Below are 112,745 nucleotides of genomic sequence, written 5' to 3' on the forward strand. Positions count from 1 at the left end.
CGTCGCTGTTCCCGCTGGCCCGTCCGGTGGTCCCGCCACTGGTGGCGAGACGTCGGGTGACGACGGCATCGGCAGCGGAACGCAGATCATCGCGCCCATCACCCTTCCGATCACGATCGGCGGCAACGCCATCGCAGTGCTCGGCGAGAGCACGGTGACGGTACCCGGAACCGATCCGGGAACGGACCCGGGCACCGACCCCGGAACCGATCCGGGAACGGACCCGGGCACCGACCCCGGAACCGACCCCGGAACCGACCCGGGCACCGACCCTGGCACGACGCCGGTGACCGGTGGAACCGTGGCCGCATCCGAACAGGGTCTGGCCGCCACCGGCGGCACCGCGCCTGTCGCGCTGGGGGCCATCGCCGCGCTCCTGCTCCTCCTGGGAGCGGGGATGCTCCGCCGCGGCCGCATGACGGCCTGATCGAAGACCCCGGCGCTGCGGTCGTCATCGGGAGGAGATGCCGCACCGCCGGAGTGCGGATGCCCGCGCGCGCGGAGGGGCCCCCTCCCCTCCGCCGTCTTCGGAGCCGCACAGTTCGCGGATGCCCCGCGTCCCCCAGCGCGGGGCATCCGTCGTGCCCTCACTCCCGCGTCCACGGCGAACCGCATCGGGAAGCCCGACATGCAGAACGCCCTCCGTCCCGAAGGACGGAGGGCGTTCGAACAGGAATCGCGCCTTACTTGGCGGCGACGACCTGCAGGGTGATGACGGCGGTCACGTCGTCGTGCAGACGAACCGTGGCCTCGTGCTCACCGGTCGACTTGATCGCCGAGGTGATGTGCACCTTGCGCTTGTCGATCGCACCGAGACCCGCAGCTGCGACGGCATCCGCGATGTGCTCGGTCTTGACCGAACCGAACAGGCGACCCTGCGCGCCCGCCTTGACGGCGAGACGCACCTTGGTGCCCTCCAGGGCGTTCTTCAGGGCCACGGCCTCGTCGCGGTCGTGGATCGCGCGAGCCTGGCGAGCAGCCTGGATCGAAGCGACCTGCTTTTCGCCACCGCGGGTCCACGCCGTGGCGAAGCCCTGGGGGATGAGGTAGTTGCGGGCGTACCCGTTCTTGACCTCGATCACGTCACCGGCGCTTCCGAGCCCGGCGACCTCATTCGTGAGAATCAGCTTTGCCATCTCGATACCCCTTAACGGCCAGCGCCAGCGTAGGGCAGGAGCGCCATTTCACGGGCGTTCTTGACCGCCGTGGCGATCAGACGCTGCTCCTGCACCGAGACACCGGTGATACGACGGGCACGGATCTTGCCGCGCTCCGAGACGAACTTGCGGAGGGTGGCGACATCCTTGTAATCGATGACACCGACCCGGATGGACTTCGCGGGAGCGGTGGGCTTGCCACCCTTCCGCGGCTTGCGGCGGTCGCCGCTCGACTTTCCAGCCATTGTCTTTCCTTAGTTATGAGACGGATGCCGAAGCACCCGGAGATCCTGTTTCAGAAGGGGGTGTCGTCGCCGAAGCTGCCAGGAGTGCTCCAGGCATCGGCGCTGGTCGACGAGCCGGGGGTTGACCACGGCTCCTCCGACACCTGCTGCTGTGCGGGTCGCGACTGTCCGCCGCCACCGCCGGCACCACCGGCACCACCGGTCGACGCCGCACGGGTGACCTGCGCGGTCGCGTACCGGAGCGAGGGGCCGATCTCGTCGACCTCCAGCTCGATCGCGGTGCGCTGGTTGCCCTCGCGGTCCTGGTAGGAGCGCTGACGCAGACGGCCCTGCGCGATGACGCGCATGCCCTTGGTCAGTGATCCAGCCACGTGCTCGGCGAACTCACGCCAGACGGACGCGCGGAGGAACAGCGCTTCGCCGTCCTTCCACTCGTTCGCGGCGCGGTCGAAGTTCCGAGGCGTCGATGCGATGGTGAAGTTCGCCACCGGCAGTCCGTTCTGCGTGTAGCGCAGCTCGGGGTCGGCCGTGAGGTTGCCCACCACGGTGATGACTGTTTCGCCGGCCATGAGACTCAGGCCTTCGCAGCCTTGGCGGCCTTGCGGGCAGCCTTCTCCTCGGAGCGCTTCGCCTCAGAGGCGACCATCGCCTGCGCCTCTTCGGAACGCAGAACCTTGGTGCGCATGATCTGCTCGTTCAGCTTGAGCTGACGGTCGAGCTCCTGCGTGGCGGCGCTGGTGGCGGTGAAGTTGACGACGGCGTAGATGCCCTCGGTCTTCTTCTGGATCTCGTAAGCCAGACGGCGCTTGCCCCAGATGTCGACCTTGTCAATCGAGCCACCATCGTTGGTGATGACCTTCAGGAACTTGTCGAGCGTAGGGGCGACCTGGCGCTCGTCGATCTCGGGGGTCAGAATGACCATGAGTTCGTACTGGTGCGTCACTTACCCACCTCCTTCGGACTAGAACGGCTTCCGGGACTTTCCCGGAAGCAGGAGGGTGTGTGAACGTGTCTGCCAGGGCAACCCGAATGGATGCCGGAAGGCGGACAACCTCGACAGTCTAGCGGAACATCCTTGGGGCCATGTCCAGGCGGCTCGGCGACCGCTTGGCATGCTTGTCAGGTGCGCGGTGAACGTCACCCGCACACGACCGAAGGGGGGACGCAATGCGCGTCAACAAATGGGGGGTCGGCGTGATCATCGCCGCCTCGATCCTGCTCACCGGATGCTCGGCCCCGGCCGATAAGCCGGCCGAGGACAAGCCGGCCGGTGCGACGGAGGAGACCACCGCTCCGGCATCCGACTGCCCTGAACTGGCCGAAGGCGCCACCGTCGACGGGGCGGCCCTCGGCGGCTGCATCGCTGATGCCACGACCGGCACCGCGGGCTACTCCGCGAAGACCACGGTGATGGGCATGGAGTCCACGTCGCGGTTCAGCCCCGCTGACGACGCCATCGAGTCGATCTCGCCCGCCGGGTCGATCATCGTCATCGGCGACGACATCTGGGTGAAGTCCGCGACGAGCGAGTGGCAGGTCGCCGACCCGGCATCCAGCGACCCGATGATCGCCGGGCTCAGCACGGGTGCGGCCACCGTCGCCGACACCGACCTCGCTGCCACCGCCGGGGCGCTCTCCGGTGAGTTCACGGTGACCGGCAAGGGCACCCGCCTCGGCCAGGAGGTCTTCCTGGTCACCGGCACGACCACGCAGCAGGGCGTGGCCGTCGACGTCGTGTTCGAGGTCACCGCGGATTACGTGACCCTCGCCTCGACCAGCAGCACCGAGGCCAGCGGCCAGCAGATCGAGATCACCATGGAGGTCACCGAGTGGGACGTCCCGCAGGAGATCGTCGCACCGCTCTGATCCGGAGCTGACGAAGACCCCTGCGGCATCGCCGCAGGGGTCTTCCCATGCTCTGGTCGCCTATGGACGGTCGCGTCCGGCCCGCCACTCGCCCTCCAGCAGCGCGAAGATCAGCAGCGTCGACCACTCCCCCTTGAACCACTCGCTCTCCACGAGACGAGCCTCCTGCCGGAAGCCCAGCCGTCCTCGCTGCGCCAGAACAGCACCACGTCGCCGACGAGCCGCCCGGTCTCGCGCTCCTGCACGGCCAGGCACACCGCGTCATCCTGCTTCTCGAAGCGCGTCGTCGCCCAGCGCGTGGCGATCCGCTCCTCGATGTCCGCGAGGGTGAGCCGCCCGTACGGCACGTAGCGCACCGACTCGGCATCCGACTTGTACGCGTGCATCGGCTCGGCGTCTTCCGGCGTCAGCGGCCGCAGCAGCAGGCGGTCGGTGCGGATGGGGTACGCGGGCGCGAACATCGCTCCTCCAGTCAGGGCCGGCGCCCTGCCGACACGGCTTCCACCGTAACGCGGGTACCGTGGGTGGCATGGAGTGGACTGCTGATCCCTCGGTCGGGGCGTGGCTGCGCGAACGGCTCGAAGACGATTCGGTTGCGACGATGCACTGCGTCGTTCCGCACGGATACGAGGCCTACGCGCGGGTGTTCCACCCCGCGGAGGTCCGCTCGCTTCCGGGCCGCGACGTGCCCAGCAGCCGGGACTGGCAGCGGATGCCGGTGGCCGAGCGCGACGAGCTGTTCGCGCAGCTCGTCGACTCCCCCGCCACCTGGGCGGAGACGGCACGAGCCTTCGGCACGACGATGCATGCTCGCGCGCAGTGGCACCGCATCGTGAAGACTCCGACCGACGGCGACTGGCGCACCAGGGCGGCACCGGACGGCCGTGAGTTCACCTCTCCCGAGGAGGGGCGGATGCCGCCCGCGCTGCTCGCCGGCCTCGCGGCGCACCTGGTCGCGCACACCACCACCCCGGATGACGGCTGCGCGGCCCTGTGGGAGGGCTGGGGCGGCCTGCTCGGATTCTCGGCCGGCGCGCCGTCGCGCTCCCCGCTCACCGCGGGCGACGACCCGATCCACCAGGAGATGCTCGGCCGCAGCATCCACGACCCCTTCAACAATGTCTTCCGCAAGCCCGTGTGGCACGACGGGATCCTGTCGCGCGAGATCTCCGAGGGGCCGCGACTCGTGCTCCCGGGTCGCGAGCACGTGCTCTTCACCGCGGCTCCGCGGGCGTTCGACGACCCGGACTGGGTGCTCGACGCGCCCTGGCGCGACCGCCCGATGGAGCAGCACGGCTTCGCGCCGCAGGCGCAGCATCCGAGCCTGATCTGGCCCGCCGACCGCGCCTGGGTGATGGTGAGCGAGATCGACTTCGACTCGACGATCGTCGCCGGCTCCGCCGACCTGATCCGCACGCTCTGCGCCGACGACCGGCTGGAGGCCCTCCCCCTCGCCGAGGGGTCCTCCCTGACCTGGGACTCCGACGAGGTGAACCGATGACCCAGCCCGCCCCGCAGTTGACGTTCGATGCGAGACCGCTCAGCGAGCCGGTCGATCAGCACGCCGTCAAGGCCTTCGCCGCCGAGCTGCGCGCCCGCGGCGCGGCGTCGAACTCGGTCGGTGCCGTCGTCGGCATCGTGATCGCCGGGATCGCGATCCTCGTGACGGTGCCGATGATGATCACGGTCTTCATGATGCTCGCATCGAATGACAGCTCCCCCGTTTTCGGTGTCATGCCGCTGGTGCTCTTCGGCGCCGTGTTCGCGGCGGGAGGCGTCGCCGTGTGGCTGGGAGTCCGGAACGCCAGGGTGCGCCGCTTCCGGCTGCATCGCTTCGCCCAGGCGAACGGCATGCACTACGAGGGCAGCGTCGCGGACCCGCCGCTGCCCGGCATGATCTTCAACCTCGGCAGGGCGCGCAGCGCCAGCGACCTTCTCCGCGGCACCCGGCCGCGCTTCGTCGAGTTCGGCAACTACCGCTACACGACCGGCTCCGGGAAGAACTCCACGACCCACAAGTGGGGGTACGTCGCCGTGAAGCTCGACGTGCCGCTGCCGAACATCGTGCTCGACGCCAAGGGCAACAACTCGTTCGGCTCGAACCTGCCGGCCTCGTTCGAGCGGGAGCAGCACCTCTCGCTGGAGGGGAACTTCGACCAGTACTTCACCCTCTACTGCCCGGCCGGGTACGAACGCGACGCTCTCTACCTCTTCACGCCCGACATCATGGCGCGGTTCATCGACAACGCCGCCGAGCTCGACGTCGAGATCGTCGACGACTGGATGTTCCTGTACACGCGGCGCGAGGTGTCGACCCTCGACCCCGCGACGTGGGCGTGGCTGTTCGGCGTGGTCGGCGCGCTCATCACGAAGTTCGACCAGTGGGCGCGCTGGCGCGACGAGAGACTGCTGCTCGAGAACCCCGGCATCGCACCGGCATCCGCCGCGGTATCGCCTGCAGCCGGCGGCCCGCTCCCGTTCGCTCCGCCGGTGGGGCTGCTCGCCCCGCCCCCCGGCGTGGCGCAGCAGGGCCGGCGACTGAAGCGCCGCTTCCAGTGGCTGCCGATCGTGTTCATCATCGTGTTCGCGGTGTTCTGGCTCTGGACGCGGATGCTCTGACCGGCCGACGACCCGTACGGTCACGCGGCAGGCGGGTTCCGGTCACGAGCGCGTGAGACCGAAGTACTCGAGCTCCGCTTCGTTCAGCATCCGTGACCGGATCAGGAACCGCATCCCCGTCGGCCCCTCGACGCTGAACCCCGCACCCCGGCCGGGGACCACGTCGATCGTCAGGTGCGTGTACTTCCAGTACTCGAACTGCGACGCCGACATGAAGACCTCGACGGACTGGGAGAGCCCGACGTCGAGAGCTCCGAGAAGGACGTCTCCCGGGCCGGTGAGGAACATCCCGATCGGGTAGCACATGGGCGACGAGCCGTCGCAGCATCCGCCCGACTGGTGGAACATGAGCGGGCCGTGCTGTGCGGTGAGATCGCGGATGAGGGATGCCGCGGCATCCGTCACCTCGACCCGCTGGTAGGTGCCGATGCTGACCATCTCCCTGCCTTCCTGCGTGATGCAGGGCGGGCGCGACCCGAGTCGCGCCCGCCCTGTGGTGCGGATCAGAAGAAGCCCATCGGCCCCTCGGCGTACGAGACGAGAAGGTTCTTCGTCTGCTGATAGTGGTCGAGCATCATCTTGTGGTTCTCGCGTCCCACGCCCGACTGCTTGTACCCGCCGAACGCGGCGTGCGCGGGGTACTGGTGATACGTGTTCGTCCACACGCGTCCGGCCTCGATCGCGCGGCCTGCCCGGTAGGCGGTGTCGCCGTCGCGGCTCCAGACGCCTGCGCCGAGACCGTAGAGCGTGTCGTTCGCGATGGAGATCGCGTCGTCGAAGCCGTCGAAGCTCGTGACCGACAGCACGGGGCCGAAGATCTCCTCCTGGAAGATCCGCATGTCGTTGCTGCCCTCGAACACGGTCGGGGCGACGTAGTAGCCGTCGCTGAGGTCGCCGCCGAGGTCGACCCGCTCGCCGCCGGTGAGCAGCTTCGCGCCGCCCTGCTTGCCGATGTCGATGTAGCTGAGGATCTTCTCCAGCTGGTCGTTCGACGCCTGCGCGCCGATCATCGTGGCGGGGTCGAGCGGGTTGCCCTGCACGACCTTCTTGACGCGCTCCAGTCCGTCGGAGAGGAAGCCGTCGTAGATCGACCGGGCGATCAGCGCGCGCGACGGGCAGGTGCAGACCTCGCCCTGGTTCAGGGCGAACATGGTGAACCCCTCGAGCGCCTTGTCGTAGTACGGGTCGCTGGTGGATCGCGCGACGTCCTCGAAGAACACGTTCGGGCTCTTGCCCCCGAGCTCGAGCGTCACCGGGATGAGGTTCTGCGAGGCGTACTGCATGATCAGGCGGCCGGTCGTGGTCTCGCCCGTGAACGCGATCTTGCGGATGCGCTTGTGCTGCGCGAGCGGCGCCCCCGCCTCGATGCCGAAGCCGTTCACGATGTTCACGACGCCCGCCGGCAGCAGGTCGCCGATGATGTCGAACAGGAACAGGAGGGATGCCGGCGTCTGCTCGGCCGGCTTGATCACGATGCAGTTGCCTGCGGCGAGCGCGGGTGCGAGCTTCCACACGGCCATCAGGATCGGGAAGTTCCACGGGATGATCTGGCCGACGACGCCGAGCGGCTCGTGGAAGTGGTAGGCGACGGTGTTCTCGTCGAGCTGGCTGATGCCGCCCTCCTGACCGCGGAGCACGCCGGCGAAGTAGCGGAAGTGGTCGACCGCGAGCGGGATGTCGGCGGCGAGCGTCTCGCGCACCGGCTTGCCGTTCTCCCACGTCTCGGCGATCGCGATCTCCTCGAGATGCTGCTCGATGCGGTCGGCGATCCTGTTCAGGACGACGGCACGCTCTGCGGGGCTGGTCTTGCCCCAGCTCGCGAACGCCTTCCAGGCGACGTCGACCGCACGGTCGATGTCCTCGCTGGTGCCGCGGCCGACCTCGGTGAACGGCTTGCCGTTGACCGGGCTGACGTTCTCGAAGTACTGGCCCTTCACAGGCTCCACGAACTCGCCGCCGATGTAGTGGCCGTAGCGGGGGCGGTAGTTCGCCAGGGCTCCGGGCTGACCGGGAGCGGCGTAGGCGGTGGACACGTCTTCTTCGACGATGGTCATCGGTGACTCCTTCGACGGGCCGCGGCGTCGGTGCCGGCGGCTGTGCGTCAAAGGTAGGTCGCCCGGGGTTGCGTCCCGATGCGCAACGTTGCGAGGAGTTGCGAGGTCGCCCCGGGGTGGGTCAGGCCTCTTCGAGCCGGGAGATCCGCGCGACCAGGGCGGCGCGCTTCGGCGAGCGCGCCGGGAGCATCTCCAATGCAAGCCGCAGCGCGGCGGCATCCGTCTGCCCCTCGGGGATCTCCGAATAGGCGAGCAGCACATCCAGGCTCGCCTCCGAGAGCATCACCTCGCGCAGCGCCCCGCGCACCTCCTCGCGGAACTGCTCGACGCCGGGCGAGGTCGACTCCGGGAGCACGGGTCCGCGGTAGGCGGTCAGCGCCACGCGGTGCGCGCCCCGGTCGAGGAGGGAGAGCACATCCTGGGCATCCGTCTCGAGGATCGCGGGCAGCCGGTACGGGCGCGACTCGGGGACGAGACCCGGTGCGTGACGCTCGAGCACCTTGCGCAGCCGCACCATCTCGGGGCGGAGGGTGTCCGGCGAGGCGTCGGGTCCGTAGACGAGCTCCGCCAGCCGGTCGGCCGAGAGGCCCTGCCGGTGCACCGCGAGCATGAGCAGGATCGCGGCGTGCCGGGCGCTGAGCTCGATCACCGACTCCTCGTGCGCCGTCTCCGTCTCCAGGCGCGCCCGGTCGCGGCCGAGCACATGCAGGGTCGCGCGCGCCGTGGGCTTCGCCCTCGCCGAGATCGTTGTCTTCCGCGGGCTCTCGCTCCGCTGCCGCAGCCGCGCCACCATGAGCTCCGACTCGACCGCACGCGCTGTCGCGTCGACGAGAAGCCGGGCCTGCGGCGAGACCACCTCATCGCCGCCGGTGATGTCGATGACGCCGAGCACTCGGCGGGTCTCCGGGTCGCGCACCGGCGCGGCAGTGCAGGACCACGGATGCACGAGCCTGTTGTAGTGCTCCGCGCCGCGGATCTGCACCGACTGCCCGAGAGTCAGCGCCGTTCCGGGAGCAGCCGTGCCGACGGCATCCTCCGCCCAGTTCGCCCCCGCGACGAAGCCGATGTCGCCCGTGAGCGAGCGCAGCTGATGGTCGCCCTCCACCCACAGCAGCCGCCCGGCGCGGTCGCCGACCGCGATCACCACGCCCGAGTCCTCGTCGCTCCCCGGCAGCAGCAGCGCCCGGATCATGTCCATGACCGACGCGAGCGGATGCGACAGGCGATATGCCTCGAGCTCCTCGGTGGCGAGCTCGAGAGCAGGCGCCCTCTCGGGGCCGACCCGGCTCTGCCACGATCGCGCCCACGACTCACGCACCAGCGGACGCACCTGCTGCAGCCTCTTGTCTTCGAGGTTGCCCGCGATCAGCTCCTCATGCGCGCGCTCGATCAGGAGGCGCGAGGCCTCGGGAAGGTCGTCGCGCGATGCGTGCCACGGCGCAGCCACAGCAGTCTCCGATCGTCGGCGGGGAGCGATCCCAGTGTACGAGCCGGGCGGCGGCGGGGGAACCGGGTCGGGCCCGGGAGAGCCGTGCGGTCTGTCATGCCGAAGTCACGGATGTCAGTCCGGAAAGCGCTATTTGACCTGACATCCGTGAATCGGACCCTGCAGACGGTACGCCGGGGCACGGACGGATGCCGCGGCGCGCCGGATACGCGCGTGGCGCACTACTGTGCACTGCGTGGTAGTGTGCACTGCATCGAAGGAGGTCAGATGGATACCACCCAGCTCCTCAAGGGAGTGCTCGACGTCGCCGTGCTCGCCGTGCTCCGCACCGAGGACGGCTACGGCTACGACATCGTGCGCAGACTCAGGGATGCCGGACTCGGCGATGTCGGCGACGCCTCGGTGTACGGGACGCTGCGCCGGCTCTACGCCGCGGGGAGCCTCTCCAGCTACGTGGTGCCGTCAGAGGGCGGCCCGCACCGCAAGTACTACGCGATCAACGCCCAGGGCCGCGCCGCCCTGGAATCGCAGACCCGCACCTGGCTCGACTTCGCCGGGGCGATGTCCGCACTCCTCGAACACGACCACGCCGGCGCATCCACGATCGGAGAGAAATGATGAACGGCACCGACATCTCCATCGACGAGCAGATCCGCTCGTTCGCGGCATCCGTGCGCGGGCACCTCGACGACCTCCCCGGGGAGGAGCTCGACGACATCCTCGGCGGGCTCACCGCAGACCTCGCCGACCAGGCCGCCGACAACGACGGCGTCCTGGAGCTCGGAGATCCGGCGGCCTACGCCGAGGAGCTGCGCAGCGCCGCCGGGTTCCCGCCGCGAGCCGACGCGTCGATGCCGCTGCCGGTGCGCGAGCGCTTCACGGCCTGGCGGAAGCGCACGGCGGAGAGCATCCGCCGCAGCGCGTTCGGAGCCTGGCTTCTCGACTTCCTTCTGGCGCTGCGGCCCGTGTGGTGGGTGCTGCGCGGGTTCGCGATGTTCGTACTCCTGGCCGCCGGGGCGAACGGCTCGGTGATCCCGATGTCCCCGGCGAGCTGGCTCTTCGCACTCGCGCTGGTGATCGTGAGCGTGCAGTGGGGCCGCGACCGCTGGCTGCCGAAGAACTGGCTGCGCCACGTCCGCACTGCGGTGAGTGTCGTCGCGGTGGCGATCCTGCCGTTCGCCCTCGTCTCGGCCCTCACCCCGCGGGTGGAGTACCTCGACAGCGGCTCGTACCCGCAGCCGGGACTTCTCCTCGATGGGGTGCAGGTCAACAACATCTTCGCCTACGACGCGGAGGGCGACCCGATCGAGCAGGTGCAGCTGTTCACCGGGAAGGGGACGCCGCTCAACCTCTATGGAGAGGGCGGCGGACAGATCGAGTTCCGCGGAGGAACCGAATCGGAGTACGGAATCCACGACGACGGCGAGTACGCGACGATCCCCCTCCAGGACTACCGCGGTCAGGCGGTGTGGAATGTCTATCCTCTCGACGAGGCGCGCATGGACTTCACGACGGGTCTCCCCAAGAGCTCCACGACCAAGAGCCCGAAGCCGCCCTTCCTGCGTGCGCCGAGCATCGACACAGCTGATCCGAGCCCGAGCCCATCCCCGACTCCCGGTCCGACGGAGCCCCAGCCCACGCCGACCCCGGCACCGTGACGATCATGGCCGAGCGGATCATCTCGATCGACATCACCCATCTCGTCACGGCGGCGCTCACCCAGCAGCATCCGGAGCCGGCTGACGAGCCGGACGAGTCCTGCCCCGGGTGGCCCACCAGTCCCGGAGCCGCTGCTCGGCGGCATCCGCTCCGATGACCCCCTCGTCGAGCCGCACCTCGAGGAGGTACCGGTAGGCCTCGCCGACGTCGCGGCCGGGCGTGATGCCGAGGATCTCCTGGATCCGGTTGCCGTCGAGCTCGGGGCGGATGGAGTCGAGCTCCTCCTGCTCGCGGAGGGCCGCGATGCGCGACTCGATGTCGTCGTAGGCCGAGGCGAGGCGGCCGGCCTTGCGCCGGTTGCGGGTGGTGACGTCGGCGCGGGTGAGGATGTGCAGGCGCTCGAGCTCGTCTCCCGCGTCGCGGACGTAGCGGCGTACCGCGGCATCCGTCCAGGCCCCCTCGGCGTAGCCGAAGAAGCGCAGGTGCAGCTCGATGAGCATCGCCACGGAGTCGGTCGTCGCCGTGTCGAACCGCAGCGACTGCAGGCGCTTGCGCGCCATGCGCGAGCCGACCACGTCGTGGTGGTGGAAGGTGACGACCCCGCCGTCCTCGAGCTTGCGGGTGCGGGGCTTGCCGATGTCGTGCAGGAGCGCCGCGATGCGCAGGGCCACGTCGGGCTCGGCGCCGGGGTGGCGCGAATGCTCGAGCTCGATCGCCTGGCTGAGCACGGTCAGCGAGTGCTCGTAGACGTCCTTGTGGTGGTGATGCTCGTCGACCTCGAGGCGCAGGGCGCTGACCTCGGGAAGGAACTCGTCGATGAGCCCCGTGTCGACCAGGGCGCGGATGCCGCGCACAGGGTCGTCGGTCTGCATGAGTCGCACGAGCTCCGACTGGACCCGCTCGGGACTGACGATCTTCAGCGTCGCCCGCAGCTCAGTGATCGCCTCCGCCGTCGCGTCGTCGATTCCGAAGCCGAGCTGGGCGCTGAAGCGCGCCGCACGCAGCATCCGCAGCGGGTCGTCGCCGAAGCTCACGGCCGGGTCTGCGGGAGTGCGCAGGACGCCGGCGACGAGGTCCTCGACGCCGCCGGTCGGGTCGACGAGTTTCACGGACGGAACCCGCAGCGCCATCGCGTTCACGGTGAAGTCGCGGCGGGTCAGATCGGCCTCGATCGAGTCGCCGAACTCGACGGTCGGCTTGCGGGTGACGCCGTCGTAGCTGTCGGCGCGGTAGGTGGTGATCTCGACCTGCTCGGCTTTGCCGGCTGGGGACGGCACGCGGGCGCCGATCGTGCCGAACGCGCGGCCGATGTCCCAGTGCGCGGTGGAGATCGGCTTGACGATGCGGAGGATGTCGTCGGGCATCGCGTTCGTCGTGAAGTCGAGGTCGTGCGTCTCGCGGCCGAGCAGGGCGTCGCGCACCGGTCCGCCGACGACGGCGAGGTCGAAGCCGGCCGCGGCGAACGCCTCGGCGAGGGTGCGGACGACCGGATTCTCGGCGAGCGCGCCGAGCCGGGTGAGGCCGTCGGCCATGTTGAGCATGGGTTCCAGCGTACCGGCCGTGCGACGCCGGGTCAGAAGAGCGGGTTCTCTCCGCGGGCCTGGGCGACGGCGGTCGTGCGGTCCCGCATGTGCTTCATCAGGAGGACGCTCAGGATGCTGGCGCCGACGACCGCCGCGGCGACGATGAACCAGACGCCGATCTCGGGGTCGACGAGCTCGAGCACGAAGACGGCGGCCACGAGCACCACCAGGACGACCGCCTCGACCGTCGCGAACATGACGAACAGACGCGACAGGCGCCGACGGCAGTCGTCTTCCACCGCCCGCACGCGTGCATCGACCGAGGACTCTCCGGGGTAGCTCATGCGTCCACGGTACCCGGGCGGATGCCACGGCATCCGCCCCACCGTCTCAGACGGCCTCGCCCTGGACCGGGCCTTCCGTGTTCGGCTTCCAGCCCAGCGCCGGTGCGACGTGCGTCGCGAACGCCTCCAGCACGTGCAGGTTGTAGTCGGGACCGAGCTGGTTCGGGATGGTCAGCATGAGCGTGTCAGCGGCCATGACCGCCTCGTCCGCGAGGAGCTGCTCGATCAGGACGTCGGGTTCCGCCGCGTAGGTCTTGCCGAACGTCGAGCGGAAGCCGTCGATGATGCCGACCTGGTCGGCGTTCTCCTCGCTGCGCAGGCCGAAGTAGGCGCGGTCCATGTCGGACACCAGCGGGAACACGCTGCGGCTCACCGAGACGCGCGGGCGGCCGGTGTGACCGGCCTCCTTGTACGCGGCGCGGAAGAGCTCGATCTGCTCGCGCTGCAGCTCGTGGAACGGCTGCCCGGTCGCCTCGGTGACGAGCGTCGAGCTCATCATGTTGAGGCCCTTCCGTCCGGTCTCCTCGGCGGTGGCGCGGGAGCCGGAGCCCCACCAGATGTGGTCGCGGAGCGTCGGCGACTGCGGCTCGATCGCCAGGTACCGGCCGGCACCCACCATCCGCGGGTCGCCGGGAGCGATCCGCTCGCCCTCGATCGCGCTGAGGAAGATGTCGAACTTCTCGCGGGCGAGCACGCCGCCGCGCTCGGTGTCCTCCGTGTCGACGTAGCCGAACGTCTCGTAGCCGCGCAGCGCGGTTTCGGGTGAACCGCGGCTCACGCCGAGCGCGATCCGCCCGTCGGCGATGAGGTCGAGGGCGGCGGCCTCCTCCGCGAACTGCAGGGGGTTCTCGTAGCGCATGTCGATCACGCCGGTGCCGACCTCGATGTTCTTCGTCCGTGCGGCCATCGCGGCGAGCAGCGGCATGGGCGAGGCGGCCTGACGCGCCCAGTGGTGCACGCGCACATAGGCGCCGTTCACGCCGATCTCGTCGGCGCCCTCCGCGATCGCGATGGTCTGGTTCAGCATGTCGCCCGCGGTGCGGGTCGCCGAGCCGGGCACGTCTGCGTAGTGCCCGAAGGAGAGGAATCCGAAAGCCTTCATGATGTATTCGAACGCATGGATGCCGCGAGGTATTCCGCCGGCACTGCGATGGGCACCGTGGGGCCGGGCGCCAGGCCCGACCCCACGGTGCCCGGACTCATCGCATCACTTCACGACGTTGAGCGCGTTGATGTTGCCGGCGCCGTAGAACCCGTTGCGGGCACCGCCGGTGCAGGTCGCCGGGAAACCGGGGCGCGGCTCGTAGACGCCCTCGGGGCAGACGAGCGAGGTCGCCGTGCGCTCGAGGAACGACGCGAGTTCACCCGGGTTCATACCGGGGTGAGCCGACAGCGCGAGCGCCGCGACGCCGGCCGCATGCGGCCCCGCCATCGACGTGCCCTGCTTGTAACCCCAGCCGTTGCCGGTGATCGGGCTCCAGGTCGTCGAGAGCACCGCGTCGGTGATCGTCGACGATGCGCCGCCGGTGCGGAACCGGGTGTCGCCACCGGGAGCCGTCACGTCGACGACACCCTGGCCGTACGAGGAGTAGTAGCTCTTCTGCTCCGTCGGGCCGACGGCCGAGACCGTCACGACGCCGGGCGCCTCAGCGGGCAGGTCGCGGCACGCGCCGGTGATGGTGCGGTCCTCGACCGGATAGCTGCCGTCGTTCGGGCTGCTCGAATCGACGAACTTGTGCTGCAGATCGACGTTGCTGTTGCCGGCCGACGCGATGTTCAGAGTGCCCTGCGCGGACGAGTAGCGGATCGCGCGCTGCACGGCCTCCCACACCGGCCGCTGACGCGGGTCGTTCACGCAGTTGAACTCCCACGGGTCGATGAAGTAGCTGTTGTTCGTCACCGGCATCCCGTGGTCCGCCGCCCAGAGGAATCCGCAGATGGCGGCCTCGGGGTAGATGAACCCGTCGTCGTTGACGACCTTCACGGAGGCGACCTTCACCCCGGGCGCGACGCCCGCGACGCCGACGCCGTTGATCGCCGCGGCGATGGTTCCGGCGACGTGCGTGCCGTGGTCGGAGGTGGTCGGGTTCCACGCCGCCTCGCTGGTGTCGACGACGCCGCCGAGACACGAGGCGCTCTGGTCGTACGCGATCTGCGTCGCGAGGTCGGGATGGGTCGAGGAGATGCCCGAGTCGAGCACGCCCACGACGACGGAGGAGTCACCGGTCGTGATGGCGTGCGCCTGTTCGACGTCGATCTGGGTCATGTCCCACTGCTGACTCCACAGCGGCTCTCCCGTCGGGTCGCCGGTCGCCTCGACGGTGGCCGAGTCGACGGAGACGGTCTCATCGTCGTCGATGAGCGTCGTGCCGAGGCCCTCGGTGGACGCGACCTGGAGGCCGCCGCCGACGCGCGCGGCGAAGTCCGACGCCGTCGATCTCACGACGAGCACGCCGATCTGATCGTAGGCCGCGACCACGGTGCCGCCCGCTGCCGCCACGCGCTCCTGCGCGCGCACGGTGCTGGCGCCGTTCTGGCCGACCACGAGATAACTGTGTTCCGGACCGTCTGCCGCAGCCGGGATGCCGGCCCCGCCCAGAAGTCCGATGGCGAGGGTCGCGGCGCATGCCGTCCCGATCACCTTGCGATTCATTCCCTGTCTCCGTTCGAGTGGGTCTGCGCACGGCCGACGTCGCCGGCCGGACCGGCCGCCTCGCTGGTCACGAGAAAGCGGATGGCATCGTCGCCACCGCCCGGCCGATGATCGAGAGCTTAGGGGGATCCCGCCGATCCGACCAGGCCCTGTTCCGTCGCGGCATCCTCCGCCGGCACGAGCAGCCCGTCGAGCATGAGCTGACGGATGCGCGGCTCCAGATCGGCCCAGAGGTCGGCGAGCGGCACCTCAAGGATGTCGGCGAGCGCCGCGACGATCTGCATGACCGTGAGCTCGCCGTCGCAGGCGCCGACGAATCCGGCGAGCGCAGGGTCCACCGACACCGTCCGACCGAACCCGCCGCCCTGGCGCAGCTCGATCACGTTCGGGTCGTCGTTGCCGGGAAGAAGATGGCGGGCCTCGGTGACATCGGGTGCCGTGACGAGGGTCGCCGGCATCCCCTCTGCGAGGAGGTCGTGCGCGGCGAGGCCATAGCGCAGCGCGCCGCCGACGTTGGAGACGGGCTGCGCGAGGCGCTCGATGCGCCGCAGCGGCTCGCTCACCTCGCCCTTCGGATGCGGAGCGCGGCGCACCAGGACGTAGCCGAAGCCGACAGCCGTGACGCCGCGGGCGGCGAAGTCATCGAGCCACGCGGTCAGCAGCGGAGTGAATGCGGCATCCCGCGGGGTCGTGCCGCCGTCGCGGATCCACAGCTCCGCATAGGCGAGCGGCGTGAGCTGCTCGCGCTGGATCACCCAGAGGTCGAGCCCGGCGGGAACCCAGGAGGCGACACGATCGAGGCCGGCGAACGGGACGGAGCCACCCGGCGCGCGCGACTCCCAGTTCCCGAGCAGCTGCGCCGCCCCGCCCTCGGTCAGGAACGCCGGCACCGTGCGCAGGAACTGCTCAACCAGGGCGTCTCCGACGAGTCCGCCGTCGCGGTACTCGTACTCGGGAACCCCCTCAGCACGCGGCGTGATCACGAACGGCGGATTCGACACGATCAGGTCGAAGGCCTCCCCCGCGACCGGCTCGAACATGCTGCCCCTGCGGAACTCGATGTTCGAGACCCCGTTCAGGCGGGCGTTGAGCTCGGCGTACGCGAGGGCGCGGGCGGAGATGTCGGTCGCGATCACGACGCCCGCATGCCGCGAGACGAGGAGAGCCTGGATGCCGCAGCCCGTGCCCAGGTCGAGCGCCCTGTCCACCTCGATCGGCATGATGATCTCGGCGAGGGTGCGCGAGGCGCCGCCGACGCCGAGGACGTGGTCGGCAGGCAGCGGGCCGTCCAGGGCGACCTCGTCGAGATCGCTCGCGATCCACCATTCGCCGATGCCGTCCGCGTCGACGAATGACTGCGGGCGCAGGAGGGCCATAGGCGTCACGGCATCCGCGTCCGCCGTGGCGAGCCCGAGCGCGACCAGCCCCTCGACGCCGAGGCGGGGCAGCGCCGTCGTCACGGCGACGCGCGGCTGCGGCATGCCGAGCACGAGAAGGCGACCCAGCGTCGCGAGCGCACCGTCGTCTGCGGCGATCGCCCGGAGGATCGGCTCACGCATCCCGCGGCCGAGCGCGTCATCCGCCTCTTCGCCCCACAGCCGCCGGAGCGGCCCGGAGCGGAAGTCTGCCGAGTCGAGATCTGCGGCGAGCGCCGAGCATCGCAGCGGCTCTGGCACGGGAGCGGGGGTGACGGACACGGCCGTCACTCTACGCGTCTTCAGGGTTCTCCTCCGCCCTCGCGCCTAGAATCGCAAGGTCAACACTCACGCGCAGCCGGCGTCGCCGGCGCTCGAGGAAGACTTCTGATGACCGTGACCACCCCCGAGAGCGGTTTCCGTGCGCGCCTGCGGCGCCTCACCCGCGGAACCGTGGTCTTCGCGATCGCTCTGAGCGCCACAGGACTCGGCGCGGGCAGCGCGATGGCGGCCGACGGGGCGGATGCCGACGACGAATCGGTCGACCTCGTCATCTCCGCCGGCACCCGCGGCACGGTCGCCCCCGGCAGTGCGACCTCGGCCTCGGTGACGGTTCGCAATGACACCGAGTCCGCCGTGTCCGACGGCCGCGTGGTCGTGGAGCTCGGCAGCGCGCCGCTCGGCGACGATGCCGCGCTGGGCGACTGGCTCGACACCGGCGAGATCGACGGCGAGTTCGCCTCGCTCGGATCCGACACCACAGAGCCGGTCGCGGCCGGCTCCTCGACGACGACGGTCATCCCGGTCTCGCAGGAGAGCCTGGGCGAGCTCGCACCGGGCGTCTATCCTCTGCGCGCCACCCTGAGCGACGCGACGGCCGACGGCGCGGATGCGCGTTCGTCGCGAGACGTCACGTCCGCGGGCGTGCTCGTGGTGACCGAGACCACCACGACGCAGACGGTCGTGATCGTGCCGATCACCGCGACTCCGGAGGTCGAGGCGCTTCTCACGGCCGACGAGCTCTCCGCCCTCACTGCCACCGACGGTGCGCTCACCGCCCAGCTCGACGGAGTGGCGGGCACCACGGCCGTCGTCGCCGTCGATCCGTCCATCCCCGCGGCCATCAGGGTCCTCGGCACGGACGCGCCCGCGAGCGCCGTCGAGTGGCTGGACCGCCTCGAGAGCCTCCCGAACGAGCGGTTCGCGCTGCAGTTCGGCGATGCGGATGCCGCGACGCAGGCGAGCGCCGGGCTGACGACGCTCCTGCAGCCGACCACCCTCGCGAACTTCCTCGACCCGACCCGGTTCGCCTCGGGCCCCGTCGCCACACCGGAGGCCCCGGCCACGCCGGCACCGACGCCGACCACCGGTCCGCAGCTTCCGGATGACGAGACCCTCCAGGCCATCGAGGGCGAGACGACCGGCATCCTCTGGCCGCGCGGCGAGGTATCGGCGGAGAACATCGCCGCGTTCGCGGGCTTCACCGGCGAGGGGGGCGCGACGATCCTGCCGTCGACCTCGCTGGAGGGCGGCTCCGGCGCGCACGCCATGGTCGGCGGCCACGAGGTGCTGGTGGCACACGCTGCGACATCCGATGCGCTCTCGCGAGTCGCTTCGGAGAACAGCGCCGCCGCGCGGCAGCAGGCGCTGGCCGAGGCGAGCGCCCACCTCTTCCTCGCGTCGCAGTCGTCCCCGTCCGCTCCCCTGCTCGTCGGCCTCGCCCGCGACGATACGCGCACCGCCGCCGCGCTGCGGGATGCGGTCTCCGCCGTCGACTCGTTCGGCTTCGGGCTGGAGGCACTTCGGGCGCTGCCTGCGGCCGAGGCGACGGTCGTCTCCGAGCCGGGCACGACGCGTGCTGCGTCGCTGAAGAGCCTGCTCGCCGACGAGCCGGCACTCGGCGCGTTCTCCACGATCCTCGCCGATCCGCAGGTGCTGCTGAGCCCTGAGCGCATCGAGCTGCTGCGCGCGATCACGGTCGGCTCGTCAGACACGGAGTTCTCGGCCGCGGTGACTGCCGAGAAGGCGGAGACCGGAGAGATCCTCGCCGCCGTCTCCATCCCTGAGTCGAGCACGATCCAGCTGCTCACCGCGAACGCCGACCTCCCCTTCCAGGTGCGCAACGACCTGCCGTGGCCGGTCACGATCGATCTGCACGTATCGCCGAGCGAACCGCGTCTCGACGTCGAACCCGTCACCACCGCGACGGTTCAGGGCAACACCAACAGCCGGATCAAGGTTCCGGTGTCCGCACGCGTCGGCAGCGGTGAGCTCGACCTGCGGCTCGAACTGTTCAGCCCCACCGGAGTGCGCATCGGTCAGACGGAGACCGTGCGCGTCGCGGTGCGGGCCGAATGGGAGACCATCGGCCTCGTCGTGTTCGGCAGCCTGATCGTCATCCTGATCGCCCTCGGCGTCCTTCGCACCGTGTGGCGGAAGCGGCAGGATGCGCAACCGCAGGTGAATGCGGATACCGATGCGGATGCCGGTTCGGAGACCGGTGCCGATGCCGCCGCCGAGGGCGCGAATGGGTAGCCTCGGGCGCGCGAGCGCCGTGCTCGCGGCCGGCACTCTGGTGTCCCGCATCACCGGTCTCCTGCGCAGCATCGTGCTCGTGGGCGTCGTCGGCTCGGTGAGCTCGGAGGCGGCCGACGCGTTCACCTACGCCAACCAGCTGCCGAACAGCGTCTTCCAGCTCATCTCGGTCGGCATCCTCACCGCCGTGATCGTCCCCCAGATCGTCAGGGCGACAGCGGATGCCGACGGCGGCAACGCCTTCATCTCGAAGCTGTTCACGCTCGGCACCGTCGTGCTCGTCGGCACCACGGCGCTCGCGACCGCGGCGGCCCCCTGGCTCGTGCACCTGGTCGCCGGCAGAGCCTCAGGAGATGTCCTGGCGCTCGCGACCGCACTGGCGTACTGGTGCCTGCCCCAGATCCTGCTCTACGGGCTCTACGCGCTCCTGGGTGAGGCGCTGAACGCCCGCCGGATCTTCGGCCCGTTCACCTGGGCGCCCGTCGTCAACAACATCGTCTCCATCGCGGGCTTCCTCGCCCTCGGTGCCGTCTTCGGCCCGGTGTCGACGGATGCCGCCGACTGGACCCCGGCGATGATCAGCACCCTCGGCGCCACCGCGACGTTCGGCATCGCGCTGCAGGCCGTCATCCTGCTGATCTTCTGGCGACGCACCGGGCTGGCGCTCAAGCCCGACTTCCGCTGGCGCGGCGTGGGGCTCGGCGCCGTCGGCAAGCTCGCCGGGTGGACCTTCCTGATGGCGTTCGTGAGCCTCGCGGCCGGCGTCCTGCAGGGCTTCATCGTCAGCGAGGCATCCGGTGCCGGCGCGTCCGTCACCGTCACGGCGAACGCGTGGCTGGTCTTCATGCTCCCCTACTCGGTGATCGTGCTGTCGATCGGGACGCCGTACTTCACGCAGATCAGCGAGCACGCCGCTGCGGGACGCGACGACGAGGTCCGAGCCGACATCGCCCGCAGCATCCGCACCCTGCTGTTCTTCATCGTCGCGGCGATCGCGGCCGTCGCCGCCGCCGCGATTCCCGCCTCCCGCGTCTTCACGCGCTCGGCCGACGACGCGCAGGCCGCCGCCCTGGTGCTGCTCTGCTATCTGCTGGGCCTGCTGCCGCTCACGATCCTGTTCATCGTCCAGCGCACGTTCTACGCGTACGACGACACCCGCACCCCGTTCTGGTTCACGATGTTCCAGTGCGCCGTCATCGTCGCGACGGCGCTGGGGGCGTGGGGCCTGCTCGAGGCCGGGGTCATCCCGATCACCGCTCTCGCCGCGGCCGTGGCGCTCGGCCAGTCGATCGCGAGCATCCTGCAGACGCTCGTCGCGAGCTGGCTGCTGCATCGCAAGATCGGCGGCCTGCAGATCCGCTCCTGGATGCGCTCGATCGGACGCTTCGCGATCGCCGCGATCCCGGCCGGCCTCGCCGGGTGGGGCGCGTTCCTGCTCCTCGGCGGCGCCACGGGATGGACCACCAGCGGGCAGGTTCTCGGGGCCGTGGGTGCGGCGATCATCGCCGCCGTCGTCGTGATCGTCTACCTCGGCATCCTCGCCCTCCTGCGTGCCCCAGAGCTCAAGGTCGCCGGCACCCTGATCCGGCGGTTCCTGCCGGGACGCTGACCGCCGACACGCGGGAATGACCCGCGGTTACCATTGGTTGAAGCAACCGAGCGTCTTCCGACGCCCCGGCACCACCGCCACCGCCCCAAGCACGGAGAGCACATGCGTCAGGTCATCATCATCGGCTCCGGCCCCGCCGGATTCACCGCCGCCATCTACGCGGCGCGCGCGAACCTCAAGCCGCTGCTCATCGCGAGCTCGGTGGAGGTCGGCGGCGAGCTGATGAACACCACCGAGGTGGAGAACTACCCCGGATTCCCCGAGGGCATCCAGGGTCCCGAGCTGATGGCCAAGTTCCAGGAGCAGGCCGAGCGGTTCGGCACCGAGGTGCTCTACGACGACGTGGTCGAGCTCGAGCTCGACGGCCCGGTGAAAACGGTCAAGCTGGGCAGCGGCGCGGTGCACGAGACGCAGACGCTGATCTACGCGACCGGATCCGCCTACCGCAAGCTCGAGATCGAGGGCGAGGAGCGCCTCTCCGGCTACGGAGTCTCCTGGTGCGCCACGTGCGACGGATTCTTCTTCCGCGAGAAGGCCATCGCCGTCGTCGGCGGCGGCGACTCGGCGATGGAGGAGGCCACCTTCCTGACCCGCTTCGCGTCGAAGGTGTACGTCATCCACCGCAAGGACACGCTGCGCGCCTCCAAGATCATGCAGGAGCGCGCGTTCGCGAACGAGAAGATCGAGTTCGTCTGGAACAGAGAGGTCGCCGAGATCCTGGGCGGCGATTCCGTGTCGGGCGTGCGGCTGCGGTCGACCGACGACGGCACGCTCAGCGAGCTGGAGCTCGACGGCCTGTTCATCGCGATCGGCAACGACCCGCGCACGCACCTCGTGCACGACAAGCTGAAGCTGACCGCCGAGGGCACGATCTGGGTCGACGGCCGCACCTCGGTGACCTCGGTGCCCGGTGTCTTCGCCGCCGGCGACGTCATCGACCCGACCTACCGCCAGGCGATCACCGCAGCCGGCTCCGGAACAGTCGCCGCCCTCGACGCCGAGCATTTCCTCGCGGATCTCGAGGATGCCTCGGTGGAGGTCCCCGCCGCGGAGGCGGCCGAGATCATCACCGCCTGACGGCGCCCGGGAACACTTTCCGTCCTCCGGCTGTTGTAGTCGGCGAACCTCGAATCAAGGAGAACTCTGATGACTGCAAAGGCGACGAGCCAGGCGACCTGGGAGCAGGACGTGCTGCAGGCCGAAGGCCCCGTGCTGGTGGACTTCTGGGCCGAGTGGTGCGGACCGTGTCGCATGGTCTCACCGGTGCTGGACGAGATCCAGGCCGACAACCCCGACAAGATCACCATCCTCAAGCTGAACGTGGACGAGAACCCGCAGCTGGCGATGGAGTACCAGATCACCTCCATCCCCGCGATGAAGGTCTTCCAGGGCGGTGAGGTCAAGACGACCATCATCGGCGCCAAGCCGAAGTTCGCCCTCGAGCAGGACCTCGCCGCTTTCATCGGCTGAGACCCCCGCCGCGATTCTCCAGAGCCGTCCCCTCCGTCAGGAGGGGGCGGTTCTTCGTTCGGGAGGCGACTCGTTTCAGGGTGCGCTTCGTTCAGGATGCGACTGACGGATCCCAGCGCCGATGACGCTGCTTCTCGTCGAGAAGACCCCACACTGCGGGGGTGAGCTCCGGGTACTCCAGCGCGATCTGGCGCAGCACCCGGTAGTGGCGCGCCTCGTTCGGGCGCACGCCGTCGTTCGCCATGATGTTGTCGGCGCGGAGCAGGTAGACGACGAGTTCGTCTACGCTCGGCAGCTCCTCCATGAAGTCCCACGGGTCCTCTCCCCCGAGAAGACGCTCCTGGATGAGCACGGCGAGTTCGTCCGCAGCCTCGGCGCGCAGCACCTCGAGGCTGGCACGGCGGGGAACGGACTCGGTCATGAGTCCAGCCTACGCGCGCGGCGCGCGGCGGCGGCGCTCCACCCGCGCATCGTCGCTCATCTCCTCGAGCTCCTTGCCCTTGGTCTCGGCGACCTTGAAGTACACGAAGAAGAACGACAGCAGCGCGAAGAACGCGTAGAAGCCGTACGCGAAGGTCAGGCCGATCTCGGCGAACGCCGGGAACGTCGTCGAGATGAAGAAGTTGGCCGCCCATTGCGCGGCGGCGGCGACGGCGAGCGCACCGGCGCGGATCGAGTTCGGGAACATCTCGCCCAGGAGCACCCAGACAAGCGGACCCCACGTGGCGCCGAAGAACACCACGAAGGCGTTCGCGCAGATGAGCGCGACCGTCGCCCACGGATCCGGAAGCGTGACCGCTCCCTGGGCGTCGAGCTCGCCGAAGGAGAATGCGAGCGACATCAGCCCCAGCGAGACCGCCATGCCGATCGACCCGACCATGAGCATCGGCCGCCGCCCCACCCTGTCGACCAGGAGGATCGCCACGATCGTCACGGCGATGTTCGTCACCGAGGTGATGACCGTGATCACCAGCGCCTGCGCCTCGCCGAACCCGACCGACTGCCACAGCGTGGTCGAGTAGTAGAAGATCACGTTGATGCCGACGAACTGCTGGAAGACGGAGAGCAGGATGCCGACCCACACGACGGGCTTGAGGCCGAAGCGGTGTCCCCGGAGGTCCCGGAGCGACTCGGAGCGCTCGGTGTTGATGGTGCCGGTGATCTCCGCGATCTTGGCCTTCACGTCCACCGTGCCCGTGACGGTGCTGAGGACTTCCGACGCTCGCTCGATCTCCCCCCTGGCGACCAGGTAGCGAGGTGACTCCGGCAGCCGGAGAGACATGACCCCGTAGACGACGGCGGGGATCGCCTCCGCGATGAACATCCATCGCCATGCCGTGAGTCCCCACAGCGGCGCCGCGGCTTCGCCGGCTATGCCCGCGAGCAGCGCGTCAGACAGCAGCGCGACGAAGATGCCGGTCACGATCGCGAGCTGCTGGAGCGAACCCAGGCGTCCGCGGATGTGTGCGGGAGACACCTCCGCGATGTAGGCGGGTGCGATGACGGATGCCGCGCCCACCCCGAGGCCCCCGACGACACGCCAGACGATCAGGTCGATGACGCCGAACGCGAGTCCTGAGCCGACGGCGGAGAGGAAGAACAGCACCGCGGCCGCGACCATGACCGGGATTCGCCCGTACCTGTTCGCGATCGGGCCGGCGAACCAGGCTCCGACCGCACAACCGATCAGGGCCGACGAGACCGCGAAGCCCTTCAATCCCACGCCGAGGTCGAAGCCTGACACGTCGCCGGCCAGCGCGTCGACCGCGCCGTTGATCACCGCCGTATCGAAGCCGAAGAGGAACCCTCCGAGAGCCGCCGCGATGCTGACCGCGACCACCCGTCCCTGGATACCGGCTGGAGTCTGAACCCGTGACATGACATCCCCCTCATCGTCGAGTTGACGTGAGTCTAGGGGAGGCTTCTGCCCCGCAGGGGGTGGATTCAGCTGCGGCCGTAGCCCTCTTCGCCGATCTCCTCGAGAATGCGGTTCAGATCCTGGATCGACGCGAAATCAATTGTGACCTGGCCTTTGCGAGCACCGAGAGAGACCTTCACCCGGGTGTTCAGGCGATCGCCAAGTTTTCCGGCGACCTCGTCGAGGTACGCGCGGCGAGCACCTGGGGTCGGCTTCGGGGAGCGCCCCGGCGCTGCCGGTTCGGCCTTGGCCGCGACCTCGGTGGCACGCACCGAGAGGTCTTCGTTGACGACCTTGTCGGCCAGGCGCTGCATGGCCTCGGGTGTGTCCAGGCTGAGGATCGCGCGTGCGTGACCTGCGGTCAGGACGCCGGCGGCGACCCGCTGCTGGACAGGCACGGGCAGCTTGAGCAGGCGGATCGTGTTGCTGATCTGCGGGCGGGAGCGGCCGATGCGAGTTGCCAGCTCCTCCTGCGTGATCCCGAAGTCCTCGAGCAGCTGCTGGTAGGCGGATGCCTCTTCCAGCGGGTTCAGCTCGGAGCGGTGCAGGTTCTCGAGGAGCGCGTCGCGGAGCAGGTCTTCATCCGCGGTGTCGCGCACGATCGCCGGGATCATATCGAGGCCCGCCTCGCGTGCCGCACGGGTACGACGCTCGCCCATGATGAGCTCGTAGGCGCCGTCGTTGTTCTTGCGGACGACGACCGGCTGCAGCACCCCGAACTCGCGGACGCTGTGCACGAGTTCGGCGAGATCATCCGAGTCGAAGTGGGTACGCGGCTGCCGCGGGTTCGGCACGATGTCGTTCGGGTTCACCTGGACCAGGTGGATGCCGGGGACCGCCTCCAGCGCCGGGCCCTCGACCACGATCGAGGCCTCGGAGATCGGCCGGAGGTTCGCGCCGGGGAAGAAGACGTCCACCGGGCGTTCCGCCTGGTCAGCGGTGGGGATGAGGGCGCCGATCCCCCGGCCCAGTCCAGTGCGCTTCGCCATCATTTCTCCTTGCTCTGCGTCGCCGTTCGCGACGCGATCTCGACGGCGGCCTCACGATAGGCGACTGCGCCGGCGGACTGCCCATCGTAGGCGATCACGGTCTGTCCGAAACTCGGTGCCTCCGACACCCGCACGGAGCGCGGGATGACGGTGTTCAGGACCTGGTTCGGGAAGTGGTTGCGCACCTCGTCGGCGACCTGCTGTGCGAGGCGCGTGCGTCCGTCGAACATCGTCAGCAGGATCGTGGAGAGGTGGAGTGCGGGGTTGAGGTGCTTCTGGATCATCTGGATGCTGCCGAGCAGCTGGCTGAGACCCTCGAGTGCGTAGTACTCGCACTGAATCGGGATGAACACCTCGGATGCCGCGGTGAAGGCGTTGATCGTCAGCAGCCCCAGCGACGGAGGGCAGTCGATGATGACGAAATCCATCCGGTTGTGCTCGAGGTAGTCCAGCAGCGCGCGCCGCAGGCGGTGCTCTCTGGCGACCTGCGCGACGAGCTCGATCTCGGCGCCGGCGAGATGGATCGTGCTGGGGGCGCAGAAGAGGTTCTCGTCCTCCGGGCTCTGCTGCACGATGTCAGCGAGCGGAAAGTCCTCGATCAGCACGTCGTAGACGCTCGGGACATCGGAACTGTGCGGCACTCCCAGGGCAGTGGAGGCGTTGCCCTGCGGATCGAGGTCGATCACGAGGACCTTGGCGCCGAGGCCGGCGAGGGCGGATGCGATGTTGACCGCTGTCGTGGTCTTACCCACCCCGCCCTTCTGGTTCGAGACCGTCAGGATCCGGGTGTCGCCACCGAACTCGACCTCTACGGCTTCCAGCACCTTGCGGCGAGCTGAAAGGTCTGCGAGTTCCCGTGCGAGGGGTGTATCCATCCCGAAGCTGCTCGGTGATGCCTTTTCGGATTGTTTCACGTGAAACATCCACTCCTTTCGGGGCCGTGTTCCACTCTAATCGCAATGAGGGACGTTACTTGGCGAGGGGTGCTGGTTTCGCTGTGCGCTTCACGGCGGGCTCCGGGATGCTCCTCCTCACTCGCAGAGCGGGGACCCTCCCGCTTCGCGGGCCCCTCCCGGTGCTCGTTCGGAGGACATCCCCGCGCCCTGACACCTCGCGGTTCAAACCCCAGGTTCCCCCACCGGTCGTTGAGCGAGCGCAGCGAGACGAAACGTGCACTCAGCAGCGTCCTCGCGCAGTCCAACACCTTGCGAGACCTCCGCACCGCCCGCCTCCACTTCGACGGCCTACAGCTGTCACCACTTGTGGTTGAGTGCGTCCACTCCATCCATCGATGTTTCACGTGAAACATCGACCTAGTACACCGGAACCCGAGCGATCACCAGACTCGAGGCCTCCCTACTAGGAGCACCAACGACCGGGTAGCCCACCGGTCCCGTTTCCGCCGTGCCCACTTGGTCACCGATTGAGCGGAACGAGACGAAACGCTTCAGAAAGCACGAATCACCGCCGGATACCTCCACCCCCGGATCCACGACACCGCTGACCCTTTAGCTCCCCTGCGGGTCCTTGAGCAAGCGCAGCGAGAACTGACGAATCCGAGCGGATGGATCTCGCGTCGATGTTTCACGTGAAACATCGATCTTGAGCCGCTGAACCCGATGCGCAGGCATCATCTGCTCGACGACTCAATGAGTCGGTCAGAGAGTACGAAACCCTCGCGTGGGCCTCGATCGCGTCAGTCGACCACCGAGCCCGCAGAGAGCAGGGATGTTTCACGTGAAACATCCCTGTCGAGAACTGCCCGGGGAAGTATCCGACATCGAGGGGTTCATGCCCACGGTGTGCGGCATCAATCTCCCAATCCGCGAGTGACTTCACTCAGCAGCAGAAAGCCCCCCTCCGCCACGCTGGAAGTCGAGGTCACGCCCCATCTGGTTGCTCAATCCCAATCAGACAGACCCGTTCGATCGCCGTATCCTGCGAATCGCCGACGTCGCTCCAAACGCATTCTCCCCATTGCCGCGCGGCCGCGCCCATGACGCCGCATGGACCGCACCGCGTCTACTCAGCACTCTTCTCGATGTTTCACGTGAAACATCCCCAACCCCCACTCATCACGCCTTTTACATGCACGACGCCGAGCAGCGCGACGCGAGGTGGGCGGATCGCACGAGAAAGCAGAGCTGGCATCGAGGTAGACAGTCAAGTGATCAGCATCGATGTTTCACGTGAAACATGACGACTGGATACCACTGCCTCACCTCTCTTCCTTCAGCGACCATCCTCCGTCCGCTGCAGTCGTCGAGCGCAGCGAGACGCTGACCTATCCCACATGAAGAAGGTCGACAGTCGGGACGCATCAACGTCATGGTCCGCGCACGCCAGGGCGCAGGGATGTCCTCCGAATGAGCATCGGGGGGGCCCGCGAAGCGGGAGGGTCCCCGCTCTGCGAATGAGGAGGAGCATCCCGGAGCCCGCCGCGAAACTACAGCACCCCAAGGGCTCACCGATGTTTCACGTGAAACATCGGCGCGCCAGAACTACCGAACCGTAGCCCGAACCACTCGCGTCGTCTCCGGCAGAACACCCTCGCCGAGCACCTCGACGCGCACATCAGACAGCCGGAACTTCTTGATCTGCTTCTGTGCCGCTTCGATCTCGTTCTCCGCGTTCATACCCTTGAGCAGGGTGAGCTCTCCCCCGTCGCGCACGAGCGGAGCAGTGAGTGGGATGAGCGTGCGCAGCGCGCTGACGGCACGGGCGGTGACGACGTCGAAGCCGTCAGGCCTGCGGACTTCCTCGGCACGTGCGCGCAGCACCTCGACGTTCGTGAGGCCGAGAGCGTCCACCTGCTCGTTGAGCCAGTTGACGCGACGCTCCATCGGCTCGACCAGTGTCCACTGCACGTCAGGGCGCGCGATCGCAAGCACGATTCCGGGGAGTCCAGCGCCGGAGCCGATGTCAGCGACCGCTCCGTGGAAGAGCGGCGCGGCGATGACGCTGTTCAGGATGTGACGTGTCCACAGGCGAGGCAGTTCGAGCGGACCGATCAGTCCGCGCTCCTCACCCTCGCGCGCCAGCGCCTCTGTGAAGGCGCGTGCTGCATCGATACGCTCGCCGAAGAGCTCTGCGGCGACAGACGGCTCGCTCTCGACCTGGCTCAGATCTGCGTTCTCAGTCATGTTTCACGTGAAACATCAGCGACGGCGGAGAACCGTGTGACGGTCCGCGCCTTCACCGTACGACTCCGAGACCAGACCCTGGTCTGCCGCGATGTCGTGCACGAGCTTGCGCTCATAGCTGGACATGGCGGGCAGCGACGCCTGCGAGGCGCCCTCGTCGAGCTTCGCCGCAGCGGCGTTGACCAGGGTCTCCAGCTGTCGTCGACGCGTGTCGCGGGATCCGCCGATGTCGAGGATGAGCCTCGAGAAGGAGCCCGTCGAGTTCTGAACAGCCAGGCGCGTGAGCTCCTGGAGAGCCTGCACTGTGTCGGGGGCGGAGAGCAGAGCGAGCCCGTCTCCTTCAGCCTCGATCGAGACGTATGCCCTGCCCTGGCGGACATCGAGGTTCAGGTCCCCGTCGATGTCGGCGATGTCCAGCAGCTCCTCGAGGTAGTCCGCGGCGACGTCGCCCTCGTTCTCCAGCTGAGCCACGGTCGGCTCGACGACCTCGGTCACGTTCTCGCTCATGATGCGCTGCCCTTCTTCTTCGCGCGCTTCTTGCCCACAGGCTGCTGACGCTTCGGTGCCTCTGCCTTGGCGCGCTCCGCGGCTTCCAGCATCCGCCGCTGCTCTGCCTCGTACACCGACATCGGCACGACCTTGCCGGACGAGTCGATCGCCTTGCCCTTGCGTGCCAGTCGCTCCTCGCGAGCCTTGGCCGCCTCGGAACCGGGCGTCGGCATCTCACGGATGACGAGGAACTGCTGGCCCATGGTCCACAGGTTCGAGACGAACCAGTAGACGACGACGCCGAGCGGGAAGAACACACCCGAGAAGATGAAGCCCAGCGGCAGCACGTAAAGCATGATCTTCTGCATCTGGTACGCCTGGCCGGTCTTGGCCTCTGGCGACAGGTTCTTCGAGATGATCTGCAGCTGCGTGAAGAACTGCGACACGATCATCAGCACGACGAGGACGACGAGGATGACGATCGCGACCGTGTTGCCGGTGTCCACCGCGTTGCCGAGCGTCTCGTGCAGCGAGGCCACGCCGAACAGCTTGGCGTCGTAGAACTCCTGGGTCAGATCATTGTTGAGCAGCCCCACGCCGGAGAACGCCGGATCCAGCTTGATCTTCTGCACGTCGTTGAGCACGCTGAACAGCGCGAAGAAGATGGGCATCTGCACCAAGAGCGGAAGGCAGCTCGACATCGGCGTCGTGCCGTGCTTCTTGTACAGCGCCATCGTCTCGCGGCTCATCGCCTCACGAGACAGCTGATCCTTCTTGCCGCGGTACTTCTCCTGTACTTTTCGCAGTTCAGGAGCGATTTCCATCATCTTGCGCTGGCTCTTGATCTGCTTCACGAAAAGCGGGATCAGCGCGGCGCGCACGACGATGACGAGCCCGACGATCGACAGCACCCAGGTGATTCCGGACGCTGCGGAGAGACCCATCGTGGTGAACAGCCAGTGCCATGCGACGAGGATGAGCTCGACCATCCACTTCAGCGGCCAGAGGATGGTGCCGATCAGGTCGAACCCCCCGGCGGCAGGAGCCGGCGAGGGTGTGGAACTGGCGAACAGAAGGTCAAGACCCACCGATCAGTCCTTTCGGGCAGGGACGACGAAACCGTGTTCGGTCAGGTCGTAGCGGAAGTGTTCGTGCGGGCGGACGTCATCGACGCCGCCGCGAGTCCAGGGGTTGCAACGGAGGATGCGCCACGCGGAGAGCACTGCTCCCCTGAGGGCGCCGTGCTGTTGCACCGCACCTACAGCGTAAGCGGAACACGATGGGTAGTACGCGCAGACATCTCCGTACATCGGGGAGATCACCTTGCGGTAGCCGGCCAGGAATCCGAGGACCAGATTGCGAGGCAGCAGCGGGATGCTGCGGAGGAGATCACCCGACTGCAGATGGGCTGTCCCGAGCGACGACGCCGGCAGGGCGCTCATTCCGAGACCCGTGCGAGCCGGCCGAGGCAGCGGTGCACATCCGCGCTGAGGTCGGCGTAGCTGGCGGTCGCGGATGCAGGAAGGGCACGGATGACGACATCCGTGCCCTCGGGAACGCGCGCGAGCGCTTCCGCGCACACGGCTTTGAGCCGCCGGCGGACGGTGTTGCGCACCACGGCGGTCCCCACTTGCTTGCTGATGATGAAGCCGAACCTCGCGGCCCTGCTCTCGCCCGTCGACAGCATCGACGTGACGACGCGCGCCCCGCCACAACGGGATCCGCGTCGAACGACCAGTCGATAGTCGCTCCCGCGGGTCAGCCGAAACGGGCGGGCGAGCACAGCGGCTTACGCGGAGAGCTCGGTGCGGCCCTTCGCGCGACGTGCCGCGAGGATGCCGCGGCCGGCGCGGGTGCGCATGCGGGCGCGGAAGCCGTGCTTCTTGGCGCGACGACGGTTGTTGGGCTGGAAGGTGCGCTTGCTCATGGAATCACTCCGGGAATGCTGCCACCGGAATCATTTCGACCGGAGACATAGGGATCTGCCGTTCAGGCATAAGTCAACCGATTAAGGGTACGTCTTACCGGCACGCAGAGCAAATCTGCGCGCTTCCCGGTCAGCACTCCCGTTCCTACCGCACAGCCATTATCCACAACCCGCTGTTCTGTCTCAGGAGCAACACGCGCGCGGATTCTCAAGGGCAGGTTGCCGTTCACAGCCGGGGTGACTACCGTGGCATCCGAAGTTATCCACAGGGGGGAAGCGTCTCAGACGTCCCTCCGCCGATCCCGCCCGGAGCGTCATGTCATCACCTGCCCAGCCCGACGTTCCGATCTGGACCACGGTGCAGGACCTCCTCGAGGCGGACGACCGGGTCACGCCGCAGCTCCAGGGTTTCCTGAGCCTTGCGGTCCCCGCGGGTGTGATGGCAGCGACGCTCTACCTCGAGGTGCCCAACGATCTCACCGCCGCGCAGATCAACAAGCGCCTGCGGCTGCCGATCATGGAGGCGCTCTCCCACATCGGCGACGAGGTCACCTCGTACCGCGTCGTGGTGAACCACGAGCTTGCGGAGCAGCCGAACGCTCCCATCGCCGTCCCCGACTACGGGCGGCAGGAGACGACGATGCGGTCGGAGTCTCCGATGGAGCAGCCGACCCCGATCCGCCATGAGTCGCGCCTCAACCCGAAGTACACCTTCGACAACTTCGTCATCGGCCAGTCGAACAGGTTCGCGCACGCAGCGGCCGTCGCGGTGGCCGAGGCGCCGGCCAAGGCGTACAACCCGCTCTTCATCTACGGCGACTCGGGTCTGGGCAAGACGCACCTGCTCCATGCGATCGGCGACTACGCCCAGTCCCTGTATGCAGGCGTCAAGGTGAGGTACGTCTCCAGCGAGGAGTTCACGAACGACTTCATCAACTCGATCGCGAACAATCGCGGCGCGGCCTTCCAGGCCCGCTACCGCGAGGTCGACATCCTCCTCATCGACGACATCCAGTTCCTGCAGGGCCGGGCGGAGACGCAGGAGGCGTTCTTCCACACCTTCAACACGCTGCACGACCACAACAAGCAGGTCGTGATCACCAGCGATGTCGCGCCGAAGCTCCTCACCGGATTCGAGGACAGGATGCGCAGCCGCTTCGAGTGGGGTCTGATCACGGATGTGCAGGCGCCCGACCTCGAGACGAGGATCGCGATCCTCCGCAAGAAGGCGCAGAGCGAGTCGCTGCACATCCCGGACGAGGTGCTCGAATACATCGCCACGGTCGTCTCGTCGAACATCCGCGAGCTGGAGGGCGCCCTGATCCGGGTATCGGCCTTCGCCAGCCTGAACCGCTCGGCTCTGGACATCTCCCTCGCGCAGACAGTTCTGCGGGACATCATCGACACGGCCGAGGACAACATCATCTCGCCGACCGACATCATCACCGCCACCGCGCAGTACTTCAAGCTGACCGTCGACGACCTGTACGGCTCGAGCCGGTCGCAGCAGATCGCGACCGCGCGCCAGATCGCGATGTACCTGTGCCGTGAGCGGACCAGCCTCTCGCTGCCGAAGATCGGCCAGCTGTTCGGCAACCGCGACCACACGACCGTCATGTACGCGTACAAGAAGATCAGCGAGCTCATGAAGGAGCGCCGGTCGATCTACAACCAGGTGACCGAGATCACCACGCAGCTCGGTCGTCGCTGACGCGACGCACCTCCAGGAAGGGGGGCACGGCATCCGAAAAAGGACGCCGTGTCCCCCTTTCGGTCGACTTGACGGGCATCCGCGGCATCCGATAAATGCGTCTATGCACATGTGGATAACCTGTGGATGAATCCGGATGAGATCGGGACGAATGTGGGCCGATCGCTCCAACCTGTGGATAACTGCGACACCTCGATCAGGGCGGCGGATGCTCTCAACCCCCGGATTCCTCAGGGATTCCACAAGTGACAGTCGTGTAGTTCCTTACTCGCGTCTGCTTTCCACCGAGTTATCCACAGTATCCACAGCGGTTAACACCGTTAAGTAATCCAGTCATTCAAGGGGCGATCCGATCACCAGACGGTGGGGAGAACCCGGCCGGACGCCGGATTGGCATCGGCGTACGGAATCACGGGAGTGTGGGGCTAGCATGGGAAGCCCTGCACCGGCAGGACCGACGACGACGCGTCGCAGAACGACGACAAGGGAGCACCCGTGAGGTTTCAGGTCAACCGCGATGTCTTCAGCGAGGCTGTGTCCTTCGTCGTCAAGCTGCTCCCGCAGCGCAACCCTCAGCCAATCCTCGCCGGTGTGCTGATCGAGGCCGACGGCTCAGGCCTGACGCTCTCCGCCTTCGACTACGAGGCATCGGCACGGACCACGATCGAGGCCACGGTCGACAACCCAGGCACGATCCTCGTCCACGGCCGGCTGCTGTCGGACATCGCGAGCCGCCTTCCGAACGCTCCGATCGAGATCGCCGTCGAGGACGACGGCGGGATCTCGGTCACCTGCGGCTCGGCCCGGTTCACCCTGGCCGCCATGCCGGTCGAGGAATACCCGTCGATCCCCGAGGTCTCCGGCGCATCCGGCGTGGTGCCGGCCGACGACTTCGGAACCGCGATCTCGCAGGTCGGCTTCGCCGCATCGCGCGATGACGTCACTCCGGTGCTCACGGGTGTCCAGCTCGAGGTCTCGGGCCAGAGCCTGAGTCTCGTCGCCACCGACCGCTACCGCGTCTCGCTTCGCGACGTGCCGTGGGACGGTGCGTCCGTGGAGTCCAGCGCGCTGGTCCCGGCCCGCACGCTCCTCGAGGTCGGCAAGACCTTCGGGCACGCCGGCACGATCCAGGTCGCGTTCTCCGGCGCTGGCGACCGCGAGATCATCGCTTTCACCGCGGGCAACAAGACCGTCACTTCGCTGCTGATCAAGGGCAACTTCCCGCCGGTGCGTCGTCTTTTCCCCGAGCAGACCGACCACTACGCGGTCGTCAACACCGCCGACCTGATCGAGGCCGTCCGCCGCGTGTCGCTGGTGCTGGATCGTGCCGCACCGCTGCGGTTCACGTTCTCAAGCGACAGCGTGACGATGGATGCCTCTGGCAGCGAGCACGCCCGCGCATCCGAGTCGGTCGACGCCATCCTGCACGGCGGCGACGAAGTCACTCTGGGCCTGAACCCGCAGTACCTGATCGAGGCGCTCGGCGCAGTCAAGAGCGAGTTCGTCCGCGTGACGTTCACGTCGAGCGACAATGCGAACAAGCTCAGCCCGGTTCTCATCACGAGCCAGACCTCGGTCGACAAGGCCGGTCTCGACTCGTTCAAGTACCTCCTGCAGCCGAACCTCCTCCTCCGCTGACCCGGCTCCGGCGTCAGCCCAAGATCGGATGCCGTCGCCGGCACGTCAGGGCGCAGGGATGCTCTCGGGAGCGAGCATCGGGAGGGGCCCGCGAAGCGGGAGGGAACCCGCTCTGCGAGCGAAGAGAGCATCCCGGAGCCCGCCGTCAAGCACCAGGACAGAGACTGTCAGCCCCCACGACTAGGCTGACTCCGTGATTGTGGAACACCTGAGCCTGGTCGATTTCCGCAATTACGCGACCGCCGAACTCGCTCTGCACCGCGGTCCGAACGTGCTGGTGGGCCGCAACGGTCAGGGCAAGACGAACCTCGCCGAAGCTCTGGTCTTCCTTGCGACACTCGGCTCGCACCGCGTGTCGTCGGACGCGCCGATGGTGCGCGACGGCCAGGAGTACGCGATCATCCGGGTGCGGCTCTCGCACGGTGAGCGCCGGGTACTCGCCGAGGTGCAGCTGAACCGGCAGGGCTCGAACAAGGCGCGCATCAACGGATCCCCGTCGAAGACGAATGAGCTCCCCCGCTACGCGCACGTCGTGCTGTTCGCGCCGGAGGACCTGCAGATCGTCCGCGGCGATCCGTCTGCGCGGCGGAGGTTCGCGGATCAGCTGCTGATCCAGCGCGCTCCTCGCCTCTCGGCGGTCCTCGCCGACTACGACCGGGTGCTCAAGCAGCGCACCGCACTGCTGAAGTCCGCTCGGGCGCGCGGCATCCGCGGTGAGGGACTCAGCACGCTGGAGGTGTGGGACGACAAGCTCGTCGCGCTCGGTTCCGAGATCATCGCGGCGCGTCAGCAGCTGGTCGGCGATCTGCAGCAGCCGGTCGCCGATGCGTATGCCGCGATCGCCGGCGCCGACCACCAGCCGCAGCTCGAATGGGCGCTCTCGGTGCGAGGTGGTGACCCCGAAGAGGGGGAGCCGGCCACGGAATCCGTCCCTGACCGGGCGAACATCGCCGAGATGTTCCGCGCTTCCCTGCTCGCCAAGCGCGCCCAGGAGCTCGACAGAGGGCTCACGCTCACCGGCCCGCATCGCGACGACCTGATCCTGCGGGTGCGCGGACTCCCGGTCAAGGGCTACGCCTCGCACGGCGAATCGTGGTCGATCGCGCTCGCGCTGCGGCTCGCGTCGGCCGAGCTGCTCCGCAGCGAATCCCCCGCAGGAGACCCGGTCCTCATCCTCGACGACGTGTTCGCGGAGCTTGATGCCGACCGGCGTCAGCGACTCGCGTCCCTCACCGCCGGCTACGAGCAGGTGGTGGTGACGGCGGCCGTGGAGGAGGATATCCCCGAGGTGCTGCACGCCCACGTGGTGCGGATCAGCGCCGGCACGATCAGCGATGAGCGGGAGGTGACGGATGACTGAGACCACGACTCCCGCGGCCGCGCCGGCCGCCGATGCGCCCGAGACCGTCGCGACGTACCTCCGGCTGCGAGGGCTGCAGCCGAGCTCGAAGACCTGGAAGCGCAAGCGCCGCATCGTCACGGATGACGACAACGCACCCTTCACGCCTGGGCGCGACCCCGGTGCCCTCGGCGCGGTGCTCGACAAGCTGAGCCGCGATTCCGGCTGGCAGATCACGCTGGCCCGCGAGGACCTGGTGCGGCAGTGGGCGGATCTTGCCGGCGCCGACACCGCGAAGCACTCCGAGCCGGTGTCGCTCGAGCGCGGCCTGCTCACCGTGAAATGCGATTCGACGGCCTGGGCGAAGAACCTCCAGTACATGCGAGGGACCATCCTCACCGAGATCGGCAGACGGTATCCGGATGCCGGTGTGCAGAATCTTCGCTTCATCGGACCGGACGTACCCTCCTGGAAATGGGGTCCCAGAGTCGTTCCAGGGCGGGGCCCGCGCGACACCTACGGGTAGGACACCATGCGAGGGGTCGGACACGCTCAGAGGGCCACACGCGGCCTCTGAGGCGCATATCGAGGCGAAATCCCGCTAGAATGGGAGTTCGTGATATCGATGTGGAGAATGCCCTCTGATGACGCCTGAATCCCCCGCTGACGAGCCGGAATCGACCACCGGGGGAACCCCCGCACCCAAGGCGAAGCAGCCCGGCGAGTACGGTGCAGACGAGATCCAGATCCTCGAGGGTCTGGAGGCCGTCCGCAAGCGCCCCGGTATGTACATCGGCTCCACCGGGCCGCGCGGTCTGCACCACCTGGTCTACGAGATCGTCGACAACTCGGTCGATGAGGCACTGGCCGGCTACTGCGACGCGATCCTGGTGACCCTGCTCGAAGACGGCGGCGTCCGCGTCGTCGACAACGGCCGTGGCATCCCGGTCGACCCGCACTCGTCCGACCCGTCTAAGTCGACCGTCGAGGTCGTGCTCACGATCCTGCACGCCGGCGGAAAGTTCGGCGGCGGCGGCTACGCCGTCTCCGGTGGTCTGCACGGCGTCGGATCCTCCGTCGTGAACGCGCTCTCCACCCGCTTCGAGGTCGCCATCCGGCGCCAGGGTCACGTCTGGCACCACAGCTTCGCGCACGGCGGCATCCCCCAGCAGGCGCTGGAGCGGGGAGCCGAGACCGAGGAGACCGGAACCGACATCACGTTCTGGCCGGACCCGGCGATCTTCACCGAGGGCGTCGAATTCGACTACGAGACGCTGCGCACCCGCTTCCAGCAGATGGCGTTCCTCAACAAGGGCCTGCGCATCGAGCTGCATGACGAGCGCGCCGGTCACACCGAGGTCATCGAGGAGGAGGGGACCAGCGTCGAGAAGCAGCGCAGCGACGTGTTCCTCTACGAGCGCGGCCTGGTCGACTACGTCGAGTACCTGAACAAGGTGCGCCACGCCGAGGTCGTCAACGACGAGATCATCGCGTTCGAGTCGGAGGACACCGAGCGCAAGATCTCACTCGAGGTCGCGATGCAGTGGACCACCTCGTACACGGAGAACGTGTTCACCTACGCGAACACGATCAACACGCACGAGGGCGGCACGCACGAGGAGGGCTTCCGCGCGGCGCTCACCACGCTGGTGAACAAGTACGCCCGTGCGAACAACCTCCTCAAGGAGAAGGACGACAACCTCTCCGGCGACGACGTGCGCGAGGGGCTCACCGCGGTGATCTCGATCAAGCTCGGCGAGCCGCAGTTCGAGGGGCAGACCAAGACCAAGCTGGGCAACACCGAGGCGAAGGCGTTCGTGCAGAAGGTCGTCGGCGATCAGCTCGGCGACTGGCTCGAGCGCAACCCCACGCAGGCGAAGAACGTCATCCGCAAGGCCATCGATGCGGCGACCGCCCGCATGGCCGCGCGCAAGGCGCGCGAGACGGCCCGCCGCAAGAGCGTGTTCGAGTCGGCTGCGATGCCGGACAAGCTCAAGGACTGCACCAGCAAGGACCCGTCGATCAGCGAGATCTTTCTCGTGGAGGGTGACTCGGCAGGCGGCTCCGCGGTGCAGGGACGAGACCCGCACACGCAGGCGATCCTGGCGCTCCGGGGCAAGATCCTCAATGTCGAGCGCGCGCGACTCGACAAGGCCCTCGGCAACAAAGAGGTCCAGGCGATGATCCAGGCCTTCGGCACGGGCATCGGCGAGGAGTTCGACATCGAGAAGGCGCGGTATCACAAGATCGTGCTGATGGCGGATGCCGACGTCGACGGCCAGCACATCACCACGCTGCTGCTCACGCTGCTGTTCCGCTACATGCGCGGGCTCATCGAGGCCGGATTCGTCTACCTCGCGATGCCGCCTCTGTACCGCCTCAAGTGGACGAACCAGCCGCACGAGTACGTGTTCAGCGACGCCGAGCGCGACGCCCTGCTCAAGCACGGCCTCGAGAACGGCAAGCGGATCCCGAAGGATGCCGGCATCCAGCGCTACAAGGGTCTCGGCGAGATGAACCCGAAGGAGCTGTGGGAGACCACGATGGATCACTCGACGCGCACACTGCGTCAGATCACGATCGAGGATGCCGCCGCCGCCGACGAGATCTTCAGCGTGCTGATGGGCGAGGACGTCGAGTCGCGACGCGGCTTCATCCAGCGCAATGCCAAGGACGTCCGCTTCCTCGACATCTAGACCAGCCTGGGTCCCTGAGCTTGTCGAAGGGCACCCGGACAAATCGAAATTGGGTTCCTGAGCCTGTCGAAGGGCAGCGACCCAGATCTGAACGACCGGAATCGAAACACACACATGACTGACGACATCCGCCCCGAGCCGGAGCACGACCACGGCAAGATCGACCAGGTCGACCTGCAGTCGGAGATGCAGCGCAGCTACCTCGACTACGCCATGGCCGTCATCGTGGGCCGTGCGCTGCCCGACGTCCGAGACGGACTGAAGCCGGTGCACCGCCGCGTGATCTACGGCATGTACGACGGCGGCTTCCGCCCTGACAAGTCGTTCTCGAAGTGCGCCCGTGTGGTCGGCGAGGTCATGGGCCAGTACCACCCGCACGGCGACTCGGCGATCTACGACGCCCTCGTCCGCCTGGTGCAGCCGTGGTCGCTGCGGTACCCGCTGGCCCTCGGCCAGGGCAACTTCGGCTCCCCCGGCAACATGGGCGCCGCAGCCCCGCGGTACACCGAGACCAAGATGGCCCCGCTCGCGCTCGAGATGGTGCGCGACATCGAAGAGGACACGGTCGACTTCCAGGACAACTACGACGGTCAGACCCAGGAGCCGACGGTCCTGCCCGCCCGGTTCCCGAACCTGCTGGTCAACGGCTCCGTCGGCATCGCGGTCGGCATGGCGACCAACATCCCGCCGCACAACCTGCGCGAGGTGTCTGCGGCCGCCCTCTGGGCGCTCGACAACCCCGGCATCAGCCGCGAGGAGCTGCTCGACGGCCTGATCCAGCGGGTCCCCGGTCCCGACTTCCCGACGGGTGCGCAGATCCTCGGCACCAAGGGCATCCACGAGGCGTACCGCACCGGACGCGGCTCGATCACGATGCGCGCGGTCGTCAGCGTCGAGGAGATCCAGGGCCGCACCTGCCTGGTCATCACCGAGCTGCCGTACCAGGTGAACCCCGACAACGTCGCGGTGAAGATCGGCGACCTGGCGCGTGACGGCAAGATCACCGGCATCGCCGACATCCGCGACGAGTCGTCCGACCGCACCGGTCAGCGTCTCGTCGTCGTCCTGAAGCGCGACGCGGTCGCGAAGGTCGTGCTGAACAACCTGTACAAGCACACGCAGCTGCAGGAGAACTTCGGCGCGAACATGCTCGCGATCGTCGACGGCGTGCCGCGCACCCTTGCGATCGACGGGTTCATCACGCACTGGATCACGCACCAGATCGAGGTGATCGTCCGCCGTACCCAGTACCGGCTGAACGAGGCCGAGAAGCGCATGCACATCCTGCGCGGGTACCTGAAGGCGCTCGACGCCCTCGATGAGGTCATCGCGCTGATCCGCCGATCGCAGACGACGCAGGAGGCGAACGAGGGACTGCAGAAGCTCCTCGACATCGACGACATCCAGGCCGAGGCGATCCTGCAGATGCAGCTGCGTCGCCTCGCGGCGCTGGAGCGTCAGAAGATCATCGATCAGGCCACCGAGCTCGAAGCTCTGATCACCGAGTACCAGGCGATCCTCGCCGACGAAGGCCTGCAGCGCGGCATCATCCGCGAGGAGCTCACCGGCATCGTCGACCGCTTCGGCGACGAGCGCCGCACGCACATCCTGCACGGCTTCGACGGCGACGTCTCGATGGAAGACCTCATCGCCGAAGAGGAGATGGTCGTCACCGTCACCCGCGACGGCTACATCAAGCGCACCCGCAGCGACAACTACCGGTCGCAGCACCGCGGCGGCAAGGGCATCAAGGGCGCGCAGCTGCGGGCGGATGACATCGTCGAGCACTTCTTCGTGACGACCACGCACCACTGGCTGCTGTTCTTCACCGACAAGGGCCGCGTCTACCGCTCGAAGACGTATGAGGTCCCGGAGTCCGGTCGCGACGCGAAGGGCACGCACGTCGCAAACCTTCTCGCCCTGCAGCCGGGCGAGAAGATCGCGCAGATCCTCGACATCCGCGACTACCAGGTCGCCGAGTACCTGGTGCTCGCGACCCGCAACGGTCTCGTGAAGAAGACCCGCCTGGACACCTACGACACCAACCGCCAGGGCGGCGTCATCGCGATCCGCCTGAACGACGACGACGAGCTGGTCTCGGCGCTCATGGTCAACGCGGAGGACGACATCCTCCTGATCAGCCGCCGAGGCATGTCGGTGCGCTTCAGCGCGACCGACGAGGCGCTGCGTCCGATGGGCCGTGCGACGGCCGGCGTGAAGGGCATGAAGTTCCGCGAGGGCGACAGCCTGCTCTCGGCATCCGTCGCCGCCCCCGGCCAGTTCGTGTTCGTGGTGACCGACGGCGGGTACGCGAAGCGCACCGCGATCGAGGAGTACCGGGTTCAGGGACGCGGCGGATTCGGCATCAAGGTCGCCAAGCTCAACGACGATCGGGGCACTCTCGCGGGTGGTCTGATGGTCGCGGAGGACGATGAGGTCTTGGTGGTTCTGTCCAGTGGCAAGGTGGTACGCTCTGCCGTGGCCGAGGTGCCCGCCAAGGGCCGAGATACCATGGGAGTGGTGTTCGCGCGGACGACGGAAGCCGACCGCATCCTCGCCATCGCCCGCAATGGTGAGCGGGGCCTCGCCGAGGAAGAGGAATCGGCTGAGGCGGAAGCTGACCCGAACGCTTCCGAGACGACACAGAACCCTGAGGAAACAGACGCATGAGCACAGTAGCCGACAAGCTGGCGAAGAAGTCCACGCGCAAGACCAGCGGCAAGCAGGTCCGGCTGCGGCTGGTCTACGTCGACTTCTGGTCGGCGGTGAAGCTGTCGTTCCTGGGTGCGGTCGCTCTCGCGATCGTCACGATGGTGTCGTTCTTCCTGATCTACCTGGTGCTCCAGGCCACCAGCATCCTCACGCAGGTCGACGAGTTCGTCGCCGTGCTCACCGACAACGCGGTGCAGATCAACGAGGTGGCGGGGCTTCCGCAGGTGATGGCGTTCGCCGCCGTCGTCTCGATCCTGAACCTGATCGTCTTCACCGTGCTCGGCGCCGTGGTCGCCGGTATCTACAACGTCGCCGTGAAGGTGACGGGCGGACTGCTCGTCGGCTTCATGTCGAACTGACCCTTCGAACGAACGAACGGCGGATGCTTCGGCATCCGCCGCTCCGCGTTTCTAGACCAGTCCGGTGGTGCCGAGCAGGGTGCCGATCAGCCAGGTCGCGGCGAGGGCGAGCCCGCCGCCGACCACCAGGCGGACCGAAGCCCAGAGCATCGGCGAGCCGCCGATCCGCGCGGAGACCGCGCCGGTCGAGGCCAGGGCGATCAGCACGGCGAGGAAGGTGACAGGGACGCGCCATTCGGGAGGCGGCAGCAGGATCGCGATCAGCGGCAGCAGGGCGCCGAGCGTGAACGCGATCGCGGAGGAGAGCGCGGCGTGCCAGGGGTTGACCAGGTCGTCCTGGTCGATGCCGAGTTCGACCTCCAGGTGGGCCGACAGGGCGTCGTGCGCCGTGAGCTCCTCGGCGACCTGGCGTGCGGTGTCCTCGCTGAGCCCGCGGTCTCGGTACAGCGAGGTGAGCTCGTCGAGCTCGTCATCCGGCATGGTGCGAAGCTCTTCGCGCTCCTTCGAGATGAGCGCGCGCTCACTGTCGCGCTGACTGCTCACCGACACGTACTCGCCGAGTGCCATCGAGACGGCGCCGCCGACGAGCCCGGCGAGGCCCGCGGTGAGCAGCGCGGCGCTCGACGTGGTGGCGCCCGCGACGCCGACCACGAGGGCAGCCACCGACACGATGCCGTCGTTCGCGCCGAGGACGCCCGCGCGCAGCCAGTTCAGTCGCTGACCGAGATTCGACCCGTGCTCTTCCCCCTCGTGCGCCGTCATGCCCCCAGTGAACCAGATCGGATGCCGGAAGTAGGGAAAACCCGAACCACGTCCTCGGGATGCCTCCATGTCGCGGCGATCCCGCCGCCCGTACCTTGGGACTATGACCACACAGACTGCGAACCCACAGCAGACGACAGGGCCGCGGCCGCCGCTGCGGATCTTCGTCACGATCCTCCATCTCGCCGCCCTCGGCGTGCTGGGCGGGGCGATCTTCGGCACGCTCTCGGGGCTGCTCGGCGCCGGTCTCGGACTGCTCTTCGTGTTCGGCATCGGCGTCATCCTCCTCGTCGGCCTCGTCTACGCCCTGTTCGGCGTCGGCTGGTTCGAGGTGGCCAGGGTCGGCGGTCTCTACGGCGTGCCGATCGCGCCGCTCCGCCGGCGCACGAGTGACCGGCCCGGCTTCAGCGGCTGGCTGCGCTCCCTCGGCCGGCAGACGATCGACTCCCGCATGTGGCGGGCGCTGGCGAACTTCGCCCTCGCCTGCATCGCCGGCGCGATCGTGCTTCGCCTGTTCTGGGGCATGGGCTGGTCTGCGGTGTTCTCCTTCACGCCGCTCGTCTCCGACGAGAACATCACCGGTCCCCTCGGACTCGGGCTCTCCGCCGGCTGGGCGCCGGTGATCGGCATCCTCGGCGTCCTCGCCTCGGCCGCCGCCATCATCGGACTCGCGCTGCTGCACCGCGTGCTCTCCCTCGCCATCGTGGTGCGCAGCCGTGAGGCCGAACTCACCGAGCGGGTGCGCACGACCACCGCGCAGCGCGAAGGCGCCGTGCGCGCCGCCGATCTCGAGCGCACCCGCATCGAGCGCGACCTGCACGACGGCGTCCAGCCGCGGCTCGTCTCGGTCGGCATGACCCTCGGCCTCGCGCAGCAGAAGATCGACGAGGACCCGACCACCGCCAAGGCGCTGATCGCCGAGGCGCACACCTCGACGAAGGCCGCGATCACCGAGCTGCGACAGCTCGCCCGCGGCATCCACGCCTCCGTCCTCGACGACCGCGGCCTCGACGCCGCCCTCTCCGCCCTGGCCGGCCGCTCGCACATCCCGGTGAACCTCGACGTCCGGATGGACGGCCGATGCAGCCGCGAAGCCGAGGCAGCCGTGTACTTCGCGATCGCGGAGTCGCTGACGAACGCCGCCAAGCACTCCCGCGCCAGTGAGGCGAGGGTCAGCGTGCGGATCCGCGAGGGGAACACCCTGTGGGCACGCGTCGAGGACAACGGGATGGGCGGCGCGCAGGTGCAGCCAGGTGGCGGCCTCGACGGCATCGCCAACCGGATCCTCGCCGCGGGCGGGACGTTCCGCCTGGACAGCCCCCAGGGCGGACCGACCTCGCTGGAGGTGAACGTGCCATGCGCATCGTGATCTGCGAGGACAGTGTCCTCCTCCGCGAAGGACTCGTCCGCCTGCTCGAGGACGCCGGCCACCAGGTGGTCGCGGCCCTCCCCGACACGAACGGCCTCACCGAGGCGGTGGCGGATGCCGCGCCGGAGCTCTGCATCCTCGACGTCCGGCTCCCGCCGACGTTCACGGACGAGGGCATCCGCGCAGCTCTCAGCCTGCGGGCGACGAACCCGGCGCTCCCCCTCCTCGTGCTGTCGCAGTACGTCGAGGAGCGCTACGCCTCCGATCTGATCGCAGCCCAGGGCGGGCCGCTCGGGTACCTCCTCAAGGACCGGGTCGCGGACGTCGCGGAGTTCCTCGTGTCGGTGCAGCGCATCGCAGAGGGAGCGACCGTGCTCGACCCCGAGGTCGTCGCCCAGCTGCTGACGCGCCGCAACCGCGACGACCGGATGCTGCGCCTCACCGAGCGCGAGCGCACCGTGCTGGCGCTGATCGCGGAGGGCAAGTCGAACCAGGCGATCGCCGGGCTCCTCTTCGTCTCCGAGGCGAGCGTCGAGAAGCACATCACCTCCATCTTCCAGAAGCTGGGCTTCGAGCCGGACGAGTCGGGCAACCGGCGCGTGCTCGCGGCCCTCGCACACATCGAGAACTCGGGCGGGCCCACACCCCCGGCCGGTCAGACAGGAGCCACACGATGAGCACCGAAGAGCAGACCCCGCAGACCCCTGACGCGCAGGGCGGGCACGTCCCGTTCACGCCTCCGCCCGCCTCGACGCCGCCGGCAGTGCCGGTCGTCGAACCGGCGCCTCGCACCCCGGGCGCCGGCGCGATCACCATCGTGACCGCGATCGTGGGTGGCATCGCACTCCTCGGAGCCGGAGCGACCGGCGCCGCGGCGGCATCCAGCGACCTCGGCAGCAGCGACGCGGTCCAGTCGATCGATGTCAGCGGCATCACCAGCCTCGACATGGACGTGAGCGCGGGCGACGTGCGGGTCGAGTTCGGCGACGTGGACGAGGCAGAGCTGTCGGTGACCGGCGATCGCGGCCGCGGCTGGACCCTTGAGCGCGACGGCGACGAACTCGTCGTCCGCAGCCCCGACCACCGGTTCGGATGGTGGTTCGGAGAATGGTTCGACAACGACCAGCTCGCGGTGCTCACGCTCCCGTCGGAGCTGCAGGATGCCGGCTTCGATGCCTCACTCACCCTCAACGCGGGCAGCCTCGACGTGTCGGGCGAGTTCGGTGAGCTGGACCTCGAGCTCGCCGCCGGCGATCTCACGGTCAAGGGCGTCGCGGCGGCGCTGGACGCGCAGGTCAGCGCCGGCGGCGCCGACATCGTGCTCGAAGACGTCAGCACGGCCGAGCTCGGCGTCTCCGCCGGAAACCTCACGGTCGAGCTGACCGGCACCCCGCCGACCGAGACCTCGGTCGACGTCAATGCCGGAGAGCTCGATCTCACGGTTCCGGATGCCGAGTACCACGTCACTCAGGACGTCAGCGCCGGCGACCTCGACAACCGGCTCGAGGAGTCCTCCGACTCGCGCCGGACGATCGAGGTCTCGATCTCCGCTGGCACCGTGACGCTGCGTCCGGGGAGCTGATCGGCTCTCGGCGTTCGCGCTGATTCGAAAACCCGGATCGATCGGTTCGGCGTCGGTGTGTCTCCCCTCGACACGCCGCCCCTGAGCCGATCGATCCGGGTTTTCGCTCGCCCGGGCGGGGCGGGTGCCCTCGATTGGGATTCTGCGTGATCTTCCGGTAAAGTCTTGGAGGTTGACGGGGCTATAGCTCAGGCGGTTAGAGCGCTTCACTGATAATGAAGAGGTCCCAGGTTCAAGTCCTGGTAGCCCCACTCCTAAACTCAAGAAATCCCCCTTTCGGGGCCTTAGCTCAGTTGGTAGAGCGCCTGCTTTGCAAGCAGGATGTCAGGAGTTCGAATCTCCTAGGCTCCACAGTGTGAAAGAGGCCCGAGCTGATGCTCGGGCCTCTTCTGTTCCTCCTGCGACCGGACTGCCAGACTGGGGCCATGAGCCTTCCTCACGCCGACATCGACCCGGACGGACTGCTGGAGTACTCGGTGGTCTTCACCGACCGCTCGCTGAACCACATGTCCGCGCGCTTCATCGACGTCATGCAGCAGACACTCGGCATCCTGCGCGAGGCGTACAGCGCCGACAGCGTCGCGATCGTGAACGGCGGCGGCAGCTACGCCATGGAGTCGGTCGCCCGGCAGCTGGCGACGGGTCGCCGCGCCCTGGTCGTCCGCAACGGGCTGTTCTCCTACCGCTGGTCGCAGATCCTCGAGGCGGGCGGCATCAGCACCTCGACCATCGTGTGCACGGCGCGACCGGATGAGGACAGCGCGCAGGCGGCATGGAGTCCAGCCCCGATCGAAGAGGTGGTCGAGGCCATCCGCAGCGCGCGGCCGGAGGTCGTCTTCGCCCCGCACGTCGAGACGGCGGCCGGGATGCTGCTGCCGGACGACTACGTGCGCGCACTCGCGGATGCCGCGCACGAGGTCGGCGGGCTGCTGGTGCTGGACTGCATCGCCTCCGGGGCGATGTGGGTCGACATGCGGGCACTCGGCGTCGACGTGCTGGTCAGCGCCCCGCAGAAGGGCTGGAGCGGAACGCCCGGCGCCGGCTATGTGATGCTCAGCGAGTCGGGCCGTGCCGCAGTCGAAGCCGGCACCTCGACGAGCTTCGCCCTGGATCTCGGTCGCTGGCTCGCGATCTCGGACTCCTACCGCGACGGCTCAGCCGCGTACCACGCGACCATGCCGACCGACTCGCTGGTGCACAATCTGGCGCAGATGGTCGAGACCAGGGATCGCGGGTTCACCGCCCTCCGCGATGCGCAGATCGAACTCGGCGAGAGGGTGCGCGCGCTGCTCGCCGAGCGGGGGCTCCGTTCGGTCGCGGCTCCCGGCTTCACCGCACCGAGCGTCGTCGTCGTGCACACCGACGATCCCGGCCTGCGCACCGGAGCGCGCTTCCGCGAGCAGGGCGTCCAGATCGCCGCGGGTGTTCCGCTGCACTGCGGAGAGACCGACACGTTCTCGAGCTTCCGGGTGGGCCTCTTCGGCCTCGACAAGCTCGGCGACGTCGACGGCACGGTCGCCCGCCTCGAGGCGGCCTTCGACCGGATGGCGGTCTGACCGCGCGCCATGCCCGACCCGCACAACGGTACTCCGGGAGCCTCCTAGGATCGTAGAGTGCTGATCGGTCTGATGCGTCCCGTCGAAGTCTCCTCCGTCTCCGTCGAGGGGGCCGATCTCGCCGAGGTCCGCGACCGGCTCGAGGGGCAGCGGCCGGAGGGATTCGACCTGGTGTCCTCGCCGGTCGAGATGATCAAGGGCGCGGCCGTGCTGAAGGCGGTCGGCACGTTCGCCCGCCGCGACGGCGTCACCGAGGTCGAGGCGGACGACATGGACGCCCTCCTCGCCAAGGTCCCGGAGGGCTGGCAGCTCCTCAACGTGCGCACCGCCTGAGCGTCAGCGCCGCCGGCGCACCCCGTCGGCGAGCAGCGCGAGCGCCGTGGTCGTCGCCTCCCACCCCATGCAGGCGTCGGTCACGCTCTGTCCGTGGACCAGATCGGCCGGGCCACGCGCGACATCGAGATTCTGGGCGCCGGCGACGAGATTGCTCTCCAGCATCACCCCGGCGATCGCGGCGCCGTCCACGGCGATCTGCTCCGCGAGGTCGGCGGCGACCTCCGCCTGCCGGACGTGATCCTTGCCGCTGTTGCCGTGGCTCGCGTCGACGACGAGCCGATCGGCCAGCCCGGCGGCGGAGAGCCGTTCGGCCGCCCGCCGAACCTGAGCGGCGTCGTAGTTCGGACCGTCGGCGCCGCCGCGCAGGATGATCGCCGTATCGGGGTTGCCCGTGGTGGTCACGAGGCTCGCCCGCCCGTCGGCGCCGATGCCGAGGAACGCCTGCGGAGCGGATGCCGCGGCGGCTGCGTCGAGCGCGACCTGGAGGCCGCCGTCGGTGCCGTTCTTGAACCCGATCGGCATCGACAGGCCCGAGGCGAGCTGCCGGTGGATCTGGCTCTCGGTCGTACGCGCCCCGATGGCGCCCCAGCTGATCAGGTCGGCGGTGTACTGCGGGCTGATCGGCTCGAGGAACTCGGTGGCGCACGGCATCCCCAGAGCGGTGACGTCACGGAGGAACGCACGCGCCATCCGGAGCCCGGCCTGGATGTCGTGGCTGCCGTCGAGGTGAGGGTCGTTGATCAGGCCCTTCCAGCCGACCGTGGTCCGCGGCTTCTCGAAGTAGGTGCGCATGACGATGAGCAGGTCGTCGCGGTGCCTCTCCGCCTCACGGACCAGGCGTCCCGCGTACTCCAGCCCCGCCTCCGGGTCGTGGATCGAGCACGGACCCACGACGACCAGCAGGCGGTCGTCCTCGCCGGAAGCGATCCGTCGGATCTCGTCCCGAGTGCGGGCGACCAGAGCAGCACGCCCCTCGCCCACCGGCAGCTCGGCCGAGATCTCGGCGGGTGACGGGATGGTGGTGAAGCCGGCGACGTGCAGGTCGGCCGTGGCGTCGATCGTGTTCATGGGTCCTGTCCTGGTGAGGGCGGGCCCGATGCAGAGCCCGCCGAAACGGCGAAGGGCAGAGCGGAATGCTCTGCCCTGTCGGCTCTGAAGGTGTCGATGCGCGTCAGTCCCGCGACGGCCCCTCCAGAGCCGACTCGAAATACGCATACCAACGGGTCATGGAGAAGACCCTACCTCACACTGGGGCCTCAGCTGATCGCGAGCCGGATCCGCTCGGCGAGGAACTCCCGGTTCGCGTCGGTGAGCTCGAGCAGCGCGTAGGCCGTCGGCCACATGGTGCCTTCGTCCAGGTTCGAGATCGACTCGAACCCGAAGGTGCCGTAGCGCACCTTGAACTTGCTGGCCGGCTGGAAGAAGCAGAGCACCTTGCCGTCCCTGCCCCAGGCCGGCATCCCGTAGTACGTGCGCGGGACCAGCTCGGGAGCGACCTCGGAGACGAGCTCGTGGAGTCCCAGGGCGACCGCGCGATCGGCATCCGTGAGCTTCTCGACCGCCGCCTTGATGTCGGCCTCGCCTTCGGCGCGGATTTCTTCCGGCGTCTTCTTCGCCCGTGAGCGCGCGGTGCGCTTCTCGGCCGCGGCGGCCTTCATCGCCTCGCGCTCCTCGGCGGTGAAGTTCTTCTCGTTGTCAGCCATGATGGCTCCCTTTCCTGGACGACCTGCCCTGATGACTTCAGCGTACGGATGCCGCCGCGTGCCGCGCTTCTCGATTCGTGATCGATCCTCGGGCTCGTCCGGCCGCCGTGACGCGGCCGGATAGGGTGTGAGCCATGGACATGCGCGTCGCAGCATATGCCGTCGTCACCGATGACGCCGGCCGGATCCTGCTGGCGCGCTGGACCGAGGGCCGTCGTCTGGCGTGGACGATGCCCGGTGGCGGGCTCGAGCCGGGTGAGGCGCCGGAGGATGCCGTGCGCCGTGAGCTGCGCGAAGAGACCGGCTACTCGGTGAAGGTCGGCGAGCTCCTCGGCATCCACTCCCGTGTGATCCCGGCGAGCCAGCGGGTGCACAAGGCGGACGAGCCGCTGCACACCCTGCGCATCGTCTACCGCGCCACCGTCACGGGAGGCCGGTTGCGGTTCGAGGTCGGCGGTTCGACCGACATGGCGGAGTGGTTCTCCCGCAAGGCCGTCGCCGAGCTGCAGCGGGTGAAGCTCGTCGACATCGCCCTGCGGATGGCTGGCGTGTTCTAGGGGCGGGACTCCTCCGGCACCGAGATGTCGGCGACGGTCGCGCCGTAGGCGGCGATCAGGTCGTCAGCGCCGACGAACAGGCTGTATCCGTGGGAGCCTGCGCCCATCGCGATCCGCTGTCCGACGATCGACTCATCGGCATAGATCGGCCAGTCGGTGCTGCTCCCGATCGGAACGATCGTGCCGCGTTCGTATCCGGTCGCAGCGAAGGCGAGCTCGGGCTCGGGCAGGCGCAGCTTGTTCACTCCGACGACCGTGCGCAGCTTCGGCCACGAGATCGACCGCCCCCCTGGTACCAGCGCGAAGAGGTAGGTGTCGTCCGAGCGCTTGACGACGAGAGTCTTCACGATTCCCGACGGCAGGATGCCGAGCAGCTCGGCCGCCTCGACGAGGCTCCCGGCCGCAGGGCGCTCGCGGATCTCGATGTCGAGGCCGCGGGAGGCCGCAGCATCCAGAACCCGCGAATGCAGCTCGACGCCCGCGTCCGCGCTCACGCGTCTGGGGCGGAGAGCGGGTCGTCAGCGACCCAGAGCTCGTCGTCGGCGCGCAGCGTCTGCCAGGCGGCGTACAGCACGCCGACCGCGGCGGCGGCACCGAGGATGAGCGCGATGACCGAGCCGAGGCCGGGGCCCTTCTTCTCCGGGACGGTCGCCTTGCGCACCGTGTTCATGACGCCGTGACGCTTCGAGTTCGCGACATCCCACGCCGACAGGGCGGTGCCGACGACGCCGCCGACGATCGGGACGACCTTGTCATCGACGACGTGCTTGCCGAATCGCACTCCCTGGTCGACGACCGGGGCCACACGCCGGTTGATCGTGTCCTGCACGACGGGGGCGACCTGCTCACGACCGAAGTTGCCGAGCTGACGGCCGGCTTCGCGGGCGACATCCGCCGCGTGACCGACCAGAACCTGCTGCGCCTCCCAGAGGTGGTTCGCGTCCTCCTGCAGACGACGCAGTTCCTTCTTCCGCTTGCGGCTGACGCTCACGATGCTCTCCTGTCGTTGTGGAGTACGGATTCCCCATCTTGCCACGGCTGCCTGGAAGGGAGGAGGGAAATGCCGAACCCTTGCGTGAACCGGCGATCAGCGCTAGATCCGGGCGAACTCACCGGAAGCTCTGCGAGAATGAGGGCATGGCTCACGCTTCCCACGTCGCAACTCTGCACACCAACCACGGTGACATCGTCATCAACCTCTTCGGCGACCACGCCCCGAAGACGGTCAAGAACTTCGTCGGCCTGGCCGACGGCACCCAGGCATGGACCGACCCCGCCACCGGCAAGCCGGGCGAGGGGCCGCTGTACAAGGACGTCATCTTCCACCGGATCATCCCCAACTTCATGATCCAGGGCGGCGACCCGCTCGGTCAGGGCGTCGGCGGACCCGGCTACAACTTCAACGACGAGATCCACCCGGAGCTCAACTTCAACGATCCTTACATCCTCGCGATGGCGAACGCCGGCCAGCGCCGCAACGCGATCACGGGTGAGCTCGAGGGCACCAACGGCTCGCAGTTCTTCATCACCACCGACCCCACCCCGTGGCTGATGGGCAAGCACACCGTCTTCGGCGAGGTCGCCGACGACGCGTCCAGGGCCGTCGTCGACGCGATCGCCGCAGTGCCGACCGCCGCCGGCGACCGCCCGGTCGCACCGGTCGTGCTGCAGTCGATCGACGTCGTCGCAGCCTGACGACAGCTTCTGGCCGATCCGGATGACCACGCCTGAGTTCTCGGACAACCGCGACAACTTCTGCTACCGGCATCCGGATCGGCAGAGCTTCGTGCTCTGCCAGCGCTGCCTGCGCACCATCTGCCCCGAGTGCCAGACCCAGGCGCCCGTCGGCGTGATCTGCCCCGAGTGCATGGCCGCGGAGCGCAAGAACCGCACCCCTGCCCAGAAGCGCGCCGCGCGCCGCTGGGGCGGTGGCGGCGCCGTCACCGCCGTCCGCAGCGGCAAGCCGGTCGTCACGTATGCGCTCCTCGCGGTGACCTCCTTCATCGGGCTGCTCCAGCTGATCCCCGGGCTCGGCGGCGAGATCACGTCGCAGCTGCTGTTCAACGCCGTCTTCCTTTACCCGAACATCACCGTGTACGCGTTCGAGCCCTGGCGACTGCTCACCGTGCTGTTCGTGCACGGCGGCTTCATCCATCTCGCGCTGAACATGCTCGCGCTGTGGATGCTCGGGCAGAGCCTCGAGCCCATGCTCGGGCGCGCCCGCTTCCTCGCGCTCTACCTGATCAGCGGTCTCGGCGGTTCCGTCGCCGTTGCCCTGATCGCGCCCGGCGTCTCGACGGTCGGCGCCTCCGGGGCGATCTTCGGCCTGATGGCGGCGCTGCTCATCATCGGCCGCCACATCGGTGCGAACGTCACCGGAATCCTGGTGATCCTCGGCATCAACTTCGCCTTCAGCTTCTTCGTGAGCGGCATCGCCTGGCAGGCGCACCTCGGCGGTGCGGTCATCGGCGCCCTGATCGCCTTCGTCCTCACCCGCACACGCCGCCGCGAACAGCGCGTCTGGCAGATGGTTCTTCTCGCGGCCATCACCATTCTGTTGATGATCTTCGTGCTGGTCGTCCCGCCGCTGCTGATTTTGTCCTGATCGAGAGTTGTTAACAGGGTTGTGCACCGGTGTGAATAACACCGGTGTAATTCTCCCCAGCTGTGGACAAGCCTGTGGATAACTCCCCCATGCTCACGGCATGGAAAAGGCTCCTCGGAAACCGAGGAGCCTTTCTCAGAAGAGGGGAGGGCGGTCAGCGCCAGCGCGTGGTCATCAGGAAGCCGATCAGGGCGATGCCGAGGCCGATCGCGAGGTTCCAGTTGCCGAGGCCCGGGATCGGTATCGTGCTGCCCGAGATGTAGAAGACGAGGATCCACGCCAGGCCCAGCAGCATGAAGCCGACCATGACCGGCTTGAACCACACCGCGTTGGGCGCGGCGTCGCCTTCCGAGCGCGGGGCTTCGGGTTCTTCGATCTTGCGGTCACGTGCCATTCCGACATTGTACCCATGACTGGTCTGGCCCACCCAAGCGGCCCTCTCCCTTCCGCGTCCTCGGTGCGAGATAGGATCGCGCCATGACCGCATCCGCCGTGCATCCGGCACGACGTTCGCGTCCCCGCGGACCCCGGTCCAGGGCCACCTTCGCGAGCGTCCTCGGGGAGCTGCTGCTCACCGCCGGCGTGGTCGTGCTCCTCTTCGTGGCCTGGCAGATGTGGATCGGCGACATCATCATCGATGCGCAGAAGAACGACGAAGGGGCCGCGATCGCCCGGGAATGGGCGGATGCGCCGGCACCGGAGCCGCCGCCTCTGGTCGAGACCGGCGACGGAACCACCCACTACGAGCCCGTCATCCCCCAGGCTCCGGCCGAGACCGAGCAGCTGGGGCTGATGCGCGTCCCGCGCTTCGGCACGGACTACGTGAAGGGCATCTACGGCGGCACCAGCCGTGCCCGCACGCTCGATCATCTCGGCATCGGCGTCTACGACGGCTCGAAGATGCCAGGGGAGATCGGCAACTTCTCCCTGGCCGGACACCGCACCACCTGGGGCAAGCCCTTCAACCAGCTCGACAAGTTGCAGCTGAACGATGCGATCGTCGTCGAGACGCCCGACGGCTGGTACACCTACCGGTTCCGCAATCTCGAATACGTCACGCCGAGCCGGACCGAGGTGCTGCTCGACGTGCCGCAGATGCCCGGCGCTGTCACCGGTGAGCGCTACATCACCCTCACCGCCTGCTCGCCGCTGTACTCCCTGGCCGAGCGCATCATCGCGTACGGGGTGTTCGAGAGCTTCCAGCCGCGCGCGGAGGGACCGCCGACGGCGCTGACCGATCCTCCGCCGCCGCCGGCCGCACCCTCGGTGTAGGTTGTGGAGAGCGACGGAGCCGCTTAACAACGCAGCCGCTCAGGAACAGGGAGAGAGACCGATGTACGCCGCAATCTGGCGCCTGCTGCCCGGCCCGTGGTGGCTCCGGCTCCTCATCGTCCTCGTACTCGTCGCCGCGATCCTGTACCTGCTGTTCTTGCACGTCTTCCCCTGGGTGAGCCCGCTCATCACCCCCGGTGAGGTCGATCTCGAATGACCAGGGTGCTCGTCGTGGACAACCACGACAGCTTCGTGCACACGCTCGTCGGCTACCTGCGGGAGCTCGGCGCCGAGGTCGAGCTCATCGAGTCGGATGCGACGGACGCCGCGGGCCTCGAGTCCCTGCTTCCCGCGTTCGACGCGGTGCTCCTTTCCCCCGGTCCTGGCACGCCGGCCGACGCCGGCGCCTCCCTCGACGCGGTGCGCGTCGCCGCAGCGCTGCGGATGCCGCTGCTCGGCGTCTGCCTCGGCCATCAGACGATCGGCGAGGCGTTCGGCGCGCCGGTGACCGAGGCCCCAGAGCTCATGCACGGGATGGTGTCCTCGGTGACGCATGACGGCTCCGCGCTGTTCGACGGCATCCCCTCGCCGTTCGACGCCGGCCGCTATCACTCGCTCGCGCTCGCGGCATCCGCTCTTCCCCCCGAGCTCACTGTCACCGCCCGCACCGACAGCGGGACCGTGATGGCGCTCGCGCACACCGAGCTGCCGATCCTCGGGGTGCAGTTCCACCCCGAGAGCGTGCTCACCGAGGGCGGCTACAGGCTGCTCGCGAACTGGCTCGCGCTGTGCGGAGACGCGGATGCCGTGGCGCGCGCAGCGCGGCTGCATCCGCTCTCCCGGGGCTGAGCCGCAGAACGCGAGGCGTCAGCTGCCGGTGCAGTGGCGCAGCTCGACGGTCGATCCGATCGGCACGTCGCCGGGTGCGGACGACATCGAGACCACGGTCGGCGGGTTCGTCGCGGCGCAGTCGGCCAGCTCCGCCGACGTCGCGATGAGCCCGATCCGCTCGAGCTCCTCCTTCGCGGCATCCATCGTCCAGCCGGTGACATCCGTGAGCGTCACCTTGCCGCTGGCGATGACGAGGTTCACGACGGTTCCGGGCTCGACCTCGGCCTCCGCCTCCTCGCTGGCCTCGATCACAGTGTCCATCGGGATGCTCTTGTCGCTGCGCTGGATGATCGTCCCGAGCTTCAGGCCCGCAGTCTCGAGGGCCTCCGCGGCGGCAGCGCGCGACAGGCCCACCAGCGTCGGGACCACGACCGTCTCCTCGCCGGACGAGACGTACACGGTGATCGAGTCGCCCTCGTCGACAGTGGTTCCCGACTCCGGATCCGTGCGGATGACGTTGCCCTCGGTGATGGCCGAGCTGTGCTCGAGCACCAGCGTCGCATTGAGATCGAGTTTGCCCAGATCCGCCTGCGCGCGCTCTGCCGACACGTTCACGAGATCGGGGACCACACGCGACCCCGACGGCACCTCGTCGGGCCGGAGGCTGATCGTCCACACCCAGAACAACACTGAGGCCAGCAGCACGGCGAGGAGTGCGAGGCCGGCCCAGATCCAGGCGACCGGCGGACCGGACTGCGTGCGGGCCATGGTGGTGTCGGTGCTCAGCTGGCGCAGCGAGCGCGCCGTCTCCTGCGCATGACGAGGACTCGGGCCGTACAGCTCGCTGGTGAGGGCGCCGATCTCCTTGCGGCTCGGCGTGCGTCCGCCGACTGCGGCGTCGAGTGCCGCGCGGAAGTGCGCGGCATCCGGATACCGCTGGTACGGATCCTTCGCGAGCGCCCGGAGCACGATCGGGTCGAGGGCGCGGGGCGACTCCTCGTTCACCTCTGTCGGCGGCACCGGGGTCTCGCTGACGTGCTGGTAGGCGACAGCGACGGGCGATTCGCCGCGGAACGGCTGGCGTCCGGTGAGCAGCTCGTAGAGCACGACGCCCGTGGAGTACAGGTCGGCGCGCGCGTCGACCGGCTCGCCCTTCGCCTGCTCCGGCGAGAAGTAGGCGGCGGTGCCGATGATCTGGGTGGTCTCGGCGACCGTCGACGAGGAATCGGAGACGGCACGGGCGATGCCGAAGTCCATCACCTTGACCTGGCCCTTGTCGGTCACCATGACGTTGCCCGGCTTGATGTCGCGGTGCACGACACCGGCGCGGTGAGAGTAGTCCAGGGCCTCGAGGATGCCGTCGACGTAGCGCACCGCGTCGTCGACCGGCACGGGGCCCTTGGCGATGATGTCCTTCAGCAGCGTGCCGCCGATGAGCTCCATGATGATGTACGGCGGCTCGTCGCTGCGACCCGCCGTCGAGGGATCGCCGGCGTCGAACACCCGCACGATCGACGGATGCGACATGCGGGAGGCCGCCTGCGCCTCGAGCCGGAAGCGCGTGCGGAACGCGGTGTCGCGCGCCAGATCGGGGTCGAGGATCTTGACCGCGACCTCGCGGCCGAGGGTCAGGTCGTATCCGCGGTACACCTTGGCCATGCCGCCGTGCCCGATGAGCTCGTCGACGCGGTATCGACCCGCGAGAACTCGTGGTTCTGCAGACACCGACTCACCCCCTGACATGACCTGTTGACCCTGCTCTCAGCCTAAGACGCGGATTCTTCTACTCGCTGGATTCGCCGCCGGAGTCGACGGCGGGCAGGATCAGCGTCTGCGGCATCGGGTCGGACGCCTCCGACGGCATGTCCCCGCAGAACGCGCGGAAGGTGGCCGTGATGCTCTGACCCGCGGTACCGGGGACGATGCTCGTCGACAGGACGCTGGGCCCGAACGAGCGGATCGACTCGCCGGCGGTGCCGCCCGCGAACGTGGCGTTCGTCAGGGTCACCTCGAAAGCGGAGCGCGCCGGGGTTCCGGAGGGGCACTCGAAGCTCGGCCAGTTGAGGGTGATCTCCTGGCCCTCGGTGGGCACTCCTGCCAGCGTCGGGGTGCCGGACGGCTTTCCGACCTGCACCTGCTCCTTGTACGTGGTCAGGGTGAGCGCGGTGCCCTCGGGGACGTTGCCGCCTGGCTGCACAGTCTCGACCGTCCCGACCTGGTCGGCGTTCGCCGCGACGGTGTTGCCGACCACGCACTCGGCCAGGAGCCCGGCGTCGACGGCCCTCTGCGCCGCCGCGTCGCACTGCATGCCGACGAGGCCGAGCGCATCGACGTCGACCATGACCGGATCCGGAGACGGTGGCGGCTCCGTCGCGGTCTCGCTCGGGGTGATGACGGTGCTCGGCGAGCTCGACGGATCGGCACCGTCGTCGCCCTGCTGGGTCAGCGCCCAGATCGTGCCGAGGAGTACGACCAGCAGCAGCGCGATCAGCGCGATCAGCGGCCACGTCCACGCGCTGCGCTTCTTCTTCTCGGTCTCGCCCGCGTCCTGCTCGGTCGGCAGCTGCGCGGTCGTCGGCAGGATGCGGGTCGAGTCCTCGCCCGCGACGCCGGTGAGCATGCGGGTGGCGTCGTCGTCGCCGGCGATCCCGCCGGTCGCGATGGCGGGCACGGCGATCGCGGCGGAGTTCAGATCGCCGCGGCGCAGGGCCTGAGCGGCGCGCGCGACGGTCGCGGAGGAGGAGGGGCGATCGCCCGGCTTCTTGGCGATCATCGCCATCACCAGGTTCTGCACCGGGATCGGCACGGTCGGCTGAAGCGGGGGCGCCTGCTCGTTGATCTGCGCCATCGCGATCGCGACCTGCGACTCGCCCGTGAAGGGACGCCTGCCCGCGAGGCACTCGTACGCGACGATGCCGAGCGAGTAGGTGTCGGTGGCCGGGGATGCCGGGTGACCGGACGCCTGTTCGGGCGACAGGTACTGCACGGTGCCCATGACCTGACCGGTCGCGGTCAGCGGCACCTGGTCGGCGATGCGCGCGATGCCGAAGTCGGTGATCTTGACGCGACCGTCCGGCGTGATCAGCAGGTTGCCCGGCTTGATGTCACGGTGCACGAGGCCTGCGGCGTGAGCGGCCTGCAGAGCGGATGCCGTCTGCGCGACGATGTCGAGCGTCTTGTCGGCGCTCAGGGCGCCTTCGCGCTCGAGCACGGTCGAGAGCGCCTCGCCCGGCACGAGCTCCATGACGAGGAACGCGCTGCCGTTCTCCTCGCCGTAGTCGAAGACGCTGGCGATCCCTTCGTGGTTGACGAGTGCGGCGTGGCGCGCCTCAGCGCGGAACCGCTCGAGGAACCCGGGGTCCCCCATGTACTCGTCCTTGAGGATCTTGATGGCGACGGTGCGTCCGATGACGTGATCCGTCGCCTCCCACACCTCGCCCATGCCGCCGATCGCAATACGCGATTGCAGCTCGTAGCGACCACCGAACGACACACCCTGCGTCGGCCTCATCTGCCCAGCACCGCCTCTATGACCTTCTTCGCAATCGGAGCGGCGATGGTGTCGCCTGTTCCGGACTGCCCCTGTCCGCCGCCGTCTTCGACGAGGACCGCTACTGCCACAGCCGGGTCGTCCGCCGGCGCGAAGCCGGTGAACCACAACGTATGCGGCTTGTTCTCGTTCTCTGCAGTACCGGTCTTACCGGCCACGTCGATCCCGTCTATTCTTGCACCCTGGGCCGCACCCGTAGCGACGCCGGCGACCATGGCGGCGGTCACCTGATCGGCCACCGTCGCGTCCACCGCCCGACCGAACTCGGTGTTCTCGAACGACCGGATCACCGACAGGTCGTTGCCGATCACGGCATCCACCATCCGCGGGTTCATCACCACTCCGTCGTTCGCGAGACCGGCCGCCACCATGGCGATCTGCAGGGGGGTCGCGGTGACCTGCCCCTGGCCGAAGCCGGTCAGTGCCGTCTGCGGGTCGTCGAGCGCCCGGGGGTAACCGGAGGGCGTCGAGGAGAGCGGCGTGTCGAAGCTCATGTTGAAGCCGAACTTCTCAGCCATCTCGCGGATCGCGGCGTCACCGAGTTCGACGGCGAGTTCCGCCATCGGGATGTTGCAGCTGAGCCGGAGGGCCTCGGCGATCGTCACGGTGTCGCCGGGTCCGCAGGTGCCGCCCCAGGCGTTGGAGACCGTGTGCGACTGCGTGAGCGCGTAGCGCGCCGGGTTCGGCAGGGTCGACTCGGGCGTGAAGTCGCCGGACGCGAACGCGGCTGCGGCGACGAGGACCTTGAACGTCGAGCCGGGAGGGTTGAGGTCGCCCGCGATCGCCCGGTTGTACAGCGGCTTGAGCGGGTCGGTCTCGAGCGCGTCGTACGTCGCGTTCGCGGCATCCGCGTCGTGCGTGGCGAGCAGGTTCGTGTCGAATCCGGGGGTCGAGACCATCGCGAGGATGCGCCCGGTCTTGGGCTCGATCGCGACGACCGCGCCCTTGAGTCCCTGCAGCGCGTCGAACGCGGCCTGCTGCGCGGCGGCGTCCAGCGACAGCTCGACGCTGAAGCCGGTCTGCGGCTGGCCGGAGAGGAGCCGCTCCACCTCGGCGAAGAAGGCGTTGGAGCCGGTGCCGGAGAGGTCGGCGTTCAGGGCCTGTTCGATGCCGGTACGCGAGTCCAGGGCCGCGTTGTAGTACCCGGTGACCGGCGCCCACATCGCGGCATCCGTGTACACCCGCTGGAAGCTGTACTTGTCGTCGGTCGGCACCGATGAGGCGATCGCGACCCCGTCGACGATGATCGAGCCGCGCTGGATCTCGTAGCTGTCGAGCCGCGTGCGCGTGTTGTGGGTGTTCTGCGCCAGGGTGTCGGCCTCGACGACCTGGATCCAGCTGGTCGCTGCGAACAGGGACAGGAACATGAACAGCATCACGATGCTGAGCCTGCGGAGTTCTTTGGTCATGGCTACCCGATCACCGTCCTCGGCTGACGGCGCACGCCGTCGGAGATTCGCAGCAGCAGCGCCACGATGAGCCAGTTGGCGACGAGCGACGATCCGCCGGCCGCGAGGAACGGGGTCGTCAGGCCGGTGAGGGGGATGACGCGGGTCACGCCGCCGACCATGATGAACACCTGCAGCGCGATCGTGAACGACAGGCCCGTCGCCAGCAGCTTGCCGAAGTCGTCCTGTCCCGCGAGCCCGATGCGCATGCCGCGGCTGACGAACACCATGTACAGGCAGAGGATGGCGAACAGCCCGATCAGGCCGATCTCCTCGCCGAGGCTCGGGATGATGTAGTCGCTGTGCGCGAGGGGTGTGATGTCGGGCCGTCCCTGGCCCCAGCCGGTGCCGATGAGCCCGCCGTGGGCGAGACCGAAGATGCCCTCGACGAGCTGGTAGCTGCCGCCGTCGCGCTCGATGATCTCGGGGTTGAAGGCGTCGAGCCAGTTGGTGAAGCGCCCCTGCACGTAGCTGAGGATCTGCGTCGCCGCGAGCACGCCGGCGACGACCAGCGTGAGGCCGATCAGCACCCAGCTGGTCTTGCCGGTGGCGACGTAGAGCATCGCGACGAACATGCCGAAGATCAGGGTTCCGGTGCCGAGGTCGCGCTGGATCACGATGATGCCGAGCGAGATCGCCCACACCACGAGCACGGGTCCGAGCTCGCGCATGCGCGGCCAGGTGATGCCGGCGAACTTCGTGCCGACGGAGGTCAGACTCTCTCGGGTGCGCACGAGGTACCCGGCGAAGAATATCGCCAGGCAGATCTTCGCGAGCTCGCCCGGCTGGAACGCGAACATGCCGCCGAGCGACACCCACACCTGCGCGTTGGCGTCGGGGATGCGAAGGCCGGGCACGAACGGCAGGATCAGCAGCAGGATGCCGGACAGCCCGAAGATGTAGGTGTACCGGAACAGCACCCGGTAGTTGCGGAGCAGGATCACCAGCGTGATCGCGCCGGCCAGCGAGATCGCCGTCCAGGCCAGCTGCTTCGTGGAGTACGCGTCCCAGCCGGTCAGCGCCTCGGCGATGTCGATCCGGTAGATCATCGCGATCCCGAGACCGGTGAGCAGGGTCGCGATCGGCAGCACGAACGGGTCGGCGTCGGATGCCACGACCCGCAGCACGAAGTGCAGGGCGAACGCGAGCACGGCGAGTCCGCCGCCGATCGCGAGGATCATCGGGTCGATCAGGCCGAGCGCGCCGAGCTGCACCAGGGTGAGGGCGGCGCCGCTGATGACGGTGGCGAACAGGAGCAGCCAGAACTCGCGGTTGCGCTGCGTCTGCGGCATCCGCATCTTCCTGAGGGCCTTGATGACACTGGTGTCGGCCGTGACGTCGGTGCTCATCCGGCATCTCCCGTCGGGGTCGGGAGGGGCGTCGGCAGAGGGGTCGGCAGCGGGGTCGGCAACGGGGTCTGCTCGCCGGTGACCGCGTCGGCGCCGGCCTGCAGCCGCACCACGATCGCCTCGGCGTCGGCCAGGGACCGCGCCGTGATCGTGCGCTCCACGGAGTTGCGCTGGTACGGGGGCAGGTCGGCGAGCAGGATGTCGGTGTCACGCAGCGGCGTGGACAGGGTGATCGGGCCGATGTTCTGCTGCACGCCCTGGAAGATCACCGCGCTGTCCTCGTCGGCGCCGATGAAATAGCGGGTCTGGGTCCAGCTGTACGCCGCGAAGCCGGCGAACGCGAGGGTCGCGATCACGAGGAGCATCGCCGCGATCCAGCCGAGCCGGCGCCGCTTGGCACGGCGGCGGTCCTCCTCGATGAGCTCCTCGAGGTACTCGGGGGCGGGCTCGAAGTGGCTCGGCTCGTTCGCGGCCTGGCGCACGGGGTGCAGCCAGTTGCCGCGGGTCGTGCGCACCGGCGGCACCGTGATGTTCTCGGGGTTCGAGGCGGAGCCGACGATGGTCGCGGTGCCGGAGTGCAGCGCGTGCTGGCCGCCGACGTCCACCAGGACGATCGTGACGTTGTCGGGCGCGCCGCCGTCGAGCGCCTGCTTGAGCAGGTTGTCGGTCGTGCGGCCGGGGGCGAGGCCCAGCCGGAACGCCTTCAGGATGTGCGTCTCGTCGACGACGCCGGAGAGCCCGTCGGAGCACAGCAGCCAGCGGTCGCCCGGCTGGGTGTGCATCACGAACATGTCGAGCTCCGGATCGGAGTCCATGTCGCTGAGCACGCGCATCAGCACCGAGCGGCGCGGGTGGTACCTGGCCTCCTCCGGCGTGATGCGGCCGGAGTCGACGAGCCGCTGCACGAAGGTGTGGTCGGCGGTGATCTGGGTGAGCGCGTCGTCGCGGTAGAGATAGATGCGCGAGTCGCCGATGTGGCCGATGACCGCGTAGTCGTCGACCATGATGATGGCGCTGAGCGTGGTGCCGAGACCGGCGAGCTCCGGGCGCTCCCTGGCGGCGCGGATCAGGTCGCCGGCGGCGGTGGTGGCCGCGGCCTGCAGCGACGCCTGTGCGTCGTCCGTCGACGAGTAGGGCTGGTCGAGTGGCTCCATCCGGTGGATCGCGATGCTCGAGGCGACGTCGCCGCCCGCGTGGCCGCCCATGCCGTCGGCGACGACGAACAGGTTCGCGCCGGAGTAACCGGAGTCCTGGTTGTTGGAGCGGACCTTCCCGGTGTGGGAGATCGCGGCGCTCGAGCCCTCGAAGACCATGCCGGCGTCAGGCTCGCAGCTCGAAGGTCGTGGCGCCCACCTTGATCGGGCTGCCGAGCGAGAGCGCGACGGGGCCGCCGGTCACCCGCTGGCCTGCGACGAACGTGCCGTTGGTGGAGTCGAGATCCTGGATGGCCCAGCTGTCGCCGCGCAGCAGCAGGCGCGCGTGGTGGCTGGAGGTGTAGTCGTCGCGGATCACGAGCGTCGACTCGCTGGAGCGGCCGATCGTCAGGGACTCGCCGCCGAGCGGGAGCTCGAGTCCGGCCTTGGGTCCGGAGGTGATCACGAGCTTCTTGGCGGTCGCGATCGTGGCGGGGCCGGTGTGCGCTGGCTTCGCGGATGCCGGCTTCGCCGCGGGCGCTGCGGGAGCCGCGACGGGGGCGGCGGCCGCCTCGGCGGGGAGCTTGCGCACCTTCACGCCGAACAGGTCGGCGCGCAGCGAGTAGACGACGCCGAACACGAAGAACCACAGCAGCAGGAGGAATCCGACGCGCAGCAGGAGGAGGACGAGCTCGCTGGGGGTGCTCATGAGATGGCTCCGAACGCGCGGGTCGCATCGTCGTCGCGAGGCGGGGCCGGGCGGAAGGGTGCCGCGACCGGGATGATCTTGAACACGAGGTCGGTGCGGCCGATCGTGAGCGTGGTGTCGCTCGGGAGGGATGCCTCGCGGAGCTTCTGCCCGTTCACCTTGGTGCCGTTGGTCGAGCCGAGGTCGCGCATCATGGCGCGCTCGCCGTCCCACAGGACCTCGACGTGCTTGCGGCTGGACCCGGCATCCGCGATCGTGATGTCGGCATCCGATCCGCGCCCGATCACGGTGCGCGCGCGGGTGAGCGAGTGACGGCGCCCGTCGACGTCGATCACGGCCTGCCAGCTGACCCTGCCCTCGACAGTGCCCGAGTTCACGTGAACGGTGCCGGTGGCGACCTTCTCGTCCGGTTCGAGCGAGATCGAGAGGGGCCCGGCGAAGCTGTAGCCCTGCGCCTTGGCGTGGGTGTTCAGCAGCGCGTGCAGCTCGTCGGTGAGGGCGCCGCCGAGTCCGCGCATCCGCTCCGCGTCGTCGGTGCTGAGACGCACCACGTAGTTGTTGGGCGCGATGATGCGGTCGCGGCTCACCACAGCCGCCTTGGTATCGGTCTCCCGCCGCAGGGCGGAGGCGATCTCCACGGGCTGGATGCCGCTGCGGAAGGTCTTCGCGAAGGCGCTGTTCACAGCGCGCTCGAGACCCTTCTCAAAGCTGTCAAGTAGTCCCACTGGGCTCCTCTGGCATGCCGACCGGTGGGTACATCGTAGCCAGGTGTCCTGGGTGAACGCCCTCCTGCGGCGGTATTGCAGGGATCGGGGCTGATGCGGCGGCGGGCGAAACGCGTGATATCCTCGAAAAGTTGAGTTCTTCGGAGCGAGACGCTCGCGCGAGTGGCGGAATGGTAGACGCGCTGGCTTCAGGTGCCAGTGTTCGCAAGGACGTGGGGGTTCGAGTCCCCCCTCGCGCACAGTGACAAGAAGGCCCGGTCTGATGACCGGGCCTTCTTCGTGTGTGCGTCCATCCCCGTCGCTAGGGTGAGGAACGTGACCGACTCCGCCGCCACCCTCATCGCCGCCGTCATCGCGGCCGGCGTCGCCGGACTGGGACTCGTCTGGTCGATCGTCAGCTTCCTGATGATGAGGCACAGTCAGCGCGCCGCCGAGGCGCGCCAGGAGTGGGCGCGGAGGTACCAGCAGGCCCTCGCCCAGGCGCTCAGCGCGGACGCGCGGGAGGCCGCGGCCGGCCTCGTCCTCATCGGCACCCTCTCCCGAGCCGAATGGGCGACGGACGAGGATCGTGCCACGGCTGCGAGCGTGCTGGCCTCCCTGTCGCCGGCGCCGGGGAGCACGGCGTCCGAGGTGCGCAGCACCGTGATCGGCGGGATCGGCGACCGGGATGTCGCGAGCGAGCTGGAGCACGCGTCATCCGGGCCGAAGGGCAGGTTCGAGGTGTACCGCGACGGGGCCGGTGCGCATCGATGGCGTCTGACCGCGGCCGACGGCGAGGTGCTTGCGGAAAGCGGAGGCCATCCGACTGAGAACGCGGCGCTGCAGGCGCTGCAGCTCGTGCGCCGTGAGCTGGGCGGCGTCGAACCGTGAGCTTCTGCGCGGCGCTGCGCGGACCATCGGCGGGGCTGGCCTGACGCGATAGCGCCGCGGGCTACCCCGCCGGTCCGCTCCTGTCAACGCCCGTGCGCACCGGACGGGGCGGACGGATGCTGAAGGCTCACCGCCGTGACAGGAGCACTGACAGGAGCACCCATGTCGAATCCGGACGCATTCGTCAACAGCCAGGCCCCTCTGCCCGACCTGCCCGCCCAGGACTTCTCCGACGAGACGCTCCCGGCGGATGCCGAGCAGCCGGAGACGCAGGGTGAGGAGCCGCAGGAGGCCGAGCTCGGGGAGGACGGCCAGGGGGATCTCGGGCCGGAGGGCGAACCAGATCTCCCCGTCACCGATCCCCCGGAGGACCTCCGCGACACCGTCGAGTGACGCCGCTCACATCCGCTCGAACGCGTCCTGGACCGCCACGGCGGCGGCTCCCCGCGCCCAGGCGGTGAAGCCGCTGTCATCGACGTGCAGCCGCACCTCCGACGCCCGCGGGTCGCGCAGTGCGACGATCGCCGCCCGCACCGCATCCTCGGCGATCGCGAACAGGCCCATGCCCTCGCCGGCGAGCACGACGTCGGCATGCAGCGTGAGGTTCGCCGACAGGGCGATCAGCCGGCCGAGGGCGCGCGCGCTCGCGTCGACGATCGCCGAGGCGGCCGGGTCGCCCTCGACCGCCAGCGAGAGCACCTCGTCGTACCCCACCGGTCGCTGCAGGGCGGCCGTCGCCTGCGCCGCGATCGACCCGGATCCGAGCATCGCCTGCGCGCAGCCGCGATGGCCCTCGGGGCAGAGCGGCCCGTGCGGCTCGAGCGGGATGTGCGCGGCGAGGCTGACGCCCGAGTCGACGTTGCGGACGACTTCTCCACCGGACACGACCCCGTAGCCGACGCCGACGCCGATCGTGACCACGGTGAAGCCCTCGACGCCGCGGACGACACCGAACCAGCGCTCGGCCTCGGTGAGCGCGATCACGTCGTTCTCGATGCGCACTGGCAGCCCGGTCGCGGCAGTCACGAGCTCGCCGAGCGGCACACCCTCCCACTCCAGGTACGGACCCCAGACGACGCTGATGCCGTCGGTCACGCCACCGACGCTGATCCCGATGCCCGCCGGGCGGGCGCCGTCGCCGACCAGGCGGCCCATGGCATCGACGATCGTGCCGACGACGGTGCTGGGCTCATGCGATTCCAGCGGCAGCACGACCTCGCCGAGCAGCTGCGCCCGCACATCCGTGAGCACGACGTGCGCGTCGCTCGCCGTGAGCTTCACGCCGAGGAACGCGCCGACGCCCGGCGACACGTCGAGCGGACGCGACGGCCGGCCGACGCCGTCGACGACATCGTCCAGCTCGATGAGGATGCCGCGGTCGACGAACGGCTTCGTCAGCCTGGTCAGGCTCGCGGGTGACATGCCGAGGCGCACGGCGAGCGCGGAGCGAGAGATCGGACCGTGGATGAGGACGGTGCGGGCGACGGTGGCCTCGGTGCCGGTTTTCATGAGCCTCCCCATTTGTTTCATCCTGGCATATAAAGCACCGATGGCACGGCTCGAGGATGCCATTGACGCCCCTATTGATTCCGTGCTAAAACTTATTAATGCATTCCACCGATGTGAGCAGCGAAGCGTCCGTCACGGGTGAGGGGCGCTCACCCCGAGTCCTGCACCTCCGCCGCGGCGGCACCAGCGTCGTCCTCGAGATGACCTCCCCGCCCGTGATCGTGCACTGGGGCGAGGATCTCGGCGACGCCGATCCGCAGACCCTCGAGGGCCTTGCGCTCGCCGCGGCCCCGCAGCGCGTCTCCGGCGGCCTCGACGTCGCGCCCGTCCTCTCCGTGCTCCCCACGCCGGCGCACGGCTGGCTGGGCACGCCCGGCATCGAGGGGCACCGCAGCGGACAGGGCACCAGCGCCCGATGGACCCTCGCCGGCGTCGACGCGACCGATGACCGCGCCAGCATCTCCCTCGCCGACGAGGAGTCCCGCCTCGCCGCCACCGTCGAGCTGAAGCTCGGCGTCTCGGGCCTGCTCCATCAGCGCGTCACGCTCCGCAACAGCGGCTCGAGCGCCTACACGGTGCAGCGGCTCGCGGCATCCTTCCCGGTCCCGTGGGACGCGACCGAGATCCTCGACACCACCGGTCGCCACCTGCGCGAGCGCTCGCCGCAGCGCCACGACGCCACCTTCGGCACGTATCTCCGCGAGAGCCGCCGCGGCCGCCCCGGCGCCGACGCCACGCTCCTGCTCTGCGCCGGTCGCCCGGGCTTCGGTTTCGAGCGAGGCCGCGTGCACGGCATCCATGTCGCATGGAGCGGCGGCCACACGGTGCTGGCCGAACGGGTGACGACCGGGGAGGCCTTCCTCGCCGGCGGCGAGCTCTACGCCCCGGGCGAGATCATCCTCGAACCCGGTGCCGCCGTGACGACGCCGTGGGTCATCGGGTCGTGGGGCGAGGGGCTGAACGAGCTGTCCTGGCGGTTCCACGACGAGCTCCGCGCCCGCCCGCAGCATCCGCGTCGCCCGCGGCCGATCACCCTCAATACCTGGGAGGCCGTCTACTTCGATCACGATCTCGACCGGCTGACGGCGCTGGCGGATGCCGCGGCCGAGGTCGGCGTCGAGCGATTCGTCCTCGACGACGGCTGGTTCCACGGCCGTCGCGACGACACCGCAGGCCTCGGGGACTGGCACGTCGACACCACCGTATGGCCGCGCGGCCTGCATCCGCTGGTGGACCATGTCCGCGCGCTCGGCATGGAGTTCGGCCTCTGGGTGGAGCCGGAGATGGTGAACCCCGACAGCGACCTCTCCCGGGAGCATCCGGACTGGATCCTGCGCTCTCGCCTAGACCTGCCGCCGGTCGCCCGTCAGCAACAGGTGCTGGACCTGGCGAACCCCGAGGCGTACGCGCACATCGCCGCCCGCCTGCATGCGCTGCTCGACGAGTACCCGATCGCGTACCTGAAGTGGGACCACAACCGCGACCTCGTCGACGCCGGAACCGGACCGGGCGGCGGATCCCACGTGCACGCGCACACGCTCGCGCTGTACCGTCTGCTCGACGAGCTGAAAGCGCAGCATCCGGGCCTCGAGATCGAGAGCTGCGCCTCCGGCGGCGCCCGCGTCGACCTCGGCATCCTCGACCGCACCGACCGCATCTGGACCAGCGACTGCATCGACCCGCTCGAGCGCCTCGACATCCAGCGCTACACGGGACTCGTCGTGTCGCCCGAGCTCATGGGCGCGCACGTCACCAGCGCCGTGGTGCACTCCACGGGGCGCGCGACCGACCTCGACCTCAGCGCGGCGATCGCCGCGTTCGGGCACTTCGGCATCGAGCGCGACATCAGTCGCGAGACAGACGCCGACCGCGAGAGCATCCGCGCCTGGGTCGCCTTCGCCAAGCGCATCCGCCCGGTCGTCGCCACAGGCCGCGTGGTGCACGTGGACGGCGCGGATGCCGGCATCGATGTCCGCGGCATCGTCGCGGCCGACGGTGCGCAGGCCTTCTTCACGATCACGCAGGCCACGACCTCGATCGCCTATCCCGCCGGCCGGGTGCGGATCCCCGCACTCGACCCGGTCAGGCGCTACCGCGTGCGCGTCGTGGCGCCGGCAGGCGAGAGGGAGGACGCCGGGCAGTCGGCGCTCCGCTGGGCGCAGCACGGCGTCGTCCTCACCGGGCGGCAGCTCGCCGTGACCGGCATCCGCCCGCCGGTGCAGCACCCGGGCAGGGTCACCGTCGTGGAGCTGACCGAAGAGAACTGACCGACCGGACGCCGGTCGTCGAGCGCAAGGAGGCGCAAGATATGAGATCCATCCATCCGCTCCGGGGAGCCGTCGCGGCGATCGTCGTCGCCGTGCTCGCCGGGACGCTGGGAGGCTGTTCGGCGGGGAGCGATCCCGGTGTCACGACGCTGAACTTCTTCCAGTTCAAAGGCGAGGCCCGCGAGGACTTCGAGGTCATCATCGAGCGGTTCGAGGCCGAGAACCCCGACATCGATGTCGTGCAGAATCAGGTGGCGGACGCCGACACCATCATCCGCACGCTGCTCGTGAAGGACAAGGCGCCCGACGTCATCACCCTGAACGGCAACGGCAACTTCGGCCGCCTCGCACAGGCCGGGGTGTTCTACGACTTCAGCGACGAGCCGGTGCTCGACACCATCAATCCGGCCGTGCAGGAGATCCTCGCCGACCTCGGCAACAAGGACGGCGAGGTGAACAGCCTCGGCTATGTGAACAACGCCAACGGCATCATCTACAACGCCGACATCTTCGCCGAGCAGGGCATCGAGGTTCCCGAGACCTGGGACGAGCTCATCGCGGCCTGCGAGACGCTGAAGGCCGCCGGCATCCAGCCGATCTACGCGACCCTCGCCGATTCGTGGACCTCTGTTCCCTCGTTCAACGGTCTCGGCGCCTATGCGGTCCAGGACGGGTTCTTCGACGAGATGCGCGCCGAGGGGGAGGATGTCGGCCCCGACTCCCCCGCCTCGTTCGGGCAGGACTTCGCCGAGCCGCTCGCCCGTGAGCTGCAGTTGTACTCCTATGCGCAGGAGGGCTTCCGCGGGGCGACCTACGACGACGGCAACGCCGCCTTCGCGCGCGGCGAGGCCGCCATGCTGCTGCAGGGCATCTGGGCCGTCAACGGCATCAAGCAGGTCGACCCCGGCATGAACGCCGCGATCTTCCCGTACCCGACGGATGCCGAACAGGACAGGGTGATCGTCTCAGGCGTCGACGTCACCGTCACGATGGGCCGCAACACCCCGCACCGCGAGGAGGCGCTGCGTTTCATCGAGTTCATGTTCCGTCCCGACGTGATCGAGGAGTTCGCGTCCTCGCAGAACATGATCCCCGCGGTCGAGGGTGCCGAGCTCAGCGACGACCTCGCCCTGCAGTCGGTCAAGCCGTTCTTCGACGAGGGCCGGATCACCGGCTTCCTCGATCACCAGATCCCCCCGGGCATCCCGCTCGCGGAGTTCGTGCAGGAGGCGATCTTCACCGGCGACGCGGATTCTACGCTCGCCACGCTCGACAACGAGTGGCGCAAGATCGCCGCCCGCACCATCCCCGTGAAGGAGGACTGACATGAGCACCCTCACCGAAGCGGTGCGGTCATCGGCATCCGGCGGCACCCGCCGCGCCCGTGCCGACCGCATCCGAACCACCACGCCGCGTGCACTCTCGGCGTACTACTGGATGATCTGGCCGGCCGTCATCGCGTTCGCCGCGTTCCACACCGTGCCCATGCTCGTCGGCGTGATCTTCAGCTTCACGAACTACGCGGGCTACGGTGACTGGAACTTCGTCGGCATCTCGAACTACCTCAACCTGTTCAAGGACGACCGGGTCTGGGGCGCCTACGGCTTCTCGTTCCTGTTCGCGATCGCCGCCACGATCCTCACGAACGCGATCTCCCTCGCGATCGCGATGGGGCTGAACGCGAAGATCAAGGCGCGGAACTTCTTCCGCGGCGTCTACTTCGTGCCGTACGTGCTCGCGATGCTCGTCATCGGGTACGTGTTCCAGTACCTGTTCACGAACTCGCTGCCGAAGCTGCTGCCAGGCATCCCGCTGATCGCCGACAACATCCTGTCCAACCCGGACTGGGCGTGGCTGGCGATCGTGACACTCGCGGTCTGGCAGGGGTGCGCCTTCACGATCATCATCTACCTGTCGGGACTGCAGACGATCCCGTCGGAGCTGTACGAGGCGGCATCGCTGGACGGCGCGTCGAGCTGGCGGCAGTTCTGGGCGATCACCTTCCCCCTGATCAGCGCCTTCTTCACGATCAACGTCGTGCTGAGCCTGAAGGGGTACCTGCAGGTGTTCGATCCGATCGTCGCCCTCACTAACGGCGGGCCCGGCACGGCCACCGAGTCGGTGACGATGCTGATCTTCAAGGGCGGCTACGCCGGCGGCGAGTTCGCCTACCAGACGGCCAACGCGGTGATCTTCTTCATCGTGATCACGATCGTCTCCCTCCTGCAGTTCCGAGTACTCCAGCGCCGAGAGGCGGATGTCTGATGTCTGTCGCAGCCCCCACCACGTCCACCACGTCCATCGTCACGGCGGGACGACGCCGCCGCGGCAGCGCCGACCGTGACGACGACACCCGCCGCACCAGCTGGTGGGCGACCGCCGTGATCGCGGTGTGCGCGCTCACGGTGCTGATCCCGCTGTATCTCGCGGTCGTCGTCGCGCTCAAGACACCCGACCAGCTCGTCAGCGGCACCGGCTTCGAATGGCCGAACCCGGTCCGCTGGGAGAACTTCGCCGAGGCCTGGGAGCGCACACTGTTCCCCCAGGCGCTGATGAACACGGCGCTGATCACCGTCGGCTCGGTGGTCTTCACGATGTTCACGAGTTCGATCGCCGCCTACGCGCTGGCGAGGAACATGCACCGGCCGTTCTTCAAGGGCGTCTTCTACTACCTGCTCGCGGCCCTGTTCATCCCGTTCCCGATCATCATGCTGCCGCTGGTGAAGCAGACGGCCATGTTCGGCCTGGACAATCAGGTCGGCGTGATCATCCTGTACACGATCTACGGGCTGTCGCTGAACGTGTTCATCTACTCGGCCTACATCCGCTCGATCCCGATCGAGCTCGAGGAGGCCGCGCGGATGGACGGCGCGTCGACGTGGCGCGTGTTCTGGCAGGTGATCTTCCCGCTGCTCACGCCGATGAACGCCACGGTCGGCATCCTCACCTGCGTGTGGGCGTGGAACGACTTCATCCTGCCGCTCGTGGTGCTCACCGACCCCGGCGCCCGCACGCTGCCGCTCGCGCAGTACGTGCTGCAAGGGCAGTACAACACCGACTACACGGTCGCCTTCGCCTCCTACCTGATGGCGATGGCGCCTCTTCTCATCGTGTACATCTTCTCGCAGCGCTGGGTGATCTCCGGGGTCACCAGAGGATCGATCAAATGACCGCGCCGCGCGCCACCGCCGATTGTCAAGCACCTCGCACGACGTGACTGCCGACCCGCACCATGGTGCGGGAAATGAGGCGACATGGCGACCAACATCCGCGCGATGGAATGCACGCCGGACGACGTGTTCCGGGTGCTCGCGAACGGCTGGCTGTACCCGGGCTGGGTCGTCGGAGCCTCCCGCATGCGCAACGTGGGAGGAACGTGGCCGCACCCCGGCGCGGCACTGCACCACTCCGTCGGCGTGTGGCCGGCTCTCCTCGACGACACGACGCGGGTGGAGGTGTGGGACCCGCCGCATCGCGCGGTCCTTCGAGCACGGGGATGGCCACTCGGCGAGGCGGAGGTGTCGTTCCGCGTCCGCCCGCACGGCCAAGGGTGCCTCGTCCGCATCGATGAGGAGCCGGTGAAGGGGCCGGCCGCACTCCTGCCGCGACTGATCACCACGCCGATCCTGCGCTGGCGCAATTCCGAGACCCTGCACCGGCTCGCCTATCTCGCCGAGGGGCGCGCCGGATCGGAGTGACGCCGGGTCGGCCAGCTACTCCCCCGAGTTCTTCTTGAACTGGCGCTCCCAGTCGCGCAGCTCGCTGCGGCCGATCAGGGACCCGCATTGCCGAGGGCGTCGCACGTGCGTGAGGATCCTCACCAGTCGTGCACGGTGCCGTCGAGGAGGCGGTTCACCGGCAGATAGGCCTTGGTGTACTCATGGCCTGCCGCGGCATCCTCGTCGAGTTCGACACCGAGACCGGGCCGGTCGCCGGGGTGCAGGAAGCCCTGGTCGAGCGTGAACGACGTCTGGAACACCTCGAGCGTCTGCTCGTTGTGGGGCATGTACTCCTGGATGCCGAAGTTGTGGATCGCCAGGTCGAGGTGCAGGGCCGCGGCCATGCCGACCGGCGAGATGTCGGTGGGACCGTGGATGCCGGACTTGATGCCGTAGATCGCGGCGAAGTCGAGAAGCTTCTTCGTGGCCGTGATGCCGCCGGTGTGGGTGACCGCGGAGCGCACGTAGTCGATCAGGCGCTCGGTGATCAGCGTCTGGTAGTCGAACACCGAGTTGAAGACCTCGCCGATCGCGAGCGGCGTCGTCGAGTGCTGGCGCACCAGGCGCAGCGCAGTCTGATCTTCACCCGGGGTGCAGTCCTCGAGCCAGAAGAGATCGTAGGGCTCGATGTCCTTCGCGAAGCGTGCGGCCTCGATCGGCGACATCCGGTGGTGTCCGTCGTGCAGGAGGCGCAGGTCCGTGCCGAAGTCCTCGCGGATCTGCGAGAAGATCCCGGGCATGTGACTGAGGTAGTTGCGGGTGTCCCAGGTCTCTTCGCTCGGCCGGTCGCCTGAGCGCTTGGCGGGCTCGTAGTCGTAGCGCACGCCGGGCCCTGCCGCGGAGACGCCGTAGATCTGGCCGAGGCCCGGAACGCCGGTCTGCACGCGGACGGCGGTGAAGCCCAGCTCCTGGTATCCGGTGATCGCGTTCTTGAGGGCGGCGTAGTCGGTGCCGGAGGCGTGCGCGTAGACGCGGACGCCTTCGCGGCTGGCGCCGCCGAGCAGCTGGTACAGCGGCATCCCGGCCTTCTTGGCCTTGATGTCCCACAGCGCCATGTCGACCGCGGCGATCGCCGCCATCGTGACCGGGCCGCGGCGCCAGTAGGGGCCCCGGTAGAGGAACTGCCAGGTGTCCTCGATGCGGTCCTCGTCGCGGCCGATGAGCATCGAGGCGACATGGTCGGAGAGGTAAGAGGCGACGGCGAGCTCACGACCGTTGAGGGTCGCGTCACCCAGGCCGACGATGCCGTCGGAGGTCGTGATCTTGAGCGTGACGAAGTTGCGCCCTGGGCTGGTGATGATGACGTCGGCGATCTCGATGGTCATGTCGTTCTCCTGAAGTGCGGGTCGAGGTGCGGGGTGCGGACGCGCGGCGCGTCCGCACCCCGGGTCGTGATGAGCGGCGAGGTCAGATCGCGTCGCGCGGATCCGTGAGGTCGCGACCGGCGACCTCCGGCATCCAGATCGAGGCGACGAGCGCGCACAGCGTGAAGACGAAGAGCATGATGATGATCGGGATGAACGAGCCGGTGACGGCCGACACCCACGCGGCGGCGATGACGGGGCCCGCACCGGTCGCGACGATGGCGGCGATCTCTCTGGCCATGGCCGTGAACGTGTAACGGTTGCGCGATCCGAAGAGCTCGGGCAGCGTGAGGTTCTCGAGCGAGGCGAAGCTCATCACCGCGAGGTTGTGCAGCACGACATAGCCGACGAAGACCTGCATGGTGTCCTTGCTGCTGATCATGAGCATCGTCGGGACGATGACGATGAGCGCGATGACCGCCCAGACCATGTACATGCGCTTGCGGCCGAAGCGGTCGCCGAGCCAGCCGGACAGCGGCACCGTGATGAAGGCGACGAGCGACGAGACGATCACGGCATTGACACCGATCGAGCGATCCAGCAGCAGCACGACGGTGATGTAGCTGATCAGGTACGTCTGAATCATGCCGGAGTTGCCGGCCTGGCCGAAGCGCAGCAGGAGCGCGATCGAGAACGCCTTCCAGGGCTTGCGCCGCATCGCCTCGAGCGTGCGGACGTCGCCGGTCTCGGTCGCGAGCTGGATCGCGTCCTCGCGGGAGAGTGCCTTGCCGTCGACGACGTCGTCGCGCTCCTCGAAGACCGGGGTCTCCTTGAGGTTGAAGCGCACCCAGATCGCGAAGAGCATGATGACCGCGCTGGCGATGAACGGGATGCGCCACGCCCAGGCGATGACCTCGTCTTCGCTGTACGCGACGAGCAGGATGGCCCAGATGCCCGAGGCGAGCAGCGTGCCGCAGTTCGTTCCGAGGGCGACGAGCGAGGCGATGATGCCTCGGCGCTTCGCCGGTGCGTATTCGGCGAGCATGACGCCAGCCCCTGAGATCTCGGCGCCGGCTCCGAAGCCCTGCGCGATGCGGAGCAGCACGAGGAGGATCGGAGCGAGGACGCCCACCTGCGAGTACGTCGGCAGGAAGCCGATGAGGGTGGTCGCGAGACCCATCAGGAGGATCGTGTAGAACAGGACCTTCGTGCGTCCGGTCTTGTCACCGAGGCGGGCGAAGAAGAACGCACCCACCGGGCGGGCGACATAGCCGACGCCGTAGGTGGCCATCGCGGCGACCACGGCCACGGCGGGATTCTCGGAGGAGAAGAACAGGTCGGCGAAGACGAGTGCGGCTGCCAGCGAGTAGAGCTGGTAGTCCATGAACTCCAGGGCGGTGCCGAGCCATCCCGAGATGGCGGCGCGAACGAGGTCGCGTATCGACCTCTTCTCGGCGGGGTCGGCGATCGTGGCGATCGTCTGCGGTTCTGACACGGGAGGTACTCCTTCGGACCGGGAACAGGTGGGGTGCGCTGGGCGCGCGGAGGGGTGTCGCTAGAGGGACAGCAGGACCTTCGCCGAGGCGGACGAGTCGCGAGCGAGCTCGAAGGCCTGGACGGCGTCGGATGCCGGGAGGACGTGGGAGATGACGGAGTCGAGGGCGTCTGACTCGGCCAGCAGGGCGACCGCGTCGTCGATCTCGGTTGAGAAGCGGAACGCGCCGCGGATCGTCAGCTCCTTGGCGAGCATCGGGGCGAGGTTCACTCCGATGTCGGCGTTCGGCAGCATCCCGACCTGCACGACGGTGCCGGCTCGGCGAGTCGCACGCACTGCCTGCGTGAGCGCGACCCCGACGCCGGAGCATTCGAAGACGACGTCGTACGACTCGTTCTCGATCGTGTCGCGGCCGACGAGCGAGACCGCGGTCGCCCCGAGCGCCCGAGCGCGGTCGAGGGGCTCTTCGCGCACATCGCTCGCGCCGACGACCGATGCTCCGGCCTTGACCGCTGCGGCCGTGACGAGCAGGCCGATGGGGCCTGCGCCGATCACGAGCACCCGCTTGCCGACGAGGTCGCCGGCGAGGTTCACCGCGTGGATCGCGACGGCCAGCGGCTCGGCGAGGGCGGCACGCTTGAGCGGCAGGGATGCCGGGAGCACGCGGACCATGTGGTCCTCGACGATGAGCAGCCCGGATGCTCCGCCCTGACGGTGCGGGTGCGCCGCGGCGCTGCCGAGGTAGTCGCCACCGGGGCGCAGGTGCGGGCGGTCTTCGAGACCGGGGACCTCGGGTCCGTAGCGTGCGGGGTGCACGGTGACGTGCGTGCCCGGGGCCAGGCGTCCGGACGGGTCGAGGTCGACGACGCCCGAGACCTCGTGACCGGGGGTCAGGGGCTCACGGATCGTGTACTCGCCGTTCGCTCCGTGGAAGTAGTAGTGGAGGTCGGATCCGCAGATTCCCACGTAGTGCACGCGGAGGCGCACCTCGCCGTCGCCGGGGGCCGGAACCTCGCGGTCCTCCCAGCGGATGTCTTCCTTGCCGTGGATGGCGAGAGCCTTCATGGCTGCAACTCCTCTGCGCTGGTGAGTGATGATGTGGTGGTCTGCGACGCCGAGACGGCATCTGCGATGGCGGCACGGGCGCCTGCGCGCCGGATGGTGTCGATCAGTTCGCCCACGCGGGCGATGAACGCATCCTGTGATCCGAGTCCGTCGCCGAAGAGCTGCAGCTCGCCGATCACGCGCTCTGCCAGCTCGCGGCCGTTGCGGGCGCTCGCCGCATAGCCTGTGAGACGCTCGCGGGCGCCGTCCGTCATCGCAGCGGCGTGCACCCCGGGGTCGAAGCCGGGCAGCGGGGCGATGCACGACAGGTACCCGGCCACGGTCAGCGCGATCAGGTGCGGCATCTCGCCGCGGCGCAGCGCGAGGAGCGCCGGTTCCGGGATGCGCTGACGGAGCTTCACCGATCCGTCGGTGCCGACCTGGCTGGTGCGGTGCCCGAGGGCGCTGTTTCCCCAGCGCTCGAACAGCTCGCTCTCGTAGGCGCGGATGTCGACTCCCGAGGGCACCACGATGGAGGGCTCGTACTCAGTGCGCAGCACTGCACGGGCGGCGCTCTCGATGGCGTCGATTCCCACGGCCTCGGGAATCGTGCCGGCACCGCTCAGCGCGCCGAGGTACGCGATGAGTGAGTGCGTGCCGTTCAGCAGCCTCACCTTCATCTGCTCGTAGCGGCCGACCTCGTTCGTGAACACAGCGCCGCCGGCCTCCCAGGCAGGGCGCCCGCCGGCGAAGCGGTCTTCGATCGCCCACATGGTGAAGGGCTCAGCCGGCACGGGGATGTCGTCCCTGGCGCCGAGCAGGGAGCTGACGCGGGCGCGCAGCTCCGGGGTCGTCGCGGGCACGATGCGGTCGACCATGCTCGATGGGAAGGACACCGCGCGGTCGAGGAACGCGAGTGCGTCTGCACCCTCGGATCCGGGCAGCTCGAGAAGGAACTCGCGGACGAGCTTCTCGGTGTGCGCTCCGTTCGCGGCGAGATTGTCGCAGCTGAGGATCGAGATCGGGGCGCCGCCGCGGTCGGCCCTTTCCTGGAGTCCGCGAGCGAGCTGACCGATCGCGGAGCGCGGGGCGCCGCCGCGGAGGTCGGCGCGCACAGTGCTGTCGTCGAGATCGAGGTGCTGCGTGGCCGGGGAGTAGCTGTACCCGTTCTCGGTGACGGTGAGGCTCACGACGCGAATGCCCGGGTCGGCGATCTGGGCGACGACGCGCTCCGGCTGCTCGCCGCCGACGAAGGCATCGGTGTGCACGCCGGGAATCGTCAGGGACGTGGTCCCGGGAGCGATGGTCGCGACCGAGTAGAGGAAGTCCTGGGCGTGCATGGCGTCGACGATCGAGCGGGACCGCGAGGCGACGCCCACGATCCCCCAGTCGCCGCCTGCAGCCCGCAGCGCCGCCGCCGTGTAGACCGCCTGATGCGCACGGTGGAAGCTGCCGAGCCCCAGGTGCAGGATGCCGGATCCGGGGGGACTGACCAGCGGAGCCGCAGTCGCGGATGTCGTGCGGCGCAGAACCGGTGCTTCGAGGATCACGCGGTGACTCCTTGCTCGGGCCGCGCACCCCAGGGTGATCGGCGTTGATCGTCGTGCAACCAGTGTGAATGAGTTGTACAAACTTGTCAAGAGGTTTGCATCGTGTTGGAGGACCATAGGATTGCAGCGAAGGCGGGGAGGTGAAGGTGGCAGCGACGCTGACGGATGTGGCGAGGCGCGCCGGCGTGTCCATCGCGACCGCTTCCCGAGCGTTCGGCGAGCCGGACCGTCTCGCGCCGAACACCCTCGGCCGGGTGCTCGAAGCGGCTGGAGAGCTCGGATACAGTGCGCCGCAGGTCGCCACGGCCACCCGAACCTTCGGCGTCGTCGTGCCGGACGTCGCCAATCCGGTCTACGCGACCCTCCTCAAGGCGATCCAGGGCCAGGCGTGGCATGGGCGCCATCGCATCGTGCTGTTCGATGCGGACGAAGACCTTCGCCGGGAGCGCGAGCAGATCGAGCAGGCGCGCAAGCTCGACGGGATGCTGCTGTGCTCCCCGCGGCTGCCGGACGCAGACGTCCTCGATCTCGTCGGAGAGACCCCGTACGTGGTGGTGAATCGTCAGATCGACGGCGCGCTCTGCGTTCTGATGGACGCAGAGCACGGCCCCGCCCAGGCGATCGAGCATCTCGCGGCGCTCGGGCACACGCACATCGCCTATGCCGCAGGGCCCCGGGGGTCGTGGGCTGACGCACATCGCGCCGACACGGTCGCCCGAGCCTGCGAGCGACACGGCATGCGTCTCAGCCGTCTCAGCCATCATGCGGCCTCCATTCAGGGAGGCCGTGCCGCCGCCGCGACGGCGGCGGCGAGCGGCGCGACCGCTGTCGTGGCCTACAACGACCTCGTCGCGCTCGGTCTCGAGGCGGGAATGCTCGAGCTCGGGCGCCGCTGTCCTGCCGACATCAGCATCGTCGGGATCGACGACATCGATCTCGCAGGAGCAGTCTCGCCCGCGCTCACCACAGTGCGGATGCCGATCGAGCGCAGCGGCGCTCTCGCGGTCGATCTGCTCGTGAAGGCGTTGTCCGGCGAGGTCATCGGGGAGGTCCCGATCCTCGGCTCGGAACTCATCGTTCGCGCCTCCACCGCGCCCCCGCGGGCGTGAACGCCTACTCCCCCGAGTTCTTCTTGAACTGGCGCTCCCAGTCGCGCAGCTCGCTGCGGCCGATCAGGGAGTCGAGCGACACCTGGAACAGCAGCCCCTTGCGGGCGTTGACCTGCTTGATGTTGTCGACGATCTGCGTGGTGAGGCCGGCGAGAGCCTCGCGGACCTCGCCGATGCGCTCATCCGGGGCATCCCACAGGTCGGGGCGTGTGAGCAGGTCGAGCAGATAGTCGCGGTCGAGCGCGGCGACGAGACGGGCGAGCTTGTCCGAATACTCGGCCTCGGCGAGCGTGCTCTGATCCTCCCCTGCCTTCGCGTCGAGGCGGATGAACAGCTGCTCGACGTGCGAGGCGAGGGCGTCGATGCCCGCCGCAGTCTCGGTCGCGACCGCGTTGCCGGGCAGGCTCGCGTAGTCGTTGCGCAGCTCGCGCAGGCGGTTCACCCGCAAGCGGATGCCGGCCGGCACCGGGTCGGCCGACGCCGCCGGCTTGCGACGGCGGCGCGCGATCAGGCCGATCGCGGTGCCCGCGGCGGCGACGAGCACGACGCCGCCGATCACCAGGGGAAGCAGCAGGTCGGCGCCGCCGCCGGAACCGACACCAGAGCCCGAAGGTGTCGCGTCCGTGAGCTCCTGCACCGTCTCGACGAGCGCCGACTGCGTGTCCGCCGCCGACGCCTCGTTCTCGTTCGCGATGCGGAGGGCGTCGTCGCCGATCTCGACCGAGTCCGCCATCAGGTCGTCGCCGATCGCGAGGATCACGGTCTGCTGATCGGCGACCGCGGTGAGCTGATCGAGAATATATGTGCTGTACGGCATGTTGAGCCCTGCGTCCGCCGGCAGCACCACCACGGCCACGGATCCGTCGGTCGGCACCGAGCCGGTGAGCGCATCCATCAGGCCCGTCGCGTCGCCGACGTCGGGCGACACGTACACGTCCCCGGCCTGTATGCCGGCGATGGCATCATCGAGCCAGGGGTTGGTCGCGGCGGCGTCTGTCATGCGCATCTCAGAAGTTGTTGATCACGGAGGCGAAGACGAGATCGATGCGCTCGGCATTCGACGCGTCGAAGAGCTGCCCGCCCGTGGCATCCGCGATCCGCTGCAGCGCCGTCGGGTCTGCGCCCTCGCCGTACGCGATCGTGAAGATGCGCACGGGCGCCTCGTCACCACCCTCCTTCGAGCTCTTGCCGATCTTCGCGATCAGCGAGTCGAGTGAGATGGACGAGTCGGTGTCCTCGCCGTCGGAGAGCACGACGATCGCGTTGATGCGGCCGGGCTCCGCCCGCTCGCGCATGGCCTCGTACGCCAGGAGGACCGAGTCGTAGAGCGGGGTGCCGTTGCGCTGCGCGTAGCGGAGGTCGTCGAGCGAGGAGTCCAGCTTCTCGCCGTCGGACGCGAGGGCCGTGACGTCGCGCAGCACCTGGATGTTCTCGCCCTCGTCGGAGGAGACGCCCGTGGTGAACGCCCACACGCCGATCTCGTCGGTCGGGCGGAAGTGGTCGAGGGTCGTCTGGGCCCCTTCGATGGCCCCGTCGAGTCGCGAGCGACCGTCGCCGATCGGCTCGTCCATCGACCCGGAGATGTCGATCAGCTCGAGCACCGACGAGGGCTTTCGCACCTGGGTCCACTGGTCGATCGCGGTGGAGATCACGTCGACCTCGGGCTTCGGCAGCGTCACCGCGGGCTGCGCGGGGTCGACGCCGAACTTCGCGGAGAAGAGGTCACCCAGCGGCACCGACTCGTCGAGCGGGCGGAAGCCGTACTCGGGCAGGATCTTCTGCGCCGCGTTCGACTGCAGGAACTCGGCGAAGGCCTCGCCGGCGGTGCGCTGCTCGGCGGTGACCCAGTCGGCGCCGAGCACGGTGACCGGGTTGTCCGACCACATCGAGCCCGCGGAGGGATACACCGCGACGAGCTTGGTCTTCGGCGGCGTGAGGGTCTCGCCCGGCTGCACGGTGTGCGAGTCGGGGTTTCCCTGGTTGTAGTTCAGCAGCGAGGTCTCCTCGAGGGCGACGGCCGAGACGTACGCCGAGCCGTTCGCACCGTTCTGCGTCTCGTCGTAGAGGGTCGAGAGCACATTGCCGGTGGTGTCGCCGTAGTGGATGACGCACTCCTCGAACACGCGCGAGAAGGCGGCGGCGGCATCCACGTCGCCCGACGTGAGCCCCTCGGCCTTCCCTGACGCCTCGTAGGACTGCATCAGGATCGTCGACAGACCGGTCGTCGAGGTGTTCGGGTTGGTCTTCGAGATCTTGAAGGCGCCCCAGATGTCCTTGCCTACGCTGCCCCAGCCCGCCGGGTCTTGGCAGAGGCGCGAGAGATCGGTGATGCTGATCGGCTTCTCGGGCCAGCCGAGGGCCTCGGCCATCGGCTCGGGCATGCCGAACACCACGGGCGTGCGGGTGAACGACTTCGGCTCTCCCACCAGGCTCTGGTCGGCCGCCGCGGCGACGCGATCGGTCCAGACGGTGGATGCCGGCGACCACAGGGTCGGCCACAGCGTGCGATCGTCGCTCGGCCAGTCCTCGCCCGAGGTCAGGAAGCGGGTCGCGTTCCCGGATGACACGTTCGTGGGGCGCACCGTCGCGCAGGTCTCGAGCCCCTCATGCTCCGGGGAGTCCTTGAATGCCGACGCGAGCTCGTCGAGCATGTTCACCTTCTCCGACGACGTCGCGATGGCGATGTGCGTGCAGCCGTCGTCGGGAAAACCCTGGCCCTGCTCCCCCGTCGAAGGGTCGTCGCCGCCGGTGCAGGCCGCGAGGGCCAGGGCGACGACGGCCGCCATGGCGATGGCTGCCGGGATGCGGCGGGCGATGGACCGTCGTGCGTTACGAGGCGCGCTCATGGGCCTAAGGCTACCCAGGTATCGCGCTCCCGATCACGCATCCGCGATGCTTCTCCGCTCGGGGGCTTGACCCTGCACCATGGTGCAGGGCTGAGGATGGCGGGATGACCGACCAGATCACGCTTCGACGCCCGGCATCCACCGACTATGAGCGACCGCGCTGGGGCCGCGCGGGAGCCCTCTACGACCTGGTCGTGACGATCGGATTCGCGACCCCGTTCACCGCGGCACTGCTGCTGGATGCCACCCGCTGGTTGCACGACGCGCTCGACCTCCCGGGTGCTCGTCTGCCCGAACTCGGCCCGACCGCCCTCATGTTCGTCAGCATGTTCGGCACGGCCGTGACGATGTGGGCCGTCGCCCGCCTGATGCGACCGGAACCTCGATTCATCGCGATCGACACCGCCGGCAGGGCCGCATTCGCGCTCTGGATGACGTGGGCGCTGTTGAATGGCCAGAGCACGACCGTCGTCGTGTTCCTGATCGGGGAGGTACTGTGGCTGGCACTCCAGCTCACCGGGCTGCTGCGGCTGCGCCGGAGCGCGTGACGATCGGACGGCTCGCGCTCGCCGCAGGCGTCGCCGTCAGCACCGTGCGGTTCTATGAGAGGCAGGGGCTCGTCGAACCGGACGAGCGCTCCCGCGCGGGGTATCGCTCCTACACACCGGAGGCGGTGCAGCGGGTGCGGTTCATCCGCCGGGCGCAGCGACTCGGCTTCACGCTGCGTGAGGTCGGTGACGTCCTGCGGCTCTCCGACCGCCCTGAGCTCATCACGCTCGAGGACGTGGGCGCTCAGGTGGCGGAGAAGATCAGCGAGCTCGACCAGAAGATCGTCGACCTTCAGCGGGTGCGGGAGGCGCTGCGGCTGCTCGTCGCGACCGGGCCGGCGCACCCGCGCTGCCCGGTGATCGAGGCCATCACCTGACGAGTCGCCTCACTGCGCCCGCATGAAATCCTCGGCGGCGCGGACCTGCTCGGCCGAGGGGCGGATGCCGGTGTACAGCACGAACTGCTCGAGCGCCTGCAGCGTCGCGACCTCAGCGCCGGTGATGACGGTCTTGCCCGCAGCGCGCCCGGCACGGATCAGCGGGGTCTCGGTGGGCAGGGCGACGACGTCGAAGACGACGGATGCCGCGGCGATCTGCTCCTCGGTGAAGGAAAGCGCGTGCTCGTCGGCACCGCCCGCCATGCCGATCGGGGTGACGTTCACGACGATGTCGGCGGTCTCGCCGGCGGCATCCGCTGTCCACCCGAAGCCGTACAGGGCGGCGAGGGCCTGCCCGTTCTGCTCATTGCGGGCGATGACGGTGACGTCGGTGAATCCGGCGTCGCGGAACGCCGCCGCCGTGGCCTTGGCCATCCCGCCCGACCCGCGCAGCAGCACAGACGACGCGGCATCGAGCCCGCCGCGCTCGATGAGCTGGGCGATCGCGGAGTAGTCGGTGTTGTAGGCGGTGAGCACGCCGTCGTCGTTCACGATCGTGTTCACCGAGTCGATCGCGGTCGCCGACGGGTCCATCCTGTCGACGAGCGCGATGACGTCCTCCTTGTAGGGCATCGAGATCGCGCATCCGCGGATGCCGAGTCCGCGGACTCCCGCGATCGCCTGGGCGAGGTCGGCCGGCGCGAAGGCCTTGTAGATCCAGTTGAGCCCGAGAGCCTCGTACAGGAAGTTGTGGAAGCGCGTGCCGTTGTTGCTCGGTCTGGCCGAGAGCGAGATGCACAGCGTCATGTCCTTGTTCAGCATTGTCACCCCGTCAGGCTACGACCTGTCCGTGGATTTCGGCCTCTGACCGGGCGAGATGGCCGTCTCGGAAAATTGTCCCCCATATGGGGGACAAAAGCATTGCGGAGGGGGTATGCTGTACGTGACGCACCCTCCGGTCGTCTTCGGCCCTCATCGCTCCCCCCGCGGTGAGGGCCACACCATTTTCCGGGCGGCTTCACCACGCGCGGTGCGTCCGACGGTCACAGCTCGTGCAACATTTCTGTTACGGGCTGGAGACACCTATTCCGCTCAGCCCCTGCTCCACTAGCGTTAGCGATGTCGGTGCATCCTGCGTCGGCTTCTTTTCCAGCAGAACAGGCAGTACATGAGCACCCAGGGCACGGTCAAGTGGTTCAACTCGGAGAAGGGCTTCGGCTTCATCTCCCCCGACGACGGCGGCGCTGACGTCTTCGCGCACTACTCCGCCATCGCATCATCCGGCTACCGGTCTCTCGAAGAGAACCAGCGAGTCGAGTTCGATGTCGCGCAGGGCCCCAAGGGCCTGCAGGCCGAGAACATCCGTCCGCTCTGACGCGGACAGACACCGAACTCCCCGACCGGTCCGCGCTTCTGCGCGGCATCCGGCGGGGAGTTCTGTGCTTCTCGCGGGGCTGAGCTGAGCTTCTTGCCGAGGTGATCGCCGGGCTCAGCCCAGCAGCAGAGCGCGCAGCTCGTCGGCGGTCGACACCCGGAACGCGGCATCGTCGCCCTCGTGCGGCTCGCTGAAGCCCCACTCGACGAAGACCACCGGCACGTCGTTCGCGTTGCCACCGGTCACGTCGTGGTGCCGGTCGCCGATCAGCACCGGCCGCGAGGTGTCGGCGCCCCGGTCGCGCAGGCGCCGCAGCGCCTCCACGACGATGTCGGACTTCGACGCGAGCGTCGCCTCATCCGGGGTGGCGCCGACCGTGGTGAGGAAGTACGGTCGCAGCTCGAAGTGGTCGATGATGGCGTCGACCTGGTTCTCGGGCTTCGAGCTCGCCGTCGCCTGCGGGACGCCGGCCGCGTGCATGTCGCGGATCATGTCGGCCACACCGGGGTAGGTCACGACGTCGGTCGTGTACCCGTCGGCCTTGCCGAGGGTGCGATAGAACGCGACCGCCTCGGCGCTCTCGTCTGCGGTCATCCCGGCCTGCTCCTGGAACGACTGGAACATCGGCGGGCCGATCCAGTGGATCAGGTCCTCGCGGGTGGGCGCCGGCTTCCCGAAGTGGGTGAGTGCGACGTTCAGGCGACGGAGGATGCCGATCGACGCGTCGGCGATCGTGCCGTCGAGGTCCCACAGCACGCAGGAGAAGGGGGAGTGAGCCATGCCTCCCAGCCTATGGGCAGCGGATGCCGGGCCCCGGCGCGAAGTCGCGGGCGTCGGCGCAGGACGATCAGAACAGCCGGGGGATGCCCGACTCGATGCCCTTCATGTCGTCGTAGTCGAGCACCAGGCAGCGGATGCCGCGGTCCTCGGCGAGCACGCGCGCCTGCGGCTTGATCTCCTGCGCGGCGAACACGCCCTGCACGGGGGAGAGGTGCGGGTCGCGGCCGAGCAGCTCGAGGTAGCGCGTGAGCTGCTCCACGCCGTCGATGTCGCCGCGGCGCTTCACCTCGACGGCGATGGCGACGCCCGCGGCATCCCGCACGAGCAGGTCGACCGGGCCGATCGCCGTCGGATACTCGCGCCGCACCAGGGTGGCGCCGTCGGAGATGAGATCCACCTGCTCGGCGAGGAGACGCTGCAGGTCGGCCTCGACGCCGTCCTTCTGCAGCCCGGGGTCGAGGCCCAGGTCGTGGTTCGAGTCGTGGATGATCTCGTAGATCTGCACGCGGAGCGCGTCGCCGGTCTTCTTGTGCGTGACGCGCCAGACCTCGACGACGCCGGCGAGCGACTCCTCCTCGCCCGGCTCCTCGGGTGAGAGCGAGCAGGGCGGGCTCATCCAGTTCAGCGGCTTGTAGCTGCCGCCGTCGGAGTGCACGAGCAGACTCCCGTCTCCCTTGTGCACCAGCAGACGCGTGGCGAGAGGGAGGTGGGCATTGAGCCGCCCGGTGTAATCGACGGAGCAGCGGGCGATGACGAGACGCACCCGTCGAGCCTACTTCGTCGCGGGCGCCATCTCGTCCTCGCGGAGCGGTCGGGCCGAAGCAGAGAACAGACCGGACAGGGCGGCCAGCACCACCAGGATGAACAGGGTGTTCAGCAGGCCCAGGTGCTCGCTGATGAACCCCAGCACCGGCGGGCCGCCGAGGAAGGCGACGTACCCGATGGTCGCGGCGGCGCTGACCCGCGCGGCGGCCTTGGCCGGGTCGTCGGCCGCGGCGGACATGCCGAGGGGGAAGCCGAGCGAGGCGCCGATGCCCCACAGCGCCGCACCCGCGAACACCAGCGGCGTGCTGGGGGCGAGGATGAACAGCAGGATGCCGGCCGCCGCCGTGACCGCGAGGATCCGCAGCACGACGACGCGGCCGAAGCGGTCGACCAGCGGGCCGCCGAACAGCCGGACCACGGTCATCGCGACTGAGAATGTGGCGAGGGCCGCCGCCCCGGCGACAGGCCCTGCGCCGTGGTCCTCGGAGACGCCGAGAGCCAGCCAGTCGTTGGCGCCGCCCTCGGCGAAGGACATGCCGAGCATCACGATGCCGAGTGCGTAGGTGCGCGGCTCCCGCCACGCCTCCATCGCCACATGCATCCGCTCGCGCCAGTGCGGCTTCTCGTGCGGAGCCGGATCGAGCGCGGCCTCGCGAGAGGGCACGTTCAGGAAGCACACGACGGCGGCCACGACGATCATGACGGCGATGACCGCGGTGTGCAGTGCCACGTCTGCACCGAGCTGCACGGCGAGGGCGCCGAAGCCCGCGCCGATCACCGTGCCGAAGCTGAAGAATGCGTGGAACACCGGCAGGATCGTCTTGCTCATCTGCTGCTCGATCGCGGTGGCCTCGACGTTCATCATCACGTCGAGCGAGCCGTTGCCGAGGCCGAACAGCACCAGGCCGACCACGACGATCGGCAGCGACCCGACGACGTTCGTGCCGACGCCGATCAGTGCGACGCCCGCGGCGAAGCACAGCATCGTGACGAGCATCCCGACGCGCGCGCCGGTCCGCGCCATCACCGCGGGGCTCGTCGAGATGCCGACGATCGACGAGATGCCCATCGCCAGCAGCAGCAGGCCCATCTGAGCGTTGTCGATGTCGAGACCGAGCTTGATGTCAGGCACCCGCGACGCCCACGTCGCGATCGAGAGGCCGCTGGCGAGGAAGATCGCGAAGATCGCGGCACGCCACCGGACGAACTGTGAGCGGGTGAGTGCGGTATCCATGTCGCACAGCCTATCGAATCGATTCGAGCCTTTGAAACCAGGGGAGCTATCCTCGGAGTATGACCAGTCAGGAGACCCCGCGCCGGGCGACCATCGCCGACGTCGCGCGCGCGGCCGGCGTGGCGACGTCGACCGCGTCCGTCGTGTTCAGCGGCAAGGCGAAGGTGGCGACGGCGACCCGCGAGCGGGTGCTCGCCGCGGCCGCCGAACTCGGCTATTCAGGTCCCGATCCGCGCGCGGCGTCGCTGCGTCGCGGCCGCAGCGGCATCGTGGCCGTCGTGCTCGAGGGGCATCTCCGCGCCGCGTTCCTCGATCCTGTGACGACCGCGATGATGGACGGGCTCACCGACGGACTGGCCGACCTCAGCGCCGGCATCCTGCTGATGCGAGACGACCCGGGGGAGAGCGACACCGCGCCGCTCGCGAACGCACCGGTCGACGCGGTCGTGCTGATCGGATGCTCCGGGCGCACCAGGACATCGCTCGAGATCGTCCGCGGGCGCGGGCTGCCCGTGGTCGTGATCGAGGGCGACGCCGGCGAGGGCATCCCGCGGATCTCCTTGGACAACGCGGCCGCCGCCGCGGACGTCGCGCGTCATGTGCGCGATCTCGGCCACACCGAGGTCGCGCTCGTGACGCTGCACCTCGACGCCGCCCGCGAGCGCGGCGCCGTGACGCCAGCGCGCCTCGACGCGGCCACGGTCGAGGTCACGATCGACCGCCTCGCCGGGATGAGGTCGATCTTCCCGGACGCGCCCGCGATCTCCGCGGCGGGGAGCCTGATCGATGAGGGACTCCTCGTCGGGCGGATGCTGCTGGCGGATGCCGAGAACCGCCCCACCGCCGTGCTCGCCCAGAGCGACCTGCTGGCGGTCGGCGTGATGCGGGCGGCGGAGGAGCTCGGACTCCGCGTCCCCGAGGATCTGTCGGTGGCCGGCTTCGACGGGATCGCCGTCGACGGGCTCGGCGGTCCGGTGCTGACGACCAGCGTGCAGCCGGCCGTCGAGAAGGGGCGCGCTGCGGGGGAGCAGGTGGCGAGGATGCTGCGAGGTGAGCAGGGGATCACCCAGAACCTCACCTGCCGCTTCCGCGCAGGCACGACGACGGCGCCGCCGCCCGTCCACTGAGCGCTCGTCGTCCCCCGCGGCTCCGCCCCCACCAGCCCGCGAGACTTCGCAAATGTCACGTTTTCCGCGGGATTTCGAGACATTTGTGAAGTCTCGCGGGCCGGGGCGGCGGGAGAGATCAGGTGTGCGGGGGGCCCAGGGGCAGCGTGACGTCGCCGAAGTCCAGGATCCGGTAGCGCCCGCAGTCGACGATCTCGTCAGGCAGCGCGGCCACCGGGAGATCCCACCGGACGGTCTGCGCATCCTCGAGCAGGAACGACACCTCGCCGGCCCGGAAGTCGCTCCGGTCCACGAGCCAGGCGTAGCCGTTCAGGCGATGGTCGACCTGCACGAGCTGCTCCGGTGCCTCGAGGTGCGCCTTCGGAAGGCGCACGGTCCAGAACTGGCCGGCACCGGTGCGCCCGGAGTCGCTCACCCAGTCGACCACGCACGCGAGGTCGGGATCAGGTTCCTGGGCGGCGGCGAGCCGCGGCACGCTGAGCCCGCCGCCGACGAGCACCAGCAGCGCGGCGGCGGCGGCGAGTGCGCGCGACACGCGTCTGGGCATCCGCACCGCTTCCGGATGCGCGACCAGGGCGAGCAGCGGGGCGAACGCGACCGGCTGCAGGTAGCGTGCGGCGTGGGTGCCGAGTGCGACCGCGCCGATCACGACCAGCAGCGGCAGCATCCATCCGGAGGCGGCCACGAGGCGGGGGCCAGGGGTGCGCGCCCGGACCGTCTGCCGGATCGCGACCAGGATGAGTGCGAGCGCGAGAATGCAGCCGACGACGCCCGGCGGAGTCGAGAGGCGATCGCCGACGAGGCCCGAGTAGTAGACGATCGACTGCGTCCACTCGGCGGGCCGCGCGTAACCCGCGCCCGTATTGGCTATCCATGCCGCGAACGGAATGCGTCCGGCGAAGCCGATCGCCGTGCCCGCGATCAGCGCCGCCATCAGGCCGAGGGGGAGCCGCCGGCCTGATCGCAGCATCGCAAGGGCGAGCAGCACGGTGAGCGGGGCTGTCGCCCATGCCGCGAAGAGCGGATTCGTGAGGGTCGCCACTGCGGCGACCGCCGCCACAGCCGTGATCAGCCCCGGTTTCGAGCGCGATCCGTCGAGCGTCCGCCGCATCAGGCCGACCACGGCGATCACCGCGATCACGGTCGACGAGTAGTACGTCGTGGTGAGCAGCAGCGACGACAGCTCGAGTGCGTCACGCGACGCCGAGACCTCGGTGATCGCGAGCATCCCGAACGCCGTCAGGGCGCCGAGCGACCAGGCGACCGGCGCGAGTCCCGCCCGGCGTCGGCCCGCGGCCAGACGGAGTGCGCCGTACAGCGCGATGACGTTCACGACGGCGTTCGCCGCGAGCAGGCCGTCGAGATCGAGGGGGAGGAGCGCACCGAGAGCCGCGAACAGCGCCGTCTCCGGCAGGAACAGCACGCTGGACATCGCCCAGTCCGGCGGATGCCCGGCGGCAAGCGACTGCGCGAACATCGCCACGACCAGCGAATCCCCGTCGCGGAAGAGCAGGCCGGCCCGCGGGGACGCCGACACCTGCGCCGTGACGAGGATCGCGATGGCCGCCGCACCGCTCCACCCGGCGATCTCCCGCACCCACGCGCGCTGCATGCGACCACTCTCGCATGCCGCCGGAGCCGTCCGGACGAGCCCTTTTCGCCCGCATGCGCGGAATCGTGCCGGTAAACTGGACGGACACCCGCCCGCCTGAGCCGCAAAGCCGACGAGCCCCGAGGGAGCCCTGCACGTGCTGACCCTCCTCGCCGCGTTCCTCGCAGGGTCGATCCTCATGCCGGTGCTCGTGCGCTGGCTCGGAGCACAGGCCTTCGCGGTCGCCGCACTCATTCCCGCCGCGGCATTCGTCCATGCGCTGGTGCTGACCCCGCAGGTGCTGGATGCGGATCGCGCCCCGTTCGAGGCGATCGAGTGGATCCCGCAGTTGGGCCTCGACCTCTCCATGCACATGGACGTCCTGGGCTGGGTGATGACGCTGATCGTGACCGGCGTCGGCGCGCTGGTGCTGCTGTACTGCCGGTGGTACTTCCACGATGACTCGGCGGGGATCGGGCAGTTCGCCGGGGTCCTCCTCGGATTCGCCGGCGCGATGTACGGGCTCGTCCTCACCGACGACCTGGTGATGCTCGTCATGTTCTGGGAGGTGACGAGCATCCTCTCGTACCTCCTGATCGGCCACTATCGCCGCCGCGCGACCAGCCGACGCGCCGCCCTCCAGGCGCTTCTCGTGACCACCCTGGGCGGGCTCGTGATGTTCGTCGGCGTGATCCTCCTGGTCGTGGATGCCGGCACCTCCAGCATCCGCGAGATCCTCGAGCTCGCGCCGACCGGTGCCGTCGTCGACGCGGCGATCGTGCTGCTGCTCGTCGGTGCGATCAGCAAGTCCGCGCTGTTCCCCTTCCACTTCTGGCTCCCCGGCGCGATGGCGGCACCGACCCCGGTCAGCGCCTACCTGCACGCTGCCGCGATGGTCAAAGCGGGCATCTACCTGATCGCGCGGTTCGCGCCGATCTTCGCGTTCAGCGCGCCGTGGCGCCCGATCGTGATCACGCTCGGGATCATCACGATGCTGCTCGGCGGCATCCAGGCGCTGCGCGAGACCGACCTCAAGCGCATCCTCGCGTTCGGCACAGTGAGCCAGCTCGGCTTCTTCGCCGTCGTGACCGGCTACGGCACGCAGGCTGCGGCGCTGGCAGGCCTCGCCCTGGTGATCGGTCACGCGCTGTTCAAGTCCGCGCTGTTCCTCATCGTGGGCGTGATCGACCGTCAGCTCTCCACGCGCGACATCACCGAGCTCTCCGGCGTCTGGCGGCAGGCCCCGATCATGACGATCGCGGCATTCATCTCGGTGGCATCCATGGCCGGCGTCGCGCCGACCATCGGATTCGTCGCCAAGGAGTCCACGCTGACGGCGCTCCTCGACGACGCACAGGGCGGATCTCCCTGGGGCCTCGTGGCGATCATCGGGGTCACGATCGGGTCCATGCTCACAGCGGCATACGGGGCGCGGTTCCTCTGGGGTGCGTTCTGGACCAAGCGCGATGAGCGCGGAGACCGGATGCCGGACACGGCCTGGCCGGACCCTCCCGTCGGGTTCCTGGCGGCGCCGATCATCCTGGCCGGTGCGACCCTGGCCGCCGGGATCGGCGCCCCCGCGCTCGACGTCGTCCTTCACGAGTACGCGATCACCGCAGCGCCCGGACTCGATCCCGCGACCGGCGAGGCCGTCGAGGGGCCGGGCCATCTCGCGCTCTGGCACGGCCTGGAGCCCGCCCTCGGCATCTCGGCGCTCTCGATCCTCCTCGGGATCGGCATGTTCCTGCTCACTCGCCGCAGCGGCTGGGACCGCCGTGAGCGGATGCTGCCGTTCACCGCGGCGGACGTGTACTACCTCGTCGTCCGCGGGGTCGACCGGGTGTCGGTGCTCAGCACCTCGTTCACCCAGCGAGGCTCGCTCCCCGTCTACGTGGGGACGATCTTCGTCGTGTTCGTCGCCGCCGAGGTCACCGCGCTGGTCGCGAGCGACATCGACCGGTACCAGCTCTCGGCCTGGCACACGCCCGCACAGCTGGCCGTGGCCCCGCTGATGGCGGCCGCTGGCATCTTCGCCGTGCGCGCGCAGAAGCGGTACACCGGCGTCGTGCTCGTCTCGGTCACCGGCCTCGGCATGGTGGTGCTCTTCGCGACCAGCGGGGCCCCGGACCTCGCGCTCACGCAGATCCTCGTGGAGACCGTCACCATGGTCACCTTCGCGCTGGTGCTGCGGCGCCTACCCGCGCGGATGGGCGAGCACAACGCCTCGGTCGGGCGCATCCCGCGCGCGCTGCTCGGCCTGGCCGTCGGCGTGACCATGGCCCTGGTCGCGGTCGTCGCGACGCAGTCGCGCATCGCCGACCCGATCTCGATCGCGTTCCCTGAGCTCGCCTACGACATCGGCCACGGCAAGAACGTGGTCAACGTCGCCCTCGTCGACCTCCGCGGCTGGGACACGATGGGCGAGCTCTCGGTTCTCGTGCTCGCGGCGACCGGCGTCGCATCCCTGGTGTTCGTGACGCATCGCGCCGATCTCCTCGCCGCGACGAAGACGCTGCCCGATGCCACCCGCCGCGCCGCCCGGAGCCGCCCGCTGGTCGAGACGACCGACGGCATCCGCTTCCAGAATTCCGAGAACGAGAACAACCACCGGGCCTGGCTCGTCGGCGGGCAGAAGATGAAGCCGGAGAACCGCTCGATCCTGCTCGAGGTGATCGTCCGCATCCTCTTCCACACCATCATCGTCGTCTCGATCTTCCTGCTGTTCGCCGGGCACAACCTCCCTGGTGGCGGCTTCGCCGGAGGACTCGTCGCCGGCATGGCCCTGGTCATGCGGTATATCGCCGGCGGGCGCTGGGAGCTCGGCGCCGCCGCGCCGACGGACGCAGGGCGCCTCCTCGGCGCCGGCCTCATGCTCGCGGTCGGCACCGCCGTCATCCCGCTGTTCTTCGGCCTGTCGCCCCTCACCAGCTCGTTCTGGGAGTGGGAGATCCCGGGGATAGGGCACATGGAATTCGTCACCTCGACGATCTTCGACATCGGCGTGTACCTCGTGGTGATCGGGCTGGTGCTCGACGTGCTGCGCAGCCTCGGCGCCGAGGTCGACCGGCAGGCGCAGGCGCTCCGCGACGGCCAGCAGCCAAGGCACGTGCGGGGGGTGGATGTCTGATGGACGTCTCACTCACCCTGATCGTGATCATGGCGGTGCTCTTCGCGTGCGGTGTGTACGCGATGCTCGAGCGAAGCCTCACGCGGGTGCTCATCGGCTTCCTGCTGCTCGGCAACGCCACGAACCTGCTGCTGCTGATCGTGATGGGCGTGCCGGGCGACGCACCCTTCTTCGGGACCGGGGGAGAGGTGAGTGATCCACTCCCGCAGGCGCTCACCCTCACGGCCATCGTCATCACCTTCGCCGTCTCGGCGTTCCTGCTCGCGCTGATCTACCGCTCGTGGCAGCTCGGCCAGGCCGACACGGTCGAGGACGACGAGGCCGACATCGCACTGCGCGAGCGCACGGATGCCGATGAGGACCTGATGGACGACGAGGGGGAGACGGCGGATGACGACGCCACCACCGACTTCGTCGGTGTGCAGACCGCCCCGATCACCGTGGTGACCCTGCGAGAGCATCCCGCGATCCACGGCGAAGGGCCGGTCGACCGGCCAGCGGCTTCCGCCGCCGATGGCGGGCGCCGCACCGATCGTGCGCCGCAGGACGAGCTCCTGGACGAGCCGCCCCGAGACGACCGGCCCCGAGACGACCGGTCCCGAGACGAAGGGGATCGCCCATGAGCGCGCTCGTGCCCCTGCTCGTCGCCGTGCCGCTGCTCGGCGCCGCAGTGACCCTCATCTTCGGCCGAAACCCGCGACTCCAGGTGTTCGTGACCGTCGCGACGCTCGCCGCCGTCTCGGTGATCGCGGCCGTGCTGCTCGTCGCGGTCGACGCGGGCGCCCCGCTCGCCGTCTCGGTGGGCGGCTGGCCGGTGCCGTTCGGCATCGTGCTGTACGTCGACCGGCTCGCGGCGCTCCTGGTGCTCGTGTCGAGCATCGTCCTGCTCGCGGTCCTGCTCTTCTCGATCGGGCAAGGCGCGGCCGACGGCACCGACGAGACGCCGATCTCGATCTTCAACCCGTCGTACCTGATCCTCGCCGCCGGCATCTTCAACGCCTTCATCGCCGGCGACCTCTTCAACCTCTACGTCGGCTTCGAGATCCTGCTGGTCGCCTCGTACGTGCTCATCACGCTCGGCAGCACCGAGTCCCGCATCCGCACCGGCGCGGTCTACATCGTCGTCTCGCTCGTCTCGTCGATCCTGTTCCTCGCATCGATCGCGATGATCTACGGCGCGCTCGGCACGGTGAACATGGCGCAGATCGCCGAGCGGATGACGGAGCTGCCGCAGGAGACGCAGCTTGTGCTGCATCTGATGCTCGTCGTCGCGTTCGGCATCAAGGCCGCCATCTTCCCCGTGTCTTTCTGGCTGCCCGACTCGTACCCGACGGCCCCGGCCCCCGTCACCGCGGTCTTCGCCGGACTCCTCACGAAGGTCGGCGTCTACGCGCTGATCCGCACCGAGACGCAGCTCTTCTCCGAGAGCGACATCAACACGCTGCTGCTGATCGTGGCGCTCGCGACGATGGTCGTCGGCGTGCTCGGAGCCGTGGCGCAGGCGGAGTTGAAGCGGATCCTGTCGTTCACGCTGGTCAGCCACGTCGGCTACATGATCTTCGGTCTCGCGATCGCGACCCCGGCGGCGATCGGCGCGACGGTGTACTACATCGTCCACCACATCATCGTGCAGACGACCCTGTTCCTCGCGGTCGGTCTCATCGAGCGCCGCGCGGGGAGCACGTCGATCCTCCGGGTGAAGGGCCTGCTGAAGATCGCGCCCGTGATCGCGGTGCTCTATTTCATCCCCGCCATCAACCTCGGCGGACTCCCGCCGTTCTCCGGCTTCATCGGCAAGGTCGCGCTGTTCCAGGCAGCGGCATCCGTCGGAACCCCGCTCATGATCGTGCTGATCTTCGGCGGCATCATCACCTCGCTGCTCACGCTCTACGCCCTGATGCGCGCGTGGAACCTCGCGTTCTGGCGCGAGGAGGAGGACTCCGTCGAGACCGAGGGCCGCATCTCGCACCTCGGCAACGCGCCGGCCGCAGACGAGCAGCAGGAGCGCCGCCGCATCCCGAAGATCATGACCGTGGCCACAGCGGGCATGGTCGTCGTCACCGTCTCGCTGACGATCTTCGCCGGTCCTCTCTATGCGCTCTGCGACCGGATCGGCGCCGCGCTGCTCGAACCGGTCAGCCTCGTGCAGCTGGAAGACGAGGTGGACGGATGACTCCCGAGACCCGCCGTCATCTCTGGCGCGACATCCGCGTGCAGCTGCCGTTCCTCGCGTGGCTGATTGTCCTGTGGATGCTCCTGTGGGCGCAGTTCACGGTGCTGTCGTTCCTCACGGGGCTCGTCGTCGCGGTGTTCGTGACGCGGGTGTTCCGCCTGCCGACCGTCGAGCTGTCCGGACGGATCAACCTCTGGTACGCGGCGCTGTTCGTGGTGCAGTTCGTGTTCGCGGTGGTCCACGGAGCGCTCGTGGTCACGGCGCAGGTGCTCGACTTCCGCCGCCAGCCGGGGGCGGCGATCATCGCGGTGCCGCTGCGGTACGCGGATGACCTGCTGATGACTCACGTCTCGGTGGTCTCCTCGCTGATCCCCGGCTCGCTGGTCGTGGAGTCCGATCGGGATCGGCGCATCGTCTATCTGCACGTGATCGGCGTGCGGAGCAGGGCCGACGTCGAGCGGCAGCGCGCGGGCGTGCTGCGCTGGGAGCAGCGGATCGTGCGCGCGCTCGGAGACCCCGCGCAGTACCGTGCGCTCAAGGCCGACGAGCGCGCGGCCGGTGGCGGCGGTGCCGGCTCGACGGCCCGCGGCTCGGCCGGTGCCGGTGGCTCCGGTGCCGGTGGCTCCGGTGCCGGTGGCTCCGGTGCCGGTGACTCGAAGAGGGGCGGTGCCCGATGAACCTCCTGCTGATGGCGATCATGGTCGTGTTCGGTGCGGCGGCGATCCTCACCGTCATCCGGATCGTGCGCGGACCGTCGATCCTCGACCGCGCCGTGGCGTCGGACGTGCTGCTCACCGAGGTGATGTGCGTACTCGGCGCTGAGATGGCGATCAACGGCCACACCCGCAGCATCCCGGTGCTGCTGATCATCGCCGCGGTGGGCGTGTTCGGATCGATCTCCGTCGCGCGGTTCGTCGCGAGAAGGGACAACACGACACCATGAACGTGCTCGGTCTCATGATCCCGGATGCCGTCATCGACGTGGCGGTGCTCGTGCTGATCCTCCTCGGCGCCCTGCTCTGCCTGTCGGCCGCGATCGGGCTCCTGCACTTCCGCGACGTGCCGTCGCGGCTGCACGCGGCGACCAAGCCGCAGGTGCTCGGACTGCTGCTCATCTGCCTCGCGGTCGCGCTGTCGCAGCGGTCGATCGGCGGCATCCTGCTCGGGCTGGTCCTCGTCGCCCCCGTCGTGCTGATGCAGCTCGCGACCGCGCCGCTCTCGGCGCACATGGTCGGGCGCCAGGCGTACCGGAACGGCACGGTCGACCAGCGGCACCTCGTGGTCGACGAGCTCGCCGAGTCGAAGCAGACCCCGCCCGCCGCGGGGTAGCCCGGCTCGGGCGGATCCGCCGCCGCCCGGGGCGTCTGAATCTGCCATAACTCCGGAAATCCGTGGGTGAAACTGCGGGCTGGCGCATCACCGGGTAGGCGGCCCGCCGATTCTCCGGAGTTGTGGCGCGCCCGCCACCGACGCCGTCCGCATCTGCCCGCCCGTCAGTCTGCCCGCCCCTTAGTCTGCCCGCCCCTGACCGCCATAACTCCGGAGATCCGTGCGTGAAGCTGCGGCTGGAGGCGTCAGGGCCGGAAAGCCCGCCGATTCTCCGGAGTTATGGCGGATCGACTCCTCCTGCACAGAGCGCCGCGACCGCGAAAATCCTCCCCAACAGGCCCGCCAGACCCCACGGGGCGCCTCAAGACGGCAGGGTTTCCCGCATGCTCCAGAAACCCCGAACGGTGGCCGAGCGGTTCGCCGACATGCTTCGCGTCAGCATCATGACCCGAGATGAGCTCCGAAGAGGCGGTCGCTCTCCTCACGGGATCACCGACGACGTCCGAGCCGGCCGTCTCCTCCGTGTACGCCGCGGACGATACGCGTCGCCGGACACCCCGCCGGACGTGATCACAGCAGTCCGCATCGGCGGCCGACTCGCCTGCCTGACCCTGTTGAGGATGCTCGGGGTGTTCGTGATGACGGAGCCGGGGTTGCACGTCCATGTACCCCCGCACCTCTCACGCAGTCGCGCGCGACGGCCGTCGACCGCCAAGCTGCACTGGAGCGACTGCACGGAGGAGGGGCTGGACCATGCCGTCTCAGTGTGGGACGCGGTGCGTCAGTCCGTCAGATGCCAGAGCCCGCGGGATGCCATCGCGACCCTTGACAGCGTCCTGCATCATCGGCTGCTGACTCGGGAGCATCTGGTCCGGATCTTCGAGGAGCTTCCGGCCCGCTTCCAGATGCTGCTGCCCCTCGTGGACGGCTCAGCGGAATCGGGCCCTGAGACGTTCATGCGACTCATCCTGCGCGCGCTCGGACTGCGATTCGAGACCCAGGTCGAGCTCGCCGGCGTCGGCCGAGTCGATTTCGTCGTGGAAGGCTGGCTCATCATCGAATGCGACAGCCGCGAGTTCCACGAGGGATGGGATCGGCAGGTCGCCGACCGGGAACGCGATCTGGCCGCGGCCGGGCTCGGGTACGTCACGATCCGCATCCTGGCGGCTGACATCTTCAACAAGCGGGACGAGGTGCGCGCGGCGATTCTCGCGGTCGTGACTGCGTTCTCGCCGTTCCTCGGCGATCGCGCAGCGCCACAACTCCGGAGATCTGACGCCGATCACGCCGAACAGGCAAGGCGGGCCCGGAAACTGCATTGATTCTCCGGAGTTATGGCGCGCGAGTGCGGCAGACCCGAGACCGCGCCGCCGCGCCGCGCCGCGCCAGCGCCTCAGAGCCGCTCGGCGAAGCGCTGGATCAGATGCACGGCCTTGGCCGAGTCGCTGATCAGCGTGCCATGACCGTGATCGGGGATCACCTCGAGCTCGGCGCCCGGTATGGCGTCGATGATCTCGCGGCACCAGCTCATCGGCGCGAGCGGGTCGTCCTGCCCGCGCAGCACGAGCACCGGGGTCCCGATCCGCTTGTAGGCGTCCTGGGCCTCGTGCACGATCGTCGCCCGCATCTTGCGGATCAGGTTCGGGCCTCCCCGCAGGTACTCGCGGGCACCCCGGAGGATCACGATCGGACGCTCTCCGATCAGGTCGCGCAGCAGGTACGTCGCCTGGGCGCGGATGCTGCGCGCGGCGCTGTTCACGGTCGGACCGGCCAGCACGACCCCCGCGACGAGAGACGGATGCCGCCCGGCGAGCTCGGCCGCGATCTGACTGCCCATGGAGTGGCCGATCACCACCACCGGCTTCTCGCCGGCGTGCCGGAGGTAGGCGGCGACGAGATCCGCATGCCGCTCCATCGTGAGGGTGCGCGCAGGCTCCGGGGCCTCGCCGAAGCCGGGGAGGTCGAATGCGATCACCCGGCCGCGCAGCCGCTGCACCGTGTCGAGGTAGACGCTGCGGCCCATCCCGATGCCGTGCAGCAGCACGAACGTGTGCGCGCCGGACCCGAACGTCTCCGCGATCAGGGTCGCGCCGCGGTGCTCGAACTCGACGACGGACGCGGGAACGTCCTGCGGCGCGAGCAGACGATTGGGCATCCGTCCACGGTAACCGACGCCGGTCGTCGTCGGCGACAGTCGACCGGGACACGCACCTGGGTCGGGACACGCACCCGGACCGGGACACGCACCGGGACCGGGACACGCACCCTGACCGGGACACGCACCCGGACCGGGAGACGCCCGGACCGGGTGGCACCCCCGGACCGTCGGGCGCCGAGCGGATGCCGTCGGCACCCCGTGCGAGGATGAAGGGTGACTTCGCCCGGCCCCGACACCGACCAGCTCGAGACGGCGCCGGAGGCGAGAGGGCTCTTCGCGAGGATCTCGGCCAGCTTGAGCGATCCGGTGCTCCGCGCCCTCGTCACGGCCACGGCGGTGTCCCGCGTCGGTCGCGGCGTCTTCCTCGCGGTGACCGTGCTCTTCTTCACGCAGATCGTCGGGCTCAGCGCCACAGAGGCGGCCGTCGTGCTCGCGGTCTCGAGCGGCTGCGGTGTCGTCGCGTCCTTCCTCGGCGGCTGGCTCGCCGATCGCTGGAGCGCGAGGAAGCTGACGTTCTCGTTCGAGGTGCTCGGCGGGCTGCTGCTCGCGGCCTACGCGTTCGCCGGCGACTTCCTCTCGGCGCTGGTGCTGGCGAGCCTGTCCGGGTTCTTCGACTCGATCGGGCATTCATCGCGGTCGGCGATCATCGCCCGCGGCTTCGCCCCCGATCGGCGGGTGCACGCCCGCGCCGTGCTCCGCACCGTCACGAACCTGTCGATCGCCGCGGGGTCGGGATTCGGCGCGATCGCGCTCGCGCTCGGAACGCCGGAGAGCTACCGGCTGGTGATCGCCGGCGCCGGCATGCTGTGCGCGGTCGGATCGCTGCCCCTGCTGCGGCTGACGGCTGCGGTCGACGCGCCCGCGCGCACGAAGGCGGGGCCCCTGCACACCGAGACCGGGTCGATCGACACGGATGCCACGGAGGCTGCGGCCGCCGAGCGGAAGGACTGGGGCCGGCGCTCGCCGTGGCGTGATCGCCGCTACCTGCTGCTGAGCGCTCTCTCGGCGATCTTCGGCATGCAGTTCGGCGTCGCCGAACTCGGAGTTCCGCTCTGGATCACCCGGAACACGAACGCCCCTGAGGTCATGGTGTCCGTGCTGCTGATCGTGAACACCACGCTGGTCGTGCTCTTCCAGGTGCGCGCCTCCCGCGGCACGCACGACCTGCGCGTGGCAGGGCGCGTCACGATGATCGCCGGATGGCTGATGGTCGTCGCCTGTCTCGTGTACGCGCTCGCCGCAGGGCTTCCCGCCTGGATCGCCATCGTCGTCCTGATCACCGGCACGATCGCGCACACCTTCGCCGAGATCCTGTCGCAGGCGGGCGCATGGGGACTCAGCTTCGAGCTCGCGGATCCGGTGCGCGCCGGCGCGTACCAGGGCGTCTTCGGCATGGGCTTCTCGCTCGGAGCGCTCGCCTCGCCGCTCGTGGTGAACGCCACCGCCATCACGTTCGGCCTTGCCGGCTGGGCGATCCTCGCGGCGATCTTCCTCGCTGCGGCGGCCGGGATCTGGGTCATCGCGCGTCGTGCCGCCGCGGCGGCATCCGCAACCGTCCCCGCGCCGGCATAGGCCACGGACCGCCGGCGGATGCGAGTTTCGAAACTCGTGTACCGACGCGGATCGCCGCGCTATCAACATAAGCGCGGAACCATGCCGCGCGATGACGACGATGTCAGGAGATTCCCATGCGACGATCCATGCGATCGCTACTCGTGGCCACGGCCGCCGCGGCCCTGGTGCTGCCCCTGTGCGCAGTGTCCGCCGCGAACGCGACACCCCCGGGCTTCAGCAGCGCCGACAAGGACGCACTGCGCAATCAGGCGCCGAGCGACCTGGCGATCGGCAGCGCCGTGTGGGGCAAGCAGCAGCTCACGGACTACGACCCGGCCGCACCGACCGAGTACCAGCAGGTGCTCGGCGCCCAGTTCTCGTCGCTCACACCCGAGAACGACATGAAGTGGGATGCCATCCACCCCGCGCCGGGCGTCTACGACTTCGCGTCGGCAGATGCCCTCGTCGCCTACGCCGAGGCGAACCACCAGCAGGTGCGCGGCCACACCCTCCTCTGGCACAGCCAGAACCCGGCCTGGGTCACCGAGGCCGGCGCTGCGTGGACCTGCGATCAGGCACGAGACGTGCTCGAGGACCACATCCGCACCGTGGTCGGCCATTTCAAGGGCCGGATCTATGAGTGGGACGTCGCGAACGAGATCTTCCAGGACACCTGGGACAACGGCGGCGTGCGGCTGCGCACCGAGGCGAACCCGTTCCTCAGGGCCTGCGCCGATGACCCGGTCGCGCTTCTGGTGGACGCATTCCGGTGGGCGCATGAAGCCGATCCCGACGCGGTGCTGTTCCTCAACGACTACAACGCCGAAGGCGTGAACGAGAAGACCGACGCCTATTACGAGCTGGCAGAGCGGATGCTGGACGCCGGTGCGCCGCTCGGCGGCTTCGGCGCCCAGGGCCACCTCAGCCTGCTCTACGGCTTCGACACCTCGATCCAGGCGAACTTCGAGCGGTTCGCCGCGCTCGGGCTTCAGGTCGCCGTCACCGAGGCGGATGTCCGCATCCCGCTGCTCGAGGGCGAGACCGGCCCCACTCCGGAGCAGGTCGCCGTGCAGGCCGAGCGCTATGACGCGATGCTCGAGGCGTGCCTGAACGTGACGGCGTGCTCGTCGTTCACCGTGTGGGGCTTCCCGGACGCGAACTCCTGGGTTCCCGATGTCTTCCCTGGTGAGGGCTGGGCGACGATCCTCGAGGACGACTACTCGCCCAAGCCCGCCTTCGACGCGATGCTCCGTTCGCTGCAGGACGCCACGCCCGGCGTCTCACCCCGCCGCGGCTGAGCGGGCGTGACGGGCGACCGCAGCGCCGGTCGCCCGTCACGTGCACCACGCGACGGCGTCAGGCTCTGCGAGCCCGAGTCACCCTGCAGGGGTCAGGACAAGCGTCTCCGTCGTCGCGGCATCCACCGCCTTGCCCGTGTATGCCCACCGCCTCTGGATTCCGGCGGCCCAGTCTTCCGCCTGATCCGTGTAGTGCTCATCGAAGGCGTGGCCGGAGGCCCCGGTCAGGTGGATCCACGTCGAATGGTCGAAGTCGGCGAGATCGACCACCATGCGCATCGACGGGACCGTCGTCGTCGCATACGAGACGCCGAGCTCCCAGCCGGTGGCGTTGACCACCGAGGCCCCTCCGCTCACGGGGTACGGTCCGCGGTTGAACAGGGCCTCGATCGGCGCGACGCCCGAAGAGCCGAGCGTGTCGCTGGTCAGGGTGATCGCGTGCAGGTCGCCCCAGTTCCAGTGCTTCACGGCACGGCCCTGAAGCGCGGACAGCTCGGCATACGCCTCCTCGGCGGACAGCGCGAGCATCTCCTCCATCCCGGCCACGTCGATCTCGGGGTTCGTCCAGAGCGGGTCCGACGGGTCGTCGAGCAGGGCGCCCACCACCGTGAACAGGCGGCCGTGGTCGTCGATCGGAAGCGGATGCTCGCGCTTCGCGAAGATGTTCCGGACGAGGTTCGACCACAGCACGTTGGCGTACGCGGCGGCGGGCGAGGCCGCGTGGTTCTGGGCATCCCAGGTGCGCAGCAGCGCGACCGCCTCCGCGGGGCCTGCACCCTTCACCTCGATGTCCGCCATCGCGCCGGCGAGCTGCTTGCCGATCCACATCTCGCTGTCCATCTGGATGTCGCGCATGTCCTCCGCCGTGAGGGGGGCCACCGCGGCGCGGCGCTCGATCAGGTGCGCGATGCGAGATGCGCGGTAGCCGTAGTCCCAGTCCCTGGAGAGGAAGTACCCGTAGTCGTCGGTCACGATCGCGTTGTTCGCGGTGACGATGTACCCGGACGACGGGTTGTAGGCGACCGGCAGATCCTCGAACGGGATGAAGCCGGTCCAGTCGTAGGCGCTGTCCCACCCCGGCTGCGGCATCCAGCCGTCTCCGGCGCCGCGGATCGGCAGCCGGCCCGGGGTCTGATACCCGATGTTGCCCTCGGTGTCGGCGTAGATCAGGTTCTGCGCGGGGACGTCGAACAGCGCGGCGGCCTTGCGGAAGTCGTCGAAGTCCTTCGCCGTCGAGAGCGCGAAGACAGCGGTGCCGGCCGTGCCGGGATCGAGCGCCGTCCAGCGCAGGCTGACCGCGTACTCGCTCTCGTCGGTCGTCGCAGGTTCCGCCACTGAGGCGCCGCCCGCCGCGAGACCGGGGTCGGCATCGCCGGCGATCGCGGTGAAGTCGTCGGTGAGGCCGGAGATGATCGGCCCGTGCACCGTGGATCTGATGGTCAGCGGGATGTCGTCGCCACCGGCGACCTTGATCGTCTCGGAGCGCTCCTCGAGCGGAACCAGGGCGCCGTCGCGCCAGTAGGAGTCGCCCTCGACTTTCTCGACGTACAGATCGGTGACGTCGGTGGTGAGGTTCGTGAACCCCCATGCGACGTGCTGGTTGTGCCCGATCACGATGCCGGGCAGGCCGGAGAACGAGAACCCGGCGACGTCGAAGGGGCAGGCATCCGTCACGGTGGAGCACTTCAGCTGCACCTGGTACCAGACCGACGGCAGGGAGGCCCCGAGGTGCGGGTCGTTGGCGAGCAGAGGCATGCCGCTCTCGGTATGGTCGCCGGCAACGACCCAGGAGTTCGAGCCGATGCCCTCGCCCACGTCGCCGACGAGCAGGCTGGCGGCTTCGATGACGTCGGACGCCTCCTGCCATTCGACGGTCGAGGTGGCCGCCTGGATCTCGTCGCCGGACTTCTGCGGAGAGTGTGAGGCGGGCTCGGCATCCGTCTCCAGCGCGGTGACGGTGGAGATCTTCGGCACGATCACCGGGTTCTCGTCGAAGGGGTAGGCGGGGTAGAGCTGCTCCAGCGTGGCCTGGACCCCCGCGGCGACACCGGGGTCTTCCGCGCCGGTGAGCTCGGTGGCCAGGAGCGCGCGCTCGGTCTCGTCTTCGATGTTGCCGCGGAGGTCCCAGGCCATCGCCTTGAGCCACGCGACCGAGTCGGCGGGCTCCCACGGCTCCGGCTCGTAGCTGCCGTACTGCATGCCGAGCACGGCATATTCTAGTGACAGCTCGGCGCCGGAGCGCGAGGCGAGATAGGCGTTCACGCCGTCGGCGTACGCCTCGTAGTAGCCGAGGGTGGTCTCGTCCATCGCCTCGACCTCTGCTTCGGCGACCTCGCGCCAGCCGAGGGTGCGGAGGAAGGCATCCGTCGCGGCCTGCGATTCGCCGAACATCTCGGCGACCCGCCCCGCGGTGACGTGGCGGCGGAAGTCCATCTCGAAGAACCGGTCCTGCGCGTGCACGAATCCTTCTGCGTAGAACAGGTCGTCGGTCGAATCGGCCGTGATCGTCGGGATGCCGCGTTCATCCCGCTGCACCGTGACCTCGGCCTTCAGGCCGTCGAGCGCGACCTCGCCCTCGGTCTGCGGGAACGAGCGCTGGATCGTCCACGTCACGAAGAACGCGAGAGCGACGGCCACCACGACCATTCCGGCGATGACGAGGAAGGCGATCCGCCCGATTCGCACGGCGAGCGGACGGCGTGAGGGTACGGCTGCTTCCAGGGGATCGGTCGTCATCGTCCAGAGCTCTTTCGGGTATCACGAGCTGAGACTCAGTCCCGCCGAGCCCAGATGCGCGTATCAGGTGGACGCGCCCTCGCATCCTATCCGGAGAGCGGCGGTGCCGGATGGCGCGCTCTGAACCTGTGGATCACCCGATCAGGCTCGGCTGCAGATCGCGCAGCGTCCGGCGATGCGTCATCCGCGTCACGCCGGCCATCGCGAGCACCAGCGCCCCCGCGAGCCAGAGGCCGAGGACTGCCAGGTCCCAGCCCGCCCGGCCGAGGTTCCCGCCGTACATCAGCTGGCGCATGGCGTCGACGACGTAGCCGAGGGGGAGGACGTGGTGGAGGGCCGCGAGCGGCGCGGGCAGCGTCTGCCACGGGAATGTGCCGCCGGCCGTCACGAGCTGCAGCACCATCAGCACCAGGCCGAGGAACTGCCCCACGGACCCGAGCCAGACGTTCAGCGCGAGGATGATCGCGGCGAACGTCGCCGAGGCCACGATCATCACGCCGAGCGTGCCGATCGGATGGTCGAACGTGAAGCCGAGCGTGATCGCGAGGATCCCCATCAGCCCCACCATCTGCACCGCCCCGAGCATCGCCGGGGTCAGCCAGCCGGCGAGCGTGATCCGGACGGGCGAGTGCAGCGCCGTGACCGCGCGGCGGGAGATCGGCTTGACGATCAGGAACAGCGCGTAGATCCCGATCCAGGCCGACAGCGCCGCGAAGAACGGTGCGAGGCCAGCGCCGTAGTCCTCGGCGGAGGCGACCTTGTCGCTGGACACCTTGACCGGGTCGGCGATCGTGTCGGCCTGCAGCGAGCGCAGTGCGGGAGTGGATGCCGGGATCCGCTGCACCCCGTCGGCCAGGCCGTCCCGCAGCTCGGCGGCGCCCGCGGCCAGAGTGCCCAGTCCGTCGCGGAGCTCGGCCGCCCCGTCGTTCACGGCCGCTGCTCCCGTGGCCGCGGTGGCGGCACCGGTCGCGAGCTCGGTCGCCCCGGATGCCACGGCAGCGGCACCGTCGGCCAGCCGGTCGACCTCGCCGACAGCCGTCTGCACGGTGGTGTTGCCGTCCCGGAGCCGCGTGGCGAGCGGGTCGAGACGGGTCAGGACCTGGTCGATCTCCTCCTGCGGCATCCCGCGTTCGGCGAGCGCGGTCGCGATGTCGCTGCGCACCTGCGGCAGCGCGTCGGATGCCTGCTGCATGGCGGAGCCGGCGCGGTCGGCGACGTCGGCGAGCCGGCGGTTGCCGTCGCTGACCTGCTGGGCGCCGGCAGCCAGGGTCGTCGCCCCGGCGGAGAGCTGAGCCGTGCCCTCGGCGAGCTGCGATGCGCCGTCGGCGAGGGTGGCGCTGCCGGATGCCGCGGAGTTCGCGCCGTCGGTCAGGCGGGTGGCGCCGTCGGTGGCGGTGACGAGGCTGTCGCGGATGTCGCTCAGCCCGGTGAGAAGCCGCCCGGCGGCCTCGCTCCCGACCATCTCGGCCACCGAGCTGCGGATCTTCTCGACGGCCTGCGCGCCCATGGATGAGGCGAGGTAGTTGTTGGCGTCGTTCGTCTCGAGCTCGATCCGCGCCTGGTGCGGATCGTCGCCCGCGGCCGAGGTCAGAGCGGCCGAGAAGTCGGCGGGGATCGTCACCGTGAAGTCGACCGCACCGTCGCGGAGAGCATCCGCCGCCTCCTCGGACGTCATCCGCTGCCAGTCGAACGCGTCGCCCTCGATCAGGTTCTCGGCGACCTTCTCGCCGTAATCGACGGTGGTGGAGGCCGCGACGGCCGCGCCGGCCTGGCCCGACGGGGTGGTCGACGGCGACGCCGCACCCACGTCGTCGACGACGAGCGCGACGGGCACCTCGGGGAACTTGGCGTACGGGTCCTGGTTGGCCCAGAGGTACAGGCCGCCGTAGAGGATCGGCACGCACACGAGTGCCACGAGGGCGATGACGCCCATCCGGCTCGCGGTGAGGCGTCGCAGCTCTGCCGCGATCATGGCGGGAACCTTCACTGCTCTGCTCCGATCTCGGTCGTGTGGTCGGCGGAGACGGGTGGAAAACCCGGAGCATCCGGGTCGCCGTCGGCGTGTTCATCGCCGACACGCGGGCGCACCGGCGTCTCGTCCCCGTTTTCGGAGTGCGCGGATGCCGCGGGCCGCGGCTCGTCGAGCACGAGAGGCTCGACCGGGCCCGAGGCGTTCACCGCGCCGAGCTCCTGCATCCGCTCCAGGGCGACGGCGGCGGACCCGCCGAGGATCACGAGCATCGCGTACCCGCGGTCGGCGAACTCGCCGGCGATGCGCCACCAGCCGTCCGGGCTGCCGCCGTGCCGGTCGGGAGAGACCAGGACGATGCTCTCGGTGCCCTCCCGGAGCACGGCGAGCTCGCACAGGATCCGCACGCGGGCCGCGGGGTCGACGTTTCCGATCGGGACGGAGGCGAGCTCCCCGAAGCCCAGCCCGTTCAGCCAGCGGCGGGCGTGCAGCGGGGTGGCGCCGAGGCCTGCGAACATCAGCTCCTCGCCGACGACTCCGGCGAGAGCGATGTCGGGGTGCGGGTCGCTGACGTCGGGGGCGTCGACCAGCGCGACGGCGCGGCGCAGCCGCCGGGAGCCCGCGGCGCCGTCGATCGTCACCCGGCCGGAGTCCGGGCGCATGCGCCCGCCCGCGATCAGGCCGAGCACGGTCGGACGCTGCTCGGTCTCGGCGATCGCGTAGCGCACGGCGCCGGTGTGGAACTCGAGGCTCGTCGGCGGCAGCGCCTGACCGGCCCTGCCCTTCGTCACCTCGTGGAGCGCGACCCTCATGCGCCGGTCTCCGCGGCGACGAACTCCGGGTGGGCGGCGAGCAGCGCGTCCGTCTCGCGCCAGGAGAGACCGGCGATGCTCAGCACCGTGCGCACCGCGACGTTCGCGGCGCCCGGGCTGTCGGCATCCGTCCTGGCGACCACGGTCCGTGCCATCTCCTCGATGAGGCGGGCGAGCGTCGGGGCGGCGAGATCGGTGCGGAAGCTGCCGTCGTCCTGCCCGCGGCGGGCGAGGTTCGCGACCGTGCGGCGCAGCGGTGCGAGCGCCTCGGCCGTGTGCTCGACGTGCGCCTCGTCGAGGGCGAGGGCTGCGGCGACCTGCACGTGTGCGGCCTCCTGCCAGAGAAGGGCGGTGAGGCGCGCCAGCGCGAGGCGGGCGTCGGCATCCGTCACCGATTCCGCGATCGCGTTGAAGCGCTGGGCGCCGTTCGCGATGAGCTCGCGGATCAGGGCGTCGCGGTCGTCGAAGTGGCCGTACAGGGTGCGGCGGGAGAGCCCTGCGCTGCGGGCGATCGCGTCGACGGAGGCGTGCGGGTCGCTCGCGAGGGCTGTGCGGGCGGCGTCGAGGATGCCGGCGCGATTCTCGACGGCATCGCGGCGGGGTGCACGGGTGGTCATGCGTCCAGGCTACTTAATATGCACAAGCATGTGCAAGATAGTTAGGCGGACTCACAGCATCCGTGTTCCGTGCGCACAGACAGGGGGCCGACACGCCGGATGTCGGACCGAACCGTGGAAACGGTCCGACAAGTGGCGTGTCGGCCCCCGGAGTGAAGAGGGGAGGAACCTGTCAGTCGGTGCCGGAGTCGAAGGCAGCGCCCTCGGATGCCACGTCGACGGCATCCGTCAGCGCCTCGTCGGCCTCGGACACAGAGCCGTGCACCGACTCCGTGATCTCGCCGGACTCGCCGGCCGTGACGCGGCCGACGAGCTCGCCGGTCGCCCCGCCGACCAGGCCGAGGCCCGCGTACTGCTCGAGACGGGCACGCGAGTCCGCGATGTCGAGGTTGCGCATCGTGAGCTGCCCGATGCGGTCGACCGGGCCGAAGGCGGCGTCGCCGACGCGCTCCATCGACAGCTTCTCGGGGCCGTAGGAGAGATTCGGGGAGACCGTGTCGAGGATCGTCCAGTCGTCGCCGCGACGCAGGCGGATCGTCACCGAGCCCGAGATCGTGAGGCCGACCCAGCGCTGGATGGACTCGCGCAGCATGAGCGACTGCGGCTCGAGCCAGCGTCCCTCGTACATCAGGCGACCAAGGCGCCGGCCCTGCTCGTGGTAGGTCGCGAGGGTGTCCTCGTTCAGGATGCCGTTGACGAGGCGCTCGTAGGCGATGAACAGCAGCGCCATGGCCGGGGCCTCGTAGATGCCGCGCGACTTCGCCTCGATGATGCGGTTCTCGATCTGGTCGCTCATGCCGAGGCCGTGGCGTCCGCCGATCGTGTTCGCCTCCTGCACCAGGGCCACCGGGTCGCTGAACTCGACGCCGTTGATGGCGACGGGGCGGCCGGCCTCGAAGGTCACCGTGACGTCTTCGGTCTCGATCGCGACCGACGGATCCCAGAACTTCACGCCCATGATCGGGTCTACGGTCTCGAGCGAGACGTCGAGGTGCTCGAGGGTCTTCGCCTCGTGCGTGGCGCCCCAGATGTTCGCGTCGGTCGAGTACGCCTTCTCGACGGAGTCGCGGTAGGGGAAGTCGTGGGCGACGAGCCACTCGCTCATCTCCTTGCGGCCGCCGAGCTCGGTGACGAAGTCGGCGTCGAGCCACGGCTTGTACACGCGCAGGCGGGGGTTCGCGAGGAGTCCGTAGCGGTAGAACCGCTCGATGTCGTTGCCCTTGTAGGTGGAGCCGTCGCCCCAGATGTCGACGCCGTCCTCCTTCATGGCGCGCACCAGCAGCGTGCCGGTGACGGCGCGGCCGAGCGGCGTCGTGTTGAAGTAGGTCCGGCCGCCGGAGCGGATGTGGAACGCGCCGCAGGAGAGGGCGACGAGACCCTCTTCGACCAGGGCGGTCTTGCAGTCGACCAGGCGAGACGCCTCGGCGCCGTACTCGAGCGCGCGGCCCGGGATCGACTCGATATCGTCTTCGTCGTACTGTCCGAGATCGCCGGTGTACGTGTAGGGCACTGCACCCTTGTCGCGCATCCACGCGACGGCGACGGAGGTGTCGAGTCCTCCGGAGAAGGCGATGCCGACGCGCTCGCCGACGGGCAGGGACTGGAGGACCTTGGACATGGTTCCCAGTCTATCGGCGGCATGTCGGCTGTTTCGGACGGGCCGCGGCCCCGCCACCCGGCGGTCGCCCGGCCGCGGATGGGCCCCGCTCGGCGGGTTACCCTCGGAGCCAGAGCGAACGAAGCTGGCTCCACGACCACCGCACGGTGGCTGGACACAGTGGACGAAGGAGTTCCCATGACCGATCTGCTCGCACGCCCGCCGTTCGACCCCGAACTGGGGGCCGCCCTCGCGCGGGAGAGATCGTCGTGTCGGTGATCGAGAAGGAAGGGCGCACGGGAACAGGCCCCGGGTTCTTCCACACCCACGGCGGCGGGATGATCCTCGGCAACAGGTGGCTCGGCGTCACGGGATTCCTCGACTGGGCCGAGCGGTTCAACGGCGTGATCGTCACGGTCGAGTACCGGCTGGCACCCGAGTTCCCGGATCCGTATCCGGTGGAGGACTGCTACGCGGCGCTGTGCTGGACCGCGGAGCACGGCGACGAGCTCGGCATCGACCCTGCGCGGCTGCTGATCGGCGGCGCCAGCGCGGGTGGCGGTCTCGCCGCGGGCACTGCGCTGCTCGCGCGCGACCGCCGCGGCCCCGCTCTCGTCGGCCAACTGCTGCTGTGCCCGATGCTCGACGACCGCGACGAGTCGGTCTCGACGCAGCAGATCGACGGGATCGGCGTGTGGGACCGCGGATCGAACGTCACCGGCTGGACGGCGCTTCTCGGTGACCGCAAGAGCGCGGCCGACGTCTCCATCTACGCCGCGCCGGCACGGGCGACCGACCTCTCCGGCCTTCCTCCGGCCTTCATCGACTGCGGAAGCGCCGAGGTCTTCCGCGATGAGGACGTCGCCTACGCCACCGCTCTCTGGGCAGCCGGTGTCCAGGCAGAGCTCCACGTCTGGGCCGGGGGATTCCACGGCTTCGACATGTTCGCGCCGCACGCCGCCGTGTCTCAGGCATCCGCCGCAGCCCGCGACAACTGGGTGAACCGGCTCCTCGCGTAGTCAGATCGCCCTGCGCCGGTGGTTCCGCGACCGGCGTAGGGTGGAACTCCCGCGCGATGGAGCCAGACATGCAAGATCTGCTGGGGCGGCTCACCGCCCTCGATCCGGATGCGAGCGAGACGCACAAGGTCGTGTCCTACTTCGACGCGCTCGTCGCGCGCTCGGTGGGTCTGGAGAGCCTGCTTCGCGGCGCCGCGGTGCTCAGCGGAGCGACCGTCGGGCATCGTGACGGGAAGCAGGTCATGCGGGTCCGCGCCGACGGAGTCCGCATCGACCCCGCCGAACCGGATCCGCAGTGGACGCTGCGCGAGAGCGGAGCGGATGCCGTCGCCTGGATCGAACGCGACGGGACCGCGCACACCAACGACGCCATGATCCTGGAGCGTCTCGCCCTCGCGCTGGGCATCGTGCGTGCCCGCCGGGCCGTCGGTCAGGAGAGCGCGGTGGAGCTGGCGATCAGCTCGTACGCGAGCGCCGACGAGCGGGCTGCGGCACTGTCGCGCCTTCGCCTGCCGCCGGTGCCGCTGCGCGTCGTGGCGTCGCCGCCGGACCCGGCGCCGCTGCCCGAGCATCCGTCGGCCGTGGTCGCCACCACGCACGGGCTCACGCGGGCGACTCTGATCACCGGTGCCGGGGATGCGGAGCAGGCCTGGCCGGATGCCGCGGCGCCCCGTCTCGGCGTCGGCCTCGCCGGCCCAGATCACGAGCTGCCGCGCTCCTGGTCGGCGGCGCTGATCGCCGCGCGGCTGACGAGCGCGGACGAGCCGGTGATCGACGCCGCCGCGCTCGGCGCGGCGCTTCTGGTCGCCGAGGCAGCCGGGTCGGGACCGCTGCATCCGGATGCTGCGGCTCTCGCCGGCCTGGATGCGAGGAGCCTCGAACTGCTGGACGCCATCGCCGCCGAGCACAGCGTGCGCGCCGCGGCCGTCCGCCTCGGACGCCATCACTCCAGCGTGCAGGAGCGGCTCGCGGCCCTGATCGACGTGCTCGGCTACGACCCGCGTACTTCGCGCGGGCGCATGCGCTACGCCCTCGCGCGGATGCTGCTCACGCTCGCCGGCTGAGCAGAAGAGTCCGCGGGGCGAGCGCGAGCAGGCGTCACGGGCAGACCACCTTCGGGTTCCAGTCGTCGAACATGCCTGCAACGTTGTGCTTCCAGAGCCAGAGGTGCAGCTCGTAGAACGCCGGCAGCCCGTAGCGGTTCTGCAGCTCGGCCTCGCCGGCTCCCGGCATCCGGTGGAACGTCTGGCCGAAGAGCTCGGGCACCGCGCCGCCGAGCGTCGACTCGAAGGCGACGTACTCCACGGCGACGAGCTTCAGGTGGCCGTGCTTGTCGGGCTCGTACACGAGCACCTCAGGGGTCGCCGGGTCGAACGCCGGGTCGAGCACGAGGCCGAGGTTGACGTAATGGATGCCCATGCCTCCGGCACCGGGCTTGTCGATGCAGGCGATGTGCGCCGCGTCTTCGAGCAGGCCGTATCCGGCGGCCTCGGCCGCGGTGACGTCCTGGAACTGCGCGGTCGCGGCGCGCACCTCCGCGATGGCGGCCTGGGAGGTGAGGTCGTCGTCGGCGTGGTCGTGCGCGTTGGCCGGTGCGGCCCCCGCGACGGCCAGCGCGACCGTCGCCGCGGTCGCCGCGAACCCGGCGACGAGGCGCCGGCGCAGCGGTGCGCGCATCACACGCCCTCCTTCACGAGGTGGATCTCGTCGGCGACGAGTCCGTGCGCCTCACGGTGCACCCGGTTCGCCGTGTCCGGGTCGGGTGCGTCGACGAGGCAGAAGATCCTGCCTCCCGGCTCGTCGACCCAGTAGCGCAGGTACTGCACGTCGTAGGCTGCCTGGGTCTGGAGGTCGGCGGCGTGCGCCTTGGCGACGTCGTCCATCGTCACGGCCTCGCCGAGCGAGTGGACATCCATGTAGAGCGGCATGATTTCGTTCCCTTCGTGGTGTGTGGAGCGGATGCATCCAGCACACCGCACCGGCAACATGGGCGCATGGGCGGCGGGTGCCCAGGTTGCGGCGTCCGATCACCCGGTTTTCCGAACCGGATGCCGCGGCAGGGTCAGCTCAGCGCCGGAACCAGTCCCGACTCGCGCGCGATGCCGGCGGCCTCACGCCGTGTCGGCACGCCGAGTTTCGTGAGGATCGCGGACACGTGATGGTCGACGGTTCGCACCGAGAGCACGAGCCGCTCTGCGATCTCGTCATTGCTCAGCGTCTCGCACAGGAGCGTCAGCACCTCCTGCTCGCGACGGGTGAGGCCCGCCGGGTTCGCCCGCGTGGTCGCGCGCGAGCCGACGGGGATGGCGCGCAGCCCGAGCCCGCGCATCCGTCGCCGGGTGGCGGCCGCGGCGGCGACGGCACCGAGCCGGTCGAACCGGGTGATCGCGTCACGCAGGTGCGCTTCGTCGTCGGAGAACGCGAGCACGAGCGCCGCGTGATACCCGTATCCCAGCGCCTCCCACGCCTCGACGGCATCGTGGCGCCGGCCCGCGAGCTCATGACCGGCCGCGGCCGTCGATGTGGCTCCGGAGGCGCCGCCGAGCAGGCGGTGCTCCCATTCCCGCACGGAATCGGCGGTGCACGCCGCGACTCCGGCCACGGATCTCACGGCGCGCTCGGTCTCGCTGCGTGCCGCGTCGAGATCGCCGCCGAGCCAGTGCGCCTCGATGAGGTTCAGCGCCGACTGCGCCTCGTACTGCGGCTGCCCGGAGCCGCGGGCGATCGCGTCGGCTTCGACGAGCAGCGCCATCCCCGATTCCTCACCCCGGCGTGCGCGGATGCGCCCTCCGATCGAGAGACACGTGTACCGGTTGAGCGGCGTGAGCGGCATCCCGGCCGAACCGTCGACGATGGCGAGCGCCTCGTCCCACTCGCCTCGCCACTCGGTGATCTCGCTGTGCTCCATCTGGAGGCACCAGCCGTAGCTGAGCGTGTCGTGGGCCTCGCAGTAGGCCCACCCCTCCTCGTACACCTCGATCGTCTCGGCGATGCGCTGCTCACTCCCGAGCGCCCAGTGCAGGTTGTTGTAGGCGCGACCGGCCTGGTCGGCGATGCCGGCGTCGAGCGCGACGCGGAGGGCCTCGCGCATCGGCGGCTCCCAGTCCCCGCCGGTCACCGCGAGCGCGCAGGCGAAGGTGTCGAGCGCGTCGGCCCGCACCTCCGGCAGGTCGAGCTCCTTCCCGAGCGCCCCGGCGCGCAGGGCGAGGTCGATCGCCTCCTCGCTGCGGCCGTTGAGCATCCGATCGCCGGCCAGGTACGCGAGCGCCGTCGCGTACTCGGGGGTGTGCGCGTGCGGGACGAGCACCTCGACGGCGCGCTCGGCGGTCGCCGTGGCTGCCGCGCCGTCGGCGATGCGCTGCTGTGCGCGGGCGAGCCCTCGGAGGCTGTCGCCCTCGCGCAGCGTGTCGCCGAGCGCGTGCCAGAGCTCGGCGGCGCTCCGCCGCGCGTCCAGCGCGCGCACGCCCTGATCGACGACCGCCGCCTCCCTGCCGAGGATGTCGAAGAGCGCGGCGTGCTCGGCGACGGGCAGGTCATCGGCATGCCGGGTTGCGCGCTCGAAATGCACGAACGCCTCGCGATGCGCGCCGAGGGCCGCGGCATCGTGACCGGCCCGGCGGGCGTACTCGAGCGTGGCCCCGGAGTCGCCCGCTCCCTCGGCGTGGAAGGCCAGGCGTGCGGCATCCGATGCTCCCGCCTCGACCAGCGCGGCGAGGATCGTCCGGTGCAGCGCGATCCGCCGGTGCGCCGGCACCGCCTCGTCGACGGCGCGACGCGCGAGCTCGTGCCGGAAGGCGAACCCGGTGCCGGCGGCCCGCACGATGCCGCAGGTGAGCATCTCG

The 112,745-nt window shown here is 69.2% G+C and carries 108 protein-coding genes and 3 tRNA genes (1 of these 111 running past the window's edge); 54 read left to right on the forward strand and 57 right to left on the reverse strand.

The window, feature by feature from the left end; all coding sequences use genetic code 11:
* Positions 1–427: chaplin family protein (locus IPV10_RS06830; protein WP_207481914.1), on the forward strand; the 427-nt coding region annotated here is incomplete at its 5' end.
* Positions 428–683: 256 nt separating this feature from the next.
* Here IPV10_RS06830 and rplI read toward each other — a convergent pair.
* Genes rplI through rpsF form a run of 4 tightly spaced genes read right to left on the reverse strand, consistent with a single transcriptional unit; the run spans position 684 to position 2,345 of the window.
* Positions 684–1,136 carry a 50S ribosomal protein L9 gene (rplI, locus tag IPV10_RS06835; RefSeq protein ID WP_207481916.1) on the reverse strand — a complete coding sequence of 151 codons (453 nt, stop codon included), beginning with the start codon at positions 1,134–1,136 and terminating at the stop codon, positions 684–686.
* A gap of 11 nt (positions 1,137–1,147) precedes the next feature.
* Complete coding sequence (rpsR, locus tag IPV10_RS06840; protein WP_102193582.1) at positions 1,148–1,402, reverse strand: 30S ribosomal protein S18; 255 nt, start codon at positions 1,400–1,402, stop codon at positions 1,148–1,150.
* Positions 1,403–1,452: 50 nt separating this feature from the next.
* Complete coding sequence (locus tag IPV10_RS06845; RefSeq protein ID WP_207481924.1) at positions 1,453–1,971, reverse strand: single-stranded DNA-binding protein; 519 nt, start codon at positions 1,969–1,971, stop codon at positions 1,453–1,455.
* A 5-nt stretch (positions 1,972–1,976) separates the two neighbouring features.
* Complete coding sequence (gene rpsF, locus IPV10_RS06850; RefSeq protein ID WP_207481926.1) at positions 1,977–2,345, reverse strand: 30S ribosomal protein S6; 369 nt, start codon at positions 2,343–2,345, stop codon at positions 1,977–1,979.
* Positions 2,346–2,569: 224 nt separating this feature from the next.
* On the opposite strand from rpsF, the gene IPV10_RS06855 reads away from it, so the two are divergent.
* Positions 2,570–3,268: a hypothetical protein gene (locus IPV10_RS06855; protein WP_207481928.1), complete on the forward strand. Its 699-nt coding sequence runs from the start codon at positions 2,570–2,572 to the stop codon at positions 3,266–3,268.
* 110 nt (positions 3,269–3,378) lie between these two features.
* Here IPV10_RS06855 and IPV10_RS06860 read toward each other — a convergent pair whose 3' ends face one another.
* Positions 3,379–3,729 carry a GNAT family N-acetyltransferase gene (locus IPV10_RS06860; RefSeq protein WP_207481930.1) on the reverse strand — a complete coding sequence of 117 codons (351 nt, stop codon included), beginning with the start codon at positions 3,727–3,729 and terminating at the stop codon, positions 3,379–3,381.
* Between the two features lie 68 nt (positions 3,730–3,797).
* Between IPV10_RS06860 and IPV10_RS06865 the strand changes: the two genes are divergently transcribed.
* Complete coding sequence (locus IPV10_RS06865) at positions 3,798–4,769, forward strand: hypothetical protein (RefSeq protein ID WP_207481933.1); 972 nt, start codon at positions 3,798–3,800, stop codon at positions 4,767–4,769.
* Positions 4,766–5,887, forward strand: a complete 1,122-nt coding sequence (locus tag IPV10_RS06870; protein WP_207481936.1) for a hypothetical protein — start codon at positions 4,766–4,768, stop codon at positions 5,885–5,887. The genes IPV10_RS06865 and IPV10_RS06870 overlap by 4 nt, the downstream gene beginning before the upstream one ends.
* 42 nt (positions 5,888–5,929) lie before the next feature.
* Here IPV10_RS06870 and IPV10_RS06875 read toward each other — a convergent pair whose 3' ends face one another.
* The 3 genes from IPV10_RS06875 to IPV10_RS06885 all read right to left on the reverse strand — a co-directional run bounded on the left by IPV10_RS06875 (position 5,930) and on the right by IPV10_RS06885 (position 9,388).
* A complete protein-coding gene (locus tag IPV10_RS06875; RefSeq protein ID WP_207481939.1) occupies positions 5,930–6,325 on the reverse strand; it encodes a DUF779 domain-containing protein in 396 nt (131 codons plus the stop codon).
* A gap of 65 nt (positions 6,326–6,390) precedes the next feature.
* Complete coding sequence (locus tag IPV10_RS06880; protein WP_207481941.1) at positions 6,391–7,941, reverse strand: aldehyde dehydrogenase family protein; 1,551 nt, start codon at positions 7,939–7,941, stop codon at positions 6,391–6,393.
* Positions 7,942–8,062: 121 nt separating this feature from the next.
* Positions 8,063–9,388: a GAF domain-containing protein gene (locus IPV10_RS06885; protein WP_207481950.1), complete on the reverse strand. Its 1,326-nt coding sequence runs from the start codon at positions 9,386–9,388 to the stop codon at positions 8,063–8,065.
* Between the two features lie 267 nt (positions 9,389–9,655).
* Between IPV10_RS06885 and IPV10_RS06890 the strand changes: the two genes are divergently transcribed.
* Positions 9,656–10,006, forward strand: coding sequence for a PadR family transcriptional regulator (locus IPV10_RS06890; protein WP_207481952.1), 351 nt, complete (start codon positions 9,656–9,658; stop codon positions 10,004–10,006).
* Positions 10,006–11,046, forward strand: a complete 1,041-nt coding sequence (locus tag IPV10_RS06895) for a hypothetical protein (RefSeq protein ID WP_207481954.1) — start codon at positions 10,006–10,008, stop codon at positions 11,044–11,046. Before IPV10_RS06890 ends, IPV10_RS06895 begins: the two co-directional genes overlap by 1 nt.
* A gap of 57 nt (positions 11,047–11,103) precedes the next feature.
* Here IPV10_RS06895 and IPV10_RS06900 read toward each other — a convergent pair whose 3' ends face one another.
* From IPV10_RS06900 to IPV10_RS06920, 5 genes are all read right to left on the reverse strand, one after another.
* Positions 11,104–12,588, reverse strand: a complete 1,485-nt coding sequence (locus tag IPV10_RS06900) for a CCA tRNA nucleotidyltransferase (RefSeq protein WP_207481956.1) — start codon at positions 12,586–12,588, stop codon at positions 11,104–11,106.
* A 32-nt stretch (positions 12,589–12,620) separates the two neighbouring features.
* Positions 12,621–12,914 carry a hypothetical protein gene (locus tag IPV10_RS06905; RefSeq protein WP_207481964.1) on the reverse strand — a complete coding sequence of 98 codons (294 nt, stop codon included), beginning with the start codon at positions 12,912–12,914 and terminating at the stop codon, positions 12,621–12,623.
* 46 nt (positions 12,915–12,960) lie between these two features.
* The gene (locus IPV10_RS06910; RefSeq protein ID WP_207481965.1) at positions 12,961–14,016 is read right to left on the reverse strand and encodes an LLM class flavin-dependent oxidoreductase; all 1,056 of its coding nucleotides are present in this window, start codon (positions 14,014–14,016) and stop codon (positions 12,961–12,963) included.
* Between the two features lie 105 nt (positions 14,017–14,121).
* A complete protein-coding gene (locus IPV10_RS06915) occupies positions 14,122–15,567 on the reverse strand; it encodes a S8 family serine peptidase (RefSeq protein WP_207481967.1) in 1,446 nt (481 codons plus the stop codon).
* Positions 15,568–15,686: 119 nt separating this feature from the next.
* Positions 15,687–17,273 carry a methyltransferase gene (locus IPV10_RS06920; RefSeq protein ID WP_207481969.1) on the reverse strand — a complete coding sequence of 529 codons (1,587 nt, stop codon included), beginning with the start codon at positions 17,271–17,273 and terminating at the stop codon, positions 15,687–15,689.
* Positions 17,274–17,372: 99 nt separating this feature from the next.
* Here IPV10_RS06920 and IPV10_RS06925 point away from each other — a divergent pair, with 99 nt between their 5' ends.
* The 4 genes from IPV10_RS06925 (at position 17,373) to trxA (ending at position 22,596) form a co-directional block, all read left to right on the forward strand.
* Positions 17,373–19,517: a DUF6049 family protein gene (locus IPV10_RS06925; RefSeq protein ID WP_207481971.1), complete on the forward strand. Its 2,145-nt coding sequence runs from the start codon at positions 17,373–17,375 to the stop codon at positions 19,515–19,517.
* A complete protein-coding gene (gene murJ, locus IPV10_RS06930) occupies positions 19,510–21,126 on the forward strand; it encodes a murein biosynthesis integral membrane protein MurJ (protein ID WP_207481973.1) in 1,617 nt (538 codons plus the stop codon). The genes IPV10_RS06925 and murJ overlap by 8 nt, the downstream gene beginning before the upstream one ends.
* A 102-nt stretch (positions 21,127–21,228) precedes the next feature.
* Entirely contained in the window at positions 21,229–22,203 is a 975-nt protein-coding gene (gene trxB, locus IPV10_RS06935) for a thioredoxin-disulfide reductase (protein WP_207481975.1), read from the forward strand.
* Positions 22,204–22,272: 69 nt separating this feature from the next.
* Complete coding sequence (trxA, locus tag IPV10_RS06940) at positions 22,273–22,596, forward strand: thioredoxin (protein WP_207481977.1); 324 nt, start codon at positions 22,273–22,275, stop codon at positions 22,594–22,596.
* 91 nt (positions 22,597–22,687) lie between these two features.
* Here trxA and IPV10_RS06945 read toward each other — a convergent pair whose 3' ends face one another.
* The 10 genes from IPV10_RS06945 to rpmH form a co-directional block, all read right to left on the reverse strand.
* Positions 22,688–23,017, reverse strand: a complete 330-nt coding sequence (locus IPV10_RS06945) for a tryptophan synthase subunit alpha (protein WP_207481979.1) — start codon at positions 23,015–23,017, stop codon at positions 22,688–22,690.
* Positions 23,018–23,026: 9 nt separating this feature from the next.
* Positions 23,027–24,475, reverse strand: coding sequence for a sugar porter family MFS transporter (locus IPV10_RS06950; protein ID WP_207481981.1), 1,449 nt, complete (start codon positions 24,473–24,475; stop codon positions 23,027–23,029).
* A 65-nt stretch (positions 24,476–24,540) separates the two neighbouring features.
* The gene (locus tag IPV10_RS06955) at positions 24,541–25,503 is read right to left on the reverse strand and encodes a ParB/RepB/Spo0J family partition protein (RefSeq protein WP_207481983.1); all 963 of its coding nucleotides are present in this window, start codon (positions 25,501–25,503) and stop codon (positions 24,541–24,543) included.
* A complete protein-coding gene (locus IPV10_RS06960; RefSeq protein WP_207481985.1) occupies positions 25,503–26,426 on the reverse strand; it encodes a ParA family protein in 924 nt (307 codons plus the stop codon). Before IPV10_RS06960 ends, IPV10_RS06955 begins: the two co-directional genes overlap by 1 nt.
* Before the next feature lie 1,578 nt (positions 26,427–28,004).
* Positions 28,005–28,646 (reverse strand): 16S rRNA (guanine(527)-N(7))-methyltransferase RsmG, encoded by a 642-nt coding sequence (rsmG, locus tag IPV10_RS06965; protein ID WP_207481987.1) that lies wholly within the window; start codon positions 28,644–28,646, stop codon positions 28,005–28,007.
* 15 nt (positions 28,647–28,661) lie between these two features.
* Positions 28,662–29,153, reverse strand: coding sequence for a R3H domain-containing nucleic acid-binding protein (locus tag IPV10_RS06970; protein ID WP_207481989.1), 492 nt, complete (start codon positions 29,151–29,153; stop codon positions 28,662–28,664).
* Positions 29,150–30,223 (reverse strand): membrane protein insertase YidC, encoded by a 1,074-nt coding sequence (gene yidC / locus IPV10_RS06975; protein WP_207481991.1) that lies wholly within the window; start codon positions 30,221–30,223, stop codon positions 29,150–29,152. The genes IPV10_RS06970 and yidC overlap by 4 nt, the downstream gene beginning before the upstream one ends.
* A 3-nt stretch (positions 30,224–30,226) precedes the next feature.
* On the reverse strand, positions 30,227–30,577 hold the full coding sequence (gene yidD, locus IPV10_RS06980) for a membrane protein insertion efficiency factor YidD (RefSeq protein WP_207481993.1): 351 nt from the start codon (positions 30,575–30,577) through the stop codon (positions 30,227–30,229).
* Entirely contained in the window at positions 30,574–30,918 is a 345-nt protein-coding gene (rnpA, locus tag IPV10_RS06985; RefSeq protein WP_207481995.1) for a ribonuclease P protein component, read from the reverse strand. Before rnpA ends, yidD begins: the two co-directional genes overlap by 4 nt.
* A 6-nt stretch (positions 30,919–30,924) precedes the next feature.
* Complete coding sequence (gene rpmH / locus IPV10_RS06990; protein ID WP_013584598.1) at positions 30,925–31,062, reverse strand: 50S ribosomal protein L34; 138 nt, start codon at positions 31,060–31,062, stop codon at positions 30,925–30,927.
* A gap of 439 nt (positions 31,063–31,501) precedes the next feature.
* On the opposite strand from rpmH, the gene dnaA reads away from it, so the two are divergent.
* The 7 genes from dnaA (at position 31,502) to IPV10_RS07025 (ending at position 41,517) form a co-directional block, all read left to right on the forward strand.
* On the forward strand, positions 31,502–32,773 hold the full coding sequence (gene dnaA, locus IPV10_RS06995) for a chromosomal replication initiator protein DnaA (protein WP_374192224.1): 1,272 nt from the start codon (positions 31,502–31,504) through the stop codon (positions 32,771–32,773).
* 495 nt (positions 32,774–33,268) lie between these two features.
* Complete coding sequence (gene dnaN / locus IPV10_RS07000; RefSeq protein ID WP_207482015.1) at positions 33,269–34,411, forward strand: DNA polymerase III subunit beta; 1,143 nt, start codon at positions 33,269–33,271, stop codon at positions 34,409–34,411.
* Between the two features lie 193 nt (positions 34,412–34,604).
* Entirely contained in the window at positions 34,605–35,771 is a 1,167-nt protein-coding gene (gene recF / locus IPV10_RS07005; protein WP_207482017.1) for a DNA replication/repair protein RecF, read from the forward strand.
* The gene (locus IPV10_RS07010; protein WP_207482024.1) at positions 35,764–36,276 is read left to right on the forward strand and encodes a DUF721 domain-containing protein; all 513 of its coding nucleotides are present in this window, start codon (positions 35,764–35,766) and stop codon (positions 36,274–36,276) included. Before recF ends, IPV10_RS07010 begins: the two co-directional genes overlap by 8 nt.
* A 118-nt stretch (positions 36,277–36,394) precedes the next feature.
* The gene (gyrB, locus tag IPV10_RS07015; RefSeq protein ID WP_207482026.1) at positions 36,395–38,446 is read left to right on the forward strand and encodes a DNA topoisomerase (ATP-hydrolyzing) subunit B; all 2,052 of its coding nucleotides are present in this window, start codon (positions 36,395–36,397) and stop codon (positions 38,444–38,446) included.
* Positions 38,447–38,560: 114 nt separating this feature from the next.
* Positions 38,561–41,116 (forward strand): DNA gyrase subunit A, encoded by a 2,556-nt coding sequence (gyrA, locus tag IPV10_RS07020; RefSeq protein ID WP_207482028.1) that lies wholly within the window; start codon positions 38,561–38,563, stop codon positions 41,114–41,116.
* Positions 41,113–41,517 (forward strand): DUF3566 domain-containing protein, encoded by a 405-nt coding sequence (locus IPV10_RS07025; RefSeq protein ID WP_207482030.1) that lies wholly within the window; start codon positions 41,113–41,115, stop codon positions 41,515–41,517. The genes gyrA and IPV10_RS07025 overlap by 4 nt, the downstream gene beginning before the upstream one ends.
* Before the next feature lie 51 nt (positions 41,518–41,568).
* Here IPV10_RS07025 and IPV10_RS07030 read toward each other — a convergent pair whose 3' ends face one another.
* Positions 41,569–42,279 (reverse strand): VIT family protein, encoded by a 711-nt coding sequence (locus tag IPV10_RS07030; RefSeq protein ID WP_207482031.1) that lies wholly within the window; start codon positions 42,277–42,279, stop codon positions 41,569–41,571.
* Positions 42,280–42,382: 103 nt separating this feature from the next.
* Here IPV10_RS07030 and IPV10_RS07035 point away from each other — a divergent pair, with 103 nt between their 5' ends.
* From IPV10_RS07035 to IPV10_RS07065, 7 genes are all read left to right on the forward strand, one after another.
* On the forward strand, positions 42,383–43,648 hold the full coding sequence (locus IPV10_RS07035) for a histidine kinase (protein ID WP_207482033.1): 1,266 nt from the start codon (positions 42,383–42,385) through the stop codon (positions 43,646–43,648).
* Positions 43,636–44,325 (forward strand): response regulator transcription factor, encoded by a 690-nt coding sequence (locus IPV10_RS07040; RefSeq protein ID WP_207482035.1) that lies wholly within the window; start codon positions 43,636–43,638, stop codon positions 44,323–44,325. The genes IPV10_RS07035 and IPV10_RS07040 overlap by 13 nt, the downstream gene beginning before the upstream one ends.
* Positions 44,322–45,230 carry a DUF4097 family beta strand repeat-containing protein gene (locus tag IPV10_RS07045; RefSeq protein ID WP_207482037.1) on the forward strand — a complete coding sequence of 303 codons (909 nt, stop codon included), beginning with the start codon at positions 44,322–44,324 and terminating at the stop codon, positions 45,228–45,230. Before IPV10_RS07040 ends, IPV10_RS07045 begins: the two co-directional genes overlap by 4 nt.
* Positions 45,231–45,407: 177 nt before the next feature.
* A tRNA-Ile gene (locus tag IPV10_RS07050) sits at positions 45,408–45,481 on the forward strand.
* A gap of 27 nt (positions 45,482–45,508) precedes the next feature.
* Positions 45,509–45,581, forward strand: a tRNA-Ala gene (locus IPV10_RS07055).
* Between the two features lie 74 nt (positions 45,582–45,655).
* A complete protein-coding gene (locus IPV10_RS07060) occupies positions 45,656–46,786 on the forward strand; it encodes an aminotransferase class V-fold PLP-dependent enzyme (RefSeq protein WP_207482045.1) in 1,131 nt (376 codons plus the stop codon).
* A gap of 72 nt (positions 46,787–46,858) precedes the next feature.
* Positions 46,859–47,119 (forward strand): hypothetical protein, encoded by a 261-nt coding sequence (locus tag IPV10_RS07065; RefSeq protein ID WP_242684731.1) that lies wholly within the window; start codon positions 46,859–46,861, stop codon positions 47,117–47,119.
* Between the two features lie 3 nt (positions 47,120–47,122).
* Here the strand turns inward: IPV10_RS07065 and IPV10_RS07070 are convergent, their stop codons facing one another.
* Together IPV10_RS07070 and IPV10_RS07075 are read right to left on the reverse strand one after the other, a co-directional pair.
* The gene (locus IPV10_RS07070) at positions 47,123–48,190 is read right to left on the reverse strand and encodes a 3-deoxy-7-phosphoheptulonate synthase (RefSeq protein ID WP_207482057.1); all 1,068 of its coding nucleotides are present in this window, start codon (positions 48,188–48,190) and stop codon (positions 47,123–47,125) included.
* A gap of 188 nt (positions 48,191–48,378) precedes the next feature.
* Positions 48,379–48,825, reverse strand: a complete 447-nt coding sequence (locus tag IPV10_RS07075) for a DUF1801 domain-containing protein (RefSeq protein WP_207482059.1) — start codon at positions 48,823–48,825, stop codon at positions 48,379–48,381.
* Between the two features lie 134 nt (positions 48,826–48,959).
* On the opposite strand from IPV10_RS07075, the gene IPV10_RS07080 reads away from it, so the two are divergent.
* Positions 48,960–49,382, forward strand: a complete 423-nt coding sequence (locus tag IPV10_RS07080; protein WP_207482061.1) for an NUDIX hydrolase — start codon at positions 48,960–48,962, stop codon at positions 49,380–49,382.
* Here IPV10_RS07080 and IPV10_RS07085 read toward each other — a convergent pair.
* Positions 49,379–49,807: an aminoacyl-tRNA deacylase gene (locus tag IPV10_RS07085; RefSeq protein WP_207482258.1), complete on the reverse strand. Its 429-nt coding sequence runs from the start codon at positions 49,805–49,807 to the stop codon at positions 49,379–49,381. The two genes, IPV10_RS07080 and IPV10_RS07085, sit on opposite strands and share 4 nt — an antisense overlap.
* Positions 49,808–49,872: 65 nt before the next feature.
* Positions 49,873–50,373 carry a DNA helicase gene (locus tag IPV10_RS07090; protein WP_207482063.1) on the reverse strand — a complete coding sequence of 167 codons (501 nt, stop codon included), beginning with the start codon at positions 50,371–50,373 and terminating at the stop codon, positions 49,873–49,875.
* Positions 50,374–50,519: 146 nt separating this feature from the next.
* On the opposite strand from IPV10_RS07090, the gene IPV10_RS07095 reads away from it, so the two are divergent.
* Both IPV10_RS07095 and IPV10_RS07100 read left to right on the forward strand, forming a co-directional pair.
* Positions 50,520–51,077 (forward strand): peptidylprolyl isomerase, encoded by a 558-nt coding sequence (locus IPV10_RS07095; protein WP_207482065.1) that lies wholly within the window; start codon positions 50,520–50,522, stop codon positions 51,075–51,077.
* Between the two features lie 22 nt (positions 51,078–51,099).
* A complete protein-coding gene (locus IPV10_RS07100; RefSeq protein ID WP_207482067.1) occupies positions 51,100–51,987 on the forward strand; it encodes a rhomboid family intramembrane serine protease in 888 nt (295 codons plus the stop codon).
* Between the two features lie 154 nt (positions 51,988–52,141).
* On the opposite strand, the gene IPV10_RS07105 is transcribed toward IPV10_RS07100, so the two are convergent.
* Positions 52,142–52,381: a cell division protein CrgA gene (locus tag IPV10_RS07105; RefSeq protein ID WP_207482069.1), complete on the reverse strand. Its 240-nt coding sequence runs from the start codon at positions 52,379–52,381 to the stop codon at positions 52,142–52,144.
* An 83-nt stretch (positions 52,382–52,464) separates the two neighbouring features.
* Between IPV10_RS07105 and IPV10_RS07110 the strand changes: the two genes are divergently transcribed.
* From IPV10_RS07110 to IPV10_RS07120, 3 genes are all read left to right on the forward strand, one after another.
* Positions 52,465–53,259 (forward strand): class E sortase, encoded by a 795-nt coding sequence (locus IPV10_RS07110; protein ID WP_207482071.1) that lies wholly within the window; start codon positions 52,465–52,467, stop codon positions 53,257–53,259.
* 61 nt (positions 53,260–53,320) lie between these two features.
* Complete coding sequence (locus tag IPV10_RS07115; RefSeq protein WP_207482073.1) at positions 53,321–53,476, forward strand: hypothetical protein; 156 nt, start codon at positions 53,321–53,323, stop codon at positions 53,474–53,476.
* The gene (locus tag IPV10_RS07120) at positions 53,473–54,108 is read left to right on the forward strand and encodes an aminodeoxychorismate/anthranilate synthase component II (RefSeq protein WP_207482075.1); all 636 of its coding nucleotides are present in this window, start codon (positions 53,473–53,475) and stop codon (positions 54,106–54,108) included. The genes IPV10_RS07115 and IPV10_RS07120 overlap by 4 nt, the downstream gene beginning before the upstream one ends.
* 18 nt (positions 54,109–54,126) lie before the next feature.
* Here IPV10_RS07120 and pknB read toward each other — a convergent pair whose 3' ends face one another.
* Genes pknB through IPV10_RS07155 form a run of 7 tightly spaced genes read right to left on the reverse strand, consistent with a single transcriptional unit; the run spans position 54,127 to position 63,004 of the window.
* Entirely contained in the window at positions 54,127–55,815 is a 1,689-nt protein-coding gene (gene pknB, locus IPV10_RS07125; RefSeq protein WP_374192221.1) for a Stk1 family PASTA domain-containing Ser/Thr kinase, read from the reverse strand.
* Between the two features lie 58 nt (positions 55,816–55,873).
* Positions 55,874–57,601 (reverse strand): serine/threonine-protein kinase, encoded by a 1,728-nt coding sequence (locus IPV10_RS07130; RefSeq protein WP_207482085.1) that lies wholly within the window; start codon positions 57,599–57,601, stop codon positions 55,874–55,876.
* Positions 57,598–59,049 carry a penicillin-binding protein 2 gene (locus tag IPV10_RS07135; protein WP_207482087.1) on the reverse strand — a complete coding sequence of 484 codons (1,452 nt, stop codon included), beginning with the start codon at positions 59,047–59,049 and terminating at the stop codon, positions 57,598–57,600. Before IPV10_RS07135 ends, IPV10_RS07130 begins: the two co-directional genes overlap by 4 nt.
* A 2-nt stretch (positions 59,050–59,051) precedes the next feature.
* Positions 59,052–60,437: an FtsW/RodA/SpoVE family cell cycle protein gene (locus IPV10_RS07140; RefSeq protein ID WP_207482095.1), complete on the reverse strand. Its 1,386-nt coding sequence runs from the start codon at positions 60,435–60,437 to the stop codon at positions 59,052–59,054.
* The gene (locus IPV10_RS07145; protein WP_207482102.1) at positions 60,434–61,750 is read right to left on the reverse strand and encodes a PP2C family serine/threonine-protein phosphatase; all 1,317 of its coding nucleotides are present in this window, start codon (positions 61,748–61,750) and stop codon (positions 60,434–60,436) included. The genes IPV10_RS07140 and IPV10_RS07145 overlap by 4 nt, the downstream gene beginning before the upstream one ends.
* A 7-nt stretch (positions 61,751–61,757) precedes the next feature.
* Positions 61,758–62,279 (reverse strand): FHA domain-containing protein, encoded by a 522-nt coding sequence (locus tag IPV10_RS07150; protein WP_207482109.1) that lies wholly within the window; start codon positions 62,277–62,279, stop codon positions 61,758–61,760.
* The gene (locus IPV10_RS07155; protein ID WP_207482111.1) at positions 62,276–63,004 is read right to left on the reverse strand and encodes a DUF3662 and FHA domain-containing protein; all 729 of its coding nucleotides are present in this window, start codon (positions 63,002–63,004) and stop codon (positions 62,276–62,278) included. The genes IPV10_RS07150 and IPV10_RS07155 overlap by 4 nt, the downstream gene beginning before the upstream one ends.
* Positions 63,005–63,160: 156 nt before the next feature.
* Here IPV10_RS07155 and IPV10_RS07160 point away from each other — a divergent pair.
* From IPV10_RS07160 to IPV10_RS07170, 3 genes are all read left to right on the forward strand, one after another.
* Positions 63,161–63,243, forward strand: a tRNA-Leu gene (locus IPV10_RS07160).
* 76 nt (positions 63,244–63,319) lie between these two features.
* Positions 63,320–63,874 (forward strand): DUF1508 domain-containing protein, encoded by a 555-nt coding sequence (locus IPV10_RS07165; protein WP_207482113.1) that lies wholly within the window; start codon positions 63,320–63,322, stop codon positions 63,872–63,874.
* A 162-nt stretch (positions 63,875–64,036) separates the two neighbouring features.
* Positions 64,037–64,267, forward strand: a complete 231-nt coding sequence (locus tag IPV10_RS07170) for a hypothetical protein (RefSeq protein ID WP_207482115.1) — start codon at positions 64,037–64,039, stop codon at positions 64,265–64,267.
* 6 nt (positions 64,268–64,273) lie between these two features.
* On the opposite strand, the gene IPV10_RS07175 is transcribed toward IPV10_RS07170, so the two are convergent.
* The gene (locus tag IPV10_RS07175) at positions 64,274–65,383 is read right to left on the reverse strand and encodes an ROK family transcriptional regulator (RefSeq protein ID WP_207482116.1); all 1,110 of its coding nucleotides are present in this window, start codon (positions 65,381–65,383) and stop codon (positions 64,274–64,276) included.
* A gap of 98 nt (positions 65,384–65,481) precedes the next feature.
* Here IPV10_RS07175 and IPV10_RS07180 point away from each other — a divergent pair, with 98 nt between their 5' ends.
* The 5 genes from IPV10_RS07180 to IPV10_RS07200 all read left to right on the forward strand — a co-directional run bounded on the left by IPV10_RS07180 (position 65,482) and on the right by IPV10_RS07200 (position 71,348).
* Positions 65,482–67,650, forward strand: coding sequence for an alpha-galactosidase (locus tag IPV10_RS07180; protein WP_207482129.1), 2,169 nt, complete (start codon positions 65,482–65,484; stop codon positions 67,648–67,650).
* A 41-nt stretch (positions 67,651–67,691) separates the two neighbouring features.
* On the forward strand, positions 67,692–68,975 hold the full coding sequence (locus IPV10_RS07185; protein ID WP_207482138.1) for an ABC transporter substrate-binding protein: 1,284 nt from the start codon (positions 67,692–67,694) through the stop codon (positions 68,973–68,975).
* A gap of 1 nt (position 68,976) precedes the next feature.
* Positions 68,977–69,915 carry a carbohydrate ABC transporter permease gene (locus tag IPV10_RS07190; protein WP_207482140.1) on the forward strand — a complete coding sequence of 313 codons (939 nt, stop codon included), beginning with the start codon at positions 68,977–68,979 and terminating at the stop codon, positions 69,913–69,915.
* The gene (locus IPV10_RS07195; RefSeq protein WP_207482142.1) at positions 69,915–70,820 is read left to right on the forward strand and encodes a carbohydrate ABC transporter permease; all 906 of its coding nucleotides are present in this window, start codon (positions 69,915–69,917) and stop codon (positions 70,818–70,820) included. Before IPV10_RS07190 ends, IPV10_RS07195 begins: the two co-directional genes overlap by 1 nt.
* A gap of 84 nt (positions 70,821–70,904) precedes the next feature.
* Entirely contained in the window at positions 70,905–71,348 is a 444-nt protein-coding gene (locus tag IPV10_RS07200; protein WP_207482148.1) for an SRPBCC family protein, read from the forward strand.
* A gap of 119 nt (positions 71,349–71,467) precedes the next feature.
* On the opposite strand, the gene manD is transcribed toward IPV10_RS07200, so the two are convergent.
* From manD to IPV10_RS07220, 4 genes are all read right to left on the reverse strand, one after another.
* Positions 71,468–72,694 (reverse strand): D-mannonate dehydratase ManD, encoded by a 1,227-nt coding sequence (gene manD / locus IPV10_RS07205; RefSeq protein WP_207482150.1) that lies wholly within the window; start codon positions 72,692–72,694, stop codon positions 71,468–71,470.
* Between the two features lie 82 nt (positions 72,695–72,776).
* The gene (locus IPV10_RS07210; protein WP_307861080.1) at positions 72,777–74,168 is read right to left on the reverse strand and encodes an MFS transporter; all 1,392 of its coding nucleotides are present in this window, start codon (positions 74,166–74,168) and stop codon (positions 72,777–72,779) included.
* A 60-nt stretch (positions 74,169–74,228) separates the two neighbouring features.
* Positions 74,229–75,233, reverse strand: coding sequence for an L-idonate 5-dehydrogenase (locus IPV10_RS07215; protein ID WP_207482152.1), 1,005 nt, complete (start codon positions 75,231–75,233; stop codon positions 74,229–74,231).
* Positions 75,230–76,762: a mannitol dehydrogenase family protein gene (locus tag IPV10_RS07220; protein WP_207482154.1), complete on the reverse strand. Its 1,533-nt coding sequence runs from the start codon at positions 76,760–76,762 to the stop codon at positions 75,230–75,232. Before IPV10_RS07220 ends, IPV10_RS07215 begins: the two co-directional genes overlap by 4 nt.
* Positions 76,763–76,902: 140 nt before the next feature.
* Between IPV10_RS07220 and IPV10_RS07225 the strand changes: the two genes are divergently transcribed.
* Complete coding sequence (locus IPV10_RS07225; protein ID WP_307861081.1) at positions 76,903–77,871, forward strand: LacI family DNA-binding transcriptional regulator; 969 nt, start codon at positions 76,903–76,905, stop codon at positions 77,869–77,871.
* 4 nt (positions 77,872–77,875) lie between these two features.
* Here IPV10_RS07225 and IPV10_RS07230 read toward each other — a convergent pair whose 3' ends face one another.
* Positions 77,876–78,871, reverse strand: coding sequence for a hypothetical protein (locus tag IPV10_RS07230; protein ID WP_207482162.1), 996 nt, complete (start codon positions 78,869–78,871; stop codon positions 77,876–77,878).
* Positions 78,872–78,878: 7 nt separating this feature from the next.
* Positions 78,879–80,717: a substrate-binding and VWA domain-containing protein gene (locus IPV10_RS07235; RefSeq protein ID WP_207482164.1), complete on the reverse strand. Its 1,839-nt coding sequence runs from the start codon at positions 80,715–80,717 to the stop codon at positions 78,879–78,881.
* Positions 80,718–80,821: 104 nt separating this feature from the next.
* Between IPV10_RS07235 and IPV10_RS07240 the strand changes: the two genes are divergently transcribed.
* Entirely contained in the window at positions 80,822–81,265 is a 444-nt protein-coding gene (locus tag IPV10_RS07240; protein ID WP_207482166.1) for a hypothetical protein, read from the forward strand.
* Positions 81,262–81,642: a heavy metal-responsive transcriptional regulator gene (locus IPV10_RS17150; protein ID WP_207482168.1), complete on the forward strand. Its 381-nt coding sequence runs from the start codon at positions 81,262–81,264 to the stop codon at positions 81,640–81,642. Before IPV10_RS07240 ends, IPV10_RS17150 begins: the two co-directional genes overlap by 4 nt.
* Before the next feature lie 9 nt (positions 81,643–81,651).
* Here IPV10_RS17150 and IPV10_RS07250 read toward each other — a convergent pair whose 3' ends face one another.
* Complete coding sequence (locus IPV10_RS07250; protein WP_207482178.1) at positions 81,652–82,470, reverse strand: shikimate 5-dehydrogenase; 819 nt, start codon at positions 82,468–82,470, stop codon at positions 81,652–81,654.
* Between the two features lie 340 nt (positions 82,471–82,810).
* Between IPV10_RS07250 and IPV10_RS07255 the strand changes: the two genes are divergently transcribed.
* The gene (locus IPV10_RS07255) at positions 82,811–83,017 is read left to right on the forward strand and encodes a cold-shock protein (RefSeq protein WP_207482180.1); all 207 of its coding nucleotides are present in this window, start codon (positions 82,811–82,813) and stop codon (positions 83,015–83,017) included.
* Between the two features lie 114 nt (positions 83,018–83,131).
* Here the strand turns inward: IPV10_RS07255 and IPV10_RS07260 are convergent, their stop codons facing one another.
* The 3 genes from IPV10_RS07260 to IPV10_RS07270 all read right to left on the reverse strand — a co-directional run bounded on the left by IPV10_RS07260 (position 83,132) and on the right by IPV10_RS07270 (position 85,796).
* Positions 83,132–83,797 carry an HAD hydrolase-like protein gene (locus IPV10_RS07260; RefSeq protein WP_207482182.1) on the reverse strand — a complete coding sequence of 222 codons (666 nt, stop codon included), beginning with the start codon at positions 83,795–83,797 and terminating at the stop codon, positions 83,132–83,134.
* Positions 83,798–83,864: 67 nt separating this feature from the next.
* Complete coding sequence (gene nucS, locus IPV10_RS07265; protein WP_207482184.1) at positions 83,865–84,560, reverse strand: endonuclease NucS; 696 nt, start codon at positions 84,558–84,560, stop codon at positions 83,865–83,867.
* A 9-nt stretch (positions 84,561–84,569) separates the two neighbouring features.
* A complete protein-coding gene (locus tag IPV10_RS07270) occupies positions 84,570–85,796 on the reverse strand; it encodes an MFS transporter (RefSeq protein WP_207482187.1) in 1,227 nt (408 codons plus the stop codon).
* A gap of 59 nt (positions 85,797–85,855) precedes the next feature.
* Between IPV10_RS07270 and IPV10_RS07275 the strand changes: the two genes are divergently transcribed.
* Complete coding sequence (locus IPV10_RS07275; protein ID WP_207482189.1) at positions 85,856–86,923, forward strand: LacI family DNA-binding transcriptional regulator; 1,068 nt, start codon at positions 85,856–85,858, stop codon at positions 86,921–86,923.
* A gap of 118 nt (positions 86,924–87,041) precedes the next feature.
* On the opposite strand, the gene IPV10_RS07280 is transcribed toward IPV10_RS07275, so the two are convergent.
* Positions 87,042–88,535: a hypothetical protein gene (locus IPV10_RS07280; RefSeq protein ID WP_207482191.1), complete on the reverse strand. Its 1,494-nt coding sequence runs from the start codon at positions 88,533–88,535 to the stop codon at positions 87,042–87,044.
* Positions 88,536–88,671: 136 nt separating this feature from the next.
* Between IPV10_RS07280 and IPV10_RS07285 the strand changes: the two genes are divergently transcribed.
* The 7 genes from IPV10_RS07285 to IPV10_RS17305 all read left to right on the forward strand — a co-directional run bounded on the left by IPV10_RS07285 (position 88,672) and on the right by IPV10_RS17305 (position 96,465).
* Positions 88,672–91,641 (forward strand): Na+/H+ antiporter subunit A, encoded by a 2,970-nt coding sequence (locus IPV10_RS07285; protein WP_207482193.1) that lies wholly within the window; start codon positions 88,672–88,674, stop codon positions 91,639–91,641.
* Complete coding sequence (locus IPV10_RS07290; protein ID WP_207482195.1) at positions 91,641–92,264, forward strand: Na(+)/H(+) antiporter subunit C; 624 nt, start codon at positions 91,641–91,643, stop codon at positions 92,262–92,264. Before IPV10_RS07285 ends, IPV10_RS07290 begins: the two co-directional genes overlap by 1 nt.
* Entirely contained in the window at positions 92,261–93,814 is a 1,554-nt protein-coding gene (locus IPV10_RS07295; protein WP_207482197.1) for a Na+/H+ antiporter subunit D, read from the forward strand. Before IPV10_RS07290 ends, IPV10_RS07295 begins: the two co-directional genes overlap by 4 nt.
* On the forward strand, positions 93,811–94,491 hold the full coding sequence (locus IPV10_RS07300) for a Na+/H+ antiporter subunit E (RefSeq protein WP_207482200.1): 681 nt from the start codon (positions 93,811–93,813) through the stop codon (positions 94,489–94,491). Before IPV10_RS07295 ends, IPV10_RS07300 begins: the two co-directional genes overlap by 4 nt.
* Entirely contained in the window at positions 94,488–94,757 is a 270-nt protein-coding gene (locus IPV10_RS07305; RefSeq protein WP_207482202.1) for a monovalent cation/H+ antiporter complex subunit F, read from the forward strand. Before IPV10_RS07300 ends, IPV10_RS07305 begins: the two co-directional genes overlap by 4 nt.
* Complete coding sequence (mnhG, locus tag IPV10_RS07310; protein WP_207482210.1) at positions 94,754–95,143, forward strand: monovalent cation/H(+) antiporter subunit G; 390 nt, start codon at positions 94,754–94,756, stop codon at positions 95,141–95,143. Before IPV10_RS07305 ends, mnhG begins: the two co-directional genes overlap by 4 nt.
* A gap of 566 nt (positions 95,144–95,709) precedes the next feature.
* Entirely contained in the window at positions 95,710–96,465 is a 756-nt protein-coding gene (locus IPV10_RS17305) for an endonuclease domain-containing protein (RefSeq protein WP_207482211.1), read from the forward strand.
* A 71-nt stretch (positions 96,466–96,536) separates the two neighbouring features.
* Here the strand turns inward: IPV10_RS17305 and IPV10_RS07320 are convergent, their stop codons facing one another.
* Positions 96,537–97,298: an alpha/beta fold hydrolase gene (locus IPV10_RS07320; RefSeq protein ID WP_207482213.1), complete on the reverse strand. Its 762-nt coding sequence runs from the start codon at positions 97,296–97,298 to the stop codon at positions 96,537–96,539.
* Between the two features lie 216 nt (positions 97,299–97,514).
* Between IPV10_RS07320 and IPV10_RS07325 the strand changes: the two genes are divergently transcribed.
* Positions 97,515–98,873, forward strand: a complete 1,359-nt coding sequence (locus tag IPV10_RS07325; RefSeq protein ID WP_307861082.1) for an MFS transporter — start codon at positions 97,515–97,517, stop codon at positions 98,871–98,873.
* A gap of 116 nt (positions 98,874–98,989) precedes the next feature.
* Positions 98,990–100,153, forward strand: a complete 1,164-nt coding sequence (locus IPV10_RS07330; RefSeq protein WP_207482215.1) for an endo-1,4-beta-xylanase — start codon at positions 98,990–98,992, stop codon at positions 100,151–100,153.
* A 78-nt stretch (positions 100,154–100,231) separates the two neighbouring features.
* Here IPV10_RS07330 and IPV10_RS07335 read toward each other — a convergent pair whose 3' ends face one another.
* From IPV10_RS07335 to argG, 5 genes are all read right to left on the reverse strand, one after another.
* Complete coding sequence (locus IPV10_RS07335; RefSeq protein ID WP_207482217.1) at positions 100,232–102,889, reverse strand: penicillin acylase family protein; 2,658 nt, start codon at positions 102,887–102,889, stop codon at positions 100,232–100,234.
* A 133-nt stretch (positions 102,890–103,022) separates the two neighbouring features.
* Positions 103,023–104,876, reverse strand: coding sequence for a YhgE/Pip family protein (locus IPV10_RS07340; RefSeq protein WP_207482219.1), 1,854 nt, complete (start codon positions 104,874–104,876; stop codon positions 103,023–103,025).
* The gene (locus tag IPV10_RS07345) at positions 104,873–105,670 is read right to left on the reverse strand and encodes a hypothetical protein (RefSeq protein ID WP_207482226.1); all 798 of its coding nucleotides are present in this window, start codon (positions 105,668–105,670) and stop codon (positions 104,873–104,875) included. Before IPV10_RS07345 ends, IPV10_RS07340 begins: the two co-directional genes overlap by 4 nt.
* Positions 105,667–106,287: a TetR/AcrR family transcriptional regulator gene (locus tag IPV10_RS07350; protein ID WP_207482228.1), complete on the reverse strand. Its 621-nt coding sequence runs from the start codon at positions 106,285–106,287 to the stop codon at positions 105,667–105,669. Before IPV10_RS07350 ends, IPV10_RS07345 begins: the two co-directional genes overlap by 4 nt.
* A 172-nt stretch (positions 106,288–106,459) precedes the next feature.
* Positions 106,460–107,905: an argininosuccinate synthase gene (gene argG / locus IPV10_RS07355; protein ID WP_207482236.1), complete on the reverse strand. Its 1,446-nt coding sequence runs from the start codon at positions 107,903–107,905 to the stop codon at positions 106,460–106,462.
* Positions 107,906–108,159: 254 nt separating this feature from the next.
* Between argG and IPV10_RS07360 the strand changes: the two genes are divergently transcribed.
* Positions 108,160–108,903, forward strand: coding sequence for an alpha/beta hydrolase (locus tag IPV10_RS07360; protein ID WP_374192222.1), 744 nt, complete (start codon positions 108,160–108,162; stop codon positions 108,901–108,903).
* Between the two features lie 68 nt (positions 108,904–108,971).
* Positions 108,972–109,967: a helix-turn-helix domain-containing protein gene (locus IPV10_RS07365; protein WP_242684733.1), complete on the forward strand. Its 996-nt coding sequence runs from the start codon at positions 108,972–108,974 to the stop codon at positions 109,965–109,967.
* Positions 109,968–110,001: 34 nt separating this feature from the next.
* On the opposite strand, the gene IPV10_RS07370 is transcribed toward IPV10_RS07365, so the two are convergent.
* From IPV10_RS07370 to IPV10_RS07380, 3 genes are all read right to left on the reverse strand, one after another.
* Positions 110,002–110,580, reverse strand: a complete 579-nt coding sequence (locus IPV10_RS07370) for a hypothetical protein (RefSeq protein ID WP_207482245.1) — start codon at positions 110,578–110,580, stop codon at positions 110,002–110,004.
* On the reverse strand, positions 110,580–110,831 hold the full coding sequence (locus IPV10_RS07375) for a DUF4242 domain-containing protein (protein ID WP_207482247.1): 252 nt from the start codon (positions 110,829–110,831) through the stop codon (positions 110,580–110,582). Before IPV10_RS07375 ends, IPV10_RS07370 begins: the two co-directional genes overlap by 1 nt.
* Positions 110,832–110,965: 134 nt before the next feature.
* Positions 110,966–112,745, reverse strand: partial view of an AAA family ATPase gene (locus IPV10_RS07380; protein ID WP_207482249.1) — the 3' portion only. 803 nt of this gene lie beyond the right edge of the window; only the last 1,780 of its 2,583 coding nucleotides appear in the window; the start codon falls outside the window, past its right edge; the stop codon is at positions 110,966–110,968.

The sequence above is a fragment of the Microbacterium sp. SD291 genome (genome assembly GCF_017355365.1).
In the GTDB taxonomy this organism is placed as follows: Bacteria; Actinomycetota; Actinomycetes; order Actinomycetales; family Microbacteriaceae; genus Microbacterium.

Excerpts from the sequence above, each read along its gene's own strand:
- rplI (WP_207481916.1), bottom strand. The coding sequence starts at position 1,136 with ATGGCAAAGCTGATTCTCACGAATGAGGTCGCCGGGCTCGGAAGCGCC.
- rpsR (WP_102193582.1), bottom strand. The coding sequence starts at position 1,402 with ATGGCTGGAAAGTCGAGCGGCGACCGCCGCAAGCCGCGGAAGGGTGGC.
- IPV10_RS06845 (WP_207481924.1), bottom strand. The coding sequence starts at position 1,971 with ATGGCCGGCGAAACAGTCATCACCGTGGTGGGCAACCTCACGGCCGAC.
- IPV10_RS06855 (WP_207481928.1), top strand. The coding sequence starts at position 2,570 with ATGCGCGTCAACAAATGGGGGGTCGGCGTGATCATCGCCGCCTCGATC.
- IPV10_RS06860 (WP_207481930.1), bottom strand. The coding sequence starts at position 3,729 with ATGTTCGCGCCCGCGTACCCCATCCGCACCGACCGCCTGCTGCTGCGG.
- IPV10_RS06865 (WP_207481933.1), top strand. The coding sequence starts at position 3,798 with ATGGAGTGGACTGCTGATCCCTCGGTCGGGGCGTGGCTGCGCGAACGG.
- IPV10_RS06870 (WP_207481936.1), top strand. The coding sequence starts at position 4,766 with ATGACCCAGCCCGCCCCGCAGTTGACGTTCGATGCGAGACCGCTCAGC.
- IPV10_RS06875 (WP_207481939.1), bottom strand. The coding sequence starts at position 6,325 with ATGGTCAGCATCGGCACCTACCAGCGGGTCGAGGTGACGGATGCCGCG.
- IPV10_RS06880 (WP_207481941.1), bottom strand. The coding sequence starts at position 7,941 with ATGACCATCGTCGAAGAAGACGTGTCCACCGCCTACGCCGCTCCCGGT.
- IPV10_RS06890 (WP_207481952.1), top strand. The coding sequence starts at position 9,656 with ATGGATACCACCCAGCTCCTCAAGGGAGTGCTCGACGTCGCCGTGCTC.
- IPV10_RS06895 (WP_207481954.1), top strand. The coding sequence starts at position 10,006 with ATGAACGGCACCGACATCTCCATCGACGAGCAGATCCGCTCGTTCGCG.
- IPV10_RS06900 (WP_207481956.1), bottom strand. The coding sequence starts at position 12,588 with ATGCTCAACATGGCCGACGGCCTCACCCGGCTCGGCGCGCTCGCCGAG.
- IPV10_RS06905 (WP_207481964.1), bottom strand. The coding sequence starts at position 12,914 with ATGAGCTACCCCGGAGAGTCCTCGGTCGATGCACGCGTGCGGGCGGTG.
- IPV10_RS06910 (WP_207481965.1), bottom strand. The coding sequence starts at position 14,016 with ATGAAGGCTTTCGGATTCCTCTCCTTCGGGCACTACGCAGACGTGCCC.
- IPV10_RS06915 (WP_207481967.1), bottom strand. The coding sequence starts at position 15,567 with ATGAATCGCAAGGTGATCGGGACGGCATGCGCCGCGACCCTCGCCATC.
- IPV10_RS06925 (WP_207481971.1), top strand. The coding sequence starts at position 17,373 with ATGACCGTGACCACCCCCGAGAGCGGTTTCCGTGCGCGCCTGCGGCGC.
- murJ (WP_207481973.1), top strand. The coding sequence starts at position 19,510 with ATGGGTAGCCTCGGGCGCGCGAGCGCCGTGCTCGCGGCCGGCACTCTG.
- trxB (WP_207481975.1), top strand. The coding sequence starts at position 21,229 with ATGCGTCAGGTCATCATCATCGGCTCCGGCCCCGCCGGATTCACCGCC.
- trxA (WP_207481977.1), top strand. The coding sequence starts at position 22,273 with ATGACTGCAAAGGCGACGAGCCAGGCGACCTGGGAGCAGGACGTGCTG.
- IPV10_RS06945 (WP_207481979.1), bottom strand. The coding sequence starts at position 23,017 with ATGACCGAGTCCGTTCCCCGCCGTGCCAGCCTCGAGGTGCTGCGCGCC.
- IPV10_RS06950 (WP_207481981.1), bottom strand. The coding sequence starts at position 24,475 with ATGTCACGGGTTCAGACTCCAGCCGGTATCCAGGGACGGGTGGTCGCG.
- IPV10_RS06955 (WP_207481983.1), bottom strand. The coding sequence starts at position 25,503 with ATGGCGAAGCGCACTGGACTGGGCCGGGGGATCGGCGCCCTCATCCCC.
- IPV10_RS06960 (WP_207481985.1), bottom strand. The coding sequence starts at position 26,426 with ATGTTTCACGTGAAACAATCCGAAAAGGCATCACCGAGCAGCTTCGGG.
- rsmG (WP_207481987.1), bottom strand. The coding sequence starts at position 28,646 with ATGACTGAGAACGCAGATCTGAGCCAGGTCGAGAGCGAGCCGTCTGTC.
- IPV10_RS06970 (WP_207481989.1), bottom strand. The coding sequence starts at position 29,153 with ATGAGCGAGAACGTGACCGAGGTCGTCGAGCCGACCGTGGCTCAGCTG.
- yidD (WP_207481993.1), bottom strand. The coding sequence starts at position 30,577 with ATGAGCGCCCTGCCGGCGTCGTCGCTCGGGACAGCCCATCTGCAGTCG.
- rpmH (WP_013584598.1), bottom strand. The coding sequence starts at position 31,062 with ATGAGCAAGCGCACCTTCCAGCCCAACAACCGTCGTCGCGCCAAGAAG.
- dnaA (WP_374192224.1), top strand. The coding sequence starts at position 31,502 with ATGGCAGCGACGCTCTACCTCGAGGTGCCCAACGATCTCACCGCCGCG.
- IPV10_RS07010 (WP_207482024.1), top strand. The coding sequence starts at position 35,764 with ATGACTGAGACCACGACTCCCGCGGCCGCGCCGGCCGCCGATGCGCCC.
- gyrB (WP_207482026.1), top strand. The coding sequence starts at position 36,395 with ATGACGCCTGAATCCCCCGCTGACGAGCCGGAATCGACCACCGGGGGA.
- gyrA (WP_207482028.1), top strand. The coding sequence starts at position 38,561 with ATGACTGACGACATCCGCCCCGAGCCGGAGCACGACCACGGCAAGATC.
- IPV10_RS07025 (WP_207482030.1), top strand. The coding sequence starts at position 41,113 with ATGAGCACAGTAGCCGACAAGCTGGCGAAGAAGTCCACGCGCAAGACC.
- IPV10_RS07030 (WP_207482031.1), bottom strand. The coding sequence starts at position 42,279 with ATGACGGCGCACGAGGGGGAAGAGCACGGGTCGAATCTCGGTCAGCGA.
- IPV10_RS07035 (WP_207482033.1), top strand. The coding sequence starts at position 42,383 with ATGACCACACAGACTGCGAACCCACAGCAGACGACAGGGCCGCGGCCG.
- IPV10_RS07040 (WP_207482035.1), top strand. The coding sequence starts at position 43,636 with ATGCGCATCGTGATCTGCGAGGACAGTGTCCTCCTCCGCGAAGGACTC.
- IPV10_RS07045 (WP_207482037.1), top strand. The coding sequence starts at position 44,322 with ATGAGCACCGAAGAGCAGACCCCGCAGACCCCTGACGCGCAGGGCGGG.
- IPV10_RS07060 (WP_207482045.1), top strand. The coding sequence starts at position 45,656 with ATGAGCCTTCCTCACGCCGACATCGACCCGGACGGACTGCTGGAGTAC.
- IPV10_RS07065 (WP_242684731.1), top strand. The coding sequence starts at position 46,859 with ATGCGTCCCGTCGAAGTCTCCTCCGTCTCCGTCGAGGGGGCCGATCTC.
- IPV10_RS07070 (WP_207482057.1), bottom strand. The coding sequence starts at position 48,190 with ATGAACACGATCGACGCCACGGCCGACCTGCACGTCGCCGGCTTCACC.
- IPV10_RS07075 (WP_207482059.1), bottom strand. The coding sequence starts at position 48,825 with ATGGCTGACAACGAGAAGAACTTCACCGCCGAGGAGCGCGAGGCGATG.
- IPV10_RS07080 (WP_207482061.1), top strand. The coding sequence starts at position 48,960 with ATGGACATGCGCGTCGCAGCATATGCCGTCGTCACCGATGACGCCGGC.
- IPV10_RS07095 (WP_207482065.1), top strand. The coding sequence starts at position 50,520 with ATGGCTCACGCTTCCCACGTCGCAACTCTGCACACCAACCACGGTGAC.
- IPV10_RS07100 (WP_207482067.1), top strand. The coding sequence starts at position 51,100 with ATGACCACGCCTGAGTTCTCGGACAACCGCGACAACTTCTGCTACCGG.
- IPV10_RS07105 (WP_207482069.1), bottom strand. The coding sequence starts at position 52,381 with ATGGCACGTGACCGCAAGATCGAAGAACCCGAAGCCCCGCGCTCGGAA.
- IPV10_RS07110 (WP_207482071.1), top strand. The coding sequence starts at position 52,465 with ATGACCGCATCCGCCGTGCATCCGGCACGACGTTCGCGTCCCCGCGGA.
- IPV10_RS07115 (WP_207482073.1), top strand. The coding sequence starts at position 53,321 with ATGTACGCCGCAATCTGGCGCCTGCTGCCCGGCCCGTGGTGGCTCCGG.
- IPV10_RS07120 (WP_207482075.1), top strand. The coding sequence starts at position 53,473 with ATGACCAGGGTGCTCGTCGTGGACAACCACGACAGCTTCGTGCACACG.
- IPV10_RS07130 (WP_207482085.1), bottom strand. The coding sequence starts at position 57,601 with ATGAGGCCGACGCAGGGTGTGTCGTTCGGTGGTCGCTACGAGCTGCAA.
- IPV10_RS07135 (WP_207482087.1), bottom strand. The coding sequence starts at position 59,049 with ATGACCAAAGAACTCCGCAGGCTCAGCATCGTGATGCTGTTCATGTTC.
- IPV10_RS07140 (WP_207482095.1), bottom strand. The coding sequence starts at position 60,437 with ATGAGCACCGACGTCACGGCCGACACCAGTGTCATCAAGGCCCTCAGG.
- IPV10_RS07145 (WP_207482102.1), bottom strand. The coding sequence starts at position 61,750 with ATGGTCTTCGAGGGCTCGAGCGCCGCGATCTCCCACACCGGGAAGGTC.
- IPV10_RS07150 (WP_207482109.1), bottom strand. The coding sequence starts at position 62,279 with ATGAGCACCCCCAGCGAGCTCGTCCTCCTCCTGCTGCGCGTCGGATTC.
- IPV10_RS07170 (WP_207482115.1), top strand. The coding sequence starts at position 64,037 with ATGTCGAATCCGGACGCATTCGTCAACAGCCAGGCCCCTCTGCCCGAC.
- IPV10_RS07175 (WP_207482116.1), bottom strand. The coding sequence starts at position 65,383 with ATGAAAACCGGCACCGAGGCCACCGTCGCCCGCACCGTCCTCATCCAC.
- IPV10_RS07180 (WP_207482129.1), top strand. The coding sequence starts at position 65,482 with ATGCATTCCACCGATGTGAGCAGCGAAGCGTCCGTCACGGGTGAGGGG.
- IPV10_RS07185 (WP_207482138.1), top strand. The coding sequence starts at position 67,692 with ATGAGATCCATCCATCCGCTCCGGGGAGCCGTCGCGGCGATCGTCGTC.
- IPV10_RS07190 (WP_207482140.1), top strand. The coding sequence starts at position 68,977 with ATGAGCACCCTCACCGAAGCGGTGCGGTCATCGGCATCCGGCGGCACC.
- IPV10_RS07195 (WP_207482142.1), top strand. The coding sequence starts at position 69,915 with ATGTCTGTCGCAGCCCCCACCACGTCCACCACGTCCATCGTCACGGCG.
- IPV10_RS07200 (WP_207482148.1), top strand. The coding sequence starts at position 70,905 with ATGGCGACCAACATCCGCGCGATGGAATGCACGCCGGACGACGTGTTC.
- manD (WP_207482150.1), bottom strand. The coding sequence starts at position 72,694 with ATGACCATCGAGATCGCCGACGTCATCATCACCAGCCCAGGGCGCAAC.
- IPV10_RS07215 (WP_207482152.1), bottom strand. The coding sequence starts at position 75,233 with ATGAAGGCTCTCGCCATCCACGGCAAGGAAGACATCCGCTGGGAGGAC.
- IPV10_RS07230 (WP_207482162.1), bottom strand. The coding sequence starts at position 78,871 with ATGACAGACGCCGCCGCGACCAACCCCTGGCTCGATGATGCCATCGCC.
- IPV10_RS07235 (WP_207482164.1), bottom strand. The coding sequence starts at position 80,717 with ATGAGCGCGCCTCGTAACGCACGACGGTCCATCGCCCGCCGCATCCCG.
- IPV10_RS07240 (WP_207482166.1), top strand. The coding sequence starts at position 80,822 with ATGACCGACCAGATCACGCTTCGACGCCCGGCATCCACCGACTATGAG.
- IPV10_RS07255 (WP_207482180.1), top strand. The coding sequence starts at position 82,811 with ATGAGCACCCAGGGCACGGTCAAGTGGTTCAACTCGGAGAAGGGCTTC.
- IPV10_RS07260 (WP_207482182.1), bottom strand. The coding sequence starts at position 83,797 with ATGGCTCACTCCCCCTTCTCCTGCGTGCTGTGGGACCTCGACGGCACG.
- IPV10_RS07270 (WP_207482187.1), bottom strand. The coding sequence starts at position 85,796 with ATGGATACCGCACTCACCCGCTCACAGTTCGTCCGGTGGCGTGCCGCG.
- IPV10_RS07275 (WP_207482189.1), top strand. The coding sequence starts at position 85,856 with ATGACCAGTCAGGAGACCCCGCGCCGGGCGACCATCGCCGACGTCGCG.
- IPV10_RS07280 (WP_207482191.1), bottom strand. The coding sequence starts at position 88,535 with ATGCAGCGCGCGTGGGTGCGGGAGATCGCCGGGTGGAGCGGTGCGGCG.
- IPV10_RS07290 (WP_207482195.1), top strand. The coding sequence starts at position 91,641 with ATGGACGTCTCACTCACCCTGATCGTGATCATGGCGGTGCTCTTCGCG.
- IPV10_RS07295 (WP_207482197.1), top strand. The coding sequence starts at position 92,261 with ATGAGCGCGCTCGTGCCCCTGCTCGTCGCCGTGCCGCTGCTCGGCGCC.
- IPV10_RS07300 (WP_207482200.1), top strand. The coding sequence starts at position 93,811 with ATGACTCCCGAGACCCGCCGTCATCTCTGGCGCGACATCCGCGTGCAG.
- IPV10_RS07305 (WP_207482202.1), top strand. The coding sequence starts at position 94,488 with ATGAACCTCCTGCTGATGGCGATCATGGTCGTGTTCGGTGCGGCGGCG.
- mnhG (WP_207482210.1), top strand. The coding sequence starts at position 94,754 with ATGAACGTGCTCGGTCTCATGATCCCGGATGCCGTCATCGACGTGGCG.
- IPV10_RS07320 (WP_207482213.1), bottom strand. The coding sequence starts at position 97,298 with ATGCCCAATCGTCTGCTCGCGCCGCAGGACGTTCCCGCGTCCGTCGTC.
- IPV10_RS07330 (WP_207482215.1), top strand. The coding sequence starts at position 98,990 with ATGCGACGATCCATGCGATCGCTACTCGTGGCCACGGCCGCCGCGGCC.
- IPV10_RS07335 (WP_207482217.1), bottom strand. The coding sequence starts at position 102,889 with ATGACGACCGATCCCCTGGAAGCAGCCGTACCCTCACGCCGTCCGCTC.
- IPV10_RS07345 (WP_207482226.1), bottom strand. The coding sequence starts at position 105,670 with ATGAGGGTCGCGCTCCACGAGGTGACGAAGGGCAGGGCCGGTCAGGCG.
- IPV10_RS07350 (WP_207482228.1), bottom strand. The coding sequence starts at position 106,287 with ATGACCACCCGTGCACCCCGCCGCGATGCCGTCGAGAATCGCGCCGGC.
- argG (WP_207482236.1), bottom strand. The coding sequence starts at position 107,905 with ATGTCCAAGGTCCTCCAGTCCCTGCCCGTCGGCGAGCGCGTCGGCATC.
- IPV10_RS07365 (WP_242684733.1), top strand. The coding sequence starts at position 108,972 with ATGCAAGATCTGCTGGGGCGGCTCACCGCCCTCGATCCGGATGCGAGC.
- IPV10_RS07370 (WP_207482245.1), bottom strand. The coding sequence starts at position 110,580 with ATGCGCGCACCGCTGCGCCGGCGCCTCGTCGCCGGGTTCGCGGCGACC.
- IPV10_RS07375 (WP_207482247.1), bottom strand. The coding sequence starts at position 110,831 with ATGCCGCTCTACATGGATGTCCACTCGCTCGGCGAGGCCGTGACGATG.